Source organism: Anoxybacillus andreesenii (assembly GCF_030813005.1).
GTDB lineage: Bacteria > Bacillota > Bacilli > Bacillales > Cytobacillaceae > Robertmurraya > Robertmurraya andreesenii.
In genome coordinates this window covers 1-115,343 of record NZ_JAUSTU010000004.1, presented here as the reverse complement: position 1 = coordinate 115,343, position 115,343 = coordinate 1, and the positions used below count along the sequence as shown (strand labels likewise).

At 40.8% G+C, this 115,343-nt stretch carries 104 protein-coding genes, 1 tRNA gene, 4 pseudogenes and 1 riboswitch (1 of these 110 running past the window's edge); of the genes and pseudogenes, 75 read left to right on the top strand and 34 right to left on the bottom strand.

Features of this window, described 5'->3' with window-relative positions:
* From J2S07_RS05645 to J2S07_RS05630, 4 genes are all read left to right on the top strand, one after another.
* Nucleotides 1-957 carry the 3' portion of an ABC transporter ATP-binding protein gene (locus J2S07_RS05645; RefSeq protein WP_307149433.1) on the top strand. The gene continues 51 nt to the left of window position 1, outside the view, so 957 of the gene's 1,008 nt are visible here — the last part of the coding sequence; its start codon lies off the left edge, out of view; it ends in the stop codon at nt 955-957.
* Nucleotides 938-2,119: a M24 family metallopeptidase gene (locus J2S07_RS05640; protein ID WP_307149432.1), complete on the top strand. Its 1,182-nt coding sequence runs from the start codon at nt 938-940 to the stop codon at nt 2,117-2,119. The genes J2S07_RS05645 and J2S07_RS05640 overlap by 20 nt, the downstream gene beginning before the upstream one ends.
* Before the next feature lie 70 nt (nt 2,120-2,189).
* Entirely contained in the window at nt 2,190-3,038 is an 849-nt protein-coding gene (locus J2S07_RS05635; RefSeq protein ID WP_307149431.1) for a M55 family metallopeptidase, read from the top strand.
* Complete coding sequence (locus J2S07_RS05630; RefSeq protein WP_307149430.1) at nt 3,025-4,329, top strand: M20 family metallo-hydrolase; 1,305 nt, start codon at nt 3,025-3,027, stop codon at nt 4,327-4,329. The genes J2S07_RS05635 and J2S07_RS05630 overlap by 14 nt, the downstream gene beginning before the upstream one ends.
* Nucleotides 4,330-4,436: 107 nt before the next feature.
* Here the strand turns inward: J2S07_RS05630 and J2S07_RS05625 are convergent, their stop codons facing one another.
* Nucleotides 4,437-5,102 (bottom strand): TetR/AcrR family transcriptional regulator, encoded by a 666-nt coding sequence (locus J2S07_RS05625; RefSeq protein ID WP_307149429.1) that lies wholly within the window; start codon nt 5,100-5,102, stop codon nt 4,437-4,439.
* A 146-nt stretch (nt 5,103-5,248) separates the two neighbouring features.
* Here J2S07_RS05625 and J2S07_RS05620 point away from each other — a divergent pair, with 146 nt between their 5' ends.
* Nucleotides 5,249-7,300, top strand: a complete 2,052-nt coding sequence (locus J2S07_RS05620) for a CocE/NonD family hydrolase (RefSeq protein ID WP_307149428.1) — start codon at nt 5,249-5,251, stop codon at nt 7,298-7,300.
* Nucleotides 7,301-7,359: 59 nt separating this feature from the next.
* Nucleotides 7,360-7,872, top strand: a complete 513-nt coding sequence (locus tag J2S07_RS05615; protein ID WP_307149427.1) for a DUF2179 domain-containing protein — start codon at nt 7,360-7,362, stop codon at nt 7,870-7,872.
* Between the two features lie 167 nt (nt 7,873-8,039).
* On the opposite strand, the pseudogene J2S07_RS05610 reads toward J2S07_RS05615, so the two are convergent.
* Together J2S07_RS05610 and J2S07_RS05605 are read right to left on the bottom strand one after the other, a co-directional pair.
* A pseudogene (locus J2S07_RS05610) lies at nt 8,040-9,478 on the bottom strand (L-lactate permease).
* A 33-nt stretch (nt 9,479-9,511) separates the two neighbouring features.
* On the bottom strand, nt 9,512-10,057 hold the full coding sequence (locus tag J2S07_RS05605) for a hypothetical protein (protein ID WP_307149426.1): 546 nt from the start codon (nt 10,055-10,057) through the stop codon (nt 9,512-9,514).
* Nucleotides 10,058-10,336: 279 nt separating this feature from the next.
* Here J2S07_RS05605 and J2S07_RS05600 point away from each other — a divergent pair, with 279 nt between their 5' ends.
* The 4 genes from J2S07_RS05600 to J2S07_RS05585 all read left to right on the top strand — a co-directional run bounded on the left by J2S07_RS05600 (nt 10,337) and on the right by J2S07_RS05585 (nt 14,561).
* Nucleotides 10,337-11,101, top strand: coding sequence for an ABC transporter ATP-binding protein (locus J2S07_RS05600; RefSeq protein ID WP_307149425.1), 765 nt, complete (start codon nt 10,337-10,339; stop codon nt 11,099-11,101).
* Entirely contained in the window at nt 11,091-12,980 is a 1,890-nt protein-coding gene (locus tag J2S07_RS05595; RefSeq protein WP_307149424.1) for an FtsX-like permease family protein, read from the top strand. Before J2S07_RS05600 ends, J2S07_RS05595 begins: the two co-directional genes overlap by 11 nt.
* 354 nt (nt 12,981-13,334) lie before the next feature.
* On the top strand, nt 13,335-13,856 hold the full coding sequence (locus J2S07_RS05590) for an AraC family transcriptional regulator (RefSeq protein ID WP_307149423.1): 522 nt from the start codon (nt 13,335-13,337) through the stop codon (nt 13,854-13,856).
* Between the two features lie 159 nt (nt 13,857-14,015).
* Nucleotides 14,016-14,561, top strand: coding sequence for a DUF1697 domain-containing protein (locus J2S07_RS05585; RefSeq protein WP_307149422.1), 546 nt, complete (start codon nt 14,016-14,018; stop codon nt 14,559-14,561).
* 357 nt (nt 14,562-14,918) lie between these two features.
* On the opposite strand, the gene J2S07_RS05580 is transcribed toward J2S07_RS05585, so the two are convergent.
* On the bottom strand, nt 14,919-16,001 hold the full coding sequence (locus tag J2S07_RS05580; protein ID WP_307149421.1) for a GIY-YIG nuclease family protein: 1,083 nt from the start codon (nt 15,999-16,001) through the stop codon (nt 14,919-14,921).
* A 155-nt stretch (nt 16,002-16,156) separates the two neighbouring features.
* Between J2S07_RS05580 and J2S07_RS05575 the strand changes: the two are divergent.
* The 7 genes and pseudogenes from J2S07_RS05575 to J2S07_RS05545 form a co-directional block, all read left to right on the top strand.
* Nucleotides 16,157-16,312, top strand: a pseudogene (locus J2S07_RS05575) (metallophosphoesterase family protein); the annotation flags it as partial.
* A 55-nt stretch (nt 16,313-16,367) separates the two neighbouring features.
* Nucleotides 16,368-17,194 (top strand): annotated as a pseudogene (locus J2S07_RS05570) (GNAT family N-acetyltransferase).
* 38 nt (nt 17,195-17,232) lie between these two features.
* Nucleotides 17,233-17,355 carry a hypothetical protein gene (locus J2S07_RS05565; RefSeq protein ID WP_307149420.1) on the top strand — a complete coding sequence of 41 codons (123 nt, stop codon included), beginning with the start codon at nt 17,233-17,235 and terminating at the stop codon, nt 17,353-17,355.
* A 50-nt stretch (nt 17,356-17,405) separates the two neighbouring features.
* Nucleotides 17,406-17,909, top strand: coding sequence for a GNAT family N-acetyltransferase (locus J2S07_RS05560; protein ID WP_307149583.1), 504 nt, complete (start codon nt 17,406-17,408; stop codon nt 17,907-17,909).
* A 100-nt stretch (nt 17,910-18,009) separates the two neighbouring features.
* Complete coding sequence (locus J2S07_RS05555) at nt 18,010-18,474, top strand: DinB family protein (protein WP_307149419.1); 465 nt, start codon at nt 18,010-18,012, stop codon at nt 18,472-18,474.
* Nucleotides 18,475-18,588: 114 nt separating this feature from the next.
* Nucleotides 18,589-19,224, top strand: coding sequence for a pentapeptide repeat-containing protein (locus J2S07_RS05550; RefSeq protein WP_307149418.1), 636 nt, complete (start codon nt 18,589-18,591; stop codon nt 19,222-19,224).
* Between the two features lie 57 nt (nt 19,225-19,281).
* Entirely contained in the window at nt 19,282-20,394 is a 1,113-nt protein-coding gene (locus tag J2S07_RS05545; protein WP_307149417.1) for a DUF1835 domain-containing protein, read from the top strand.
* A 318-nt stretch (nt 20,395-20,712) separates the two neighbouring features.
* Here the strand turns inward: J2S07_RS05545 and J2S07_RS21910 are convergent, their stop codons facing one another.
* Nucleotides 20,713-20,796, bottom strand: coding sequence for a putative holin-like toxin (locus J2S07_RS21910; protein ID WP_370872793.1), 84 nt, complete (start codon nt 20,794-20,796; stop codon nt 20,713-20,715).
* A gap of 155 nt (nt 20,797-20,951) precedes the next feature.
* Nucleotides 20,952-22,223, bottom strand: a complete 1,272-nt coding sequence (locus tag J2S07_RS05540; RefSeq protein ID WP_307149416.1) for a hypothetical protein — start codon at nt 22,221-22,223, stop codon at nt 20,952-20,954.
* Between the two features lie 87 nt (nt 22,224-22,310).
* On the opposite strand from J2S07_RS05540, the gene J2S07_RS05535 reads away from it, so the two are divergent.
* Nucleotides 22,311-22,679, top strand: a complete 369-nt coding sequence (locus tag J2S07_RS05535; RefSeq protein WP_307149415.1) for a YkvA family protein — start codon at nt 22,311-22,313, stop codon at nt 22,677-22,679.
* An 88-nt stretch (nt 22,680-22,767) separates the two neighbouring features.
* On the opposite strand, the gene J2S07_RS05530 is transcribed toward J2S07_RS05535, so the two are convergent.
* The gene (locus J2S07_RS05530) at nt 22,768-23,979 is read right to left on the bottom strand and encodes a hypothetical protein (RefSeq protein WP_307149414.1); all 1,212 of its coding nucleotides are present in this window, start codon (nt 23,977-23,979) and stop codon (nt 22,768-22,770) included.
* Nucleotides 23,980-24,062: 83 nt separating this feature from the next.
* A tRNA-OTHER gene (locus tag J2S07_RS05525) sits at nt 24,063-24,150 on the bottom strand.
* A 110-nt stretch (nt 24,151-24,260) separates the two neighbouring features.
* Between J2S07_RS05525 and J2S07_RS05520 the strand changes: the two genes are divergently transcribed.
* A complete protein-coding gene (locus tag J2S07_RS05520; RefSeq protein WP_307149413.1) occupies nt 24,261-24,413 on the top strand; it encodes a hypothetical protein in 153 nt (50 codons plus the stop codon).
* Between the two features lie 81 nt (nt 24,414-24,494).
* Here the strand turns inward: J2S07_RS05520 and J2S07_RS05515 are convergent.
* Both J2S07_RS05515 and J2S07_RS05510 read right to left on the bottom strand, forming a co-directional pair.
* Nucleotides 24,495-24,569: pseudogene (locus J2S07_RS05515) on the bottom strand (IS200/IS605 family transposase); the annotation flags it as partial.
* A gap of 94 nt (nt 24,570-24,663) precedes the next feature.
* Nucleotides 24,664-24,945, bottom strand: a complete 282-nt coding sequence (locus tag J2S07_RS05510; protein ID WP_307149412.1) for a phage holin family protein — start codon at nt 24,943-24,945, stop codon at nt 24,664-24,666.
* Between the two features lie 287 nt (nt 24,946-25,232).
* Between J2S07_RS05510 and J2S07_RS05505 the strand changes: the two genes are divergently transcribed.
* From J2S07_RS05505 to J2S07_RS05475, 7 genes are all read left to right on the top strand, one after another.
* On the top strand, nt 25,233-25,451 hold the full coding sequence (locus tag J2S07_RS05505) for a DUF1659 domain-containing protein (RefSeq protein ID WP_307149411.1): 219 nt from the start codon (nt 25,233-25,235) through the stop codon (nt 25,449-25,451).
* 32 nt (nt 25,452-25,483) lie between these two features.
* The gene (locus J2S07_RS05500; RefSeq protein ID WP_307149410.1) at nt 25,484-25,699 is read left to right on the top strand and encodes a DUF2922 domain-containing protein; all 216 of its coding nucleotides are present in this window, start codon (nt 25,484-25,486) and stop codon (nt 25,697-25,699) included.
* Nucleotides 25,700-25,769: 70 nt separating this feature from the next.
* Entirely contained in the window at nt 25,770-25,907 is a 138-nt protein-coding gene (locus J2S07_RS05495; RefSeq protein ID WP_307149409.1) for a YvrJ family protein, read from the top strand.
* A gap of 306 nt (nt 25,908-26,213) precedes the next feature.
* Nucleotides 26,214-26,414: a cold-shock protein gene (locus J2S07_RS05490; RefSeq protein WP_307149408.1), complete on the top strand. Its 201-nt coding sequence runs from the start codon at nt 26,214-26,216 to the stop codon at nt 26,412-26,414.
* A gap of 170 nt (nt 26,415-26,584) precedes the next feature.
* Nucleotides 26,585-27,730, top strand: a complete 1,146-nt coding sequence (locus tag J2S07_RS05485) for an exonuclease SbcCD subunit D (protein WP_307149407.1) — start codon at nt 26,585-26,587, stop codon at nt 27,728-27,730.
* Nucleotides 27,727-30,864, top strand: a complete 3,138-nt coding sequence (locus tag J2S07_RS05480; RefSeq protein WP_307149406.1) for an AAA family ATPase — start codon at nt 27,727-27,729, stop codon at nt 30,862-30,864. The genes J2S07_RS05485 and J2S07_RS05480 overlap by 4 nt, the downstream gene beginning before the upstream one ends.
* 246 nt (nt 30,865-31,110) lie before the next feature.
* Nucleotides 31,111-31,812 carry a YwaF family protein gene (locus J2S07_RS05475; protein WP_307149405.1) on the top strand — a complete coding sequence of 234 codons (702 nt, stop codon included), beginning with the start codon at nt 31,111-31,113 and terminating at the stop codon, nt 31,810-31,812.
* An 81-nt stretch (nt 31,813-31,893) separates the two neighbouring features.
* On the opposite strand, the gene J2S07_RS05470 is transcribed toward J2S07_RS05475, so the two are convergent.
* Nucleotides 31,894-32,214 carry a DUF3889 domain-containing protein gene (locus J2S07_RS05470; protein ID WP_307149404.1) on the bottom strand — a complete coding sequence of 107 codons (321 nt, stop codon included), beginning with the start codon at nt 32,212-32,214 and terminating at the stop codon, nt 31,894-31,896.
* A 114-nt stretch (nt 32,215-32,328) separates the two neighbouring features.
* Here J2S07_RS05470 and J2S07_RS05465 point away from each other — a divergent pair, with 114 nt between their 5' ends.
* The 4 genes from J2S07_RS05465 to J2S07_RS05450 all read left to right on the top strand — a co-directional run bounded on the left by J2S07_RS05465 (nt 32,329) and on the right by J2S07_RS05450 (nt 37,876).
* Nucleotides 32,329-32,952, top strand: coding sequence for an MBL fold metallo-hydrolase (locus J2S07_RS05465; RefSeq protein ID WP_307149403.1), 624 nt, complete (start codon nt 32,329-32,331; stop codon nt 32,950-32,952).
* 67 nt (nt 32,953-33,019) lie between these two features.
* A complete protein-coding gene (gene selB, locus J2S07_RS05460; RefSeq protein WP_307149402.1) occupies nt 33,020-34,897 on the top strand; it encodes a selenocysteine-specific translation elongation factor in 1,878 nt (625 codons plus the stop codon).
* 208 nt (nt 34,898-35,105) lie between these two features.
* Entirely contained in the window at nt 35,106-36,251 is a 1,146-nt protein-coding gene (locus J2S07_RS05455) for an acyl-CoA dehydrogenase family protein (RefSeq protein ID WP_307149401.1), read from the top strand.
* Nucleotides 36,252-36,328: 77 nt separating this feature from the next.
* On the top strand, nt 36,329-37,876 hold the full coding sequence (locus J2S07_RS05450) for a fatty acid--CoA ligase (RefSeq protein ID WP_307149400.1): 1,548 nt from the start codon (nt 36,329-36,331) through the stop codon (nt 37,874-37,876).
* A gap of 81 nt (nt 37,877-37,957) precedes the next feature.
* Here J2S07_RS05450 and treR read toward each other — a convergent pair whose 3' ends face one another.
* The 3 genes from treR to treP all read right to left on the bottom strand — a co-directional run bounded on the left by treR (nt 37,958) and on the right by treP (nt 42,039).
* Entirely contained in the window at nt 37,958-38,671 is a 714-nt protein-coding gene (treR, locus tag J2S07_RS05445; protein WP_307149399.1) for a trehalose operon repressor, read from the bottom strand.
* Between the two features lie 76 nt (nt 38,672-38,747).
* Complete coding sequence (gene treC, locus J2S07_RS05440; RefSeq protein ID WP_307149398.1) at nt 38,748-40,427, bottom strand: alpha,alpha-phosphotrehalase; 1,680 nt, start codon at nt 40,425-40,427, stop codon at nt 38,748-38,750.
* A gap of 178 nt (nt 40,428-40,605) precedes the next feature.
* Complete coding sequence (gene treP / locus J2S07_RS05435; RefSeq protein WP_307149397.1) at nt 40,606-42,039, bottom strand: PTS system trehalose-specific EIIBC component; 1,434 nt, start codon at nt 42,037-42,039, stop codon at nt 40,606-40,608.
* Nucleotides 42,040-42,258: 219 nt separating this feature from the next.
* Between treP and J2S07_RS05430 the strand changes: the two genes are divergently transcribed.
* A complete protein-coding gene (locus J2S07_RS05430; protein ID WP_307149396.1) occupies nt 42,259-43,422 on the top strand; it encodes a DUF4317 domain-containing protein in 1,164 nt (387 codons plus the stop codon).
* Between the two features lie 68 nt (nt 43,423-43,490).
* Here J2S07_RS05430 and J2S07_RS05425 read toward each other — a convergent pair whose 3' ends face one another.
* The gene (locus J2S07_RS05425) at nt 43,491-45,146 is read right to left on the bottom strand and encodes a glutamine--tRNA ligase/YqeY domain fusion protein (RefSeq protein WP_307149395.1); all 1,656 of its coding nucleotides are present in this window, start codon (nt 45,144-45,146) and stop codon (nt 43,491-43,493) included.
* A 287-nt stretch (nt 45,147-45,433) separates the two neighbouring features.
* Here J2S07_RS05425 and sdaAB point away from each other — a divergent pair, with 287 nt between their 5' ends.
* The 7 genes from sdaAB (at nt 45,434) to J2S07_RS05390 (ending at nt 52,719) form a co-directional block, all read left to right on the top strand.
* Nucleotides 45,434-46,096 carry an L-serine ammonia-lyase, iron-sulfur-dependent subunit beta gene (gene sdaAB / locus J2S07_RS05420; protein WP_307149394.1) on the top strand — a complete coding sequence of 221 codons (663 nt, stop codon included), beginning with the start codon at nt 45,434-45,436 and terminating at the stop codon, nt 46,094-46,096.
* Between the two features lie 50 nt (nt 46,097-46,146).
* Nucleotides 46,147-47,076, top strand: a complete 930-nt coding sequence (gene sdaAA / locus J2S07_RS05415; RefSeq protein WP_307149582.1) for an L-serine ammonia-lyase, iron-sulfur-dependent, subunit alpha — start codon at nt 46,147-46,149, stop codon at nt 47,074-47,076.
* Nucleotides 47,077-47,207: 131 nt separating this feature from the next.
* A riboswitch (cyclic di-GMP riboswitch) is annotated at nt 47,208-47,291 on the top strand.
* Between the two features lie 65 nt (nt 47,292-47,356).
* Nucleotides 47,357-49,495 (top strand): putative bifunctional diguanylate cyclase/phosphodiesterase, encoded by a 2,139-nt coding sequence (locus tag J2S07_RS05410; protein ID WP_307149393.1) that lies wholly within the window; start codon nt 47,357-47,359, stop codon nt 49,493-49,495.
* A 24-nt stretch (nt 49,496-49,519) separates the two neighbouring features.
* Nucleotides 49,520-50,008, top strand: a complete 489-nt coding sequence (locus J2S07_RS05405) for a GNAT family N-acetyltransferase (protein ID WP_307149392.1) — start codon at nt 49,520-49,522, stop codon at nt 50,006-50,008.
* 106 nt (nt 50,009-50,114) lie between these two features.
* Nucleotides 50,115-50,771, top strand: coding sequence for a potassium channel family protein (locus J2S07_RS05400; RefSeq protein ID WP_307149391.1), 657 nt, complete (start codon nt 50,115-50,117; stop codon nt 50,769-50,771).
* A 159-nt stretch (nt 50,772-50,930) separates the two neighbouring features.
* The gene (gene dat / locus J2S07_RS05395) at nt 50,931-51,770 is read left to right on the top strand and encodes a D-amino-acid transaminase (protein WP_307149390.1); all 840 of its coding nucleotides are present in this window, start codon (nt 50,931-50,933) and stop codon (nt 51,768-51,770) included.
* Nucleotides 51,771-51,783: 13 nt separating this feature from the next.
* Nucleotides 51,784-52,719 (top strand): dipeptidase, encoded by a 936-nt coding sequence (locus tag J2S07_RS05390; protein WP_307149389.1) that lies wholly within the window; start codon nt 51,784-51,786, stop codon nt 52,717-52,719.
* A gap of 54 nt (nt 52,720-52,773) precedes the next feature.
* On the opposite strand, the gene J2S07_RS05385 is transcribed toward J2S07_RS05390, so the two are convergent.
* The gene (locus J2S07_RS05385) at nt 52,774-53,823 is read right to left on the bottom strand and encodes a M42 family metallopeptidase (RefSeq protein WP_307149388.1); all 1,050 of its coding nucleotides are present in this window, start codon (nt 53,821-53,823) and stop codon (nt 52,774-52,776) included.
* A gap of 101 nt (nt 53,824-53,924) precedes the next feature.
* On the opposite strand from J2S07_RS05385, the gene J2S07_RS05380 reads away from it, so the two are divergent.
* From J2S07_RS05380 to helD, 3 genes are all read left to right on the top strand, one after another.
* On the top strand, nt 53,925-54,158 hold the full coding sequence (locus J2S07_RS05380; protein WP_307149387.1) for a hypothetical protein: 234 nt from the start codon (nt 53,925-53,927) through the stop codon (nt 54,156-54,158).
* 124 nt (nt 54,159-54,282) lie between these two features.
* Nucleotides 54,283-54,729, top strand: coding sequence for an SRPBCC family protein (locus tag J2S07_RS05375; RefSeq protein WP_307149386.1), 447 nt, complete (start codon nt 54,283-54,285; stop codon nt 54,727-54,729).
* A 253-nt stretch (nt 54,730-54,982) separates the two neighbouring features.
* Nucleotides 54,983-57,259, top strand: coding sequence for an RNA polymerase recycling motor HelD (gene helD, locus J2S07_RS05370; protein ID WP_307149385.1), 2,277 nt, complete (start codon nt 54,983-54,985; stop codon nt 57,257-57,259).
* Between the two features lie 67 nt (nt 57,260-57,326).
* On the opposite strand, the gene J2S07_RS05365 is transcribed toward helD, so the two are convergent.
* Entirely contained in the window at nt 57,327-58,166 is an 840-nt protein-coding gene (locus J2S07_RS05365; protein ID WP_307149384.1) for a M15 family metallopeptidase, read from the bottom strand.
* A gap of 174 nt (nt 58,167-58,340) precedes the next feature.
* Between J2S07_RS05365 and J2S07_RS05360 the strand changes: the two genes are divergently transcribed.
* Entirely contained in the window at nt 58,341-59,087 is a 747-nt protein-coding gene (locus J2S07_RS05360) for a peptidoglycan recognition protein family protein (protein WP_307149383.1), read from the top strand.
* Nucleotides 59,088-59,242: 155 nt separating this feature from the next.
* Nucleotides 59,243-62,689: an SCO7613 C-terminal domain-containing membrane protein gene (locus J2S07_RS05355; protein ID WP_307149382.1), complete on the top strand. Its 3,447-nt coding sequence runs from the start codon at nt 59,243-59,245 to the stop codon at nt 62,687-62,689.
* Nucleotides 62,690-62,811: 122 nt separating this feature from the next.
* Here J2S07_RS05355 and cyoE read toward each other — a convergent pair whose 3' ends face one another.
* A complete protein-coding gene (gene cyoE / locus J2S07_RS05350; RefSeq protein ID WP_307149381.1) occupies nt 62,812-63,732 on the bottom strand; it encodes a heme o synthase in 921 nt (306 codons plus the stop codon).
* 130 nt (nt 63,733-63,862) lie between these two features.
* A complete protein-coding gene (locus tag J2S07_RS05345) occupies nt 63,863-64,381 on the bottom strand; it encodes a GNAT family N-acetyltransferase (protein ID WP_307149380.1) in 519 nt (172 codons plus the stop codon).
* Between the two features lie 282 nt (nt 64,382-64,663).
* Between J2S07_RS05345 and J2S07_RS05340 the strand changes: the two genes are divergently transcribed.
* Nucleotides 64,664-66,355, top strand: a complete 1,692-nt coding sequence (locus tag J2S07_RS05340) for a methyl-accepting chemotaxis protein (protein WP_307149379.1) — start codon at nt 64,664-64,666, stop codon at nt 66,353-66,355.
* Between the two features lie 64 nt (nt 66,356-66,419).
* On the opposite strand, the gene J2S07_RS05335 is transcribed toward J2S07_RS05340, so the two are convergent.
* The 6 genes from J2S07_RS05335 to J2S07_RS05310 form a co-directional block, all read right to left on the bottom strand.
* Nucleotides 66,420-66,719, bottom strand: coding sequence for a BC1872 family protein (locus J2S07_RS05335; protein ID WP_307149378.1), 300 nt, complete (start codon nt 66,717-66,719; stop codon nt 66,420-66,422).
* Between the two features lie 101 nt (nt 66,720-66,820).
* Entirely contained in the window at nt 66,821-67,147 is a 327-nt protein-coding gene (locus tag J2S07_RS05330; protein WP_307149377.1) for a BC1872 family protein, read from the bottom strand.
* A 137-nt stretch (nt 67,148-67,284) separates the two neighbouring features.
* Nucleotides 67,285-67,905, bottom strand: a complete 621-nt coding sequence (locus J2S07_RS05325; protein WP_307149376.1) for an HAD hydrolase-like protein — start codon at nt 67,903-67,905, stop codon at nt 67,285-67,287.
* A gap of 20 nt (nt 67,906-67,925) precedes the next feature.
* Nucleotides 67,926-68,690 (bottom strand): DUF2087 domain-containing protein, encoded by a 765-nt coding sequence (locus tag J2S07_RS05320; protein ID WP_307149375.1) that lies wholly within the window; start codon nt 68,688-68,690, stop codon nt 67,926-67,928.
* A 218-nt stretch (nt 68,691-68,908) separates the two neighbouring features.
* Nucleotides 68,909-69,460 carry a C1q-like domain-containing protein gene (locus tag J2S07_RS05315; protein WP_307149374.1) on the bottom strand — a complete coding sequence of 184 codons (552 nt, stop codon included), beginning with the start codon at nt 69,458-69,460 and terminating at the stop codon, nt 68,909-68,911.
* 221 nt (nt 69,461-69,681) lie between these two features.
* Nucleotides 69,682-70,416, bottom strand: coding sequence for a glucose 1-dehydrogenase (locus J2S07_RS05310; RefSeq protein ID WP_307149373.1), 735 nt, complete (start codon nt 70,414-70,416; stop codon nt 69,682-69,684).
* 150 nt (nt 70,417-70,566) lie between these two features.
* Between J2S07_RS05310 and J2S07_RS05305 the strand changes: the two genes are divergently transcribed.
* Complete coding sequence (locus J2S07_RS05305; protein WP_307149372.1) at nt 70,567-71,883, top strand: diguanylate cyclase; 1,317 nt, start codon at nt 70,567-70,569, stop codon at nt 71,881-71,883.
* A 72-nt stretch (nt 71,884-71,955) separates the two neighbouring features.
* Nucleotides 71,956-72,096 (top strand): hypothetical protein, encoded by a 141-nt coding sequence (locus J2S07_RS05300; protein ID WP_307149371.1) that lies wholly within the window; start codon nt 71,956-71,958, stop codon nt 72,094-72,096.
* Between the two features lie 67 nt (nt 72,097-72,163).
* On the opposite strand, the gene J2S07_RS05295 is transcribed toward J2S07_RS05300, so the two are convergent.
* The 5 genes from J2S07_RS05295 to J2S07_RS05275 all read right to left on the bottom strand — a co-directional run bounded on the left by J2S07_RS05295 (nt 72,164) and on the right by J2S07_RS05275 (nt 76,874).
* Nucleotides 72,164-73,105 (bottom strand): metal ABC transporter solute-binding protein, Zn/Mn family, encoded by a 942-nt coding sequence (locus tag J2S07_RS05295; RefSeq protein WP_307149370.1) that lies wholly within the window; start codon nt 73,103-73,105, stop codon nt 72,164-72,166.
* Between the two features lie 14 nt (nt 73,106-73,119).
* A complete protein-coding gene (locus tag J2S07_RS05290; protein ID WP_307149369.1) occupies nt 73,120-73,977 on the bottom strand; it encodes a metal ABC transporter permease in 858 nt (285 codons plus the stop codon).
* A complete protein-coding gene (locus J2S07_RS05285) occupies nt 73,974-74,723 on the bottom strand; it encodes a metal ABC transporter ATP-binding protein (protein ID WP_307149368.1) in 750 nt (249 codons plus the stop codon). The genes J2S07_RS05290 and J2S07_RS05285 overlap by 4 nt, the downstream gene beginning before the upstream one ends.
* A gap of 222 nt (nt 74,724-74,945) precedes the next feature.
* Nucleotides 74,946-75,098, bottom strand: coding sequence for a hypothetical protein (locus J2S07_RS05280; RefSeq protein ID WP_307149367.1), 153 nt, complete (start codon nt 75,096-75,098; stop codon nt 74,946-74,948).
* A gap of 81 nt (nt 75,099-75,179) precedes the next feature.
* The gene (locus J2S07_RS05275) at nt 75,180-76,874 is read right to left on the bottom strand and encodes a methyl-accepting chemotaxis protein (protein WP_307149366.1); all 1,695 of its coding nucleotides are present in this window, start codon (nt 76,872-76,874) and stop codon (nt 75,180-75,182) included.
* A 145-nt stretch (nt 76,875-77,019) separates the two neighbouring features.
* Between J2S07_RS05275 and J2S07_RS05270 the strand changes: the two genes are divergently transcribed.
* From J2S07_RS05270 to J2S07_RS05245, 6 genes are all read left to right on the top strand, one after another.
* Nucleotides 77,020-77,586: a DUF3231 family protein gene (locus J2S07_RS05270; RefSeq protein WP_307149365.1), complete on the top strand. Its 567-nt coding sequence runs from the start codon at nt 77,020-77,022 to the stop codon at nt 77,584-77,586.
* Between the two features lie 245 nt (nt 77,587-77,831).
* Nucleotides 77,832-78,851: an acyltransferase family protein gene (locus J2S07_RS05265; protein WP_307149364.1), complete on the top strand. Its 1,020-nt coding sequence runs from the start codon at nt 77,832-77,834 to the stop codon at nt 78,849-78,851.
* A 97-nt stretch (nt 78,852-78,948) separates the two neighbouring features.
* Nucleotides 78,949-79,479, top strand: a complete 531-nt coding sequence (locus tag J2S07_RS05260) for a CBO0543 family protein (RefSeq protein WP_307149363.1) — start codon at nt 78,949-78,951, stop codon at nt 79,477-79,479.
* Nucleotides 79,480-79,591: 112 nt separating this feature from the next.
* Entirely contained in the window at nt 79,592-80,200 is a 609-nt protein-coding gene (locus J2S07_RS05255) for an undecaprenyl-diphosphatase (RefSeq protein ID WP_307149362.1), read from the top strand.
* 122 nt (nt 80,201-80,322) lie between these two features.
* A complete protein-coding gene (locus J2S07_RS05250; protein WP_307149361.1) occupies nt 80,323-80,691 on the top strand; it encodes an ArsR/SmtB family transcription factor in 369 nt (122 codons plus the stop codon).
* Nucleotides 80,684-82,798 (top strand): heavy metal translocating P-type ATPase, encoded by a 2,115-nt coding sequence (locus J2S07_RS05245; RefSeq protein WP_307149360.1) that lies wholly within the window; start codon nt 80,684-80,686, stop codon nt 82,796-82,798. The genes J2S07_RS05250 and J2S07_RS05245 overlap by 8 nt, the downstream gene beginning before the upstream one ends.
* A 52-nt stretch (nt 82,799-82,850) precedes the next feature.
* On the opposite strand, the gene J2S07_RS05240 is transcribed toward J2S07_RS05245, so the two are convergent.
* Complete coding sequence (locus J2S07_RS05240) at nt 82,851-83,672, bottom strand: STAS domain-containing protein (protein ID WP_307149359.1); 822 nt, start codon at nt 83,670-83,672, stop codon at nt 82,851-82,853.
* 95 nt (nt 83,673-83,767) lie between these two features.
* Nucleotides 83,768-84,409, bottom strand: a complete 642-nt coding sequence (locus J2S07_RS05235) for an HD domain-containing protein (RefSeq protein WP_307149358.1) — start codon at nt 84,407-84,409, stop codon at nt 83,768-83,770.
* A 296-nt stretch (nt 84,410-84,705) separates the two neighbouring features.
* Between J2S07_RS05235 and J2S07_RS05230 the strand changes: the two genes are divergently transcribed.
* From J2S07_RS05230 to J2S07_RS05155, 16 genes are all read left to right on the top strand, one after another.
* On the top strand, nt 84,706-85,536 hold the full coding sequence (locus J2S07_RS05230) for a methyl-accepting chemotaxis protein (protein WP_307149357.1): 831 nt from the start codon (nt 84,706-84,708) through the stop codon (nt 85,534-85,536).
* Nucleotides 85,537-85,863: 327 nt separating this feature from the next.
* A complete protein-coding gene (locus J2S07_RS05225) occupies nt 85,864-87,246 on the top strand; it encodes an NAD(P)-dependent oxidoreductase (protein WP_307149356.1) in 1,383 nt (460 codons plus the stop codon).
* A gap of 21 nt (nt 87,247-87,267) precedes the next feature.
* Nucleotides 87,268-88,554, top strand: coding sequence for an NAD-dependent dihydropyrimidine dehydrogenase subunit PreA (gene preA / locus J2S07_RS05220; RefSeq protein ID WP_307149355.1), 1,287 nt, complete (start codon nt 87,268-87,270; stop codon nt 88,552-88,554).
* Between the two features lie 53 nt (nt 88,555-88,607).
* On the top strand, nt 88,608-90,026 hold the full coding sequence (gene hydA, locus J2S07_RS05215; RefSeq protein ID WP_307149354.1) for a dihydropyrimidinase: 1,419 nt from the start codon (nt 88,608-88,610) through the stop codon (nt 90,024-90,026).
* A 131-nt stretch (nt 90,027-90,157) separates the two neighbouring features.
* Nucleotides 90,158-91,630 (top strand): NCS1 family transporter, encoded by a 1,473-nt coding sequence (locus tag J2S07_RS05210; RefSeq protein ID WP_307149353.1) that lies wholly within the window; start codon nt 90,158-90,160, stop codon nt 91,628-91,630.
* Nucleotides 91,631-91,649: 19 nt separating this feature from the next.
* Entirely contained in the window at nt 91,650-91,865 is a 216-nt protein-coding gene (locus tag J2S07_RS05205) for a hypothetical protein (RefSeq protein WP_307149352.1), read from the top strand.
* 70 nt (nt 91,866-91,935) lie between these two features.
* The gene (locus J2S07_RS05200) at nt 91,936-92,163 is read left to right on the top strand and encodes a hypothetical protein (protein WP_307149351.1); all 228 of its coding nucleotides are present in this window, start codon (nt 91,936-91,938) and stop codon (nt 92,161-92,163) included.
* A gap of 164 nt (nt 92,164-92,327) precedes the next feature.
* Complete coding sequence (locus J2S07_RS05195) at nt 92,328-93,914, top strand: PucR family transcriptional regulator (protein ID WP_370872792.1); 1,587 nt, start codon at nt 92,328-92,330, stop codon at nt 93,912-93,914.
* A 178-nt stretch (nt 93,915-94,092) separates the two neighbouring features.
* A complete protein-coding gene (locus J2S07_RS05190) occupies nt 94,093-95,559 on the top strand; it encodes a CoA-acylating methylmalonate-semialdehyde dehydrogenase (RefSeq protein WP_307149349.1) in 1,467 nt (488 codons plus the stop codon).
* 16 nt (nt 95,560-95,575) lie between these two features.
* Nucleotides 95,576-96,925 carry an aspartate aminotransferase family protein gene (locus J2S07_RS05185; protein WP_307149348.1) on the top strand — a complete coding sequence of 450 codons (1,350 nt, stop codon included), beginning with the start codon at nt 95,576-95,578 and terminating at the stop codon, nt 96,923-96,925.
* A gap of 340 nt (nt 96,926-97,265) precedes the next feature.
* On the top strand, nt 97,266-99,977 hold the full coding sequence (locus tag J2S07_RS05180; RefSeq protein WP_307149347.1) for an EAL domain-containing protein: 2,712 nt from the start codon (nt 97,266-97,268) through the stop codon (nt 99,975-99,977).
* Between the two features lie 744 nt (nt 99,978-100,721).
* Entirely contained in the window at nt 100,722-100,850 is a 129-nt protein-coding gene (locus J2S07_RS05175) for a hypothetical protein (protein WP_307149346.1), read from the top strand.
* A 268-nt stretch (nt 100,851-101,118) separates the two neighbouring features.
* Entirely contained in the window at nt 101,119-101,487 is a 369-nt protein-coding gene (locus tag J2S07_RS05170; RefSeq protein WP_307149345.1) for a hypothetical protein, read from the top strand.
* A gap of 228 nt (nt 101,488-101,715) precedes the next feature.
* On the top strand, nt 101,716-102,942 hold the full coding sequence (locus tag J2S07_RS05165) for a Zn-dependent hydrolase (protein ID WP_307149344.1): 1,227 nt from the start codon (nt 101,716-101,718) through the stop codon (nt 102,940-102,942).
* 148 nt (nt 102,943-103,090) lie between these two features.
* Nucleotides 103,091-104,467 carry a dipeptidase gene (locus J2S07_RS05160; protein WP_307149343.1) on the top strand — a complete coding sequence of 459 codons (1,377 nt, stop codon included), beginning with the start codon at nt 103,091-103,093 and terminating at the stop codon, nt 104,465-104,467.
* A gap of 69 nt (nt 104,468-104,536) precedes the next feature.
* A complete protein-coding gene (locus tag J2S07_RS05155; protein WP_307149342.1) occupies nt 104,537-105,469 on the top strand; it encodes a D-2-hydroxyacid dehydrogenase in 933 nt (310 codons plus the stop codon).
* Nucleotides 105,470-105,833: 364 nt separating this feature from the next.
* Here the strand turns inward: J2S07_RS05155 and J2S07_RS05150 are convergent, their stop codons facing one another.
* Nucleotides 105,834-106,802: a sugar phosphate isomerase/epimerase family protein gene (locus J2S07_RS05150; protein WP_307149341.1), complete on the bottom strand. Its 969-nt coding sequence runs from the start codon at nt 106,800-106,802 to the stop codon at nt 105,834-105,836.
* Nucleotides 106,803-106,976: 174 nt separating this feature from the next.
* Between J2S07_RS05150 and J2S07_RS05145 the strand changes: the two genes are divergently transcribed.
* From J2S07_RS05145 to J2S07_RS05115, 7 genes are all read left to right on the top strand, one after another.
* Nucleotides 106,977-107,966: a LacI family DNA-binding transcriptional regulator gene (locus tag J2S07_RS05145; RefSeq protein WP_307149340.1), complete on the top strand. Its 990-nt coding sequence runs from the start codon at nt 106,977-106,979 to the stop codon at nt 107,964-107,966.
* A gap of 14 nt (nt 107,967-107,980) precedes the next feature.
* Complete coding sequence (locus J2S07_RS05140) at nt 107,981-109,003, top strand: Gfo/Idh/MocA family protein (protein WP_307149339.1); 1,023 nt, start codon at nt 107,981-107,983, stop codon at nt 109,001-109,003.
* Between the two features lie 93 nt (nt 109,004-109,096).
* Nucleotides 109,097-109,903, top strand: coding sequence for a sugar phosphate isomerase/epimerase family protein (locus J2S07_RS05135; RefSeq protein WP_307149338.1), 807 nt, complete (start codon nt 109,097-109,099; stop codon nt 109,901-109,903).
* A 14-nt stretch (nt 109,904-109,917) separates the two neighbouring features.
* The gene (locus tag J2S07_RS05130) at nt 109,918-110,910 is read left to right on the top strand and encodes a Gfo/Idh/MocA family protein (protein ID WP_307149337.1); all 993 of its coding nucleotides are present in this window, start codon (nt 109,918-109,920) and stop codon (nt 110,908-110,910) included.
* 77 nt (nt 110,911-110,987) lie between these two features.
* The gene (locus tag J2S07_RS05125; protein WP_307149581.1) at nt 110,988-111,965 is read left to right on the top strand and encodes an ABC transporter substrate-binding protein; all 978 of its coding nucleotides are present in this window, start codon (nt 110,988-110,990) and stop codon (nt 111,963-111,965) included.
* A gap of 60 nt (nt 111,966-112,025) precedes the next feature.
* Nucleotides 112,026-113,516 (top strand): sugar ABC transporter ATP-binding protein, encoded by a 1,491-nt coding sequence (locus J2S07_RS05120; RefSeq protein ID WP_370872788.1) that lies wholly within the window; start codon nt 112,026-112,028, stop codon nt 113,514-113,516.
* 3 nt (nt 113,517-113,519) lie between these two features.
* Nucleotides 113,520-114,563, top strand: a complete 1,044-nt coding sequence (locus tag J2S07_RS05115; RefSeq protein ID WP_307149335.1) for an ABC transporter permease — start codon at nt 113,520-113,522, stop codon at nt 114,561-114,563.
* A gap of 101 nt (nt 114,564-114,664) precedes the next feature.
* Here the strand turns inward: J2S07_RS05115 and J2S07_RS05110 are convergent, their stop codons facing one another.
* Nucleotides 114,665-115,240 (bottom strand): cell wall hydrolase, encoded by a 576-nt coding sequence (locus J2S07_RS05110; RefSeq protein WP_307149334.1) that lies wholly within the window; start codon nt 115,238-115,240, stop codon nt 114,665-114,667.
* Nucleotides 115,241-115,343: the final 103 nt, after the last annotated feature.

Sequence of the window (115,343 nt, the reverse complement as noted above, 5' to 3'; positions counted from 1 at the left end):
ATATCACAGGGTCTATTTAAGCCTAAGCTCGTGGTAAAAGCGGTTGATGATGTTAGCTTTTCTATTAAAAGGGGTGAAACCTTTGCCCTTGTGGGTGAGTCTGGCTGTGGGAAATCCACGACTGGAAAAACCTTGTTGAGACTTACCGACGCAACATCTGGTGAAGTTCGCTTTAAGGGTGAGGATATTCTGTCATTGCCATATGAAAAAATGCGTTCCTTGCGGAAAGAAATGCAGATGGTTTTTCAAGATCCGTATGCTTCACTTAACCCAAAGATGACGATTAAACAAATTTTAATGGAACCACTACGCGTCCACAAAAAGTATAGCCCAGAAGAGCGAATGAAAAAAATCGTTGATATCCTTGAAATTGTAGGCCTTTCACGATCACATCTTGATCGTCATCCGAATGAGTTCTCCGGTGGACAGAGGCAGCGTATAGGAATTGCAAGAGCTGTCGTATTGAATCCAGACTTTATTATTGCTGACGAACCCGTTTCCGCTCTTGATGTTTCGGTACAGTCACAAGTGATTAATTTAATGCTAGAGCTGCAGAAAGAGTTTGGTTTGACTTATCTGTTTATTTCACATGATTTAAGTGTCGTCGAGCATATGACTGATCGTGTTGCGGTCATGTATCTTGGGAAAATTGTAGAATTGGCGGACACAGAAGAGTTATTTGCTAATCCTAAGCATCCATATACGCAAGCGTTAATCTCAGCGGTCCCTGTTTCACATCCAAAGGATGTAAAGGAACGAATTGTCTTGAAGGGAGATGTTCCAAACCCAGCAAATCCACCTTCAGGGTGCACGTTCCACACGAGATGTCCTTTTGTAATGGATAAATGTAAATCTGTTGAACCTTCCCTTACAGAAATAGGGAATGGACATATGACAAGCTGCCATTTATATTCCAAAAACAAGGAGGAAAATACCAATGCTATTATCTATTCCTAAATACGAGTTTAAAGAAAGGCAACAAAAGTTTATTACCACTTACAAAGAAAAAGGATGTGATGCAGCAGTTCTTTTTTCCGTAACGGATATTTTCTATTTAACGGGGTTTCATTTTTACCCAACCGAAAGACCTATTGGCATCATGGTAGATCCAGAAGATAGAGTACATTTATTTGTTCCTGCTCTTGAGCATGAGCATGCGGAAGAATACAGTGTAGTTGATTATGTTCATTCCTATCCTGAATATCCTGGAATTAAACATCCGATGGAGTATTTCAAGGAAATATTGAAGGAATATGGTTTTGAGAATAAAACAGTTGGGTACGATTCTTTAGGCTATGGTTCGCCAATGGGATATCGCGGACCGTCTATGGATCTGTTCATAGAGGTGAAACAATTTGTTTCATTGCGTGGTGTAGTCGAAGAAATGAGATTTATAAAGAGCCCAAATGAAATTGAGTTAATTAAAGAGTCTTGCCGCTGGGGAAATCTAGTACATCGTCTACTTCAGAAGTACACAAAAAGTGGTTTAAGTGAAATAGAGATTACGAGTAAAGCTTCTAGTGAAGCAACAAAAGCGATGATCGATACGCTAGGGCCAAATTATAAACCACATGGGGACACAGCGTATGCTATTTTCCGTGGCCAGATCGGACCAGAATCTGCTTTCCCACATGCGGTAACTCAAAACATCGTATTGAAAAAAGGCGATACCTTAGTAACAGGTGCTGCGTCCAGTGTTTTTGGATATACAAGTGAGCTAGAACGAGTGATGTTCGTTGAAGAGGTATCAAAAGAACAGGAGAAATATTTTAATCATATGTATGAAGCTCAGGAAGTAGCCTTCAATGCCATAAGACCGGGTCGAAAATACTCTGATGTAGAGAAGGATGTTCAAGCCTATTTTAAAGAAAATAACCTAACAGAATTAACAAGACATCATACCGGTCATAATATCGGATTGTTAGGGCATGAAGCACCATTCTTTGACTTAGGTGATCACACCGTAATAGAACCGGGTATGGTTGTAACGGTAGAACCAGGCATTTACGTTAAGGGCTTAGGTGGCTTCAGACATTCTGATACGGTACTTGTTACAGAAGATGGAATTGAAATGCTAACCTATTATCCTAGAGATCTACAATCCTTAATATGCTACTAATAGCTAGGTAGCACTTGATGTTTTCAAGTGCTACCTCAATTCATTCTACATAACAATCTGAGGTGAAAACATGAAATTTTTTATTTCCGCTGATATCGAAGGAATTGCTGGTGTCAGTACGATTCAGCAGCTTGTAAACAATGGAGAATATCAACGTTTTAGAAAACTAATGACGGAAGAAGTCAATGCCGCTGTCCGTGGTGCTTTTAATGCAGGAGCAACAGAAGTGGTCGTGGCAGATGGTCATGGGAACATGTCCAATATTTTAATTGAAGAACTTGATCCCCGTGCACGGCTTGTTTCTGGAAACAATCGAGTCATGTGCCAATTGGAAGGACTGGATGAAACCTTTGATGGCATCATTTTCATTGGGCATCACGGTCGTGAAGGAGCCTCTGAAGCTGTTATTTCCCACACCCTTGCAGGTGTTTGTGTAAAGGAAATGAAAATTAACGGTAAGGTTGTTGGGGAAACGGAAATGAACGCGATGGTCGCAGGGGCTTTTGGTGTTCCAGCCATCTTTATCAGTGGTGACAATCTATACGTGAAAGAAGTAAAGGAAACCTTGCCAGATGTGGAAAGTGTAGTGACAAAGTACGCAAAAGATCGCTTGGCTGCAGAATTAATTCATCCAAAAAAGGTTCGTGAGCTCATCGAAGCAGGTGTCAGCAAGGCTGTTCAGAATTTGTCTTCTTTCAGACCATTAGATACAAAAGATAGGGAAACCACATTTGAAATCACGTTTAAGGGACCCCAGCAGGCGAGCATGACTTCCACTCTTCCGACAGTGGAGATGACGTCAGCTACAAGCATCAAATTTACTTGTCCTGATATGATCACTGCCTATAAGCATATGTGGGGCTGCGTGATTATCGCCATGGCTGCGACGAATGGAGTGCTTGGACATGCCAATCAGTAATGAACCCATTTATAAAAGACTGATGGATGAATATGATGTAAGTTATGATGAAAATGGGGTGAATGGACAACGTTTGGCACTACGTCTCAATGAAATCGCCAAAATTGGCTTAACCGAACAAAATGGTTCAAACCGGCCGGGATTTTCTCAAGAAGAACGCCAGGTGAAACAACTCGTTGCAAAGTGGATGGAGGAGGCTGGGTTAGAGGTTCATCAAGATGGTGCCGGGAATGTAATTGGTAGATTGGAAGGAACAGATCTGACTCTCCCTACAATTATGTCAGGCTCTCATGTTGATAGTGTACCAAATGGAGGCCATTTTGATGGACCATTGGGAGTTCTAGCGGCATTAGAGGTTGTCGAGGCTTGGAGGGAAACCGGATACAGACCTCGCAAAAGCTATGAGGTTGTCATTTTTTCCGATGAGGAGGGTGCAAGGTTCAACGGTGGTTTGCTCGGCAGTCAAGCAATGGTCGGAGATTACGAAATGGATGAGCTCCAAAAACTTGTCTCCGTAGATGGTTTGTCCTTTGAGGAAGTGTTAAATAAAATTGATTTATCGAGCGACACCTACCGACAGGCATTACGAGATTTTTCCGATGTAGAATTGTTTGTCGAGGTACATATAGAACAGGGGAAGCGGCTGGAACGTGCGGAATTGCCATGTGGGATTGTGAATGGTATAGCCGGACCTTGCTGGTTGGAGGTTACCTTTACAGGTAAGGCAGGCCATGCGGGGAATACCCCGATGAATGATCGAAAGGATGCATTGGTCGCAGCAAGTGAGTTTATTACTAGCGTAAACGCTCTACCAGCCAAGATTAACGATACAGCTGTGGCAACCGTTGGGAAAATTCACATATCACCGAACGGAGTGAACGTCATTCCTGGGGAAGTGACATTATACGTTGATATAAGAGATATCTATGAAGAAACGAGAAATCAGCTGGTCGATTTGGTTATTCAAGAGGTGGAAAACCTATCAAAAAGCCATCAAATCTCTATTTCCTATAAAAAGACATTGGAGATTCCTCCTGTACCAATAAAGAAAGAAATCCAACTTTTGTTAGAAGAGGTTTTGAGAGAACAGTCTATTGAACCAATGCGTATTCCGAGCGGTGCAGGGCATGATGCGATGATAATCGGTCAAAAAACAGATATTGCCATGCTTTTTGTAAAGAGTATTCAAGGGATTAGCCATAATCCATTGGAGTGGACCGATTTGAGGGACTCCGTTCAAGCAGTGCAAGTTCTGAAACGATTTATAGAACGACTTAATGAAAGAGATTAAGGGGCTAAACTTTTCATACCTCGTAGGAATTAAGGCCAAACCAAACAGAATGAATAGAAAAAGCATTTGGACTTCACACCAAATGCTTTTTCTATTTCTATCATTACTTAATCAAAACGAAAGTACTTCTCATTCTGTACGACTTCGGTTATATACTTCATGGTGATCGCAGCCGCTTTGTCTGGATCGTATGCTCTACGGCGATTAAGGATATTGGTAAACATTCCTTGCCAGATAAAGAGGGTTAACTCGTTTATGCCATCTGCATTGTTGGTAGAAATAGAGCCTTCTTTAACGGCGAGCTCCAAAAATGTTCTTCCTCTTTTCGTGATATTAGGTTCAAACAAGATCATCTTTAAGCTCTCTGGAATGTCAATTAAGTCTTGGGGATAAAGCTCATAATAATATTCTAGTAATTTTTCCGGCTGCTCACCTAAATCTGCAATGAAAACAGCTTGAAAGATTTGTGGGTTTTTAAATGAATGTTTGCAAAAACATTCCCACGCCAAAAGCCATTGTTCAACTGGATTCTGTCCTTTCTGTATAACAGAGCTAACTTCATCGGTATAGGGTTTTAGAAACCTCATTGAAGCAAAAAAGATTAAATGGGATACCTCGGAAAAATAGTTATAGATAGTCGCACTATTATAGCCAGCCCGGTCTGCTACTTTTCGAATGGTAACCTTCTCTACGCCTTCACTTTCAATAATTTCTGCTGTTGCCTCAACAAAATATTTCCACATTCGTCTCTTTTGTATTTCTTTTTTGTCCATGATTTTCCTCCGCTTGAGTTGTAACAATTTTTAGAAGATTTATATTGTTATAGTAAAAGTCATGTGATAAGATAATCGCAATTATAAAATAATCATGATTATTTTAACATGAAGAACCAAATCAAAAAAGAGTGGAGGGCTTTATAATGGTTTTTAATGTTCGTGATTCTTTCCTACAAACTAAAACTGATTTTCCTCACAAAATCAGAGAAATTGAACATATTTGGATTCCAATGAAGGATGGTACTCGACTTTCAGCACGAATTTGGATGCCTGAGGATGCAGAGCAACGTCCGCTACCAGCCATTCTAGAATATATTCCTTATCGGAAAAATGATTTCACGGCGCTTAGGGATTCCATTCGCCACCCATATTTTGCTGGTCATGGCTATGCAAGCATACGAGTAGACATGCGAGGTTCAGGTGATTCAGAGGGTATCCTGTATGACGAATACCTTCCACAAGAACAAGACGATGCACTGGAGATCCTTGACTGGGTTAGCGCCCAACCATGGTCGAATGGCTCCGTAGGAATGATTGGAAAGTCATGGGGAGGGTTCAACGGATTACAGGTAGCAGCACGACGACATCCTGCACTCAAAACGATCATCACCCTTTGTTCAACAGATGACCGTTATGCCGATGACGTTCATTATATGGGTGGATGCCTTTTAGGCTCGGATATGCTATGGTGGGCCTCCACGATGCTTGCCTACAATGCAAGGCCCGCAGATCCGAGGGTAGTTGGCGATGAATGGCGTGACAAGTGGCTTGAGCGATTAGAAAAGACTCCTCCTTTCGTAGAGGAATGGATCAGACATCAACGAAGGGATTCCTATTGGAAGCATGGCTCCGTCTATGAAAATTATCCAGATATCGACATTCCTGTCTTTGCGGTTGGTGGCTGGGCGGATGGCTACACCAACGCTATTTTTCGACTACTGGAAGGCCTGCCGGGCCCGAAAAAAGGGTTAGTTGGTCCTTGGGCCCACGAATATCCAGAGGTAGCAGAACCTGGTCCAGCGATTGGATTTTTACAAGAAGCTTTGCGCTGGTGGGATTATTGGCTTAAGGGAGAGGAAACGGGGATTATGGAGGAACCGATGCTTAGGGCTTGGATGCAAGACAGTGTATTGCCAAACTCGAGCTATGATTATCGACCAGGACGATGGGTTGCAGAGAACGAATGGCCATCACCAAATATGAAACCACTTCATCTTTGGTTAAATGGTTCAGAGCTTGCTGAAGAGAAGCCTTCAAATTTTCAAGAAATAACCGTTTCAAGCGTACAACAACATGGGTTATACGCAGGAGTATGGTGTCCTTTTGGGCAGGAGGGGGATTATGCCAGTGATCAACGATTGGAGGATGGCCTAGCGGTAACCTTTACATCTAGACCGCTAGAAACACCTCTTGAAATACTCGGTTTCCCAGAGCTAATGGTAGAATTGTCATCCGATCAGCCGCAAGCACTATTGGCTGCTCGACTTTGTGATGTTGCCCCGGATGGTTCTTCCACCTTGATTAGCTGGGGGATGCTTAATTTGACCCATCGGGACAGCCATGAATTTCCTATCCTGCTAGAGCCGGAAGAACGGTATACCGTCAAGGTTCGTTTGAATGCGAATGGGTATCATCTACCAGTAGGTCACCGTCTCAGGATTGCATTGTCGCCAACTTATTGGCCACATGCATGGCCATCCCCTGAACCTGTTACTTTAAAGGTGTTTACAGGGGAAAATACTCGATTAACAGTACCAGTCCGTACACCTCAAGCTCTAGATTGTGAAATACATGAATTCGAGAAACCAGAGGCAGCAGCTGTGGCTGAAAGAGAAATTTTGAGAGAAGAAAGCCGAACAAGAGAGGTCCGCTATGATTTAACGAAGGGAGTCTGGACTCTTGATGATTATTCGGATGAAGGTGCACGTCGTTTATTAGCAAACGGGATCGAGTATGGCAGCACCAATCGAAATATTTTTACCATTAAAGAAAATGATCCGCTATCAGCCCATGTTCAATGTGAGTGGACCCTAGATATTGGAAGAGGGGACTGGCAGACTCACTTGAAGACTTTTAGTACAATGCATGCGGATCAGTCAAAATTCTATATTACGAACAAGTTATGGGCATATGAGGGGGAGAAACAAATCTTCCAAAAAGAATGGAAATGTGATATTCCACGAGATTTTATCTAGATTTATGCACAAATTAAGGATAGAATGTAGTACATTTTATTATTATTGAGGGAAAGCATATGTCATCTATCATTTTTATAATCATAGCCGTTAACATTTTATATGTTTCATTATTTACTTTGAGAGTCATGGTTGTCATGAAAGGATATCGCCTACTTGCCTCCCTTATTTCCATGGCAGAGGTATTTGTCTATTTGATGGGGTTAACCATTGTCTTAGATAATCTGAATAACCCATTAAATATTGCAGCCTATTGTTTTGGGTGGGGGCTTGGTGTACTAGTCGGGAGTAAAATCGAGTCCATGCTAGCTCTCGGTTACGTGGTCATGGAGGTCATTCTTGAACCAATCGAAAGCAATTTACCAAATGAAATTAGATCTCAAGGCTATGGTGTGACCTCTTGGCTAGCAGAGGGGAAGGATGGAAAACGATTAGTTATGAAAATTTTGGCCAAAAGAAATCGTCAGGAAAAGCTTAAAAAATTTATTCTGTCTATTTCTCCAAAGGCATTTATCATTTCATACGAACCGACTCAATTTAATGGAGGGTTCCTGCTTAAGAATTTGAAATAACGAATGCTAGGCTCTATAGATAATTGGATTCAAAGGTCAATAGGATAAATATTCTTAGTTTTAGCATTTACTGGAAAAAGGTAGCGGTGGTTCAAATTTCTTTTTCTAGAAAATGAAGATATGAAAAAAGAGATTGTCACGCAACGAAGACAATCTCTTTTTTCAATCTATAGAGTATATGCTGGTATCATCCATGGGAATACGTATGCTTGAAGCATGACCAGTATTCCCATTAAGGCAGCTAAGGCGATACTATGCCAGAAAACAGCCCGGAAGATTGGTCCAACAGCGGTTGCTCCCTCAACACGGTCCTCATAACAAGCTGCAGTGGCAACGACTATACTTTGAGCATCAATCATTTTACCCATAACCCCACCCGTAGAGTTGGAAGCGGCAATAAGTACTGGATCTAGCCCAAGCTGTTCGGCCGTAATTCTCTGCATACTTCCAAACAAAGCGTTAGAAGAAGTGTCACTACCCGTTAAAAATACACCTAGCCATCCCAGCATAGCTGCAAAAAACGGATACATGACCCCTGTTTTTGTAAAGGCTAATCCGAGAATCGCATCCAGCCTGAATATCTAGTTGTATAACCTAAGTCTAATACTAAAGCGATTGTAATAAGAGGGGTTTTCATTCTTTGTGCAGTTCTGACAACAGAAAGCTTCCACTCTTCTTTGCTTAACTTGAGGAACAGACCGCTTAGAATAGCAGCAAAGAATATTCCCGTTCCAGCCGCAGATAACCAGTTCAAACTGTAAATAGCTGCCTCAGGAACAGTTTCGGTGACAAGTGGTTCCCCACGGAACACCTTTCCATCTAAGAAAGGTACTGGTATTGCATATAATGACTTAATCCCAAAAATGTTTAATGAGTTCAGAATGTTTTTCCATTGTGGCAATCCCCACATAAAAACAAAAAGGGTTAAGAAGGCCCAAGGCGTCCAAGCTTTAGCAACTTGCCCAGTTGTATATTGTGATTCTTGGTTTTCCAAAGATTTCATTTCCTTTTCTTCACCAGGAAGATAGAATTTTGTCTTTGGTTGCCAAACCTTTAGTAGCAAAATCAAAGCAATTAAGGAAATGATCCCAGCCAAGATATCAACAAGCATTGGCCCAACAAAGTTAGACACAGCAAATTGAGCGATTGCAAAGCTCGCACCGGTCACTAAGATAGCCGGCCAAATTTCCCAAACTTGTTTCCATTTTCCTTTATGCATAAAGACCATCGTGGCAATTAACCAAAATGGAACTAGTATTGAAAAGAAAGGTAATTGTCGTCCAGCCATAGCAGATAATGCCATTTCAGGTAAGCCAGTAACATTTGCTAATGTAATAATAGGTGTTCCCACCGCTCCATACGCAACTGGTGCTGTATTTGCAATCAAACACAGAACAGCTGCTGCCATTGGCCGAAACCCTAGACCAACCATCAAAGCTCCAGCAATGGCTACAGGAGTACCAAATCCAGCTGCCCCTTCAATAAAGGCACCGAAAGAAAAAGCGATGAGAAGCGTTTGAATACGTCGATCCGAAGACAATGAAACTACCGAAGATTTGACTATTTCAAATTGTCCGGTTACTAATGTAATGGTATATAAGAACATAGCAGCTACCGTCTATTTCGAGGAATTTTTCTTTTACTTCGGGCTTTTTCGAAACCATGCGGGACCTTCAATCGTTTCAACTAGATTTTCATATTCGAGAAACTCGCCAATGTTTTTCTGTCTCTCTTCTCGGGTGGAGACAAACTGCTGAAGATTAAATAATTTCACCTCTTTTGCTGAAGCTGTAAACGCTTGATACAGCCATTTTCGTTCTCGATTTCGTAGCTCAATGTCTTCTCCTGAAAGCGGGTAGGTTACACCAAGCATTTCATTGGCGAATCTTTTTTCTTCTTGAAGGAACTGATAGCCATGGAAAAGTTCATGGATGAGAATCGAATAGAGACTAGCGTAGTCCTTATAGTAACTCACATCAACAATAGCCGTTGGGTAATCCTCAAAGAGAATAAGTGTGCTGCCGACAAATTGTTCTGTCCAATTAAGGGATTTATATGGCTTTTCGTTATAGTTTGGATGATGATAGAGCAGCACATTTTTATCATCATATAGAGCGTAGGCAACCGCTTGAAAATTAGGCCAGTATTCTGCAAGTTCTTGTTCGGTCAATTCGATCGTATTCATCTTTTTTCCCCATTTCTCCAAATTCTAGTTTCATCATATCATTTTTTGAAATGGTATAATTGTAAAAAATCAACAATGAAGGGAAAAAGGAAGACGGGGTCTAATGTTGAGAAGTACCCAATGAGGCGGATTGGAGCATGAACGTTCGAGGAAACCTTGCTGAGTAGTACCCAATAGGGCTGATTGGTGTATGAACGATGAAAAAACCTTGTTGACTAGTATCCAATATTACCGAATGGAAAAAGCTAGAATACTTGCTGCAAGAGAGGAGAAATCTGAATGCTGATGTTAGAAGCAAAGAATATTGTCAAAGTATATGGTGAACTGGCTGGTGAAGGAGCGACAACAGCTCTTGGCGGAGTGAGCTTTCAACTGAACAAAGGGGATTTCATCGCGATTATGGGTCCTTCAGGAAGTGGGAAAACCACTTTGCTTAATATTTTGAGTGGGCTTGACAAGCCAACATCAGGGGAAGTAGTTATTGATAGGAACATCATTAGCTCGTTGAATGGGGAGCAGTTAGCTTTATTTCGCCGCAAGCAACTAGGCTTCGTATTCCAAGATTTTAATCTTTTAGACAGCTTGACTGTGAAGGAAAATATTGTTGTCCCTATGGTGTTGGAAAAGAAAAGCGCAACTGAAATGGAAGAAAGGGTCCATGAGCTTGCATCTTTATTTGATATTGAGGAAATTCTCAATAAATATCCCTATCAAATCTCGGGAGGACAGCAACAACGAACGGCTGTCAGTCGTGCACTCGTTAATCATCCTAGCTTGATTTTTGCTGATGAACCGACAGGGAACCTGGATTCTAAATCTTCAACCGTCATTATGGAATGCTTTGAAAAAATTGTCCAGGAGCTATCAGCTACCGTTCTTCTCGTAACCCATGATGTCTTTGCAGCCAGCTATTGTCGTAAAGTCATTTTTATAAAAGATGGTCTTATCCATTCTTCTATTGATAGGAAGGGGAGCAGAAAAGATTTTTTAAATCAAATTATGGATAACCTTGCAATCCTTGGAGGAAGAACCGATGTCTTTTAAGCAAATGATTTGGAAAATGGCGAAGGCCGAATATAATAAATATCTTTTTTATTTTCTCTGCAATAGCTTTGCTGTTATGTTCTTTTTCATGTTTGCGACCGTCTATTTCAATGAGTCCGTCGTTCAGGTTAAGCAGTCCGAATCGATTCAGTATGTGTTAACGATACCCGGGGTTGCCCTTGTAGTATTTACGATTTTTTTCATTCACTATGCTCATCATATTTTTATCAAGAAGAGAAAAAGTGAATTTAGCTTACTTATGACACTTGGGATGTCGAATCGGGATATATCTAAGCTGCTGCTGTTGGAAAATGCTGTGATTGGGTTGTTTTCTCTTATAGCAGGTTTGCTTGCTGGAATGATTTTTTCGAGACTATTCTTCTCGCTATTAATGAATCAGGTTGGAATTGAAGGTGTTTCGTTTCAAATAATAGGGAGTATGTTCTTGTCAGCAACAGCTGCCTTTTTACTCGTATTTCTCATTGTTGTCGGGAAATCTCTCTTTCTCATTCTTACAAGGGACCCGATTGAAAGTATGAAAAGCGAGCAAATTCGGGAGACACTTACCATGAAAAGCCCTCTCTTTGGGGGAATAGGGGTAGCTATTTTAATCGGCTCGATTATAGGGCTTTATTTTACGTATGGAAATCCAGTTATTGGTGGGGATTACCTAATTTTTTGGGCGATTGCCACGTTTTTAGGATTGTATATTAGTCTTTTGCAGTTCACTAGTTTTATAATTGAGCTCGCGAAAAGGAGCAAGCAATTTTACTATCAACATATCCTTTTTTGGACGAATTTGGATACGAAACTTAAGCAGTTAACCTCCATTTTCATGCTCGTGACGGTCATGATTATGGTGACGATTTTGTACAGTACGATCATCCTATTCTCTTATATGTCCGCAGAAAAAGAGGCAATCGCCCAAAATCCTTTTGATATCGCTTTCGTTGAAGTGGACATTTTGGATACTTCTCTTTTAGTGCAAAAGGAAAATCAATTGCAGGAGCATATCAGTATTCCGTTCTATTCTTATTCGCAAAAAGATACTTATTATGATTGGACGAATACATATACTTTTATATCGGTAGATAATTTTAATAAACTAACGTCACGGAAATTGTCGCTTGAAAATGGAGAGTTCCTATCCTTTATAAATGTGGATCCGGAGCATGCTGATGGCTATGAAAAGAACATTTTGTTTCCGATTGAAAGTGAGAGAAGGAATTTTGAGCTGAAGGATACGATTTTTGATAAGAGGATTAATGACGTGCCCAATCTTGGTGAAATGATTATCGTGAACGGGAATGATTATGCTTCATTAAAGGAGCGATCGGATGGGGAGGAAGCAACTTTGCATCTGGTGAATGTGGAAAATTGGAAAGAATCGGGTCCTTTTGTGAAAAAAATTGAGGAACGACTAAAAACTGGGGCTGACGATCAAGATGTGGTTCAAATAGCTTCAAAGATAGAGGATTACGAGCGTCAAAGGAATTCGAATGGGATCTTATTTTATGTAAGTACCTTTTTAAGTGTCTTATTTTTCTTTGGCTCATTCATTCTATTATACTTGCACCTATTTTCTAGTGTGGAACGAGAGAAGGAAAAATATAGCAAGCTGCGACTTATCGGAATTACGGCACTTGAGATGAAGCGAATCATGACCAAAGAAATCGCGACCATATTTTTTATTCCCACTACGATCGGAACAACATTAGCACTACTATATGTTGTTGCAATGGCAAAGGATATTGGGGGAATCACGAAACATCCAGATATCCTCTTGTACTTTTTCATCGTTGCTGGAGTATATTATGTTATCCAAATAGGGTTTTATCTGTTTGCGAAAAGAAAAATGCTGTCTGAAATGATTCGTTAGACATAGTTTTGAGTACTGAAGCGGAATAGACTAAGAGGTAAATGGGGGCATGAACTTGGATAGAAGGATAGTCGGATACATGATAAGTTCTTTTGGTTTAGGGGTATTAATAAGTGCAATCATTTACCCTATGGGTTATTTGGAATCAGTAGTTGTATTTCATACAATGATTTCTATTGGGTCTTTGTTAATTGTTCTCGGATTATTTATCCGTCACAGAGTGCGTTTCTGAACATGAAAATCGTTGTTGTATTAGTGGTTCAGCTTAATTAAAGAAGGGATTATTAAACAATTCATAGAATAAGATAACGAATTAAAAATTTTTTTTGGGATATTTACAATGGAGGTGCAAAAATGTACGAAATAGTAAAAACCTATAAACAAGCAATTCCTGCAATGCGTTTTATTGGTAATAGGTATGGTAATAAAGATAGGGTTAATGGGGGATTTGGGGCAAAATGGGAAGAATGGTTTGCTGCTGAGCGTTTTAATAAACTTGAGTCATTGGTAACAGATGAATTTATGAATATTTACGAAGATTTCAACACAAATGTTGGCTTGATGCGCTGGAAAGAGGGGGAAGAATTTGAATATTGGATAGGGATGTTTCTCCCAGAAGGTACAGTAGTACCAGAGGGGTACGAGTATATTGATTTTTCAGATTCTAATCTAGGTGTTTGTTGGTTACATGGGACAGAACCAGAAATATATGGTAAGGAAGAGCAATGTGCCGAAAAACTTTCGGAAGAAGGTTTTGAAATAGTAACTGATGAAAAAGGGGCCTGGTGGTTCTTTGAACGATATGGTTGCCCTCGTTTTACTAAACCTGATGAAAGTGGAAAAGTAATTTTAGATATATGTCACTTTGTTAAATAGGTGGATTTTTGTGGTAATGAATTAAATAATAAAATGCTATGCAAAGCACTAAAAGATTTGCTTTCATTATGGATGGAACTCATCTAGTGGTGAGGTTGAATTGTTTCGTGGGCAACGGGGACTATCTGAACGATATATTCAGTTGAAGGGAGGTTGTTTATGGTTTATGTCGCGCTTCTTCGGGGGATTAATGTAGGTGGAAAAAACAAAATTGACATGAAGCTACTTAAGCAGTCGTTTGAAAAAGCCGGGATGAATGATGTGATGACTTACATAAATACAGGTAATATTATTTTTTCACATAATAGCCAAAACAAAACGGAACTATCACGTATTTTGGAAGAGGCGATTCATCATGATTCCGGGTACCAAATTAAAGTAGTCATTCTAAGTATCGATGATGTCAGTAGAATCATTCGCGCTATTCCTGAAACATGGAGAAATGACAAAGACATGAAAAGTGATGTCATGTTTCTATGGGATGAGATTGATGATGAATCTGTACTTGAAAAGTTGGTCATCAAACCAGATATCGAGACGGTGAAATATGTCCCGGGTGCGATTCTTTGGTCCGTTAACAAGAAAAATGTAACCAAAAGCGGAATGACAAAGATTATTGGAACCAAAATATACAAACAGGTTACCGTAAGAAATGTCAACACCGCTCGTAAAATTTATGAACTCATGCAAGCACAACGAGTTTAGTTCATAGGGACCAAATTCGTTGTTTCCATGATAAGGAGGAGGTCCTCATACAAGTACTTTTCTGGCCCTTTATGATTCTTTCAGTCGTTTTGGCGATTTATTCGCTTAATTCGAAGAAACCTTTATTTTTAGTGATAGCCTCTGTTTTAATTTTGCCTTTATCATTGTATCTGGCAGCAACGCCACGGTTTGAAATATGGGGACTCATCTTCCCTCTATTTTATGTTGGAGCCGCCTGGTATTTGAAGCAACGAAAAATATGGCTATCTGTAGTACTAGTAATTCCTAATTTTTTATTGATTGGTTGGCTAGGATTTGCAGTATTGACCCAATAGATCTGGACATTATTTAAAGCAGCTAAACTCCCAGTTTCGAGTTTGCTGCTTTTTTTAAAAGGTCCAGTATTTTTTTACTTAGATGTTCTTCCGATTCATCTTCTATATATATACAGTACTCAGCGTTTTGCACATAGCTGTAAATAATTTGTGCCTCGTCTATTTCGTTCTTTTGGATTTCGTTAGAGGAGGTTATGATTTCATGCTTGAGAGGGATCAAGATATCTGCCTTTAACTGTGTACATAAGTTCTTTAAACTGGACATTTTCCATTCGTATTTTTTCCGGAAAAGAACTCTGTCACCTTCCATAAGGAATAATTTGAAAAAGCGATCATCGAGTGGTTCAATGACAAGAAGCTTTTTATTTTCTTTTGCAAATTGGAGCACTTTTTCTTTGTAATGAACTGTATGAAGCGTATCTAAGTAGTCTCTGTACTTGGCAGCTGTCTCAAAATCTAAGCTTTCCGAAGCATCGTTCATTTTTTTCTCCATTTCATCGAATAAACTATCGTCATTCCCGCTTAAAAAGTTGATAATTTGGTTAAGGCTAGAATGATATTTTCTCTTCACCTCTTCCCCGCCCAAACAAATTCCCATGCACAATCCAAGGGAATAATTCAAGCATGCTTTTTGCTGATTTGCTTGCGCAGAGCAGTCGATTTGGAAAAATTCCTTAAGGCCTTGAACGGCTGTTTCGATTCTGTTTCGATTCGGAAAAGGTCCGAAATATTGATGCTCATTGTTTCCGGTGCTGTTGACAATTTTTATACTCGGATATTCTTCTGTGACGTGAACCGAAATATAGCAGTAGACCTGTGGGTTCTTCATCATTCGATTAAAAATTGGTTGTAGTTGTTTAATCAATTGGCACTCAAGCAGCAAGGCTTCAAATTCTGTATCCGTTTTAATAATGTCGAAGCTGCGAATATTTTTAACTAGCTTCTCCACCTTTTTAGAATGCTTGCTAGAGGTCTGGAAATAAGATTGGATGCGACTCTTCAGATTTTTCGATTTTCCAACATAAATAATCGCATCAAAGGAATCCTTCATTAAATAGACCCCAGGGGAAGATGGGAGTTGTCTGGCTTTGTTTTTGAGTGTCATTAAGGTTCCTCCCTTGTGGTTTGATTCCATTTTATCAAGAAATTTAGCGTTGTACACTCCTCACTTACTATAAGAAAAAATAGAAACCTACCTATTTCTACCAATCTTTTTGCTATAATAGAATAAATCATTTAACAGATAGGGTGTGTAACTACATGACAAAAATTGCGATTATTTCGGATATTCATGGAAATAAAACAGCTTTAGAAGCGGTATTTAACGATATTCGTAAAAGAGAAATTGAAAGAATTTTTTGTTTGGGGGATTTAATTGGTAAGGGCCCGCAGAGCTCAGTAAAGATTCTTGTAATAGAATAGGGAGATGGATCAATAGTCATTAATATAGATCTGATATTTGGAGGAGTCAATGATACTAGAATTGCATAATCTTGAGTTTTGGAAGTGTAGAAGCTTATTAAGTGAACAAGGCAATTAGAGGCTAAAGCCGTAGTGGAAGGGATTAATCCTGGAAGAATATTTGTTGATGAGCCTGTTTCACCTAGCACAGGAATGATTTGGCTTGGGAATAATGACGGATTCATATTTTTTGGAAATGAGGAAAATGAGAAGTTCAATAGTGAAATAAACCAGTTCATTGATGAAGTTATCATCCCAGAGGCACAAAAAGTAAATTTGAAATGGTTTGAAGGACTGGGTAACCATGAGAAATGGAACAAGACGATTGAAGGTGTATTTGAAGAAAGAAAGCTGGGGAGTTGGAATCAAAGGGTTTACACATTACAGGTAGCGGATTATCAAGGGAACCGTGAGCCGATGCTTGAAAAGGGCTATGAAATTGTGAAAATCACGGGCAATCTACTTATGAATCATAACTCTATTAGGAATTTTGAATTTTTGCAGTCCAAAATATTGGAATTCTGGTCTTCACCTGAGGAATTTTTAGACGTGGGAATTGGATATTGTGTTCTCTACAAAAATGAAATTGTTTGCATCTGTTTTTCAGGCTTTGTTGTGGAGAATGTGCATTGTATTGATATCGAAACTGTCGAAGCTCATCGGGGCAAGAATTTAGCTCGAAAAATCACGCACAGTTTTGTAAAAGAATGTTTAGCGAATAATATGGTCCCCTATTGGGATTGTATGGAAATGAACAAAGCTTCCATTGCTGTAGCTGAGAATGTAGGATTCAGAAATGTATTCAATTATGTGGGGTATGAATTTTTGCTTGGTTAATTAAAGGATTTGAACAATAACCTCTAGGGGAGATGAGTTTGAGTAGGATTCAATTTGTACGTAATGAAGAAAAAAAGTATCATGATTTCTGCTATGAGAACTATCAGTTCTTTGAAAAAATGGGACGTTATTCAAAACATCGTGAAGCCCTTAGAATTTGAAATTATCAGGGATCAGAAAGCTGTTCTTATGAGGACAAATGCGATCACCTATGTTGTCAAAAAAAGATAGAGTCGTTTACAAAAGGGGAGTATTGCTAGTGAATGAGGAAATAAAAATTAGAAATGCGAACAAAGAAGACATTCCACAGCTGTTAAATTTGATGCATTTGTATATTGTCGATTTTTATAAACGGCCGGAGCCCGATAAAGAATCACTCCAAGCATTGATTGCCGACTTAATAGATAATCAAACACTAGGGCTTCAGTTTGTTGCTGTGAAAGCTGGTGAACTATTAGGATTTGCTACCCTCTATTTTTCGATGAGCACTTTACAGGTAAAAAAGACAGCCATTTTGAATGATCTTTTTGTATTGGATTCGGCTAGAGGACAACAATTAGGGGAGCAATTATTTCAAGCCTGTCTATTTTATATCAGAGAAAATGACTTTGCCTATATGACCTGGGAAACGGCAAAGGATAATGTCATTGCTCAATCTCTATACAAGAAGATGGGTGGGCAATTGTCTGAATGGTTGACTTATGAAATGAAGTAAAGAGGATTACCGTGAAGTGGGTTTGGGGAAATTTTTGCGTGAAAAATGAAGGATTTATAGGGCTTTAACGAAGTATATTCTTGTTATAGAGGTGGTTCCTATGTTACATTTTTTTGAATATAACTGGCAGGTACGTGATGAATGGCTAGACTGGTGTCATCAGCTACCTGTAGAAGAACTAGTGAAGGAGCGGACAGGTGGAGTAGGGAGTATTTTGTATACTCTTTTTCATATTATTGACATCGAATATAGTTGGATTCGAGGGATTCAGGACAAGGAAGATATTATGGTCGACTTTGAGAATTATGCTACACTTGAGAAAGTGACGGCTCTTTCGAATCAATTCCGAACAGAAATTAAAGAATTTCTGTATAAAGACCTGGCTAGTTTTGAGGATAAAATCGTAACGGTTCCTTGGGATGAACAACCGTACATGAAGTCTGAAATCCTCCGCCATATCATTGCCCACGAAATTCATCATATTGGTCAATTGTCCGTTTGGGCAAGGGAACTCGATATCCAACCTGTTTCGGCTAATTTTGTTGGGAGAAAAATATTGGTTTGAGCAACGATTGTGTCAGGCTTTCCTGAAGAGGGAGGAAGTGTTATCGAAGATTTTGAGGGGAATTTGATTGAGCTAACATTATAAAAAAATAAGACTTGATTGAGGAAAATGCTTATGAAGATGGATGCACCAAGGATTTCTAGAGAATTGCCACGAAAAGGATTCAAAGAGATATTTTATGAAGAGGATTTTTCCCTTGAAACCTGTGAAGTAGTGGATTCGGTTTTTGATAATGAAGTGATCGATAAGCTTCGATTATATGATGTAGTGTTAAAAGATTGTAGCTTTGTCCATACTGATTTCGGTCAAGTTGATCTGACAGATGTGATTTTTGATGGCTGTAATTTATCCAATACGGTGCTAAGAAAATCCTCTATCCACCGAGTTGTTTTTCGAAATTGTAAATTGGTCGGTGTCGACTTTTCGGAGTCTTATTTTGGAAATGTGGGTATCGAGGATTCTGTGTTAAATTTAGCGGCATTTGGTGAGTCAAAGCTAGAAAAAGTTATCTTTAAGAATACTGCATTAAAAGGTACCGATTTTTTTAACTGTAAATTGAAAAATGTCGAATTTCAAGAATGTTTATTGGATGGAGCGAACTTTAGTGAAACTTCTTTAAAGGGGATTGACATAAGAACCTCAACATTCGATGAGCTCTTGGTCGACTTGAAGGATTTAAGAGGATGCAAGGTATCAAGCTATCAGGCGATTCAGTTTGCCAGTTTGATGGGATTAGTTATTAAGGATTGAAATAGATGGCTTTTTTTAGGGTGTTGGGCAAAAGAATTTTATCATTTTAATGGGAGGGTGATTTCTATTCGGACGAAAGCTCAAAATCCATTTTTGTATTTTTTTGTAGAGCCGAACATCGTGTTTGTATTGAAACTAGAGAGCGATCATTATGCCACTTTCACAACGATAAGCGAATGTGGAGAGTGGTTGACCTATGAACTGAATGATGGAGAGGAATTCGATTCTTTTCACCATGAGGAGCATGCTCCCCTTGAAGGGAGAGGGTATTTCCTCGCTCAAGATCATGTCAACATCGTGGTTGAAGAAATAAATAATCAAATTCAGCTCCGCCGGCGGCAATTACGGAAAAGAGGGAAGGACTCCATATCTCCGATACATCTCGTATGTACTGAGTCTGCGGCGGGCTCTTTAAAGGTGGGGCTTCCGAGACCAAAAGAAGTGATTGGATTCCCTGATTTCTTTTCCATTGGTCCCTTATGGAAGCTACTTGAAAAAATGGGGCAAGACTACCGTAACGAGTGGCTGTATGAAAATATAAATCTCATGCAGGATGAATATGATTACATAAACAAGTTTACTAATGCTTTGCGAGAAATAGAGGATTTATCTGATAAGCCACCTATTTATTTGTGGGTGGGGAATAATGCCGATGAACAAACAGGACTGCGTTTTTTCCTCTATTTGCTACGGAACAAACCAAATGATATTTTCATTATAAATTCAACTGAACAATCTTTATCAGACGAAACAAATCCGGTATTTTCAACCGGGCAACTAAATCCTGAGCAGGCAAAGGAGATTTTTGTAAAAAGTAAGTCGTTAGAGCCATTAACCGCTGCTGAACGAGTTCAAATGGAGAGAGAATGGGAAGCTTTAGAAGAAACGAAGGAAGTTTTACGAATCTGGGAAAATGAGAAAATAGTCGGGGTAAGCGATGATTATTTTGATCCTCTGCTTATGAGCGTAATTGATAGGCTTCACGCGAAACAAGAAACAAAGGATTTTATCAGGGCGGGAGAAGTAATCGGTGAAATTCTTGAACAATCAAATTTGTTTGTGAATATCTTTTACTTGGAATATCGGCTACGTGCTCTTATTTATGGTGGAGCTCTTGAACTCAAGGGAATTCCAAAATCCATGAGGCATTATTGGGTAAAAATGCGATAGAGGGTATGACATAGGAAGAATGATTTCCCTCAAGCCAAGAAAGTGACAGGATCGGTCATCAAACCGAAAAGAAAAAGCTCGTTAGAACAGAAAGCTCAAAAGCAAAAGACAATCTTGATGATTAAGGACCATTTGCACGAATGTTTATTTCCTTTTTTGTAGAGTTATAATATAATGAAATCAACATAATCTAAAAAAGACAGCAGGTGTTGCTGCACCCGCTGCCAAATACAATAGTCGCCACTCAAAGAAGCGGCCGGCTCCAATTGGCAAACGAAATAGACCAATCCCTATGCACTTGCTAGGCTCAAGGGAGGTCTATTTCTTTTTGTCATGAGACAACAATGCGAGAATAAGCATCCCGAACGTCAGCATTAACATCATCGCTTCGTATGTCGTCACCGCATCACCCCCTTTCAAGCGGGAGTGAGCCAGACCACCCTTGAGTGAACCGATCCTATTGTATAAGGAATATTATACCATGGACAAATAATAGAAGGGTACAGGTAACAATCCCTAACCTTCTCCCACGGAAAAAATAAAACCGGCCTTTTGCCCTATATCTCATCTAGGGATACAACTTCACCACTTACCGCATGGACCCCATCATGACAATCTAATTTTCCACATAAAACAAAGCGCTCTTCTTCGGTATCGTAGACATAGACGGGTTTTAGCGTAAGAAATGGCTTGAGTTTTGCAAAAGCTTCTTCATTCTGGATCTTAACTTCTCCAGCACTAGTAAAATCATGCAGCATTTCAAGCATCATTTCATTGTCGATATAGTTTACGGCTTTGAACGCTTGATCCAAAAATACAATTAGCTTTCGCTGAAAGACTTTATGATCTGTCTGTTGACGTCTTAAGGTAGCGTGAATATAGCACTTCTCTCGATGTAATGTTTTTAAGATCCATTTTCCCGAATCCTCAGGGTAGACCCGTTGCAAAAAGTGGATTACTTCAGCAATGGCCTGCTCCTGATCGTGAGGAGAAATCGGTTCTAAATCGGGGTGAGGCTCGAGGGAAAAGGCCTGTTCAGAAGAAATGTCCTCATGAAATTTGATTTCCATTCTTTCAAAAGGCTGGTTACTCTTCGTTTCCCAATAGAGTGGCTTCTCTATTTTCACAAAGGCCTGCTCAATTGGAAACACTTCAAATGGAATGGTCTTCCCAAGGTCATTCCGAATATAGATCTCCTCTAGTGCATAAATTGGGATCAATTGCTTCTTTTCGTAGGAAGGAAAATCAATCCGCTTTACTTGTTCAGCAGCAATTTCCTCAACATCGTTTAAGCTAAGCGTGAATTCTTCCATGTTAAAAAGCTGTGCAGAAGGGAAGCTTCCAAATACACTATAGAAAATGAGTCTTCCTTCATCGTCAAATTTAATCTCTATGTAGCCAGAAGGAGAAACTGGTACCCCATGATAGCATTCCTGAAAGCGATATTCTCCTGTCTTCTCTTCAACCAGCCGGAATTGAGCTCCGTTCTTCAGCCCTGTTTCTTGCTCAATCCAATTCACCACTTGCCCTAGACCGACATTGGAAAACGTCAAGCTATCAGCATAGGATTTCCCATCAACAAAAATAATGCTCTCAAACTTTCGATTGTCAATTCGTAATTCAACGACTGCTGTCCCCACTGGGTTAAGATCTTCATCAAATTCAGTTACATTTTTAGGGAACCATTCCATGCTTAATGTATAAATGGTTTCGTTCTGGAAGTTTACCTTCCGATAGAGTTTATGTCGCTGTAAGATGTAGTTTTCTAGCCCAAGCTTTATGTAGGTATAGTCAATTAACTCTTGGATTCTTCCATCCAATGCTTTCACCTCCTACCTTATTTTACCACGATCTGAAACTCTGCAGGTGTTTGTACCGTAAAGTATAATAGAGGAAAACGGAAGGGGAGTCATGCGATGGAAGAGATGCAAAAGCATTATTCCGAGAAAAAATTTTGGGCAAAATTGAAGAGATTTGCTGTTAAAGCTGGGCATTCGGTTGTGTATACAGCACTGTTACTCTTTTATACACTGCAAAAGCCAGAACTGCCAACAAAGGCCAAAGTGACCATATTGGCTGCCTTAGGCTATTTCATTTTCCCTTTTGATTTGATTCCAGATATTGCGGCTGGGGTCGGTTTCACAGATGATCTTGGTGCTTTAGGAGTCGCTTTATTCCAAGTGGCTGTTCATGTTGATGAAGAGGTGAAGGGAAAGGCAAGAGAGAAACTAGCAGATTGGTTCGGGGAGGATGTCGATACTTCAGAAGTGGATAAAAAGTTGTAGAGATTTAAGCTCTATCATGAACCGAGCAAAAAATACCGAAGGAGATGCTGTCACTTCCTTCGGTATTTTCAGCATGAACGTAATTTTATCACTCATGGCTTTTCAAATATTCTAAAAGATTTTTAAAATAAAAGGTAATATAGACGGCACCTTGATCATCAAACAAGACAAAGCCCTGACCAATAAAATGCCACCCTCCACTAACTGGTTCGAAGTAAACCTTGTTTATTCTTGAAAGAATTTCTTCTCGAACCAGATCGTTCATTTGAGCAAAAAAGTGTTCATCCCCGACCGCAACTAGGTTATATTGATTTGGTTTTTTTGAAAACCATTTTTCCTGTAATAGTTCCTCAGGCGGATCTGATATGATTTCCATCGAATGAACTTCCGTTTGGAAGGGGTCTGTCAAATGGTTAAAGGTGACTTTTGCTTGTATTTCTTGACCAATCTTTAATTCCTCAATCTTTTCATAATAAAATTTCCTCCAAGATAAATCTAAGATCTTCTTTTCCCGATCAATTTCAAAAACGATCCCACCTAATGTTTCAGTCAATGGCTGGAATTTCTTTTCAAAGAATTGAAGCAACTCCTTGTCATCGTTGGTTTGAATGACTACCTTTTCATCATCAAACAGGAGGTAAGTTGGTGCGGCCGTAATATTGAGTTCCGGATAATTTTTCTGAACAGATTGGAGATCATCGGTTCCCGTCCATTTTGAGATAGAAATCGAAGGAGTGCCGATGGGTGTTCCTGCAAACGGATCATAAAAGCCCATTTCATCATATACATAAAAAAAAGAAAATGATTGATCGTCATCACTAAGTAAGCTTTGATAGGAAACCACCTGTGTTCTTTCCAAGGGAACATAAAATGTTGCTTGTTTCTTTCCTTCCCATTTTCCTTGAATAGTGAGTGTTAAAGGGCCAGGATCATTCGGAATTCGAATAAGTTTATTTTTTTCGTGCTTCCCTTGAAATAATGGCATATCCATTTGGTACTTTTCATCCCAGAAGGAGACGGTAATAGAGGTTGGCTGTTCCCCCGGGAATCTTATTGAAAGATGTTCAAGAGGATTGATGGAGGTTGTACGGGTATTTTGTAAAATCTCATCCTTTTCTTTATCATTCATTAGCTTATCGTTCCATTGAAACATGCCCAGTGTGACTGTAGCTTCAACATCGCCAACTATAATGATTGGAATCGGTGGTTGTTCTTCCTTATGTGATTTATAAAGGTCAAGACTGATCATGAAGGATATTCCAAGAAATATTCCTATCCCCCAAAGCCATTTCTTCTTCATCTGAGTCACCTATTCTATGATTCTATTTCTACTAAATATATCACAAAAAAGGGAATGCTAGGAGATGAGAAAGATGGATGAACGGGACTTGGTAGGATTCGAACCTACAAAACACTCAGGCAGTTGTCCGATGACATCGCTGGTCGCTCTATCCGTTTGAGCTACAAGTCCCTTGAATTTAGTATGAGTATTGAGAAGAATTATATGCCAAATTTTTGAAGGCAATCGAAAATAAATATTCATATGGGAATTGTGCAACTTATAGAAGAGGAGGTGTCAGAATGCCCAGAGGTAAAGAGCTTGAGCAGCTCCCAATGTCAAATACTGCGCCAAGTATCGGCAGGAATCCATCAAAGTTCGATCGGGAAGTCCTTGCAAGCAATGTCGGTGGAGAGCAGCCAATGCCAAGTAAAGTGGAAAAGGAAGGGAAGTAATCCCTTCTTTTTTATAGGCTATTGCTCGGTTTAATGAGTTCCGCCATCTCATTTTTTGTTGAGTTTACTAAAGTAGAGACCAGCTGTTGCCTCAATAATCTCTACACCTTTTCTCTCACAAAGTGTTCTTAATATTTCTCCAATATCCTTTTTAACTATAAAAAAATCCCTGCCGAGGGGGAATTTCGGCAGGGTAAGGGAGAGGATCTAAACCTAGCTCTATAATTAAATTACCCAAATTCGTAGCGGATTAAACTTTTTTATTTCTTCCTGTTTTCGTTTTTCGCTCACCAAATGTTTGATTCATCATTTGATGTCCAAAGACAGCGATACCAGCGGCAATTACTCCATTTGTTAGAGCATCTAAGGAAAAACCGAATGTAAAAATCCCAGTCCCTACAGACAGAAATAGAAGAATCCAAATAATGGTCCAATCTGGAATTCGGGGAGTATACTTTAGCGCAAATCCGATTACCCACAGGGCAGGTACAAGTACATAATAATTTCCATTTAAAAAATTTAACAGCTCCATACTCTTCAAGCCTCCTTATATTGAGGAATGTTTTTAATATAAGGTATGAAAAACGAAAAAAAGTGCTTGTTCGACCGTCATAAGAAAAAGAAATTTTACTTTTATTACGGCTCTATCACTTCCATTCGCATTTAGTGTCCGCCTGAGATGGACATTTTAAAGGAAATGTCCACCGGCGGTACCAGGTACCAAATTAAGGTACCAAATTAAAAAGGTACTAAACTGAAAATGCCATGTCCTTTTGTCTTTCTTTTTTGTATGTAGAGGGTGAAGGGAGGTGAGGGATGATGGCAGAGGCAATGATTATGGATTCAAGACTTCGTCTATTGTTTGAGACAGGCTTGAATGACAAAGGTGAACCGATTTACAAAACAAAAACGTATAGCAACATTCGAAAGAATGCAACGGCTGAGCAGCTTTCTCAGGCGGCTAAAGCTTTGGGAGAGTTAACAGAGTACCCTTTAGCAGGCGTAGAACGAACTGACAATTTTGAGATTGTTGGTTAAGAATCATCAATAAATACTAGGAGGTGAAAAGAATGATGAAGACCTTGGAACTTCAGTTTGTTACGGATTCAAATCAAGCCACCAATATTTCGCTTGATGCTCCTAAGGAGCCGGTCGATCCGGTAGCGGTAAAATCAGCAATGGAAGCCATTATCGTTTCAAATGCTTTCTATAGTACAAAAGGGAAGCTAGTTGCGGTTAAAGGTGCGAGGGTAATTGAGCGTAATGTAACAGAATACGAGATTTAAGGAATGAAGGGGGCCAGAGATTTCTAGATTCTGGCTCCCTTTGGCCTATAAGAAGGAAGGAGGGTTAAAAATGGAACAATGGATTCCTCTAATCAGTGAGGTAGGCTTTCCAATTGTCGTGACACTCTATTTGCTTTATCGCATAGAAGCAAAGCTAGATGTAGTCGTTCAATCCATTCAAAGTCTACCCGAAAGATTAAAGGAGTAGTTTCTTATAATCAATTCATAGTCAGTGATTGATTTTAAGAAAAATATTAAGTATTCGAGAGGATTATACACCATTCGACAGAAAGAAACATTGATATATAGGCATTTGTCGGGCTTTTTATATTGACGGAATAGACTGACAACGGTATACTAAAAACAGCCGTTCTGCACGTGTTAGATTTTTGCAAGACACTTGTTCCAACATGTTTCAAAAGAAAAAGTTTGGATGGGGTATGTAAGCAGATGCAATACGTTGTAAATGGTGAATATCGCACAGGGCAATGGTGCAATAGGAGGATTTTTTTCAATGAAAAACGGTAAAGTAAAATGGTTTAACGCAGAAAAAGGTTTCGGATTTATCGAGTCTGAAGATGGAAATGATGTATTTGTACACTACTCTGCAATCCAAACTGAAGGCTTCAAAACTTTAGAAGAAGGTCAAGAAGTTTCCTTTGAAGTAGTAGAAGGAGCTCGTGGGCCACAAGCATCTAACGTAGTAAAACTATAATATTAAATGTGCTAAAACAGCTCAACCAAATTGGTTGGGCTGTTTTTTAGATCCGAAAGAATGAATTTTTACTGACTTTGAAAATATTTCCCTACCGATTATTGTACCCACCCTTATCTTAACAGACTGTTATAATGGGAGTATGAGAGACAAAACGAGAGGTGATAGGGTTGAAGTTTATTCATACAGCTGATTGGCATCTAGGAAAGCTTGTACATGGAATTTATATGACGGACGATCAGCGCTTCGTACTAAATCAATTCGTAGAATTAATTGAAAAAGAAAAGCCAGACGCAGTCGTAATTGCAGGGGATCTCTATGATCGCTCTGTCCCACCGATTGAAGCGGTGAATCTATTAGATGAGATTCTATTTAAAATAAACGTAGAATTAAAAACACCGATTGTGGCTATTGCTGGAAATCATGATAGTGCCGAGCGACTTTCCTTTGGGAGCTCCTGGTATAAAAATAGCCATTTCTATTTAACAGGGAAGCCACACAACCAGTTTCATCCCGTCCATATTAACGGAGTTAACTTCTACCTTGTTCCGTATGCAGAACCGGGAATCGTACGTGCTCTACTAGACGATGACACAATTCATTCGCATCAAGACGCCATGAAGGCCGTGATTAGTAAAATCGAAGAGAACTTGAATCCGAATGAAGCCAATGTGTTTGTAGGACATGCCTTCGTATTGGGAGGGAGTACATCTGAGTCGGAAAGAACCTTGTCAGTTGGTGGCTCAGGCTGTGTTAGTCATGACCTCTTTGCCCCTTTTTCCTATACGGCACTAGGACATCTTCACAGTCCAGATGCAATCAAGCACGACAAGATTTTTTATTCTGGCTCTCTTTTAAAATATTCCTTTTCAGAGGCGAAGCAAAGAAAATCGGTTTCAATTGTCGAGATGGAGGACAATGGTGCCTTCTCCGTACGCTATGTGTCGCTCAAACCCAAGCAGGATATGCGCGAGCTAGAAGGACACTTAGAAGAGCTTCTAGACCCGAGTTTTTACGAAAAAGAGAAGCTTGATGATTATCTAAAAATCACTTTGCATGATGAAGGTGCTCTGATTGACCCGATCAATAAATTACGCCAGGTCTATCCTAATGTTCTTCATTTAGACAGGAAGGTCAAGCTTACGGATATGAAAAAAATACAGGGCTTTACATCGATAAGAGAAGAAAAAAAATCAGAAATCGATCTATTTGCCCAATTTTATCAGGAGATGACAACGGCCGAATTTTCCGAGGATAAAAAAGCTGTCATGTCAGAAGTGATTCAGAATGTGCTTGTTGAGGAGGGAGCGAAATGAGGCCGCTTAAGCTAACTATGCAGGCATTCGGACCCTACGCAAAAACAGAGACAATCGATTTTACGGAGCTTGGTAATCGAACGATGTTCGTCATTTCAGGTAAGACGGGATCAGGAAAGACAACGATTTTTGATGGAATTAGCTATGCCATCTATGGGAAGGCGAGTGGCGAGGATAGGAATGGGCCGGAGCTGAGAAGTCAGTTTGCAAGTGAGGATCTCCCAACGGAAGTGTCGCTACATTTTACCTTGCGTGGAAAAAACTACTTTATTCGACGCTCGCCTCAGCAGGAGAAGAAAAAGGAGAGAGGCGAGGGGTTCCGTACGATAGGGGCCACAGCCGAACTTTATCAACTTGATGAACATGGGGAAATGCAGCTTCTAGGTGCGAATGTGCGAGATGTTGATGAACGTATTAAAGAGATCATGCTCATTGACAGCAATCAGTTTCGTCAAATCCTCATGATTCCACAGGGAGAATTTCGGAAACTGTTAACTTCTGATAGCAAGGAAAAGGAATTAATCCTCCAACGTTTGTTTCATACGGAATTATATAAGCGGATCGAAGAAAAGCTGAAGGAGGAGGCAACCTCTTTAAAAAAGGCGGTGGAAAAGCAAGAAGAGGATCGAAATCAGCTTATTCGCAAAATCAGTGCTCTTTATAATCAGGATTTGCATGGCTATTTAGAGACAGGCAGTGTGAACGATGTGGTTATTTTTCCATTGCTTGAGGATGAAATAGAAAAGATGAAAGAGCATTTAGAGATCCTTAGCCGAGAAGTAAAGATGAAAGAGAAGGACAAGGAAGCCCTTGCGAAAAAGCTTCATGACGCGGAAAGCATCGTAAAGCAAATGAGAACAAGGGATGAACTAGGTGCAAGAATAGCCGAACTAGAAGGACAAAAGGACCTTTTTGAACGGAAAGAAAAAGATATTGCTTTGGCTCACCAAGCAGCAATTTTGGCCAAGCAGGAGGAGCTATGCCAGCGCCTAAGCCGTGAGAAAAACTCATTACTGCAAGACCTGGAGATTCGAAAACAACGAGTTGAGAACATTCAACTCCTTTTACAAAAAAGGGAAGAAGCATGGCTACGGGAGCAGGGACGTGAAGGGGAGAGAAAACAAGCACAGGAAGCCCTCCATTCCCTTCAGCAAATGAAAGAGGATGTGAAGTCCTTTGCCTTACTTGAAAAAGAAGTCCTTACCCTTGAACAGGAGCTTCTCGGATTTAAAGGTCAGCACAAGCTTGCAGAGGAAAACCTTCAAATGGCTGAGGAACGTTTGAAGACTCTTCAAGATGAAAAAGAAGCACTCCAAAAAACGGATCTGCTTTTATTAGAGAATGAACGACAGTTTGAAAAGCAAGAAAACGAAATGACTCTCCTCCTAAAATATGAGGCACAAGCTTTGAAATATCAGGAAAATATTGAGCTCTTGGCTAGAAAAAGAGGTCAATTCGGACAAGCCAAGCAGCGCCTTGAAGATGCTAAGAAATTAATCGAAGAACTCGAGCATCGATGGCTGCATGGTCAGGCGGCGAATCTTGCGAGTAAGCTTCGTGATGGAGAGGCGTGTCCAGTCTGTGGTTCAGAGCATCATCCACAGCCTGCTGCTGCCATTGGTGTGCAATTACCCGACGAGAAGGAACTGGAGGCAGCAAAAGCTCAAGTGGCAGAGCTTGAGCGTGAGAGAATGGATGCAGAATCTGCTTTCTTAGAGGTTCAGTCCCGAGTTGGAATGATGGGAGAAACGATCAAGGAGCTCCATTCTGAAATCTTAAAGATAAGGGATGATTTTTCAGAGGAAAAACTAGAACCATTGAAAAATCATTTGCTAGATATGAAAAGGAAATTGCAAAAAGAGCAATCGAAGCTTAAGGAGGACCAATTAAAGCTTCAAAAAATGGCCGACGTCATTCAATCACAAGAGGAAAAGAAGAAAGACTATCAAAATAAAGTAGAAAAGCTTACGAAAGCCATCAACCAAACTTCAATTGCCTTTGCTGAGAAAAATACAAACTTCAACGGGATGAAGGCTCGTATTCCTGAGGATTTGCGTTCCATTCAGGCTTTTGAACAAAAATGGAACGAAGCCGTCCGTAAACAGGAGATGCTCCAAAAGCAATTTGAGAGGGCCCAGTCGGAATTTCTTGAAACAAAGGAGCAACTTACATCTGAGGAGGCAGGGTTTGTAACGGTAAAACAGCATGCTGCTGATAAAGAAACCGAATTGAATCAGGAGAGAGCCATTTTCTTGAATCAGATGAGAGAGCAAGGCTTCAACACCTACAAGGAATATGAAGCGGCCAAAAGGACGGAGGCACAAATCCAACAGCTGGAACGAGAGATTCGCGAATATCGGGAGAACCTCCGCTCTGTTACAGACCGCTACCAGGATTTATACGAAATGCTGAAAGATGTGGCTGTACCTGATTTGGAGGGGCTAGCGCTAGATCTTAAAGAGATTCAAGATCAAATAGCAGAGCTTAATCAAACATACACCGATCTTCTTATCAAGAAACGTGATAATGAGAACATTCGGGATGGAATTGTACGAATAAATGAAGATTTGAAGGTAAATGAAGAAAGATATAAGCTCGTTGGCGAGCTATATGATATTTCTCGTGGACAAAATCAGTTGAAAATAACCTTTGAACGCTATGTGCTAGCAGCATTCCTTGATGATATTCTCCACGAAGCGAATATGCGCTTATTAAAGATGACCAGCGGTCGCTACCAAATGATTCGTAAAACCGACCGGGCGAAAGGAAATGCACAAAGCGGCCTCGAACTTCTCGTCTTTGATCAGTACACCGGACAGGAAAGACATGTGAAAACTCTGTCTGGTGGGGAAAGCTTTAAGGCGGCGCTATCATTGGCGTTAGGACTTGCCGATGTTGTGCAAAACTACGCCGGCGGAGTTTCCCTCGAAACCATGTTTATTGACGAAGGTTTTGGTACGCTTGATCCTGAATCATTGGACCAAGCGATTGAAGCGTTGATCGATATCCAAAGCAGCGGTCGTCTAGTCGGGATTATTTCCCACGTGCCAGAATTACGGGAAAGAATTGATGCCCGACTTGAAGTGACAGCAACACAGACAGGTAGTACAACGGAGTTTTATTTCTTGAGTTAAATGAAGAGAGTTTATCATGAAAATGAGCCAAATTTGTTAGCCTGCAGAATTTTTCTGCAGGTATTTTTTTGTTTTTATGCTTAGAAGATGCTGTGCATTAAGATTGACTCTATTCAAAATCAGGATATTTGCGCAAGTTTTGATTTATTTGCGAAATTGTGGATATATTTGCGATAATAAGTTTATATTTGCGAAAAATCCATTTTATTTGCGAAACACCAATTTGCTGAGAAAGAGGGATGTGGATTGGATACTCTTTTTGGCCACCATTATGAGCTTTTCCCTTTCAAGCTTTTCTCCATTTCACACCTATTGATGCTTGGTGTTTTTGTTGGAGTCAGTGCCTTCTTGGCCATCTATCGTACAAAGCTTGCTAAATATGAGTTAGGACTTAGAATCTTTCTTTGCAGCGGATTGTTTGTGCTGGAATCACTGTACCATTACTGGCTATACAAGGACGGCTACTGGGATATTTCATTTGCTTTAACACTTCAGCTCTGTTCGATTAGCTTACTTCTTTGTTTACTTCTCCTTCTGACAAATTCTAAATTACTTTTTCAAATCGTCTATTTTCTTGGAATTGCAGGAGCATCACAAGCACTAATTACGCCTGAATTATTTTTTGGCTTTCCTCATTTTCGCTTTTTTCAATTCTTTATTACCCACATTCTTATAATCTGGGTAGCCCTGTTTTATGTGTTTGTAAAAGGTTATAAGATTACAAGAAAAGGGATGTGGCAAGCCTTTGGATTTCTTAATATTGCTGCTTTCACAGCGTTCTTTGTCAACAGATTAACCGGTGGAAATTATATGTTTTTGTCACAAAAGCCTTCAAATCCGTCACTACTAGATTACTTAGGTCCTTACCCGTTTTATATACTTGTATTAGAAGGCATTGCGCTGGTGTTGTTTATCATTTTGTACCTTCCATGGAAAAAAAGGAGTTGAACATGTTTGCGGAAAATGGGAAAAGTCGGGGTAAGCTAACACCGAAGTGATTGGGTAGACCAGATATGGACGGGGTCATCACTATCTATTTACTTCTTTAAAAGTAATAGCGATGACTCGCTCCGTTTTCTTATCAAATTCAATGTTCACTAGTACTCCAAACTCCCTTTCTCCCTCTCTTAGCCAAAGCTTAAATTTTTCCATCGTGGTATTAATTTCGCTCATTCGACCAATATGCTTATAGTCAATGATGTCGGCCTTCGGGTATTTCTCTTTCGTTTTCTCCATCGCCAGCCTGCCCCATTTCGCATACAATGGCTCCGCGGTCACAATCGGTTTTTCATGAATAGAGGAAATTGAATATACAGTTAAGAGTATGATACATAAGAAGATTTTTTTCATAGGCTCCTCCTTTTAAGTTAGGTTTTTCTAATTAACGCAACTCTATGCAAAAAAACAGGGATCTATAGGTCATAAACAGAAGATTTACATATAGTTCTAAAGAGGAGGTATACCATGCTAGAGATACAAGAAATCAATGGAGTTGTTTGTGCAAGGGGAACCACAAATCCAAGTAGAGGAAGTATAGATATTTCGGCTGTCGATTTCTGTGCAGAAGATGGAGAATATCCGCTATATCGGCAAATAGTGTGGGGCGGTAGGGAAGCATTTACAGCGCAACCATTACCAAATTTTTTTCAATCGAGAACGTCCAAGTGGGAGGCAATCTACACACCTGACCATGCTTTTGATCATGTAGCCTTGTTGAATCATGATAAGGGGATGCTTTTTTCGGGTGATCTTTATGTCAAACCAAGACCGAAAGTCATGCTTAGCTTTGAATCCGTTCCCGTCATCATGGATTCCATCCGTAAGGTGTTGACCTATGACTTTGCGGAAATGTTTTGTAGTCATGCTGGCTACGTCCATAATGGCAAGGAGATGCTACGAAAGAAACTAGATTATATGGAAAATATGAGTGAACAAATTATAGATTTGTACAAACACGGCTTGTCAGATAAAGAAATCCAAGAAAAACTAATGCCAGATACAAACCCGATTATTCAACTTTCAGACCATGAATGGGATACGATGCATTTCATTACCTCTGTTCTCAACCATTATAGGAACAAACAATAGAATCCTTGAAAGATTGGCCTTTTCAAGCTAAATTAGAAGGAGAACATCGAAGGAAGTGGCCATAGGAATGAAAAGATATTTTACAATTGGAATGGCTGGTCATATTGACCATGGGAAGACGACGTTGACGAAGACATTAACGAATGTTGATACGGATCGTCTAAAAGAGGAGAAAGAACGGCAAATCTCAATCGAATTGGGGTTTGCACCATTATATGAGGATGAGGAAATTCAAATTTCTGTTGTCGATGTGCCGGGCCATGAGCGTTTTATTCGGCAAATGATTGCTGGTGTCGCTGGGATTGATCTAGTGGTGCTTGTTGTCGCGGCGGATGAAGGAGTCATGCCGCAAACGAGAGAGCACTTAGATATTCTTGGATTTCTCGGGATTAAGAATGGCATCGTGGCGATTTCGAAAATTGATCGTGTGGAAGAAGAGTTTATCGAACTGGTTAAAGAGGATATTCGTGAAGAATTACAAGGAACCGTGTTTGCGGAAGCTCCACTTGTGTTAGTCGATAGTCTTTCTAATAAAGGGATTGACGATCTCAAAGAACTGATCATACATACATTAAAGAAACAAGAAATGCGCGATGTAAAAGGAGCGTTTCGACTACCTATTGACCAGGTTTTTACGGTAAAAGGTCAGGGAACGGTGGTTAGGGGAACGGTCTATGAAGGGAGAGTTGAGGAAGGACAGGCTCTCACTGTGATGCCAAAGGGTCTTGAGGTCAGAGCAAGACAAATTCAAGTTCATCACAAAGCTTCAAAGGAAGCCTTTGCTGGTCAACGGGCAGCGATTAATTTGTCCGGTGTTGCGAAGGAAGATCTGGAACGGGGAGATGTGCTTGTTTCCTCGGAGCATTTTAATGTAACGAGAACGATGGATGTGGCCATTCGTGTCGTTGAGGATTTAGATTACATGGTGAAACAGCGGATGCCGATTAAATGTCACATCGGAACAGCAGAAGTAATGGGTCGCATTGTCTTTTTCGACCGTAATGAGCTAAAAGAGGAAACCGGTGAGATTCTTTGTCAAATCCGTTTGGATGAAGAAATTGTTGCGAAGCGTGGGGACCGTTTTATTTTACGAAGACCAAGTCCAGTAGAAACGCTTGGCGGTGGTTGGGTCATCGATCCAAAGGGAGAGAAGCACCGATTCGGTGAACGCACGATCGCGGAGCTGGAGAAGAAAAAGGTCGGGACGCCTGGAGAAAGAATTGTTTCTGCATTGATGGAATCGAAGAGCCTTTCGCTAGATGATTTGATTACAAGAACCTCTCTCGAACGGGATATTCTCGTGGAAGAGTTAAAAAGTGATGATTTTATTCTCCTGAACGGAAAGGAATACACGCTGAGGGCGCTTGTAGAATTGAATGAAGAGGACTTGTACAATCGTTTGCGGGATTATCACACGGAATTCCCGATGAAACAGGGATTAAATAAAGCGGAGCTATTTCAACAACAGATGAAACTCTATCCGAAAGCACTTCTAGATTATGTTATTGAGAGGGGAATACAAGCAGGGACTTTTAAAAGAAAGGAACAATATATTTCCATTCGTGACTTTCAGCCACATGTACCGAAGAATTGGAAGACTCGCAGTAACAATATGCTAGATAAACTAAAGGCTGATGGGATGAAAGTCAACTATTTTAAGGATTATTTGGATGGTGCAGGAATTCCAAGCAGCATCGTTGATGATATGAAGAAATTTTTGGTAGATGAAGGGATAGTAGTGCCGTTAGATGAGCAATATTCCTGGCATGGAGATGTTTTTAATGCAGCGGTTGAAAAATTGAGAGCTGAGACAGGTCAGGAGTTTGAGGTTGGTGAGGCAAAGGATGTGCTCGGGCTTTCAAGGAAATACATGATTCCATTCTTAGAAGCGCTGGATAATAGGGGATTTACAAGACGAATTGAGAATAAGCGTGTTTGGCGTTAAGCGGTATCATTCATCTGCACACAATTTATGTAGTTTTGGGCAATCGCCAATCACAATTTTACCAGGGAGTAGCGAAGTTGCTGCTCCTTTCAAATTTCTCTGAAACTAAACGTTAGTTCAAATATAAAAGTATTCAAAAAATATAAAAAATAGAATAGTATATTAATTAGAAAGCGTTTGCAACTAAATGGAAGAGGAGAAAGATTTGATGAAGCATCCCTATTTGCAGGAAGAGCATGAAATTTTTCGAAAGTCATTAAGAAAGTTTTTGGAGAAAGAGGCATATCCTTTTTACGAGCAGTGGGAGGAGGAGCGTATTATCCCGAGAGCCTTCTGGGAGAAGATGGGGGCACAGGGCTTTCTTTGTCCAGATGTACCTGAGGAATACGGAGGAAGTGGTGTCGACTGGGGCTTCTCTGTTGTGGTTAATGAGGAATTAGAGCGAGTTGGCTCGGGTCTTGTCGGAATTGGGTTACACAGTGATATTGTCATTCCATACATTACTGCCTATGGAACAAAAGAGCAGAAAGAACGCTGGTTGCCAAAATGTGTGACTGGAGAAATGATTACGGCCATTGCGATGACAGAGCCAGGGACCGGGTCTGATCTTGCTAATATTCAAACAACAGCAAGACTTGATGGGGACCATTATGTGTTAAATGGTCAGAAAACCTTTATTACAAATGGGATTCATGCAGATCTCATCATTGTCGCTTGTAAAACGGATCCATCAGCAGTTCCAAAACACAAGGGACTTAGTCTCGTTGTTGTCGAGAGAGACGCGCCAGGCTTTTCAAGAGGAAGGAAGCTTAATAAGGTAGGCCTGCATTGCCAGGATACGGCAGAATTGATATTTGAGGATTGCCGTGTACCAAAGGAGAATTTACTAGGAGAAGAAGGTAAGGGTTTTCAATATTTGATGGAGAAGCTTCAGCAGGAACGTTTGCTTGTGGCAATCAATGCCCAGGCTGCTTCGGAAAAAATGTTTGAAATGACGATGGAATATATTCAGAGTCGGGAGGCCTTTGGTAAGCCAATTAGCAGATTTCAAAATACGCAATTCAAAATGGCAGAAATGGCAACAGATCTTGAAATGGGGCGTGCATTTTTGAATCAACTCATTGCTGAACATATCCATGGCGCCAATGTCGTGACTAAGGTGTCGATGGCAAAGTGGAGGTTAACTGAGAATGCTAGAAGAATTGCGACCGAGTGTATGCAGCTTCATGGTGGTTACGGATATATGGAGGAATATGAGATTGCTAGAAGGTATCGAGATATTCCAGTAGCGAGCATCTATGCAGGCACAAATGAGATTATGAAAACCATTATTGCCAAAAATCTAGGCTTGTAAATCTCTAGATTCGAATAATTATTGCCAACCAGCTAGTCAGTCAGAAGGAGATTTCTAAAATAGGGGAGGAAATTGAAATGACGACGACTCTTGGCAGAATTTTTGACCTTACGGTAGCGAAGTATCCAAACAAGGAAGCGCTTTATGATGTTCGAAAAGATTTAAGGCTCACCTATAAGGAATGGAGCATCGAGGTCAATAAGTTAGCAAATGCTTTATTGCAGGAGGGTGTAAGGAAAGGGGATCGGGTCTCGACCTATTTATTTAATACAGAGGAGCTAGCGACAGCCTATTTTGCCTGTGCGAAAATTGGTGCAGTTTTTAATCCTATTAATTTCCGCTTAATGGCTGAGGAGGTGGCATTTATCCTCGATGATGCTGAGCCGAAGGTTGTTCTGTTTGAAAAAATGCTGGCATCCTCCATCGAACCGATTCACCATCGTTTCCAGCAAACAGCCTTTTGGTCCATTGATGAGGATACTCTTTCATATGCAGCTAGCTACAAGGAAAAGGTGGCTGCGGCACCTAATAAGGAAATTGAAGCGAATATTGATGAGAATGACATCTATGCCATCATGTATACAAGTGGCACGACAGGTCGGCCAAAAGGGGTCATTCATAAACATCGTGACATGGTGGAGCAAAGCTTGATTGTCATTGCTTGTACAAAAGTCGTTTCGGAGGATGTGGGATTGGTAACTGCACCGATGTTCCATTGTGCCGAGCTGCACTGTGCATTTTTACCGAGAGTTCATATGGGTGCGAAAAATGTAATCCTGCACCATTTCGATCCGAAAGGGGTCCTCACACTCATTGAGCAGGAGAAAATTACAAAGTTCTTTGCGGCACCAACGATGTGGAATATGATTTTACAAGAGGACTTAAGCGCCTATAACTTGGAAAGCTTAAAGTTGGGGCTTTATGGAGCAGCTCCGATGGCACCGACATTAGTGTATGCTTGCCAGGATAGATTAGGGGTTTCACTTGTGCAAGCCTATGGGATGACGGAGATGGGGCCAGCGATCACTTTTCTTTCCGAAAACGATCAAATTCGCAAGGCTGGCTCAGCAGGTCAGGCCTGTTTGAATCATGAAATTCGCATTGTTCGTCCAAATGAAAATGGTCCATCTGACCCGGATGATATTGTTCCAACGGGAGAGACCGGAGAAATTCTTGTTAAGGGTCCTTGTATGATGAGCGGTTATTTTAACCGTGAGGAAGCGACAGCAAAGGCGATGTATAAAGGCTGGTATCATTCTGGGGACATCGGTTATTTGGATGAGGAAGGCTATCTATGGGTTAAGGACAGGGTCGATGACATGATTATCTCAGGAGGGGAAAATATTTATCCACGTGAGGTAGAGGATGTGTTGTACGGTCACGACGGTGTGTTGGATGTAGCGGTTATTGGGATGCCAGACGACCGTTGGGGCGAAACCGTGACAGCATTCGTCGTGAAGAAAAATCCATCATTAACCGAGCAGGAGCTGGATGAGTTCTGCAAAAATAGTGACGAGCTAGCCAATTACAAACGTCCACGAAAATACATCTTCTGTGATGTTCTGCCAAGGAACGCCAGCGGTAAAATCCAGAAATTCATCCTCCGCAAACAACTAGAGGTATAATTAGGCAGCTGGTACCGACTATGGGGAATAATTTTTGGTGTAGCTCATATAAAGAAGCTGGCCATATTCGGTCAGCTTCTTTTAGTGATTTCTTCGAGCGAAATCAACAAATTTGAATTTATCAGGTCGATGCCTTGATTCCGTATATTGAAAAAGGGTGGCATCCTCTAGATAGACGTAATTTCGAATGACCACAACATTGTAAAAGCCCTCTAAATCTAAAAATTGCCGGTCTTCTGCAGTTGGTTCGACAACGGTCACTTCCTTTTTGGCAAAGCTAATCGGAAGATTCAATTCCTTCTCAAGATAGTGATAGATAGAGTCCTCGCTAATTTCTTTCGTTAATTCGGGCACTATTTTCTGATGAAAATAATCCTTATCAAGGATTATTTTTTTTCCGTTGATTTCACGTGTACGTATAACCTGCCACACTAAATCCTTGTTTGTTAGCTGCAGCTGCTTTTGAATATATGGGGTGGGCTTTATTAAGCTGACATCATGAGCAATCGTTCGAACGCTACCTTCCATTTTGTCCGCTAACTCTTTGAAGCTGATGAGACCCGAAACAGGAAAATTAAATTTTCCATTTTCGATCACGAGCGAGCCTTTCCCCCTTATTTTTTGAATATAGCCCTTCTGAGCAAGAAGATTCAACGCCTTGCGGATCGTTTCCCTTGATGTATCATATTGGATTCGGAGCTCATTTTCAGAGGGAAGAAGGGAGTTTGTCGAAACTTCTCCCGATTCAATCTGATCGACAATATCATTGAAGATTTTTAAATATTTATTCGTCATTCCGATCCCATCCTGCAGGTATTCTATATCTATTAATATGGTCCTTGTTGTGCTTTGTAGCTGTTCGTGGTTGAAATCAGCTTGTTAAATGATAGACAACTGACTCATATGGTCTTAACGTGAAGCGCTTGAAATCAAGCGGTGAATCTTGATAATTGGAAATGAGGATGGTTCTGTCATCATTCTCAATCCCGATTCCAGAAGGCAAATCAAAGGTAGTTTCTGAACTGTAAAAATTATTGATAATGAGCAGATGCTCACTTCCTAGTTGACGTATAAAAGCAAAAATACGGGGATGCTCCTTTAAGATGAGCTGGAAATCTCCATCTATGATTATATCATGTTCCTTCCTCAGCTGGATGAGTTTTTGATAATGATAAAAAATCGAATCACGGTCTTCCAGTGCTCTTTCTGTATTAATGGACTTGAATTGCTCTGGTACGGGAATCCATGGTTGCCCAGTTGTAAAGCCAGCGTGTTCTTCATCCGTCCATTGCATTGGGGTTCGGGCATTATCCCGTGATTTTTGCTGAAGAATTTCAAGAATCTCCTTTTCACTCATGCCTTCGTTCCGCTTCAGCTCATACATATTAAGTGATTCTACATCACGGTAATCCTCAATTTTGTTAAAATATGGATTGGTCATTCCGATTTCTTCCCCTTGATAGATATATGGGGTTCCTTTCATCATATGAAGGGTTGTAGCAAGCATTTTTCCAGCTTCTTTGTGGTATTCCTTATCATCGCCAAAGCGAGAAATAGCCCTAGGCTGATCATGGTTGCACCAAAATAAGGCATTCCAACCTCCACCTTTGTCCATTTCAATTTGCCAGGCAGAAAGAATGCTCTTGAGCTCTAAAAAGTCAAACTCGGCCTTCGTCCACTTGTCACCACATGGATAATCTACCTTTAAATGATGAAAGTTAAAGGTCATATTCAGTTCATGACGATTAGGATTTGAATAGTTGATACAATTGTCGATCGTGGTGGAAGACATTTCACCGACCGTCATAATGTCATATTTGGAAAAAACTTCATGATTCATTTCTTGAAGAAATTCATGAATTCGAGGTCCATCTGTATAAAACTGTCTTCCATCGCTATGCGGGAAGGATGGATCATTTGGAAACTTCTGGTCCTTCGAAATTAAATTAATGACATCCAAGCGGAAGCCATCGACACCCTTCTTAAGCCAAAAGTGCATCATTTCATGGACGGAATTTCTTACTTTTTTATTTTCCCAATTTAAGTCTGCCTGAGTGACATCGAATAAATGTAAATAATATTGTCCTGTTACTTTATCTAGCTCCCAAGCCGGTCCGCCGAATTTTGATTGCCAATTATTCGGGACTTTCCCATTTTCTCCATCCTTCCAAATATAGTAGTTACGATAAGGATTTTCTTTGGAGCTTCGTGCTTCCTTGAACCATTCATGCTCTGTAGACGTATGATTGACGACAATGTCCATGATGATTTTAAGCCCGCGTTTATGAGCTTCTTCCAATAATTTTTCGAAATCCTCCATGGAGCCATAACGTTCATCAATTGCATAGTAATCACTTATATCATAGCCATTATCACGCTGGGGGGATGGATAGATAGGTGTGAGCCAGATGACATCGACACCGAGTAATGCAAGATAATCCAGTTTTTCCGTAATTCCACGAATATCTCCAACTCCATTGCCAGTTGTATCCTTAAAGCTTTTTGGATAAATTTGATAAACGACAGATTTTTTCCACCAAGGTTGAGTCACTACAAATCACCTTCCAAGTCATAATTGTTATCCTTGCTGCTAAGCTTTTCTCAACCGTAAAAAAAGTGAGAGGAAATCTCACTGAATGTACCATTTTAAAGTTTGTGATAGGGGGAGCACCTCGTTACGATGCAATGTCTTTTGCACCTCTAAGGTAACATGGTGCCCCGATGTTTTATTAGGATTGGGCTTTTTTAAATGAGAATTTGTTCATTTTTGTTTTAGCAAAAACAATGGTTAATAGGAACGGAACAACGATGGCAATGAGCATGGCCACTGAAAACATCATCATATGCTGAGGCTGAATGGATAGAATTCCAGGCAGCCCGCCGACACCGATAGAGTTTGCCATTACATTGCTTCCGACCGAAACGATTGCCGCAGTGGCGGAACCGATCATGGCTGCTAAGAATGGAAAGCCGTATTTTAAATTTATCCCAAACATCGCTGGCTCGGTGACGCCCAAATAACAGGAAATTGTTGCTGGAATCGATACCTGCTTTTCTTCTTCATTCTTCCGATTAATATAAATCATGGCAAGTACAGCGGAGCCTTGTGCGATATTGGATAAAGCGATCATCGGCCAAAGATTTGTTCCGTGAAGCTCACTCATAAGCTGTAGGTCGATGGCATTTGTCATATGATGGAGACCTGTGATAACAAGTGGTGCATAGAAAAAGCCGAAAACCGCTGCAAACAGCCAACCGAAAGCAGATGTTAAGCCAGAATAGACAACATCAGAAATAAAGGAACCAATTTGCCAGCCGATAGGACCTAAAATGGTATGAGCAATTAAGACAGTAGGAATTAATGCAAAAAAAGGTACAACAATCATCGAGATGGAATTTGGCGTAATTTTTCGTAAATTACGTTCCAAAAAGGTAAGTAGAAAACCAGCTAAAATGGCAGGGATAACCTGTGCCTGATAACCAATCATATCAATTTTCGCAAAACCAAAATCCCAGAATGGAATTTCTTTTGCCTCAGCAACTGCATAGGCATTGAGAAGCTGAGGAGAGACGAGAGTAATTCCTAGAATAATTCCGAGTATCGGTGTCGTCCCCATCTTGCGAGCAATGGCCCACGTAATGCCAACAGGTAAAAAATGAAAGATGGCTTCTCCTATTAACCACAAAAATGCATGTGTACCAGCCCAAAATTGAGAAACCTCTGTTAACGTCTTTGTTCCGTCCTCAAGCATCTTAATGTCCCCAATGACATTTCGGAAACCAAGGATAAGACCTCCGACCACTAATGCGGGAATTAGTGGAGTGAAGATATCAGCAAGGTGAGCAATCATTCGTTGCAGGAAATTCATATTTTGCTTAGCCGCTACCTTAGCATCATCCTTTGAAACTTCACTGACACCAGAAACCTTTGTAAACTCGTTGTAAAAGGCTGCTACCTCATTGCCAATGATTACTTGAAATTGTCCTGCTTGAGTAAAAGTTCCTTTTACTAGCGGAAGGGCTTCAATCTTCTCGATATCAGCGCGCTTCGGGTCCTTCAACACAAATCTCATTCTTGTTGCACAGTGGGTGACTGCTGATATATTGTCTGCGCCACCAACAAGCTTTAGCAATTCCTTTGCGGATTCTGTGTACTTACTCATGTTCATCCTCCTTTAGACCAATTTTTCCCCTTTGATCCTGTTCATATTCAAAAACAAACATGTATATACAAGTTTTGTTTACGTTTTCATCTTAACTTGTATATACATGTTTTGTCAATAATTTATTTTATGCATTCCATTTAAAAAAAGTCCATTACATGAGTAGTTCAAAATGATTATAATGGAGAAATAGACTTCAGGATGGAGAGGAAATTACAGATGAACAAAAAGGATATTGCCAACATTAGAAAACAATTCAAACTGAACAATGATCGAATGAACATTCAGACTATTTTTAATGTCTATATTATGAAAGGGAGTTCAGATATTTATCACCAGGAATGCCGTCCGTTTGGGATGCTTGAACAGGAGCAGCAGGAGTTATTTTTGGGTAATTTTAAAAAAGTCCTTACAGGGTCTTTAGATACAAAGCTATTTGAATTAAAGTTTCAAGAGAGCGCCGAAAATCATAGCCGTGACATTCTTTACGAAGGGTTGGAGACGGGAGATTTAGAGGAGTGGCAGACGCAGATGCTGTCTATGGTTGCAAAAATGCTAAAGGACAAGCAGTACGAAATGGATTTGGTGATTACATTTATACGTGGTGAATATGTGAAGCCGACGAAACGGAATAGTGAGGATGCTGAAGTGAGCGAGCGGGATGAAGTGTATGCTCATTCTTTCATCCTCTGCAGCATCAATAAAACTGAGCAGCCAGAAACTTCCCTATTATTTGACTATGTGGAAAGAGAATTTAAGTATAACGTGGTCGTCGATCCAATTATTAAGCTCACTGCACCCGCAGCCGGCTTTCTTTACCCGTGCTTTACCGAAAATTCGACTGATGTGAATCATATTCTTTATTCATCTGGGAAAGCAAATGAGCCAGATTTCCATTTTATCGAGGACGTGTTAAATGGGGAACCCGTATTAACGGCTCTAGAGGATAAGGCTGTCTTTGAAGAGATTGTGAAGGAAGTAGCCGGTGAGGAGTTTGATACAGCTACATTAGCGAATGTCTATGAGGAGATCCACCGCGTCATTGATGAGAATGAAGAAGAGGACACGCCAAGACTGGACTACAAGGATGTCGAACGGGTGCTCAAGGTGAGCGGGGTTGAGGATGTTGAGCCGGAAAAAGTCGAGCGAGCCTTTCAAAAGGTAATAGACGATGAAAAATACGAGCTGAAGGCCAATAATATCCTTCCGAACTTTACCTCTAAGTCGATTAAAATTAATACAAAAGTCGCAAATATTGCTATTAGTCCACAGGATTTGAAATACGTAAAGCAGGTCAATTATAATGGCAAACGCTGCCTATTAATAGAAGTTGATGAGGATGCCGTCATTGATGGATTTAAGTTGATTCCAGAGGCATTTTAGAAACAACAAAAAAGCAAAGGGAGAGAAACTCTAGGTTTCCTCCCTTTGCTATCTTCCAGGCAATAGAATTAAAGCTTGAACGAGCTCTTCAACGAAACAATGAGATTGAATACAGGTTTTTCAGGTGTTGAGTATTTCGGATCAACGTTAAAGTAGCCATGACGGAAAAATTGGAATTTCTCCTGAGGCTTGACATCCTTCATATTCGGTTCAACAAACCCTTGGATGATTTCAAGTGAACGTGGGTTCACCTTATCAAGGAAGGTCTTTCCTTCATCTTCCTCATCCTCGGTCTCGTCCAAAATAAGAGGCTCGTACAGACGGAATTCAGCAGGTACTGCATGCTTCGCATCCACCCAATGAATCGTGCCCTTTACTTTTCGACCTGTGAAGCCAGTTCCACTTTTTGTCTCAGGGTCGTACGTACAATGAACTTCGACAACATTACCGTCTTCATCCTTAATAACGTCCTCACATTTGATGAAGTAAGCGTGTTTTAAGCGAACCTCATTTCCAGGGAACAAGCGGAAGTATTTCTTTGGTGGGTTTTCCATGAAATCCTCTTGCTCAATATAAATTTCGCGGGAAAACGGGATTTGACGCATACCCATCTCTTCATTTTCAGGATTAATCTCAGCATCCAGCATTTCAACCTGATCTTCAGGGTAATTTGTAATGACAACCTTCAATGGACGAAGGATTCCCATTGTGCGCGGAGCCTTCAGCTTTAGGTCCTCGCGAACAAAATGCTCAAGCATCGCTGAATCAACAAATCCAGAGCCTTTAGAGACTCCTGTTGCTTTGACAAACTCACGAATCGCTTCAGGTGTAAAACCTCTTCGTCTTAATCCAGAAATTGTTGGCATGCGCGGGTCATCCCAGCCGTCAACATAATTTTCCTCGACAAGCTGCTTTAATTTACGCTTACTCATGACCGTGTTCGTAATGTTTAAGCGACCAAACTCAATTTGGCGTGGCTTGGACTCGGTTTCACAATGTTCAATCACCCAATTGTAAAAAGGTCGTTGATCCTCAAACTCGGTCGTACAAAGAGAATGGGTGACCCCCTCGATTGCATCCTCAAGTGGATGGGCGAAGGCATACATCGGATAGATGCACCATTTGTCTCCTGTATTGTGGTGGGTTGCGTGGGCGATTCGGTAAATAACTGGATCACGCATATTGATATTTGGGGAAGACATATCAATTTTGGCACGTAGAACCTTTTCTCCGTTGCCAAACTCACCAGCACGCATGCGTTCAAATAGGTCGAGATTTTCCTCGATTGAACGGTCTCGGTACGGGCTTTCCTTCCCAGGCTCTGTCAATGTCCCACGATATTCACGAATTTCATCAGCAGAAAGATCATCGACATAGGCGAGCCCCTTTTTAATGAGTAAAACAGCACGGTTATACATTTCCTCAAAATAATCTGACGCAAAGCGTAGATCGTCCCACTCATAGCCGAGCCACTTAACATCCTCCTGAATAGAGTCGACAAATTCCTGGTCTTCCTTCAGTGGATTCGTGTCGTCAAAACGCAAATTGGTCTTTCCGTTAAAATCATCTGCCAACCCAAAATTGATAACAATCGACTTTGCATGTCCAATATGTAAGTAGCCGTTCGGTTCTGGAGGAAAACGAGTGATAATCTTATCGTGCTTCCCACTCTCTAAATCCTCTGTAATAATCGTTCTAATAAAATTTGAAGAATTTTGTTCCAATCTTTATCAGCCTTTCCAGTGAATCAATAGTTATTATCCTATTATACAATAGGAAGTGGTGAAATAAAAAGCCTCTTCCCTTTGAAGTCTCATAGAACTTTGCAAATTTCGACTCATTATTCGATCTCCAACTTGGATGGAAATTATGAAAACCTTTTCAAGAAAATAACCGTATATTATAATGGGGAAGGGGTTTTTTAACCTCTCGGTAGGGGAAAAATATTTTCTATGCTATGATAGGAATAGGCTTTTTTTAATATATTTATACTGAAAAAGGGGTATCTGTGATGAAATTTCGATCGGCATTTGACATCATTGGTCCAGTAATGATTGGGCCATCAAGCTCACATACAGCAGGAGCTGCAAGAATTGGCAGAGTGGCAAGAACATTATTTGGTCGGAAGCCGCAAAAAGCGATGATTTATTTATACGGATCCTTCGCTGAAACCTACAAGGGACATGGTACCGATTTGGCTATTGTTGGGGGCTTGCTTGATTTTGATACATTTGATGAACGAATTCCTATGTCACTTCAACTGGCAAAGGAAGCAAATATGGAAGTGGAGTTTTTCGTGGAAAGCACAGTCACTGATCATCCGAATACCGTTGGCATTCGGCTCTTTGATGAGGACAAGGAGCTTGAACTCGTTGGAATATCGATTGGTGGTGGGACGATTGAAATTACCGAACTTAACTCCTTTAAGCTTAAGCTATCCGGTGAAAATCCAGCTATTCTCGTTGTCCACAATGATCAGTTCGGAGTGATTTCCGCCGTGACAACGGTGATGGCGAAAAATAAAATTAACATTAGTCATATGGAAGTATCGCGCAAGGAAAAAGGCAAGATGGCAATGATGGTTATCGAGGTCGACCAAAAGATCGATGAGAAAATTCTAAATGAGTTAGAGGAACTTCCAAATGTAACTCAGATTATTAAGATGGTAGAATAATAGCTTTTTGATTGATTACAGCCTAGAAGGAAGGGAAATTGAAGAACATGATGTTTCGAAGTGTTGCGGAGCTTGTTGAACTCGCTGAAAGCAAACAAGTGAAAATCGCAGAGGTTATGATTCAGCAGGAGATAGAGGTAACAGGATTATCACGGGAGGAAATCCTATCCAAAATGGATCGCAACTTAACGGTGATGGAAGAAGCGGTCGAACGCGGACTAAAAGGAGTCGTCTCCGTATCAGGACTGACTGGGGGAGATGCCGTTCTTCTCCAAAAATATATTAACAGTGGAAAATCTCTCGGTGGGAATCTTTTATTAGACGCTGTCAGTAAGGCGATGGCAACAAATGAAGTAAATGCGGCGATGGGGACCATCTGTGCCACCCCAACCGCTGGCTCTGCGGGAGTGGTACCAGGTACTTTATTTGCGGTGAAGGAGAAGCTAAATCCGACAAGAATGGAAATGATAGAATTCCTTTTTACAGCTGCTGCCTTCGGATTTGTCGTAGCCAATAATGCCTCGATTTCTGGTGCGGCTGGAGGATGCCAGGCAGAGGTTGGTTCTGCAAGCGGGATGGCAGCCGCAGCTATTGTAGAATTGGCAGGTGGAACGCCAAGTCAATGTGCTGAAGCCATGGCGATTACTTTAAAGAACATGCTTGGTCTTGTTTGTGATCCAGTAGCGGGCTTAGTAGAAGTCCCATGTGTGAAAAGAAATGCGATGGGTGCATCGAATGCCATTACAGCAGCGGATATGGCACTAGCGGGAATCAAAAGTCGTATTCCTTGTGACGAGGTCATCCATTCGATGTATTTGATCGGGCAAACGATGCCAACCGCTCTGCGAGAAACTGCAAAGGGCGGACTAGCAGCTACTCCGACTGGAAAGAGGCTTGAGGCAGAAATATTCGGTCGAAAAGAATCGGTGGAGCCAGGGGCTCAGAAGTCACTATTACTTCATTTGTTACCGAAGGAGTAAGAGGTAGAAAATTCCTTGTTCCTGTGACAAAGGCAAAACTGTTGATTTATCGTCAAATTTTTCTTTAAGAAAATATAGTAGTCTTCAAGAAAAATCATTTATAATATAGGCATAAATGACTATTGCGTATCATATTTTATGGATTCGATGATCATCCTTTCGTATTTGGGCACTTGAGAGGCTGGGAGAAAGTGGTGCAACCGGCCTTGGTTTAAGGTCGGTTTTTTTGATCTCAGAATCTGCAGGACCAATGAAAAAAACGGTCAAAGGGGTAAACAACTTGAGACGATGGATGAAAAATCATTTTTTGAAAGTGAATGGAGCTATTATTATAGTTTCCATTATACTAACGTTGTTAGCGATCATTTATAAAGAATCTTTATATGGAATCTTCGGTGAGGCTAACTATTTATCTTTACATATTATTATGGAAATCTTCATGGTCGTCGTATCGTTTACCATTGCTATTCAAGCATGGATGATGTTTCCGCATGTTCTGTCCAGTTATCGATTGTGGCTAGGCAGTCTTTTTTTCACGATAGCATTGCTTGAAGTACTGCACCTTATCTCTTATAAAGGAATGCCGTTTTTTATCACAGAAAGTTCACCATATAAAGCAACCTGGTTTTATATCGTCGGAAGATTGACCCAAGCTCTTGGGCTGCTAATCATTGTTGCATCAAGGGATCGGAAGGTATCTATCTGGTGGAGATGGAAAGGGTACTTGCTTGGGGGAGTCTACACCTTCATATGGGCATTCATTATTTTCAATCCTGCCAACTTTTTGCCTGAATTGGTTATCGATGGGCAAGGAACAACGATTTTGAAAAATAGTTTGCAGTACATCGCCATCATTCTTCAGATTGTCTGTATTATTTTCTTAATTAGGAGGCTCAATCAGAATTCTAAGGAAACACTTCATCTCATGCTACTTGTTGCTTCTGTTTATTTAATCATCGGAGATTCTATGTTTACCTCTTATAAGAGCGTTTATGATATTTCAAATTTTGTAGGGCATTTATTTCAATTATTTGGTTTTTACTTTCTTATGCGTTCTTTTTATTGGACCTCTGTAGAGGAGCCGTTTCAAAAGCAAAAGGAGGCCCAATCTCAGCTGCGCTATCTTGCCTACCATGATGAATTGACAAAGCTACCAAATGGACGCTTGTTCAAGGAGCGGCTTGAAGATGAGTTGAAAAATAGGGCAGGTATGAAGAAAGCTATTCTTTTTATTGATATTGCGCGATTTAAGACGGTTAATGAATCCCTCGGACATTCCTTTGGAGACCTTGTTCTTAAAGGAGTTGCTCAGAGGATGAGACAAATATTGCCTACCCACCTCTTAATTACAAGGATGGGTGGGGATGAGTATACCGTTCTCATGTCCGAATTAACAAGTGAAAAGGATGTCATTTCGATCTGCAAACAGATTCAAAATGCGATGAATGAGCCTTTTCAAATTCAGCATTTACGACTCAATGTGACATTAAATATTGGTGTTTCCATTTATCCTGAGCATGGCAGAACGGAAACAGAGCTATTGAAGCATGCTCATGTTGCGATGAATGAAGCTCGAAATGAAGTCTATCGATATAAAATCTATCAAAAAGAAATGGACAAACAGCTTATGGACCGCCTCGTGCTAGAGCAGGATTTACATAGAGCTATAGCAGAAGGGAATCTATTTATTACATACCAACCGCAAGTGGATCTGCGCACTGGTCAAATTATGGCCTTTGAGGCCCTACTTAGGTGGAGGCATCCCGAGCGTGGTCTCATTTCTCCTAGCGATTTTATTCCTTTAGCAGAAGAAACAGGACTTATTATTCCAATTGGCGAATGGGTGTTGAGGGAATCTTGCAGGCAATTGAAGGAATGGCATCGCATGGGCTTGCCGAAAGTTGGAATTTCTGTGAACCTATCCACGAAACAATTTTTCCAACAAAATTTGCCAAAAATTGTTGAGGAAATTTTAGCTGAGACGGGACTGTCACCGCATTATTTAGAGCTTGAGATAACCGAAAGCATGACAATGGATGTGAGTAACGCCACGCTTATCCTTCAAGAATTCAGGGATCTGGGCGTGAAGATTGCGGTTGATGATTTTGGAACAGGTTACTCATCCCTACATTATTTAAGAGACCTGCCGATTGATCGGTTGAAGATTGACCAATCCTTTGTGAAGGATATTATTCTCGACAAAAGAGAAGCAGCCATTATTTCCATGATTGTCTCAATCGCTCAGCATCTTCAAATTGAGGTCATTGCAGAAGGGGTCGAATATGAGGAACAGCTGCAATTTCTGCGGGAGCATGATTGTATGCAGATTCAAGGGTATTTGTTCAGTCCTCCTCTTACGGCTGAAGAAGTGGTAGTAAAGTTCATCAATATTCAGGACAAAGCCCACCAATATCGGTGATTACTCAATGGATAGGAGAGCATAATGATAAATTTAATTAAGATCCCAAAAGAGGATGAATATATTTTACACAATCTCATGCAATTTTATATTTACGAATTTAGTCAGTGCATCCCTTCGATCAAGTTAGAGGAGAATGGTTCGTTTGCTCCCTTTCAGTTAGAAAAATACTGGAATGACCCCAATTTTCATCCCTTTTTTATAAAAAGTGAGGAGGAGTTTGTTGGGTTTGCCTTAGTAGAATGTGATTTCAATGAAGGTCCACACTCCATTAATGAATTTTTCATTATGTCTAAATTTAAGGGAAGAGGCTTTGGGAAGGAAGCGGCAACAAAGATTTTTAGAATGTTCCCTGGTAAATGGATGATTACGCAGATTGAAAAGAACTATCCTGCCCAGGCTTTTTGGAGAAGTCTCATATACCGTATTACGAATGGTAATATGGCAGAAAGGTATGATGAACACCGGAGATCGATACAGGAATTTCATACTGATTTTCTTGTTGACAATTAAATAACTGAGGAGTATTTTAATAACAAGCATTGACCATTCTTTTGTTAGGGATGGTTTTTTTTATTTTCAGAAGCCCTTTGTATTTATTCTAGAGAGGAAGAAAAGAATGAAGAAATCGTTTGCCGTTTTTGGATTAGGAAGATTTGGAGGCACATTGGTGAAGGCCTTGTCTGAATTAGATATCGATGTTTTGGCCATTGATATTGATGAAGCAAAGGTGAACTATTACTCTGAATATGCCACACAGGCTATCCTAGCAACTGAAATTGATGAAAACACCTTAAAGAAGCTAGGAATTCGTAATTTTGATTATGCGATTGTTTCATTCGGTGATGACATTAAATCTAGTATCCTCACCTCCCTTTTGTTAAAGGAAATTGGCGTTCCTCAGGTCTGGGCTAAGGCGCATGATGATTATCATGCGAAGGTACTTGAAAAAATCGGGGTAGACCGTGTGATTCATCCAGAACGGGATATGGCGCTTCGGATTGCGCACTATATCGGCTCCAAAAAAATCATTGATTATATTGAATTATCGAAGGAATTCAGTATTGCTGAAGTGGTCGCCTCAGACAAAATTCATAATAAAACCCTATCAGAATTAGATATTCGGGCTAAATTTGGCTGTAATATTGTTGCGATTCAAAGAGGAAAAGATATCGTTGTTTCCCCTTCCCCAGATAAAGAAATCTTGAAGGGTGATGTTCTCGTTGTCATCGGCAGAAATGATGATATCAATCGTTTCGATAAGAAGGGTGTCTGAAATCATGCTTTGAATTGTTATTTTGTAGCATCTCTGTAGTGTTATTAAAGCTTTTCATGAAGGCAAGTTTTCAAAATCATCCAATTTTTCTATGGCATATTCATGCGAAAAGGCGTATTTTAGTACTATAGATTAATATGAATAGAGAGGGATGAAAAGATGGAGCTTGGATATATAAATGGAAGATTTGTTGGTCTAGATGAGTTGGTTCTTCCTATTGATGAGAGGGGACATCAATTTGGTGATGGCGTATACGAGGTGATTCGGTTTTATGATGGAAAGCCTTTTATGCTTGAGGAGCACTTAGAGAGGTTAATTCGCAGTGCCAAGGCCATAAAGCTTCCAGTGAAGGAGAGCCTAGCGGATTTTACCGAATTGATTATATCAGCTGTGGAAAAATCAGAGATAAAGAATTGCAATGTTTATCTCCAAATAACTAGAGGAATTGCAACGAGAAATCATCTTTTTCCAGATGCTCCTGTTTCGATAACGATGACGGTTCGACATGCCAATCCCATACCTAATGAGAAACGGGAAAAAGGGGTCGATGCAATCACGCATCCAGATGAGAGATGGGCGAATTGCTACATAAAATCTTTGAATCTGCTGCCGAATATTTTAGCCAAGCAAACGGCTTTTGAGCAGGGCTGTCATGAGGCAATTCTAATCAAGGATGGTTATATTACTGAGGGAACGAGCTCAAATGTCTATATCGTCCAAGGGGGCGAAATCATCACGACCCCGCTAACAAATCAAATCCTACCAGGGATTACGAGAATGGCGGTCAAGAAGCTAGCATCTGAATTGAACATTCCTTTTGTAGAAAAGCATTTCACAACAGCTGAACTCATGGAGGCAGATGAAATTTTTATCACAAGTACGACAGCAGAAGTGCTTGCTATTGTTAAGGTTGATGGAAATATCATCGGCAGCGGTACACCTGGTGAAGTCGTCACAAGGCTGCATCAGCAATTTCAAAAAATGGTTGAGGCCCTTTAGTAGGGGGTTCTTCATGAATATCATCGATATGCACTGTGACGCTTTGTTGAAGCTTTGGGAGTCTAAGGGAAAGGCATCTTATAAGGATGCGCCCCAAATCGACACAAATAAGGATCGTCTAATCAAGGGGGAAATTAAAGTTCAAGGCTTCGCCATTTGGATTAACCCAGCGTTCAAATCCACACAGGCATTTGATGCAGTCCTTGAGCAGGCTGAACTTTTTCATAAGGAAATCTTAAAGAAAAACAAAGAAATCAAGCATATCAAAAATTGGTCCGATTTAGAAAAGCTAGGAGAAGGGGAAATTGGAGCGATTCTAACCCTTGAAGGGGTTGATGCAATCGGCAATGACCTCTCTAAACTGGCTATTCTGTATGAACTCGGGGTGCGTTCGGTCGGACTGACGTGGAACAGCGCCAATCTAGCAGCTGATGGGGCCCTTGAACCGAGAGGGGCCGGTCTTACGGCTTTTGGTAAGGAGATCGTCACGTTCAATAACGAACATCAAATTCTAACGGATGTTTCTCATCTTTGTGAGCGGTCCTTTTGGGATGTGATGGAGATTGCAAAGTACCCAATAGCCAGTCACTCGAATGCAAAGCGGATTTGCGACCATCCTCGCAATTTGACGGACTCTCAAGCCCGTGCAATGTTTGAAAGAGGTGCCATGATCCATATTGTTTATTACCCGCCCTTCGTGAAAAAAGAGGGGCCGGCCACCATAGATGATCTTATCAAACATATAGATCATTTATGCGGACTAGGGGGAGCGAAATACATCGGACTTGGTTCGGACTTTGATGGAATTGATCAAAAGATTCCCGGTCTAAGTGATGCCTCTGAAACGCAGAACCTCATCAATAGGCTACTCAAATTTTTTAGTGAAGAGGAAGTACGAGGCTTTGCTCATGATAATTTCCTACGTCATATATCGGAAAAGCTGACCTGATTGGGTCAGCTTTTCATGTTGTGTTGCTTAAATGTGTTCAGAAAAAATCGCCTTCTAAAAAATCATTTCAGACAATACATAGTGATACAATAGCTTCGCTGTATTTTCAATGGATGATTGATGGGTGCGTTCAAATGCGTGCGAAGAATCGATGCCAGGGCCAACTAATCCGTGGACGATATCATGTCCGGAGCGAATTGCTGCAGATGCATCAGAACCGTAGTAAGGATAAATATCTAATTTATAATCAATCCCATTTTCCTCAGCAATTTTCACCAATTTTTTGCGAAGTCCGTAATGATATGGGCCGCTTGCATCCTTCACACAGATGGAAACTGTGTACTCGTCTGTCGATTGGCCATCGCCCATGGCCCCCATATCAACAGCAAGGTATTCAACCGTTTCCGGTGTAATGTTTGAATTGCCACCATAGCCAATTTCCTCATTATTAGAAATAAGGAAATGAGTGGTATATGGTAGTGTGATGTTATTTGTCTTCAGCTGTTTAATGAGTTGAAGAAGAATCGCCACACTTGCTTTGTCATCAAGATGCCTTGATTTAATGAAGCCGCTTGAAGTAATCTCCACTCTTGGTGCAAAGGAGACGAAATCACCAACTTCGATGCCTAGACTGCGAACGTCACCAGCATTTTGAACAACCTCATCAATACGGACCTCCATATTATCCTGGTTTCGTTCCGCTTTGCCCGCATCCTTATAGACATGGACAGATGTCTGGTGCATAAGGATCGTTCCTGTATATCTCTTCCCGGAGCTTGTCTCAATTTCGCAGTATTCGCCTTCGATGGAGTTATATTGGAATCCGCCGATTAGATCAAGCTTCAATCGCCCGCTTGGCTTTATTTCCTTCACGATGGCTCCAAGTGTGTCAACATGTGTAGTCAGCATCCGATGCTTCGATTGTTCGGTGCCAGATATCGATGCGATAAGACCGCCTTTTCTGTTGCGAACGGTTTCGACTCCTAAGTCTTGAAGGAATTTTTCTACATATGTAATAACTTCATTCGTATTTCCCGTTGGACTTGGTATGGATACAAGTTCCTTTAATAGCTTGAGTGTTTCCGTGGTGTCTGGATAGGTCATAGGTCTTCTCCCTTCAAAATAGATTACTTTTCCATCATAACATTGATATCTTGATTTGGCATAGGTAGAATAATCATAAAAGACTCGAGGAGGGGTTTTCGATGAGTGATTGTAAGATTGACCATACACCTGAGGATGTAAAAAGCAAATATGAATCCCAGTCCGCATTTTTGCCAGAGGACATGAAGCCTTTATTTGACCAGTTTTTCAAGGAGGAGCATACCCAGGATATTCTAAATGATGTCTTTCATTTACTGAAAAAGTATGATCTCGTATCAGAGGATGAGAGAGAGGCAAGAAATAAAAGGCTGTACTTGGTGCTAAAAAACGTATAAAGAAAACTTTAGGTAGCAATTCAATTAGAGATTGCTGCCTTTTCTGTCATGTGAGGAATACAATTTGAATACTCTTTATAACGGGAGATGTTTCTTCATATGGCGAACAAGAGGAGAGGATATTTTGGCAAAGCTATACAGCATGATTATTGACGCACCGATAGAAGCGGTTTGGGCATTCTTAAAGGATTTTGATCACTGGGCTCCGCTCATACCCGGATATGTCACTCATAAAATATGGAACTCAAGAAAATCAAGCTGGATCTTTACAACCGAAATCGGGGTGATTAAGAAAAAGATAGAATTTGACCTTGAAATCCACAGCATGCATGCTCCGAGAAGCATTACTTTTCAAGTAGAGGGAACGAATGAAGGCTTTATCGGGCATGGAAATATTGAGGCGAAAAAAATGAAAAGAGGACGTACCTTTATTACCGCAAGTCTAGATCTCCAAGCAACAGGTCCACTTGCTAAATTAATAAAACCACTGCTTAAATCCAATCCCCCAAAAATTACACAGGAATTCAAAGAAGAAGTAACCGCTCGAATTCACGCCTACCACAATGGATAGTTCGGTACCAGGTACCGAGTGTTATTGATTTTTCTAAGTAGGAGCAACGGGGCGGCGAAGACAAAAAAGACCGTCTTGCATTCTAAGCATGAGCATGCTAGAATAAAAAGCGGTCTGACGTCTTTTTTATTAATTTTATTTAAATATCTATAAATATCCTATAATAACATTATCATAAATTTAATTGGTTGTCAAGCAATAGGAAATAAAGAAAACGTTCGGACCAGAAAAAAATGATGTGGAGCGTGATTTCATGAGTGAAGAACAATTGGAAAGAGAACAAGAGCAGAGACGCGTACAGAAACTTGCCGTAGAAATTCAAGATAGAATAGATACATTATCACATCATGCAAGCAAAATCAGTTCGGATGCTCATGAAATTCGTAGAACCTTTTGGAACGATGTCACGGTGAATGTGGATGAGCCGGATGATTTTGAAGAAACTTTTTATAGCATTAAGCAGCAGGCCGATCTCTTATCCGAACGAGAAAGAAGTGAGAAGCAGCTTAAAAAGACAATTAAAACCCTGTCCAGATTAAAGGAATCCCCTTATTTCGGGCGGGTCGATTTCATTGAGGATGGAGAAAGCTCGAGTGAGTCCATCTATTTAGGTATTACCTCTTTTATGGATAAAGAAGAACAAAATTTTCTCATCTATGATTGGCGCGCACCGATTTCCAGTATTTATTATGACTATGCACCTGGCCCTGCTCAATACGAAACCCCATCTGGCTTAATAAAAGGGGAAATGACGCTAAAACGGCAATTTATTATTAAAGACGGTCGCATTGAAGGGATGTTCGATACAGGAGTAACGATTGGGGATCAATTGCTTCAGGAGGTCCTTGGAAATAATGCCAATGCACAAATGAAGACGATTGTGGCAACCATTCAAAAGGAACAAAATCAAATCATTCGCAATGAAAAAAATAAATACTTAATCGTCCAAGGAGTTGCGGGAAGTGGGAAGACCTCTGCGGCACTTCAGCGGGTCGCCTACCTTTTGTATCGTCATCGTAAAACACTTTCTGCACAAAATATCGTCCTTTTTTCCCCGAACCCCCTTTTTAATAGCTATGTGTCAACGGTGTTACCTGAGCTTGGCGAGGAAAATATGCAGCAAACAACCTTTATTGAATACCTTGGAAGCCGAATCGGGAGAGGACTATTACTTGAGGATTCCTTTAGTCAGCTGGAATACTTGCTGAATCATGAGGACACCTCTGAATACAAGGCTCGGGAAGAAAGCATTCGTCTTAAATCGAGCTTAGCATTTAAGGAGAAGCTTGATGATTATATAAGAGCATTGGGGACAGAAGGATTGGAATTTAAGGATATTTCGTTAAAAAGTGAGGTGCTCCTATCGAATGAGCAGATGAAAGAACAGTTTTATTCGTATGAAAAAGGAATTTCATTATGGCATCGGATGGAATTATTGAAGGATTGGGCTGTAAAGGAATTGAGGCGGCGAAAGAGACTAGAGCGTCGAAAGGACTGGGTCAAGGAAGAAGCGCAATTTTTAGATAAGGAAGATTTTCTGGAAGCCTTTAAAACGCTGCAGAATAAAGGGAAGTATAATGAGGATTCCTTTAATGATTTTGAGTTGGAAGAGAAGCTGCTCTCGGAGATCGTGGTGAGCCGCTATTTTAAGCCGATTATGACTAAGGTTAAACGGCTTGGTTTTGTAGACTATCGCAGGATTTATGAGAATTTCCTTAGGAAGATGTCTGATATCTATTCCCTTCAAAAAATCGGGCAGGGTGAAATTCCCTATGAGGACGCCACTCCATTTGTCTATTTAAAGGATAAGATTGAGGGGACGGTTTCTTTTTCTTCGATCCGCCATATATTTGTGGATGAAGCTCAGGACTATACACCTTTTCAGTTTGCTTATTTTCAAGAGCTATTTCCTAACAGCAAAATGACCCTCCTTGGTGATATTAATCAAGGAATCTTTTCCCATTCTAATGGAGTGGAATCCTTCTTACCGCAAGCTATGGAGGGGGAAGAAGAGAGAATTATTTTAACAAAAAGCTATCGCTCAACTAGACCTATCGTTGAGTTCACGAAAAGAATCCTGAAGGATGGAAGCCATATTGAACCCTTTAACCGAGACGGCTCTAAACCGACGTACACCACCTGTGCGAATGAAGATGAGCTTGATGCGAAGGTACTCGAGTTATTAAAGGCGCAAACCTCTCACAAAACCGTTGCCATCATTTGTAGGACTGCGATGGAAAGTGCTGCAGTATATGCAAAACTAAAGGATCATGTGGAATTACGTTTAATTGAAAAGGGGACGATTACCTTTGAAAGAGGACTGCTCGTCATTCCAAGCTATTTGGCAAAGGGAATTGAGTTTGATTCCGTTATTCTCTATGATGTATCTGGATATAGCCGAGAAAGTGAAAGAAGACTTCTTTATACAGCATGTACAAGAGCAATGCATGAGCTGCATCTTTTTTCAACGGGAGCTGAAAGCCCACTCTTAAAAGAGGCTATGGAATATGTAGAAAAATCGCAGGGGTAAATCCCTGCGATTTTTGATCACCAATTGAAGTTCGCAAATGGGTCCGATGTTGGCTATTCGCATAGACCTAATAGACGGTCACGATCACACCATCGATATTGTTGCCTGAGATTTCATATTGCCTATTTGCAGGGACCTCGATGGTAGTCGTTTTTGAAATCGGATAATAGGAAATGGTATACTCATTTCCATTAATAGAAGCCGTTAATTGCTGCTGCTCTTTTACATATTGCAAGTATTCCTCCAAAACAAAGTTCTTTTCCTGCATAATTGCGCTATGTGGAAGTCCAACATATCGGATATGCCAAGGTTCGTATTCAATTCCAGTAATCTCCGTTTTATCCTCCGGATATCTCAGAACAAATCCATACTGCCATGCATGATCTTTAATCCATTTCCCCTCAGGTGCCACATTCATTTTCATTTTCGATGAACCAACATCAAGGGACAAGCCCAAATTATGTTCACTATGGCCGGGAGGAAGGGCATAGACAGCTCCCATTTCTTGAAAAAGCTGGGTTTGTTCCTCTAAATTCCGATACCCGCTACTGATGATAAAGTTCTCTACTCCATCCTTTTTTGCCGCTCGAACCATTTCCGTGAATTTCTGCGTGATTTCTTCAGACAGCCGGACATTTTTATCCAACAAACCGAAGTATTGTCCTACGTTTCCTTCAAACAAATTGATGACATCTGTTTGCACGCTTACAGGGTGAACCGGGTAATCATGGTTTACTAATAATAGATTTCCGTTATGGATTCCATCGGTTGTTATTTCTACTGGTTGAGTAGCCCGATTTGCAGCTTCTATTCCTTTTGTTATCTCGATTTGACTTTCAGGATTATGTACAAAAAAAATAAGCCCGAGCATTATTGGTAAAATTCCTACTATTCCCCATTTTTTCATATTGCTTTCATCCTCCTATCAATAAGTAAGACGAAAAAAAGTTAGGAATAATTCAAAAAAGGGAAAGTTTTTTTCAATTAGAAAGGAAAGGCCATCATCATTTGGTGTAAGGAATATTTTTAAGCCGAATTTAAAAGATATAAAGGAGAGTTAAGTAGAAGGAGGTTCGATAAGATGAAGCAAAAGATTGAGTTAATAATGAGCATGATTTTGATGTTGTTTTTGCCGATTTCTTCGGGGTATGCTATGGAGATTACTGAGGACGAACCATCAGTAGAAGCAGCGATTTCCGAGGGACAATATATCGTGATGACGAAGGAAGAATTTAAGAACTGGCTGTTCCGCCAGAACATCACGCGAAAAATCATGTTAATCCAGCAGCATCACACTTGGGCTCCAGCCTACAAGCATTTTAAAGGCTCTAACCATCTAAACATGCTTAAGGGCATGGAGAATTTTCATGTGAAAGAAATGGGCTGGAAGAATATCGCGCAAAATTTAACGACCTTTCCAGATGGCAAGGTCGCAGTAAGTAGGCCGCTGAATATCGCTCCGGATGGAACAATTGGTCCTAGAGCAAATTCAGCGGGGATTGCTATTGAAAACGTTGGCAATTTTGATAAAGGCTATGATGTGATGACGAAGGAGCAAAGGGATACGATTGTATATATTACGGCCTTGCTCTGCATTAAATTCGGACTGACACCATCTGTTGACACCATCACCTATCATCATTGGTGGGATCTAAAAACGAAGGAAAGAGTGCTGGACAAGGGACCGGATTATAATGTGAAGACTTGTCCAGGGACCAATTTTTTTGGCGGGAACTCAACAAAAAGTGCAAAGGAGAATTTTTATCCGCTTGTCGCACAAAAGATAGATGAGCTATTGGCGGAAATGAAAAAGGGTTCAAAGTCATGAAACATTTTGAACCCTTTTTGTTATGCCCATTCTTCTCTATTCAAATGTCTTCTAAAAAGAAAAAATTCCCAAAGGTATTGAAATATTTCCTTGATAGTGTAAAATTACACTAAATCAATACTAGCAAAAATTACATACGTAAGGCAGGGGAGTATATGGAGCCTCTATCTAGGGAAGAGAAGAAATTAATTGTCAAAAATGAATTATTTTTGTTAAAGGAAGGTCAGTACATAACACCAAAGACCTATCAAAATCTCGTCAAAGCCCATCAACAATTTTATGAAGATGTGGAGGCTCGTGAAAAAAGGACGGAAAAAGTAGAGGAGCCAGTTAAAACACTTATTCCGCAGGAGCACAGGCCTTTAGTGCCAAAACCGTTGAAGAATCTCAGACCTCAGCTGGCAAAATCAAAACTGCAGACTGAAGAAGTGCATCAACAAAAGACAGTCCAACCGAAACTAAAGCCTGTAAAGAAATTATCGGATGAGCAAATTAGAGAACGTAATATTACCTGGCTCCTAAATTTAGGCGTGATTCTTCTTCTAATTGGTGGTTTATACGTGGCGACAAGCAATTGGGCAACAATGACAAGTATGACCAAAGCAGGTTCTATTGGTCTGATTTCCATGCTTTTTTATGGAATTTCCTTTGTCTCAAAGCGGATTCTTCACATCGACAAAACGGCTTTTGCCTTCATCGTTCTTGGAAGTCTATTCCTCCCAATTTTCTTATTATCGATCGGCTGGTTCGAACTACTAGGACCGTATCTGTCCGTGTTTGGAGAAGGCCGCTACTTGTTCGGAATGATAAGTAGTTTTCTCGTACTACCAGTTTATGTCCTTTTGGCACAAAGACTATCTTCAAGGCTGTTTGTCTGGTTTTCCTATCTCACCATGTCAATTGGAACGGGCTTTCTCTTTGCGGCTTTCCACATGGAAGAGGATGGATTTTTCCTCGGGATGATGCTATTCCAAGCATTGCTGATATTTGCATACCATCGAACGAAGGCTCTTGAAAAACTTCAGCTATTTACGAAGGAATTTGTCTATTTTGCTCAAGCGAATTTAATTCTAACGACTGTGCTGATGCTATTGCTGTATCATTCCCATGCATACCTTGGTTTTAATCTCATTCTTACAGCCACTATTTATTTATCAATGGTGTATGTTACAGGAAGGAAGGAATTTCACTTCGTCTTTACGACGATGCTTGTTTTTGGTGTGTTTCAGCTAGTGGAGCACTCCTTCTTAGAACATCTCGATGCCGTCATCTATGCACTGATTGGATTCCTGTTTCTGTTAATCCCGAGCGCATTGGATGATCAATATCCGTGGAAAAAAATCTTTACCCTGACAAGCGGGGTCGTGTCTGGGCTAGCTTTTCTATTTATCACCTTTGAAGCCATTTTGATCAAATGGGGCGATCCATCTCTGACATTATTGCTCGCATACATGGTCATTGCAGGGAATTTTCTCTATTTAAGCAGTACAACAAAAAAGCTTCTGTTTCGTTATTTAACGGCTATCTTCATATCAGTGGCACTATTTGAAGGTTTGCTACTCGTAAATGAAATGGTGAGCATACGCCCATTTGTATTATTTGTTTTCTTCATCGGATGGACTATGTTTATGCTAGGAGTCTTCATAAAGGTGAAGCTATTGCTCGATATTAAGCAGCCAGCACGGGATATTGGCTGGGCGTATATGCTCATTTCGTTTTATGCAGCTATTGCGATGTATGCTTGGTGGGAGCTCGGTGTTATGTTGCTGCTTGTTTGTCTCTCTGCCTATATTAGCCTGACGAAGGAACCACGAACCGCATTCAAATCGGTATGCGAATGGCTTGTCCCACTTGCACTTGGCTTCGGCCTGGTTGCTTTTGGTGAGGAAGTAAGGCAGGCATCAGATTTTTACACTCATGAACTCGGCGCAGCCACCCATTTTATATGGGCGAGTGTAGTCCTTCTTGTAGGTCATATTATAACGAAAAACGATGCGTTAAAGATCAATCATTTTTACGCTTCTGAGGCCTTTTACACGTTGGCCCTAATAGGTGCTATCGTATTTCCGATCAATGAAGACTGGGTTCGACCGCTGATCTTTATCGGTGGAATTGCGATGTATTGGAGGCTCTTCACCTATACAAAAATTAAAGCTGTTTCCTATTTAGTTAGCGTACTGACCCTGCTATCCTATTTTGTAGTTTTGGATGCAATTGTGGATCTCGGGAAGCTTGGATTTATTTTAGCGGCAGTCCTGCTCTTTGCAGTGGCAATGCTTGTAAAAAACAGGCAGTTAGCGAGGGCCTTTGCTACCACGGGTCATATTTATTTACCATTTGCTTATCTTTTGACTCTTTTCTTATATGGGAATGATGCGGTTTGGAGCTTTCTCATCGGACTCATCATTTATGCTGTTAGTACGAGAAGGGTGGAGCAGGAGTGGAAGAAAAAACTGTTCTTATACAGTGCCTTTACCTCACTTTTTGCCGTCTTAGCAACGACAATCGCAAATGTTGAAACGATGGACGGTGAGTTCGCCTATCTGTTAACAAGTATTGTGATAACAGGATTTTGGTTTTACTCCGATCCCATCTATAAAAAAAGAACACTCTATTATCTCGTACCATTTTCCTTGCTTGGAAGTTTAACTTTTATCTCGATGTATCCGTTTGAAATGATGCCATATATCGTTAGCTTGTTATACTCCATGGGCGTGATGGTCATTCTTCATCTTGCAAAATGGGAAATCGTAACGGTGATTCCGACCCTGTTTATCTACGGGGCTACTTTACTATATTTAATATACCATCCATTTGCGGCAATAAATGAGCTGTTGACTCTTGCGGTATTTGGGATCGTCTTCTTGTTTGCGGGAAAATGGTTTTACAAAAGCCTTTATGAGAGACCATTTTCAGTGGATGTTTATACGTTCGCAGGGGTTCTATTTTTTGTCACGATGTATTTGTTTGAGCAACCAACCTTATGGACAAAGATTCTACCAGGGTTGCTCATTGCTGCTGCTATTTGGGTGCAAAGAAAACGGATTTCAGGAGAGCTGAAATGGATTCCAACCTTCCTCGCTGGTGCTTATCTGCTACAGCCTTACTATGTGTTGATCAGTGAGCTAGAGGTTCATTATCTATTATTGCGGGAAGCGTATGTTCTTCCGTTCATCGTTTTGGTAATCTATTTGCGCCGTTGTCTAAAGGGAAGGCATGAAAAGCTTACAGGTCAGCTGCAATGGGGTGTTCTTTTCATCGTATCGTTGGTGTTGGTTGTAGATGGTCTTGAGACTTCAACCATCTATGATGCACTAATTCTTGGGAGTCTCTCGTTAGTTTCGATTCTAGCTGGAGCCTTCCTACGGATAAAATCTTACTTCTTTATTGGCTCGGGTGTCCTTTTGCTCAATGTATTTATGCAAACGAGACCGTTCTGGGGGAACCTGCCATGGTGGGCATACCTTTTGATTGCGGGATCGATTCTCATTGCTGTGGCGAGCTCAAACGAATGGAACAAACAAAAGGTGGCTCGTGGAGAAACGACGATGCTTGGTGTGTTTAAGAAAAAGTTCCTGGAAATGTGGAAGCAGTGGAAATAGGAAAGCAAGGGGGCACGATTTGCAAGATTCGTGTCCTCATCAGCATTTCTGTACTCCCCGAAAATTCAAAAAAGCTGCTCCGTGCAATTTTCGCACGGAAGACAGCTCTTATTAAATCCCCTTTATTGAAAGAAAAAGATCCCCATTAATGAATAGATGATGACAGTTGAAAAGAGAACGGTCATATGCACGAGCGAGTAGACAAACATTGACTTCGCCCATTTGTTTGCATCCATTTTCTTAGAGCCATAGATGCTGAGTACAAGCCAGCCGATGCTTAGAATCAGTGCAACAAGCATCAATCCAAGGCTAAGTGTACCGAATAAGAAACTGATGGCAACCATAATGAACAAATAAACATTGGTCTGAATGTAGGTTCTCTTGACCCCCTTGACAACAGGAAGCATCGGTACATTGGCTGCTTCGTAATCTTCATGACTGCGAATCGCAATAGCGTAGAAATGAGGCATTTGCCAAATTACCGTGACGACAAAAAGTCCAATAATTGCAGGATGGGTAATGTCTGGCTGGATGGCAGCCCAGCCGATGAGTGGCGGCATGGCACCAGAAATACTTCCTACCTCTGTGTTCCAAATTGTTCTTCGTTTGGTCCACATCGTATAGGGAACAACATAGAAAAAGACTCCTAAAAAACCAAGTAATCCAGCCAGCGGTGTTGCAAGAGTAAGTATACCGACTCCGAAAATGGTCATTAGAATACTAAGCAACAACACGGTTTTTGGAGAAATTTCACCGGTCACGGTCGGGCGTTTTCTCGTCCTTTTCATGATGGCGTCAATATCCCGATCGTACAGATTATTGAGTGCACCAGCAGCAGCTATGACGAGAGTTGTCCCGATTAAGGCGTACACGATATTTGGAAATGTCTCGACAAGGTCCTTTTGGTAGGTATATAAAGAGAGGGTTAATCCCGCAAACATCGGAATCAAGTTGGATTTAATAATCCCTGTCTTGACAGTCGCTCCAATGATTTTTGACAAAGGCTGTCTCGGCAGCGCTGTTGAAAGTTGTTTTTCATTCATCACTTTGACGATGTCCTTTACGTAAGTATTTGTAAGTTAAGATTTTTATTGTCCAATATTAATTTTACCATGTTTGTGAGAAAAATCACTACTTTTGCTTGAACATTTCTTCTTTTGCCTAAAAACCAAATTATCGATCCATCCATTCTTCATCTAAAATTGCATAGTAATATTCATCCCACCACTCGTCGCCATGAGGGATACATTTTTTAAAGTAACCTTCCCTTCGCATCCCGATTTTCTCCATCACTCGGTAGGAAGGGGGATTCTCAGGCTGGCAGGTGGCAATAATGCGGTGGGCCTTCAGATTTTCGAAACCATAGTTCAAAAGGGCATAGGCTGCTTCTGAAGCAAAGCCTTTGTTATAATATTTTGGATTAAATACCCAGCCAATTTCATATGTATGATCACCAAAGCATTTGTGAAACACCATGTGACCGATCAGCGTGTTTTCCTCCAATAGAATGACTGGAAACTTCTGCGGCTCATCTCCCATATTTTGTCTTACGAAAGCCTTTGCATCCTCTTCTGAAAAAACTCCCTCAGGGATAAATTTCATGACCATTTTGTCAGAAGTATACTCATGAACGGATTTCCAGTCTTCAAAAACAAATTTGCGAATGAATAATCTTTCAGTCTTTACATTCATACAACTCCTCCTCTATGACTACTTTATCTCTTCGTGGGAATTTTGAAAACTCTTAAATTTGATACCGAAGAAATTGAGCAAGATTGAAATGTACACAATTTCAATTTTGCTGTTCATTCTATACCTGAATGTTCTTCTTGTTAAAAGTCTTATGAAACAGGGAGCAAATCTTCTAAAATAGGGGATGTTTTTTGTTGTAAAAATATTGTTGAAGTCTGTCGATAAAACAATTGTGTTAGTTCAATATTTAACTAGGCCAAACAAAACCAGGAGGAAGCATCGATGAAGTCAACAGTAGCTAGAAAATTGTATTTTGGTTTTTACATGATTATTGCATTCATGATAATTATGGGAGTTTTATCACAGTTAATTGTTAGAGATATTGATAAAGAATATCAAAATCTCATTGATGACCGCGTTTATAAAGTATCTGTTGTTAAGGATTTAATGAACAGCCAAAAGGATCAAACCATCGGGCTTAGAGGCTACCTATTATATGGAGACAAGAATTTTCTTGAATCCTATGAAGAAGCTCAAGGAAGGGTAGCGGATAATCTCTCTAAACTCGAAAGCTCTATTCAATCAACAAATGGGAAGGAGCTGCTAGAACGATTAAATATTAGTATCGATGAGCTTGCTACTACGACTATGAAAAGTATTGAAGCGAAAAGCAACGGTGATAATGAGAAAGCTTTGATGTTAGCACAGGCTGGAAGGGATAGGGTCGAAGCATTGCAGGCTGCTGCTAATGAATTAATAGATTTGCAGACTCAGGAAATGGATAAATCCAGGAAAGGGATCGATGGTAAGATTAAGGGTACTGAAATATTCATCTATATCATTATGTTGGTTTCATTCATTCTAAGCGGGATTATCGCATCTTTCATCAGTCGTTCCATTTCCAAACCTATAAACCAAGTAAGCGATGTATTGAAGCATGTTGCCGCTGGTAACCTGACAATAGAGCCATTGAAAATAAAAAATCGTGACGAGGTTGGAACGATGGTGAATCACTTGAATCAAATGATAGAGGACCTGAATGAAGTGGTAACAAAGGTAAATGGCGCTTCTCTTGATGTTGCTAGTCAGTCACAGGAATTATCAGCAAGCTCAGAGGAAAGCACTGCCGCATCCCAAATGCTCGCAGAAATTGCTCAGACCAATGCATTGGGAAGTGATAATCAGCTGAATGTCATTAATAAAATGTCAATCTCTGTATCAGAAATGACGGCTGGTATTAATCGCATTACAGGGAGTAGTCATGAAATGCTACAAGCAAACAACAAAGCAGCAGATTATGTTAATAAAGGATTTAAAACGGTTGAAACTTCATCTACACAGATGAATGAACTGAACACAGCGATGGATGAAATTTCCGAAATCGTGGAAGCCCTCAGTCAAAAATCCGATGAAATTAGCAACATTACCAATATCATAAATGGAATTGCTGACCAAACGAACCTACTTGCTCTTAACGCAGCGATTGAAGCGGCAAGAGCAGGTGAAGCAGGGAAGGGCTTTGCCGTTGTCGCCGATGAAGTTCGCAAGCTGGCAGAACAATCTAAGGATTCCTCCAACCAAATCGCCCAGATGATCTCGAGCATACAGCATGGGATTAGTGAGGCGCTATCTTCAATTGAAAATGGTAATAAGCTTGTTGATTCAAATTTAGCCTCTACCAATGAAACGCTTCAAGCTTTTGGGCTCATTGAAGGAGCATCTAAAGATGTAACTGAAAAAATCAATACTGTCGCAACAGCATCGGAGCAAATGAACGCTATTACCGAAGGAATTTTGAAAGCCATTGAGGAAGTGCAAGCAGAAGCAAAAGAGGTCTCTAGCAGATCAAATGAGGCGAGTGCAGCAACAGAGGAACAGGTGGCAACGATGGAACAAATCTCAGCCAGTGCGGAAAATCTGGCGGCTTTATCTGAACATTTACAAGCGATCGTAGCCACTTTCAAGATAAAATAGTATAGCAAATAAAATTGAGAAGGGGGCGCCCCTTCTCGATTTTTGTATAGAAAGAATAGGAAGCTTACAGCCACTCTTCTGGAACAGTAGTATTGTCAGCAATAGCAAATGCAGCATTTGTGATAGCTTGTGCCAGTGTATTTCCTGAACCGCAGAAATGATTAAAGCAAACCTCAAAATCCTTCACCACTTGATAGCTAAAGCCTAACTCTTCTAATCTAGTAACGACAAGTTTGGCATGCTCAAGGTTCTCATCTGGACGGAAGTTTTCAATGAAAATTTCCTTTTCATGATCGTACCAACGATCCCATCGATTCAGTTTCCAATCCATTATTCTTCTTGCAATGACTTCGATTTTGTCCATACTCTCACCTCATTTTTCGCTTCCATTATTTTAGCATAGAGTGATGGAGCATTGACAAAAATGAAAGAAAAAAGCTCTCGAGAAATCTCGAGAACTTCAAATTAGCACAGCTGGCGCCAAATTCGATTGCTGCTGGAAGAGGTTGAGTGAACTTCAACGAGCGAATAGGCTGCGTTCGTTATCGCTTGTGCGAGCGTTTCACCCTTTGCTTTTACATCATTAAAGTAAACCTCTGAATTCCCATTTTTCTTAAAAGTGAAGCCTAATTGCTCTAGTCTTTCTACGATGATCATGGCATGATCGAGATTCTTCTCTGGCTGGAAGTCCGAATCATGAATAAATACATTCCTTTCACTGTCATACCATCGATCCCATCTGTTCAAAGCCCATCCTAAAATTCTCCGCGCAATCGCGTCGGTTTTGTTCATCTTTCAATACCTCCAAATCATTGTTATATAACAAAACATACAATTTTATTTAATTATATAACAGAAATTTGGTTTTTGGTACTGTTTTTTAGAAAAAAGAAGACACTTTGAGTTAATTCAAAGTGCCTTCTCACTAACTACACTATTTGTAAAATCTCGGTCGGTGAATATACCATATATTCCGGCCTTGCACCTTCAATTACCTCAAAGGCGTCATACCCCCAGGATACCCAAATGATTGGAATCCTAGTTTTTTTACAAGCTATGATATCGCGATGCTCGTCACCCACGTACATGACCTGAGAAGCATCTATGTTTTTCTCTGTCATAAATCGACGTAAAAGTCGGTCCTTTCCAAAAATCCTGCTAGAGCAAAGTACCTCAGAAACAGTCGTTATATCATTTCGACTTAAAAATTCGTGGATAATTTCTTCAGAATTCGATGAGATAATGGCTATTTGATAACCTTTCTGTTCCAGTTTATCAAGCAATTCCTTAATCCCATCGAATAACATGACTTCATGCAAGGATTCTTTGTACAGCTTGTAAAAATGAGACATAATGAACGGCAATTTGTACATTGGAAAATCTAACATTTTACTTCGTTCACGAATTGATAGCTTCTGCATTGCCTCTATTTCATTTTCCTTGATTTTCTTAAAAGAGTTCTCTTCTGCTAGCTTATTCCAAGCCGTGATAAATACTTTCTTTGAATCCACAAGTGTTCCATCAAAATCAAATACAACAAATTTTATCATAAACTTACTCCCCAAAATGATTATTGATTGATCCAGTATTCAGAGCAATCTTTACTTCGTTCCATGAATCCATATTCTATGAAGTAACGTCTTATCGTTGCAAAATCATAGAAAATGGTCTTTAACACCTCATTGACTTCTGATTCTGTATATTTTTTTCCCACTTCAAATCGTTTAATGATATGCTGCAGTATTACAAGCTTGCGTTTTTCCTTGCTTGGAAATGAATCAAGCGGCCCATTTGGTCCCTGCTTAAAATAAGTGTTCAAAATTTTCTCCTTTTCATCTTTCGTGACTGCATATCTATCATCCACCATTTTTGCCCCCTTATGAAAAGGTACAAAATCATGATTCGTATCCTTTTCTGTCTTTAATAGAGTCATAATAGCCAAAAAAACCTTTGCCTGCTTTTCTTTTTCTTTCAGCTTGAACCGATGGTTTCGAATGGTTGAAGCACTACCGCCATTTATTTCCACGATTTCTTTGTCTGATAATCCTTGTCCGAACAGATGAAGCAGCTCACGTTGATGCTCGGAAAGTCCAGTGTACTTCTTATCCATTCCCAATAGGTAATTGAACATGGAAGGGTGGTTGTTTTTCATGTGTTGATTGATCGCTTTTCTAGCTTCTAGAAAGATCTCTCTATCTATTTGTGGGTAGAGAACCCCATCCTCATACTTTTGACCACAAATTAGACATATGTATTCTTCTGTGCTTTCATCAAAAACATAGCCATCCGAAAGCTCCTCGACCGAGGCATTCCAAAATTTTTCTTCATCAAGCATTTTTATAGACACCACTCAATAATGTTTTGTTATTTATAGACATTATATATTTTTGTTTACTTTTATTCAAGTGCCATTAATGTGAATAAATTGAAAAGAAGCCTCCAGTATTTACTGGAAGCTTTAATATTATTAACTCGTCCAACTTTCATGCTATGCTGGTCTACTTCATCTACAGTTGAAAATCCAATGTAGCTTGGAATTAACCGTAGTCAGAATTAAAGGGGAGAGGGGAACCTCGCTATTTCGAATCTAGTACTATTTCCTCCTGGTTCATTCTCACGGATGAACCCTGGTGTACTACTTTGTGCAAAAACCTCCACCCGATCACCAGCTTGCAATTGAAGAATTGTCGCAACGGATACGACATTTGAGAAGTTTACGCCACCACCGAAAAAGTCATTATCTGTTGAAATGGCAGGATTTCCGTTCACACGGATTTCTACCCGCGCCCGATAATCCACATTATTATTATCTGGGTCAAACGAGATCGTTCCAATGATTTGATATACCCCGTCCTGTCTCGGCGAAAACGTAGAATTTGCTGGATTATACTCATTGTTCAAATCAAAATCTTCGTTTTGGAAGCGTACTTTGACAAAGGTGTTTGCAGGAACTCTTTGGTCAGCATTGCTTGTCGCACGAGCTGCAGAAGGACGAGCTCTATCGAAGCATTGGTGGAAAATCTTTACGTTAATATTAGGGAAAAGATGTGAAAGATGAGAGAGATGCTTCTTCCTATCTCTAAGGCTTTCAAACAGTAAGCTCATTATTTTAGCTCCTTTCTTTTAGTATGGTATAATATATGCTATTTTTGTAGACTGGAAAGGACGGGTGACAGAAGATAGTAGCATATTTTTCGGTAGAGGAGTTTGTCTTGTATAATCTACAACCGGAATTGTGGTCAACACTACTGTGCCAGATCACTAGAATAAATAACGATAAAAAAGGAGAGCACAAAAGTGTTCTCCTGAAAATCCTATTTTTAATATTACTGAGCAGTCACGCCACCATCAATGACAAACTCAGAGCCAGTTGAGTAGCTGGACTCATCCGAAGCAAGGAATACGACAAGATTTGATACCTCTTCTGGTTGAGCTACCCTTTGTAGAGGGAGAGTTTTGGCCCATGCTTCAACAGCATCCTTTACGTCTTCCTGGATAATCATAGGCGTGGCTACGGCTCCAGGGTGAACAGAATTAATACGAATCCCATGTTGTGCAAACTCAAGAGCTGCTGCCTTCGTCATTCCTCGTACTGCAAATTTCGTATCCGTATATCCGACAGCTCCGCCGACAAGTCCATTGACCGATGAGATATTAATAATAGAAGCGCCTGCTACTTTTTTCATAGAAGGGATCACAGCCTTCATTCCAAGAAAGACGGAAACCTGATTGATGTCCACAATGCGGCGATATTCTTCTTCTGTTATCTCCAAAATACTTTTGCTCATTGTAATTCCAGCATTGTTGACTAATATATGTACTGGGCCAAATGTTTTTTCGGTCTCCTCGACTACATGCTGCCAATCAGCAGACTTGGTCACGTCATGCTTGATGAATTTTACATTTTCACCCAACTCATTAGCTAACGCTTGCCCTTCCTGTTCAAGAATATCGGTGAAAACAACCTTTGCGCCTTCTTTAACAAACATGCGCACATGAGACGCACCCATTCCGCGTGCTCCTCCAGTAATAATCGCAACCTTACCTGATAATCTTTCCATTGTCATTCCTCCCACAAAATAATTCGTACAATTTAATATAACATTTCTATGGAAAAATTATCAAAAATAATGGTAGAAATTACTCAAAATATGTCGTATTTTTGATACAATTAGCTTAAATATTTTGATTTGTGGAGAAGGATAATTAATATGAATGTAAATTTTCCGGGAAAATTAGGTAAAAGACTGTTAACTTCCATGATCGTTTCAACTGTTGTGATTGTAATTGTCGTCATTGTTTCTACCTATGGTGTTCGATATTTCTTAAATGTAAATATTCAGGGTCAAAGAGCGTTAGATAGTATTGAGGGTTCAACTAATGAGCTATTTAAAGCGCTAATCGACCAAGAGACAGGGCAACGGGGATATAACCTGACAAAGGATGTTTCATTCCTTGAACCCTACAACAAAGGTGTGTCTGCTTTTTCCGAGAGTTCGGAGGCACTTCTTCAAAAAACCACTGCTTTTTCTAAACTAGACGAAGAAGCTAAGAAAGTAATTGAACTTGGGCATTATTGGCAGGAGCATTATGGGGAACTACTTGTAGATCAAGCTGAAGAAGGAAAGGAACCGAATGTCGAATTTATGTTTGAGGGTAAACAGGCTATTGACCATTTTCGGATTGAAGTTGATAAACTGGCAGAGCAAATTGAGGCTGAGAGAAGTATTGTGAGAAATTCGATGCAAATGAGAATTAATGCTACGCTCGGCACTTTGATGTTCCTTTTAATCGGGATTGTTCTCATTAACCTTTGGATCAATTTTCGGCTTCTCAAATCCGTTATTAGACCAATTGTTGAGTTAAGTAGAAGTGTTAAGCACTATACGAACCATGATTTCTCACAGCCGATTCCCTCTTATCAAAAAGAAGACGAATTATTCGAATTGGTTCAAAATGTGGATTTGATGAGGAAAGAATTATCCAATAGCATTCATACCCTCGAGCAAAAGGTGAATTTTGATGAGCTGACAGGGCTTTACAATCGACGCTTTTTTAATGAGTTCATGGTTAGAGAGTGGGAAAGTGCAATGGAGTATGCCGAGCCTTTTTCATTGATTATTTGTGACATCGATCATTATAAAAGCTATAATGATACTTTTGGACATCTTGCAGGGGATGAATGTTTGAGAACCATTTCCAAGCTGCTCCAATCCTATAATCATGATCCTCTTAATCTAGCGGCACGATACGGTGGGGAAGAGTTTGCGATAATCCTCCTGCTACGTACGGAAGAGGAGGCTTTGGTGGTTGCAGAAGAAATTAGAAAAGGAATTGAAGATTTACAAATTCCACACCCAGCTTCTCCAACAAGCAGTTATGTGACCGTCAGTTTGGGAGTGGCTACCATCGTTCCAACGGAAAGTATGGTGCCAAATAATATCATTCAGTTGGCGGATGAGGCGATGTACAAATCCAAGCAAAACGGCCGAAATCGTGTAACTGCTGCACACTTGTTGAATGTTTAAATCATCGTCGACGAAAGTCTGGTTTTCTTAACACATATACATAAGAATAACATGACTTATTGGGGGAATGGCATGCAGGAATTCGTAGGAAAATGTATTCGGTGTGAGAAGGATATTTATTGTTTGGATGGATTCTTAAACGGAATTGTCGCTGACAAGGGGCAGCTTCTCTGTTTTGATTGCGAGAAGGAGGAGGGGGAGATCAGCATCTAAAGGGGATGCTGATCTTTAATCAAGGCTTTTTTCTCAAGAAAAGCTCTATTTTAAACAACCTAATCCATTATTTGGACAAACCCTTCAAAATCGTCTGGATATTCCACTTCATCATCGAAATGTACGTATCTCCATCTTCACCGGGATGCCCTAATGAGTCTGTAAAGATCTTGCCCAAGATAGGTACATTTGTTTCGGCGGACACGGCTTCCATGCTGCGTGGGTCAATACTTGTTTCTAAAAAAAGCCCCTTAATATTCTTTTCTCTGATGATATCGACAATCCTAGTTATTTGCTCAGGGGTTCCTTGGTTTTCCTGATTAATTTCCCAAATATATTCTGCATCAAAATCGTATGCAGCACAAAAATACTTAAAAGCCCCTTCACTTGTCACAAGAATGCGGTCTTTTCTTGGAATTTTCGAAAATTCTTTAATGGCATCCTTGTGCAATTCTTCTAATTCAGCAATATATTTATCTGCATTTTTCTTATATTCCACTGCGTGATTAGGATCGACCTTTATGAGGCCATCACGTGCATTTTCGGCGTATTTAATCCCATTTTTGATATCCAGCCATGCATGGGGGTCCTCTTCACCCTCTTGCCCCTTAGTTGTTAAGTACTTTGCCTCGACACCTTTACTCATAAGGAAAACAGGGGCATCCTCACCGTCTTTTCCTGCTGTTTCTAATAACCGATTAAACCATGAATTACCCGCTTCTAAATTCAAGCCATTATAAAAAATCGCATCAGCATCGGTTGCTTTTTGTACGTCAAGGGGGAGGGGATCGTATTCATGAGGATTGGAGCCAATGGGAGCTAGGCTATGAATTTCCACTAAATCACCGCCGACATTCTTCACAATATCATAAATAATTGAATAAGTTGTCACAACCTGGACCTTATCCTTCCCATTGGATTTCGTTTTTTCCTGATCATTGTTACAAGCAGCAAGAAAAACAACAGATAGACATATGAAGCACAGCCATACAAAACGTTTTTTTAGCATTTCCTTTTTTCCTCCTAAGTTAATGAAGCTCTTTTCCTCTTTATGCGCAATGCTTTCCAAATGATTCCGTGTTTTGGAGATAACAAGAATACGAGAATAAAAATCGCTGTCGCCGCTAAAACAATGGTTGCCCCAGATGCGAGATTATAAGTGTAGCTGAAATAAAGGCCAATGACAGATGAAATAACACCCATCCCGGCAGAAAGAAAAATCATCATCCAAAGTCGTTCCGTAAGTAAATAGGCTGCGGCAGCTGGTGTAATTAGCATTGCTACGACGAGTACAATGCCAACTGTTTGCAGGGAGGCAACCGTTACCATCGTAAGCAAGGTCATGAGAAAATAGTGAATAAAGCGGACGGGAAGGCCGTATGCTGCGGCCATCGTTTCATCAAAGGAGCTGGCCAAAAGTTCCTTATAAAAAAGATAAACGGCTACCAACACGAGGAACCCGATTCCAACGGTAATCCACATATCAGAAGATCTCACTGCTAACACATTTCCAAACAAGATATGATACAAGTCAGTGCTGCTTTTTAACATCGTAATCATAATAATTCCCGAGGCAAAGGCTGCTGTGAACATGATACCAATGGATGTATCGTGCTTAATCCGGCTGTTTTGTGTCACAAACCCAATGGCAATGGCCGTTAAGACCCCGCTAAAAACAGCGCCAAAGAAGAAATTGATCCCGAATAAATAGGAGATTGCCACCCCTGGCAGTACGGCATGGGATATTGCATCTCCCATAAGTGCCATTCCTCGAAGAATAATGAAGCACCCTACCACTCCGCAAATAATTCCTACTATGCTAGAAGTCATTAATGCTTTTTGCAAAAAACCATAATGCAACACAGCTTCAAAAAAGGTCATGGCATCGACACTCCCATCTCATTCAACCAGTTGAACTGGCTGCTATATGCACGACCAATGACTTCGGGCTGAAACACTTCTGCGACAGTGCCAAATCCAATTAACTCCTTGTTCAAAAGGATGAGTTGGTCGAAATAATCATTTGCTTTGCTTAAGTCATGGTGTACCACAATGACGGTTTTTCCACTTCGACAAAGCTCCTTTAAAATTTGGACAATCGTTTCCTCACTAGAGACATCCACACCAACAAATGGCTCATCAAGGAAAAAGATTTCCGCATTTTGCGCAAGCGCCCTCGCTAAAAAGACACGCTGCTGCTGTCCACCAGACAACTCCCCGATCTGCCTTCTTGCAAAATCCTTCATCCCAACTCGCTCTAGACAATGGAGTGCCCATTCTCTTTGCTTTTTCTTCGGACGTTGAAACAACCTTAGGAGCGGGTAGGTCCCAATTAACACAGCATCCAAGACTGTAATTGGAAAATCCCAATCAATATCACTGCGCTGGGGGACGTATGCAACCTTTTTGCGAACTTCTTTCATATTTTTTCCAAGAATCTTGATGCTGCCTTTGTCAGAAGGAATGAGGTGTAGCATGGATTTGAGAAAAGTAGATTTACCTGCCCCATTTGGGCCGATAATGCCTACCAGCTTTCCGCGTTCTACTGACAGACTTACCCCTTTAACAGCTTCATTTCCATAATAAGAAACATGAAGATCTTCAATGATAATTACTGAATCGATCATAGCGAATCCTCCTTAAAAACTTGTTCTGCTAGTAAAAAAAGTACTTTTCATTTGGCTATAGACAATAAATATAGATTAATAAAATAATTTTGCCCTTATGCAAATTATATGCAATTGATAAACATTGTCAACAGGGAAAATGGAAATTTGCAAAAGTTGGGTATTTAGGAGGGATAATAAAAAGAGCAGCCCCATAAATGGGTGCCGCCATTATGTTTATATTTATTGAGGTTTTTCACTGTTCTGCTCTTGAATGGGGATCCTTCGATTTGTGGTATTTGGGCATGTAGCCTTCCCATTATCATCAGGCCCTGTAAGGGTATTTCTCTTGTCGAGGACTTTCCCAGTGAATTCAACAGGATTACCGTTTCGCATGATTTCACCTCCAGTACTTAAGATGGCTTTTTAGAGGAGGTTCTAGCCAGAAAAAAAGAAGCAGGGGGATTCCCTGGCTTCCTAAAGTTTGAATTTTCCTATCTGTCCTTGCAACTCGTCTGCCAATTGTGACAATGATTGCGAAGATGCTGTGATTTCTTCCATTGAGGCTAGCTGCTCCTCTGAGGCTGCGGATACATTTTGTGTCCCAAAGGCTGCTTGATTTGCGACTTCCTTGACGAGCTCTGCCGAATTAACTACCTTTTCGACTGCTTCAGACATATTTAGGATGGCGCTATTTACTTCTTTAATGTTTTCAGTTACATCTAGGATACTTTCATTTATTTGTTTAAAAGATTCACCTGCGGTATGAACTAGATTGATTCCATCCTTAACTTCGCTATTTGTTGCTTCCATGGAATACACCGCTCTGTCAGTTTCCTCCTGAATTTTAGCAATCAGATTTGAAATTTGTTGGGCTGATTGAGAGGATTGTTCTGCCAGCTTACGAACCTCATCAGCGACAACAGCAAAGCCCTTACCTTGTTCTCCTGCTCTTGCTGCCTCAATAGCAGCGTTCAAAGCAAGAAGGTTCGTCTGGTCGGCAATTCCTGTGATCACAGTTACAATTTGTCCAATTTCCTTTGAGCTTTCACCTAATCCCCTAATAACTTCCGCCAGCCCATTCACAGATTCATTAATGGAATTCATTTGCTTGACAGAAACGGCGATCGCTTCGTTTCCTTCCTGAGCCTTTTCAGTAGCAATGTTAGAGGTCTGGATGGAGCTTTCTGAATTGGCTGATATTTGAATAATACTACTTTGAATTTGCCCGATCACTCCTTGAGTTTCCGAGACATTATGCACTTGATGTTCCGCACCAGCTGCAAGCTCCTGGATCGTTGTTGTGACTTCTTCTGTAGCCCTACTACTTTGCTCGGAGCTAGCCGATAGCTCCTCAGCAGAAGCTGCGACCTGCTCAGATGACATTTGAACCTGTTTTACAAGTGCTTGAAGATTCACTACCATTTTATTAATTGCAGCTGACAAATGACCAATTTCATCTTTTGTCGACTTGTATGGGATTGGTTTAATGGTCAAATCACCTTCTGCGACACGATCCGCAACCTCGGTTACATTCTGGAGTGGGCGCATTTTGACTTGCAGAGTGACAAATGAAGCAATAGCACTAACCGAGAGGATGGCAATGACGGTGACCACGACAATGAGATTTTTTATCATTTGCTTGTATGTATCGTCCATATGACCTTGAGCGAAAGCAGTTAATCTTTCATTAAATTCGTCTAGGTATTCGGTTATCTGTTCTTTTCCAGCCTTGTATTGATCGCCAAAAACCAATTCTCTAGCCTGATCAAATTGATTTCCCTCTACTGCTTTGATGGCCCTAGCTTCCAGTACAGCGAGGGCATCTGATTCAGCCTTTGCTTTTGATACTAGCAAAAATAAATCAGCAGGGATTTTCAATTCCTTTAACCTCTTCATGACATTTTCTCTAGTTTGGGTTTCATTGATCTCTTTGTTATATAGATCAAGATATTCCTTTTCACCGAATTGAGCATAGCTTCGCACCTGAGTCGATAAGAAATTAGAGGTATCGATTAATGTATCCGAAAGCTCACCTAACTCCATTGTTTCGGTAATCGCCTTTGTCCTCTCACCCATTGATTGATAAAACAAGAAAAGGGAACCAAAGGATAGCAATGTCAGGACGATAATCAAAATACTTGTTAATCGGGTCAATGTTGACAGTCTCATTAAGTTCACTCCTAAAATATTATTTTTCCTATATCACCCATTATTCCCAGGACTATTATACTGGAATAAAAAAGATGCAAACATAGGGATTTTCCCTATATTTCTTCTGGATTGCATAGTTGGTAATTTTAGGGGGGAATTACAAATGGAGGTGATCGAAATGCCAGCCCATGCATTTGAGGCACTAATAAAATATTTGCAAAGTCTATTTGACGAAGAGCCAAAACCGTCTTTACATGTCGGAGAGGTCATGTCCAGTTGGACATACTTGGCAGTTTTGGAGGAATCTGTTGCGCTGGAACAATTAGGAATTAACACAACAGAGGATCCTGAGCTTAAGGAATTACTTCATAAAACAATGGGTGGGGCAAGCTCTCAGGCCACGAGATTAAAGGAATTTCTACAAAAGGAAGGGGTGCCCTTGCCGCAAGCATCAGAGCCGAAACCATTATCGGAACCAAGTGCCATCCCGCTTGGTGCAAAGATGACGGATTCCGAGCTTGCTAATTCGGTGAGTGTCAAGCTTGCAACCAGTGTAACGATGTGTGCAACGGCTGTGGCCCAAGCAGTACGAAATGATGTGGGGGTTATGTTTTTGGAGTTTCAGTCAGAAGCGGTACGCTATGGCTCCATTCTTAAAGCATTGATGAAAAAGAGAGGTTGGATTAAAATCCCTCCTTACTATCATCCTCCTGGAGAACCAAAATCGTAAGCGAAAGGTCCCTAATAGCGAAGGGACCTTTTGCATCTGGTCGAAGACGATAGAAAAAAGAATAAAGTATACTAAAATATCAATCTAACAACGGAGATTATTACAAGTTGTTAAAGAATTGTAAGGATATTGCTATTATATTACAGCTTTTACAAGCAGGAGAAAAACAGATAACAGCATTTGTAATGTTATAGACGAATAGAAAAAGGGTATGGTAGTCTATAATAGTTGTTGGGAGGTTGAATATGAAAACAAGAGATGCTTACTATGATAATGCGAAATTTCTCCTTATATTTCTCGTCGTATTTGGCCACTTTATCCAATCATATATTTTTGAAGAAAAGTGGATTTACACTTTATATACAACCATTTACACATTCCATATGCCAGCATTCATATTGATATCAGGCTTTTTTGCAAAAGGGTTTCATCAGAAAGGGTATTTAGGTAAGCTGACAAAAAAACTGATTATCCCTTATTTAATCTTTCAAGGGATCTATACAATCTATTATTATTTTATACTTGGAGATTCAGGTATTGAACTGGACCCTTTCAATCCGCAATGGTCCCTCTGGTATTTAATCAGTCTCTTTTTTTGGAATGTCATGCTTTTTTCCTTTGCAAAATGGAGAGCCGGCATTTCTTTATTTTTGGCGGTTGCTTTAGGAGTGCTGGTTGGCTATTTTGATGAAATCAATAGCTATTTAAGCTTGTCGAGAACTTTTGTTTTCTTTCCGTTCTTTTTACTCGGCTATTACTTCAAGAAAGAATACTTTGATAAATTTCGTAGCATGAAATTAAGCATTGTTTCGATTTTGGTTCTCGTTTGCATCTTTGTTGGTTACTACTTGATGCCTGATTTTGATTACAAATGGCTGTTTGGCTCCAAACCATATGCTGAATTGGTTTCTTCGCAAATGATGGGTGGGTTAATCCGTTTAGGTATATATGCCATAACATTTTTAGCTATTTTTAGCTTCTTATCTTTAGTCCCGAATAACAGATATTTCTTTACAAAATGGGGGATGAGCTCCATCTATGTATACCTTCTGCATGGATTCTTCATTAAATATTTCCGAAACAGTGAGCTTGTAGGAACTCTTAATCATAATGAAGAAATCATGATCCTTTCTCTCATCACTATTTTGCTGATCGCTTTCCTTTCCAGCAAATTAATCAGAAGCATGGCCCAGCCTTTGATCGAACTGAAATCGACCTTTTTTAGAAAATATGTGATAAATATGAGCCCAAACTCTGATAGGTGACTATCCTTTGGGGCAAACTCCTAATAGGAATTATTAGGAGTTTTTTTGTGTCCTAATTGGACGGATGTTCAAAATTTTGCTTAGGAGCCATGCGGTGATGGTCAATGTAATTTATGCTTTAGTATGGTTGATAGCTCCGATGATTTGGGGAGATTGGCGAAATTGGCAAAAATATTATTCGACAATCATGTTCTTTATTATGGGAGATCTATTATATCTATATTTATTATCTGATCATTTCCCAATGTGGAAATATAATCCCCATGAGATCGATGACAACTTGGGATTAACCAATTCCCATATTTCGCTGTCGATTATCCTGATCAAATATCCAGCTACCGTTCTTTTGTACTTATCTAATTTCCCCAAAAAGGGGAGATTTAAGCAGTTTGGCTATTATCTGTTATGGGTTGGAATTTATGGGATCAATGAGATAATTGACTTGAAGCTGAATCTCATTCAGTACCATAATGGCTGGTCATTTTGGTGGTCGATGTTTTTCAATATGATATTGTTTTATTTCCTATGGGTTCATTATCGTAACCCTATCCTAGCATGGCTATTTTCCTTCGTGTATATTGCATTTTTATGGGTTGTTTTTGATGTTCCATCTACAGTGTTTAGATAGATGTGTGACAAAATTGTAAGATGCGTTCAGCAAATGTTCGGAAAATCGATTGCCAGACAAACAACTTTTCCCTAAAATAAAAGAATCTTTAATCATGTAGGGAGAACAAGTGATGTCAGAGGTTAATATTCAATTATTTAGAGCAATTAACGATTTGGGAAAAGTGTATCCACAATATAATCCAGCCATGTTTTTTATTGCCGAATATTTAGTTTTGCTGTTAGCATTAGCTACCATTGGGTATTGGTGTACCCGCAAACAAAGCAATCGAATGATGGTACTTTGTGGGGGATTGTCCTTTGTCGTTGCTGAGATTATTGCAAAAATTGCAGGGATGATCCATTTCAATCAGCAGCCATTTGCTGAATTGTCCAATGTGAATCAACTCGTTTTTAAGCCGATCGATAATTCGTTTCCCAGTGACCATACGATTATCTTTTTCTCATTTTGTATCACCTTTTGGCTTTTTAAAAGGGGCTGGGGAGTATTATGGGTGTTACTAGCTTCCATTGTCGGGATATCCCGCATTTGGGTAGGAGTGCACTATCCTGCAGATGTCTTCGCTGGCATGATCATCAGTCTTTTCTCGGCTGTACTTGTATATTATTTTTTTCCTAGACTTAAAATGGCGCAGAAGATCTTAACCATTTACGAAAAAGGAGAGCAAGCAGCATTGACTCCCTTTATTAAAGGAAAAAAATCGAAATCGAAGGATATGTGAGCATTTCTACTCTATGTAGAGATGCTTTTTCAATTTGGTCATTTAAATAATCATTTGATTGTATGTGTGAATAGGATATAATATATTCAAGTCGATGCTTGAATGAAAGGGAGTGTGGTTGAGTGCAGGGGAAGGATACTTGCGACATCTATTGCTATGATGAAGAAAAAGTGAATCGAATTCAGCAGTTGATGACAAATGTCGATTTGTTGAAGGTCGCTAAACTGTTCAAGGCTTTATCAGATGAAAATAGGGCGAAAATTGTCTATTCGCTATGTGAGGATGATGAGCTTTGTGTTTGTGACATCGCCAATATTATTGGAAGCACGGTAGCAAATACCTCCCACCATCTACGTACCCTCCATAAGCAAGGAATTGTGAAATACAGAAGGGAAGGGAAATTGGTTTTTTATTCCCTTGATGATGAGCATATGAGACAGTTGATGCTGATCGGTTTAGAACATGTGGAGGAAGTGAAGGCAAATGTCTGATCATGCTGCAAAGACATACAGAGTGCAAGGACTTTCTTGAGCTAGCTGTGCAAAAACGTTCGAATCGAACGTGAAACGCCTGGAGGGTGTTTTGGATGCAAAGGTGAATTTTGGCGCATCAAAAATTACAGTTATTGGGGATGCGACGATTGAGGACCTCGAAAAAGCAGGGGCTTTTGAAAGCCTAGTATTACGTAATGAAAAGGATAAAAAAGTTGTACAAGAACCGTTTTGGAAACAGAAACAAAATTTGAAGGTTTATATAGCTGCGCTTCTGTTAATTGCAAGCTGGCTTTACGGACATCAGCTTGGTGAGGAAGCGATTCTCACAAAGGTTGGTTATGCTGCTGCAATCGTAATTGGAGGCTATACTCTTTTTATAAAAGGATTTCGTAACCTCAAGAATTTGAATTTTGATATGAGTACCTTGATGACCATTGCTGTTATTGGTGCTGCACTAATTGGTGAATGGGGAGAAGGGGCGACAGTGGTTATTTTATTTGCGATTAGTGAAGTCCTTGAACGATATTCAATGGATCGCGCTCGCAATTCGATTGAAGCGCTTATGGATATAGCGCCAAAGGAAGCATTAATCAGACGGGGAAATAATGAATTCGTCGTTGAAGTAGAGGATATTCAAATTGGTGATATTCTCATCGTAAAACCGGGACAGAAGCTGGCGATGGACGGAATCGTGGTGAAGGGTTCGTCGACTGTTAACCAAGCTGCGATAACTGGTGAAAGTGTTCCGGTTGTGAAGGCGATTGATGACGAAGTCTATGCAGGAACATTAAACGAAGCAGGGTTACTCGAGGTGAAAGTAACGAAACGGGTTGAAGATACAACGCTTGCAAAAATCATTCATCTTGTTGAAGAAGCCCAAGCGGAACGGGCCCCTTCACAGGCTTTCGTTGATAAGTTTGCCCAATATTATACGCCCGCTATTATGGTGCTTGCGTTGCTTATTGCGGTGGTGCCGCCCCTCCTGTTCGGAGCCGAGTGGAGTGTATGGATTTATCAAGGACTTGCGGCACTTGTTGTTGGCTGTCCTTGTGCGCTAGTCGTCTCGACTCCTGTTGCCGTTGTGACAGCGATTGGGAATGCTGCAAGGAATGGGGTATTAATCAAAGGCGGTGTGTATTTGGAAGAGGCAGGGGCCTTGAAAGTGATCGCCTTTGACAAGACAGGAACTTTGACTAAGGGAGTTCCCCAAGTCACCGACTATTTGACATATGGTAAGGATGAAAACGAGCTTCTCACGATCACGGCAGCGATCGAAAAAGGCTCACAACATCCCCTTGCTTCTGCCATTTTACGAAAAGCGCAAGCAAACGAGCTGCCTTATACAAGCATGGTGGTAGAGGATTTCCAATCCATTACAGGAAAAGGTGTGAGAGCTCGAATAGGTACTGAAAGCTATTACGTAGGAAGTCCAAATCTGTTTGAGGAATTACATCAAACGATTGATAGGTCGATAGTTGATACGATCACAAAATGGCAAACAGATGGAAAAACAGTGATGGTCGTGGGATCAGAACAGGAAATTCTTGCTTTGATCGCTGTGGCGGACGAAATCAGATCCTCGTCCAAAGAAGTGATCCAAAAGCTACATGAGCTCGGAATCTCAAAAACGGTTATGCTAACAGGCGATAACAAAAGGACCGCTGAAACAATCGGGAGAAGGCTAAATGTATCCGAGGTACAAGCTGATTTGATGCCTGAGGATAAATTAACGTCTATTAAAAAGCTTCGTGACGAATATCTTCATGTTGCGATGGTGGGGGATGGTGTCAATGACGCACCGGCACTCGCAGCCTCAACAGTTGGTGTGGCGATGGGAGGCGCTGGGACAGATACGGCACTTGAGACTGCGGATATTGCTTTAATGTCCGACGACTTAAGGAAACTAGGCTACACGATTAAATTAAGTCGCAAGGCTCTCACTATTATCAAGCAAAATATCACCTTTTCCCTAGCAGTTAAAGCCTTGGCATTACTCCTGGTCGTCCCAGGTTGGTTAACGTTATGGATTGCCATCTTTGCTGATATGGGGGCAACTTTAATTGTGACATTCAACAGTTTACGACTTTTACGAGTGAAAGAGTAGTAGAAAGACAATGGACTGGTCGTTAAGCCAGTCCATTGATCCTTTCAAATTGTTATTTCAAGTATACCTTTAATGCTTGCTGCAAGGTGCCCAATGTCTTGGTCTGCTGATCAAATGAGATTCCAAGATGTACTATTTTTCGTACTACCTCAGGTCGTAATCCTGTGATCACTGTCTGACAGCCCATCATGATACAGCTATCAATGATTCTTCTTAGATGGTGAATGACGTCGGGCTCCATTTCAGCAATCCCTGATAGGTCGATGATTAATGTCTGCATACCCAATTTTCCAATCTCGGACAGAACCTTTTCTTCAAGAATGGCTGTTCTCGTAGAATCCATCGAACCGATAAGCGGTAAAATGCATACCAAGGGGTTGATTGGAATGATCGGAACGGACAATTTTTCAACTAATTCCCGATGTGCGTTAATCAAGGATTCCTTATAGGTAGAATAACTAATAAAAAATGTATTCAAAAATTGATCGACCTGGTTATTGACTTGCTGTTCTAGGTGAAAAAAATCTTTGGAATTTTGATTATTTGTTGCAAGATGGTAATCTTGGATAAAGCTCCATAGGGTCCTACGCATCGCATGCACCCATTCCAGCTTAAACGATAGGGGGATGGCATGAGTGGCCCAGGCAATTCCTTCCTGCTTCGCAAATTGGACAAGGTCATTTTCCTTCCCTTCAATGATAAAAGCAACTAGCTTATGGGCATTATTGACCAAATCGATATTCCCGATCGTGAGAATTTCATCTATTTTATGTTTTACGTTGCCTGCCTCAGTCAAGAGCCTGCTCTCAAATTCCTCGCTGCTGGTCTGAATGAATTCCTTCAACCTAAATGATTCAAAGCTCATAAGCTCCATCCCTATTCCCCCCGTATTAGACAATTTCCTCACTCAAATACCCCTTTTTTTCATCCATTAAACCTATTTTGAAGAAAATATATCCCCCTTTCGTCCTAAATATCCCATTCTTCAAAAAATGCATCCAAATAATTCTCCAATCGCTGATGTCTCTCTTCAGCCATTTTTTTGGCAATAGGGGTATTCATACTATTTTTGAGCTTCAGCAATTTTTCATAAAAATGATTAATTGCTGTGGATTTCCCTGTTCGGTATTCCTTTTTCGTCATGGAATCACGGGGTAAAATCGCCGGGTCGTAGATGAGATCTCCCTTTGCCCCCGCATAGGCAAAGGTTCTAGCAATGCCGATGGCTCCAATGGCATCTAATCGATCAGCATCCTGTACGATCTTGCCTTCTAATGACTTCATCTTTGGTTGGCCTCCGCCTTTAAAGGATATGGTAGAGATGATTTCAATAATTTCCAATTTTGTTTTCTCATCAAGTTCAACCGAAACAAGCCAATTGGATACTTTCGTAAGTCCAGCTTCCTCAGAAACATTCAGCTTTTCATCAGCCAAATCATGCAGCAAGGCGGACATTTCGCAAATAAAGGTATCTGCCTTTTCTTCGATGGCCATGTTCTTCGCCATTTTTGTCACCCTTGCGATATGCCACCAGTCATGCCCAGTTCTGTCGTTTGCAAGTTCGTTATAGACGTATTCTTTTGTTAGAGCTAAGATTTTTTCTTTTTTCATTTTCTAGTCCCCACTTGGTAAAAAGTTCATATGATCTTATAATAACAAAGTCCGTTTTCCCTAACAGAAGAGATTTCAGCAAAAAGATGATTGCTGTTTTATTCATGAAGTTCTTTTTGCCATCTCAGTGTTAGAAAAGCCGTTGGGGAGCAAACCGCCCAATTGATTGGTAGTTTGCTCCTTATTTATATTAGGGAAATTGTGAGAGTTTTTTGAAATAGTTAACAATTTCCACCTTTTCTTAGTAAAAAAGTAGTATTATACTATCTATAAGGAGAAGGGGGAAATAGGCAGAAATGGATCGAAATATACATGAGACGCTAAATAAATTGATAGAGCTTGCACCAATCATTCAGACGTTATTTGATGAAGAGGTTATGATCTCTATTTCTGACCGTGAGGAAGTTATTTTTACTTTACTCTCTAAGGAATTAGGAATGCCGGACTCTACGGGCTATAAACTTACAAGTTCAGATCCCGTATTTCAGGTTATGAAGACCAATAAGAGACTTAGCTCATATATCCCTAAGGAACTTTATGGGACAGCAGCTCGTACGATTATCTCACCCATTGTAGATGAAAATCGTCAAGTCATTGGAAGTATTTCCATTGTATTCAGTGTAGAAAAGCATGATCGTTTTGTGAGGGTAGCAGAACAACTTGCTGCCTCCTCCGAGGAGATATCTGCGTCTACAACAGAGATGTCAACATCCTCTCATGAATTGACAGGTTATATGAATAATTTACTAGATGCATATAGTGAAATGACAAATCAAATGAATCAAACAGAGAAAATGCTAGAATTAATCAATTCCATTGCTCAAAGCTCCCGTATTTTGGGGTTGAATGCAGGGATCGAGGCTGCCCGCTCAGGTGAGCATGGGAGAGGGTTCAGTATTGTCGCAAAGGAAATTACAAAGCTTGCAGATCGGAGTGCGGAATCCGTTGACCAAATTCGCCAGCTTTTGAACTCCATCAAGGAAAAAGTGGACAATGTGGCGCAAACGGTTTCTCAGACGGTCGAAATCTCTAAGCATCAATCTACTGCCATCGAAGAGATTTCACAATCTATTCAACATTTGAGTGATGTGGCGGAAACAATTGAAGAGTTGTCGAAAAAAATATAGTTAAGCTCGAAAAACCAAAATTCTTTTTACGAGGATTTTGGTTTTTTTGATCTGTTGGTAGTTCAATGGAAGAATGGTTAAGGAATAGTAAAGAGTCGTCGATGTTACACATTGAACAACGAAAGTCGTACACTTTTTAACAAACTGTATAATGCATTCTAAAATGGAAGTAAGTAAAATAGACTTAAGTTTCGCAATTTTCTGGAATATATATGAAGGAGGGAAATAGAAAAGTAGGAACTATCAATTGTGTAAGCGTTTTCTGATAGGAATCTATCATAAGATACGGTAGTGATACCATGCTGAAATGAGAGGGAGGGATTGTTTTTGACGAAAGCCGCCATTGCAAGGATTTCTCTTGATGATCTGAGTAGGAACTTCAAAGAAGTTGAGCCTGCATTGACAAAGCAAGAAGCGATTGAGGAAGCGAATCGTTGCCTTTACTGCTATGATGCCCCATGTATTCAAGCCTGTCCAACGGGAATTGATATTCCAACCTTTATTAAGAAAATAGCCTCCGGGAACCTTAAGGGCTCAGCCACAACGATTATGTCCGCAAATCCGGTCGGTGCTAGCTGTGCCCGTGTCTGTCCAACTGAAGAACTATGTGAGGGCGCCTGTGTCCTAAATTCTTCTACGAAACCAATCATGATCGGGAATCTCCAGCGCTACGCAACTGACTGGGCGATCCAAAACAACCAAGTCCTATTTAAAGCGGGTAAGAAGAACGGGAAAAAAGTAGCGGTAGTCGGTGGTGGTCCTGCCGGGCTTTCTGCGGCAAGAGAGCTTGCAATCCTTGGTTACGATGTGACGATTTTTGAAGCAGATGAACAAGCAGGTGGCCTAAACACCTATGGGATTGTTTCCTTCCGATTGCCAAAAGAAATCTCCTATTGGGAGGTTGAACAGGTCAAGAGCCTCGATGTGGAATTTCGCACGAATACCCGAGTCGGCGAGGATATTTCGGTTGAAGAAATGATGAGAGAATTTGATTCCATCGTCCTTGCCATCGGAATGGGGCAAGTTCCAATGCTTGGGGTGGAAGGAGAAGACTTAGAGGGAGTCTATGATGCGATTCAATTTGTCAAGGATACGAAAACGAAGCCGATTTTAAATGATTTAATCGGCAAAAGAGTGGTCGTGATTGGAGCTGGCAATACCGCAATTGACGGTGCAACCTGCTCAGTCCGTCTAGGAGCTGAAAACGTCAAAATCCTCTACCGTCGTACGATTGAGGAAATGACTGCTTATGATTTTGAATATGAATTTGCGAAGCAGGACGGAGTAGAATTTAGATGGTTAACGGCGCCGAAACGAATCATAGGGGACGAAAATGGGCGTGTGGCTGCGATTGAATGCATCAAGATGCAGCTGGGTGAGCCTGGTGCGGATGGGCGCCGCAGCCCAATTCCTATTGAGGGATCAGAGTTTATTATTAAAGTAGATGCCGTTATCAAAGCCATTGGTCAGTCAAGATATACCAGTCTCATTGAGAAATTTGGCTTAGAACATAACGGAGGGGTCGTTAAGATTGATCTGAATTCATTCCAGACTTCAAATGAGAAGGTTTTTGCCTGCGGAGATGTTGTGTTTGGGAAAGGGCAAGGGGAAGCGATGGTGGTTACAGCGGCCCAGCAAGGGAAATTGACCGCACACGCTATTCATAGGCAATTCTCAGAATCTATGGCAGAAGCAACGGGAAATCAATAGACGGATAGGGGAGGTAGGAAGATGGCTGATTTACGAATTAACTTAGCAGGGATTGAGTCGCCCAATCCTTTCTGGTTAGCCTCGGCACCACCAACGAACTCAGGTTATCAGGTGCAACGAGCATTTGAGGCGGGCTGGGGAGGGGCAGTGTGGAAGACATTGGGGGACCCAATTTTGAATGTAACCTCTAGATTTGCGGCCGTTAGCTTCAATGGTCAGAAAGTGGCTGGATTTAATAATATCGAGTTGATCACGGATCGACCTTTGGAGATCAACCTGAAGGAAATCTATGAAACGAAGAAAAAGTTCCCGAATCACGCTATTATTGCATCCCTAATGGTTGAACCGCAGCAAGAGAAATGGCATGAAATTGTTAAGAGAGTTGAGGATGTAGGAGTCGATGGACTCGAGCTAAATTTCGGCTGTCCGCATGGGATGGCTGAACGAGGAATGGGCTCGGCTTCAGGGCAGGTGCCTTCGCTTGTCGAAAAACAAACATACTGGGTCAAAGAGGTTGCTCAAACACCAGTCATCGTAAAGCTTACTCCAAATATTACAGATATTACCGTAACAGCTGAGGCGGCTGTACAAGGTGGTGCGGATGCCATCAGCATGATTAATACGATCAATAGCTTAGCTGGGGTCGACATTGATACTTGGAACACGATCCCCCATGTTGGTGGAAAAGGAGCCCATGGCGGTTATTGTGGTCCGGCGGTCAAACCGATTGCGCTTCACATGGTTGGAGAATGTGCTCGTAATCCACGAATTAATATTCCAATTTCTGGAATTGGCGGGATTTCCAATTGGCAAAATGCAGTTGAATTCCTCTTGATGGGAGCAACAGGTGTTCAGGTATGTACCGCTGCCATGCATCACGGCTTCCGGATTGTTGAGGATATGATCGAAGGATTAAATCATTATCTCGATGATAAGGGAATCGCCTCTGTGATGGACATCGTTGGGAAATCGGTCCCGAAATATTCTGATTGGGGCGACCTCGATCTCAATTATAAGATCGTTGCGAGGATCAACAATGATGTTTGTATTAATTGCAATAAGTGCCACATTGCATGTGAGGATACGTCCCATCAATGTATCGATATGTTAAAGGATGAAAATGGGCGTAGTATCCTTAGAGTACGAGAAGAGGATTGTGTCGGCTGTAACCTCTGCTCTATTGTATGTCCAGTGGATGGAGCAATCGACATGGTGGAAATTCCAAGCGAGCTGCCGCCAATGACATGGAATGAGCGGCAAGCAGCGGTTGGAGCGATTGCTTGTGGAGTGGATTCAGTCAAAAAATAGGCTCTTATCAAGATTTTTCAAATCAATAGCCATAAATGAAGAGGAGGCAGCGCATGAAAAAGGTAATCAAGAACGGAACAATTGTCACGGCAACAGATACGTATAAAGGTGATATTTTGATCGAAAATGGAGTGATTAGCCAGATCGGGGCAAGCTTGCAAGTACAGGATGCAGAAGTAATTAACGCAGACGGCCACTACGTTTTTCCAGGTGGAATTGATCCGCATACCCATCTCGAAATGCCTTTTGGCGGCACCGTAACGAAGGATGATTTTGAAACGGGTACGATTGCGGCTGCCTTTGGAGGTACGACAACAGTGATTGATTTTTGCATTACGAACAAAGGGGAGCCACTGAAAAAGGCGATTGGGGAATGGCATGCGAAATCAAAGGATAAAGCGGTCATTGATTATGGCTTCCATCTCATGATCGGGGAAATCAACGATGATGTTCTTACCGAGCTTCCGTCTGTAATTGACGATGAGGGCATTACGTCCTTCAAAGTATTTATGGCCTATAAAAACGTTCTCCAGGCAGACGATGAAACTCTTTTTCAAACATTAGTCCAAGCGAAAAAGCTTGGCGCCCTTGTGATGGTGCATGCGGAAAATGGAGATGTTATTGACTACTTAGTGAAGAAAGCCTTGGCGGAAGGAAAGACGGAGCCGATATACCATGCTTTAACAAGACCATCTGAGATCGAGGGAGAAGCGACAGGAAGAGCCGCCGTCTTTACTGGTCTAGCCAATTCACAGCTCTATGTCGTCCATGTAACCTGTGCGGAGGCTGTTGAAAAAATTGCAGAGGCAAGAAACAAGGGCATCGACATTTGGGGAGAAACCTGTCCGCAGTATTTAGTGCTTGATCAATCCTATCTTGAAAAACCAAATTTTGAGGGGGCAAAGTACGTTTGGTCACCACCACTCAGGGAAAAATGGCACCAGGATGTGTTATGGAATGCCCTTAAATCAGGACAGCTACAGACCGTTGGCTCAGACCAATGCTCCTTTGATTTTAAAGGTCAAAAGGACCTTGGAATCAATGATTTTTCCAAGATTCCGAATGGCGGACCAATCATTGAGGATCGTTTCTCGATTCTTTTCTCTGAAGGTGTCAAAAAGGGTCGAATAACTTTAAACCAATTTGTGGATGTAACTTCTACAAGGGCAGCAAAGCTATTTGGATTATATCCGAAGAAGGGCACGATTGCTGTTGGCGGGGATGCGGACATTGTCATTTTTGATCCGAATGTCGAAAGAACCATTTCTGCTGAAACCCATCATATGGCGGTCGATTATAGCGCATTCGAAGGGATGAAGGTGACAGGCGAGCCTGTTTCCGTTCTTTCGAGAGGGGAATGGGTCATCCAAGAGAAAAAGTTTGTTGGAAAGCTTGGAGCAGGAGAGTATTTGAAGCGGGCAAAATATGGAGAAATGAAGGAAAATAAAGAAATAAATTCTCTATCGCTGTAAATTTCCTCATAACTAAAACTACTCATAAGTACGCTGAATGCTCGCCTATTTATGAGTAGTTAAGCCATAGAGAAATAGCTTTTTATCTCATAAATATTCCGAAAATTCAAATAATAAAATGAGGTGTTAGGATGAGCGGAAAAAGCGATTACTTAAAGTCTCCAGATTTACTCCCAATTGGACACTCCGAAAGAAAGATAGGGCCCTTTGGCTTTGCTGTAATTTGGATCGGGATGGCCATTGTTCTTGCTGCATTTGCAATTGGAGGGGGAGGAATCAAAAGCCTTCCTCTCGGTTTGGTGATTTTAGCAACCATCATCGGCTCACTTGCTATTGGGATTTTTATGGTCCTCATTGGTGATATTGGTGTTGAGCATGGCCTTTCGTTTCCTGTTTATATGAGGGCACCGTTCGGAACAATTGGAACACATATCCCCTCAGTAGTGAGAGGGGTAACGGCTTCTTGTTGGTTTGGGATAAATACTTATTTTGGAGCCTCGGCAATTAATGGAATTCTCAATCTATTATTCGACTTCGATAATTGGTTTATTTGTTTCTTCCTATTCGCAGCAGCACAGCTTATCAATACAGCATTAGGAATTAAATCGATTGAACGATTCGCTGATTTAGCAGCACCTATTATTATTCTTATTTCCTGCTGGATGTATGTTACCCTTGCTGATCATGCTTCAGAGCAAGGGAAGAACATTTGGGCATGGGTTGAGAGTCCAACAACAGGTGGAGCAGCTTTTACAGCATTCATGGTAGTCGTCATGGCCAATATGGGCTTTTGGGCGACCCTTGCTGCTGATATGCCATCTCTTTCTCGCTTCTTTAAAGCACCTAAATATGAAAGGAACTGGATTAAACGTAATAAATCACAGCTCATCGGAAGCCTTATTATGATGCCGATTTTCAATACTTTGATGATTATGATTGGTGCGGTTTCCTATATCGCTCTATCCAATTTTGATCCAGTATTTGCTCTTCAGGAAGCAGCCAGTGGATTTATACTTGGAATTCTATTACTAATGATTGTGTTAGCACAATGGTCAACGAACACATCTGCCAACGTCATTCCAGCTGCTACCATCTTTTCGAATGTTGGTGGGCCAAAGGTACCGTTTTGGGCCGGGGTTATCATTGCTGGGATTATCGGGACATTGGCTCAGCCTTGGAGTTTGTTTGATGTTCTCAATCAAGCACTACTCATTATAGGTGGAATTCTTTCATCGATAGTCGGTATTCTCTTTGTCGATTATTATGTTCTTCGCAAGAGAAGGGTCAATGTGCAAGAGCTGTATGAGCAGAACGGCCAATTTCGCTTTTTGAACGGTTTTAACATGGCGGGGATGATTGCCTGGATTGTTGGAGGAATTATTGCGAACTTACTTCCTGCTTATTCTTCGCTTGTTGGATTTGTCGTAGGGGGGCTTATTTATTATTACTTAGCTAAATACTGGTGGTTTGTGAAATATAAACAGGCCGAAATCCTTGACCCAAGTGATGAGAAGTATTTAGGTATTACAGTTGGCCGAGATTGGGTTATTGATACCGGAGGAGAAAGCAGCGTCGAAACCGACACAGTAAACACACCACTATAAACAGATGGAGGGAAGAGTTATGTCCGAATATCAAACCTATTTACAAGAACGGGATAAACTAGATTTCTATATTCAAAAGGGCTACCGTATTAAGAACATTACGGAAAACTTAAGCGGGGCCTTTGTCGAGCTAGAAAATGATGCGCAGGAAAAGGAAACACTGCATATCGTAACTCCTGAAGGCCGAAAATATTTCTCAGTTTTGCTCATAAAGCAGCAAAAGGAAGGGGCATAATAATTTTAGTCTTTGCATTAATGTTTAGATAAGAATGATAAAAACAAATGAACGCTAGGAGGGAAAAAAATTGGAGTTTTCATTAATGTCCAAGGAGTGTGCACTTCCATGCGAAGTGACCATTGATGAAGATAATGGCCGCTACATGATTAGGAAGGCTGATTCGAGTGGTGAGGTGTTTAATTCTCCAGAAGAATTAGTTCAATGGGTTTTAACTAATTGGCATTCTGATGAGTTTGTTGACAAAAAGCAATTTGAAAGGATGATTAATGAAATCCAAGCCTTTTTCCCGCTTTAACAAATGGAATAAAGAAAGAACATGTGACTGGTAAACCGCGGTTTATCAGTTTTTTTGTCGAATTTACGTAATATTATGAATATTTGAAAACAATCCTTCTCATTTCCTCTTTTTCCCTTATAATTAAAAGGATAGGGAGGTGCTTTGAAGTGAAATCCTATATTATGGTTAAAGATCTTTTACAAAGAAAGCATTTTGAAGCTATCGAGGTAATTGCTGGGATTGAGGGGCTCGACCGTTTAGTGAAATGGGTCCATGTGGTTGAAGTAATCAACATCCGAAATCTTCTAAATGGCCATGAGTTAATCCTTTCTACTGGCGTGGCTTGGAAAGAAAATAAAGAGCTATTCATCTCCATTGTTGAACAGTTAATTGAAGCGGAAGCAGCTGGTTTATGTATTGAGTTTGGTACATATACTTCGATGATCCCTCAGGAAATCATTGATATTGCAAATAGAACTCATTTTCCTATTATTCTTTTTCACAAAGAAGTCCCATTTGTAGAAATTACACAGGACATTCATACACTTCTTATCAACCACCAATATCAAATCATTTCAGACTTGGAAGCCTATTCACAAGCATTAAACAAAAAGCTATTGACCATGAAACACTTTGTAGAAATCCTCACGTTTATCCAGCAGTATTTAAAAATCCAGGTAGTTTTCATTCATCAAAAAGAGGTCCATTTCACTCCGAAGGTGACGGAGCATGAGAGAAAGGCTATCCATACTTTATTGAACTCTAGTAACTCTCCTAAGTTGGCTAGGGTCCCGATTCCTTTACTTTGGGATCATTATTCAGAATTAGCGATTCTTTCAAGTGATCGAGCTTTAACGGAATTTGACCATCTTATTTTAGACAGAACGGCAACAGCGCTTGCCCAGTTCTTATTAAGAGAGCTGTATGTCGAAGAAAAGCGAAGGGCAGATGAAGCGGAATGGCTGGCGAGATGGATTGAAGGAGAACATGATCTTGAATCAATTGAAGAATATTTGGCGTTTCATCTATCGACGAATCAGGCAAAAGGAGCGATTGTCTGCCATTGTAAGCTTGAGCCACAAGAGTATAGTAATTTAGATATCACCTATTTTATAATTTACTTCCGAACCATTTTTGAACAGCAAGGATTTTCTGTCTTTGCGATCGAGAAAAGATACACGATTATTTTTATTCTACTAAATAACCGAAGCTTTTCTACATGGATTCATAGAATGAAGGAAGGGATTAAGAAGATAGCAGAGTCAGATTTCAAACTTGGTAACAACAAGCCGAAATTGGTGATGGGAATAGGTAAGTATGTTGAGAGCTTGACCAATGTACATATTAGCTATCAAACGTCGATTGAGACGATGCAAATACAAAAGAAGCGTTTTCATCCATGCGAAAGTTATTTTTATGATGAGCTCCATATTTTTCGACTAATATCCCTTTTGCACCGGCACATAGATTTGCAGGAAATCGTCTTAGAATACCTTGCACCCATTATTAGCTATGATCGAAAATACAATGCAAAGCTGATGGATACGTTGAAGACGTATTTGGCCTGCAATGGCTCCAAGCAGGAAACAGCAAAGCGGCTATATATCGTTAGACAAACACTCTATCATCGCATTCAAAAGCTAGAGAAATTACTAGGTTCAGATTTCATGGATCATGAAAAAAGGCTAGCGATCGAATTCATGATTCATGCCTATGATTTTCTAGTTTCCTCCAAGCAAATGAAGCCAATTGAAGTGGAATCAATATAGACTGCGAGTTTAGTAGGTTTTTGTTCTAAAAGTGGATTTAAATCTCATCATGCATAATGTGGAAAAAAGAGAGGTAGATATTTAACAAAATGTCTAATGAAAGCACTTACAAAATCAACGATAATTTTACTATGAAACGTAAATTTTGAAAATTAGGAAAAAGGGAGGCTGCTTTCATATGTCAGTGATTAAGCAGGATACGGAGCTGTTAAAAAATTATATAAATGGTGAGTGGGTCGAAGCAGAAAGCACAGATGCGTTGGAGGTACCGAACCCAGCGACAGGTGAAGTTTTGGTGCGGGTACCAATCTCCTCTAAAGAGGATGTGGACAAAGCAGTAATAGCTGCAAGGGAGGCCTTTCAATCCTGGAAAAAAACTCCCGTGCCAAAGCGGGCAAGGATTTTATATAAATATCATCATCTCCTCAGTGAAAATCATGAAAAGTTAGCGAAATTGGTTGTTCAAGAAAATGGAAAAGCCTATAAGGAAGCCTATGGAGAGGTGCAAAGGGGAATCGAGTGTGTCGAATTCGCTGCCGGTGCACCGACTTTGATGATGGGTGAAACATTAACGAATATTGCTGAGGATATTGATTCAGAGATGTTCCGCTATCCATTAGGCGTTGTCGGAGGGATAACGCCATTCAATTTTCCGATGATGGTGCCGCTTTGGATGTTTCCACTAGCTATTGCCTGTGGAAATACATTTGTATTGAAGCCATCGGAAAGAACTCCGATTCTTGCAAACGAGCTTGCTCGGCTCTTTGCGGAGGCGGGGGCGCCAAAGGGTGTGTTGAATATCGTTCACGGTGCCCATGACGTTGTCAATGGATTGATCGAACATGAAGATGTGAAGGCGATCTCCTTTGTAGGTTCTCAGCCGGTCGCCAAGTATGTGTATGAACGAGCTGCTGCAAGAGGAAAACGTGTTCAAGCTTTATCAGGGGCAAAGAATCACCATATTGTCATGCCAGATGCCGATGTCGATAAGGCTGTTTCACATATTTTGAGTTCAGCATTTGGTAGTGCTGGTCAACGTTGCATGGCTTGTAGTGCCGTAGTTGTGGTGGGGGAAGGGGATGAATTTGTTCAAGCGCTGAAACAACGGGCTGACGAGCTCATCATTGGGAATGGGCTTGATGATGAAGTCCTTCTCACTCCAGTCATAAGAGCCTCCCACCGTGAAAAAGTGTTGTCCTATATTGAAAAGGGCCTTGCAGAAGGGGCAACGCTAGTCCGTGATGGCCGGAAAGAAATGGATGAATTTGAGAAAGGAAATTTCCTGGGAGCAACGATTTTCGATCATGTGACACCAGAGATGACCATCGCAAAGGATGAAATTTTCGCCCCGGTCTTAAGCTTGCTTCGGGCGAAGGATCTAGATGAAGGACTTCAGTATATCCGTAAGTCTCGATATGGAAATGGTGCGACTATTTATACGAATAATGCAAAAGCGATTAGACAGTTCCGTGAAGAAGCAGACGCAGGAATGCTCGGAATTAATGTTGGAGTACCTGCAACAATGGCTTTCTTCCCGTTCTCAGGCTGGAAGGATTCTTTTTATGGGGATCTGCATGTAAATGGAAAAGACGGGGTTAATTTCTATACCCGCAAAAAGATGATTACATCGAGATTTGATATTTAATCGGAGGTGGATAAAAGTGACAAGGGTACAAAGTGGTGATTTTTTAACAAAGGATCAGGAATATATTTGGCATGCCATGCGACCATATAGTCCCAATGCAACCATCATTGCGGAAAAAGCGGAAGGTTCCTGGATCACGGATCATAACGGACAACGGCTTCTTGATGCCATGGCTGGCTTATGGTGTGTCAACGTTGGCTATGGTCGTACGGAACTGGCAGAGGCTGCCTATGAGCAATTAAAGAAAATGGCGTATTTCCCCCTAACGCAAAGCCATAGCCCAGCGATTCAATTGGCTGAAAAGCTCAACGAGATGCTTGGCGATGAATATGTAATCTTCTTTTCAAACAGTGGGTCGGAAGCGAATGAAACAGCATTCAAGATCGCGAGACAGTATCATCAGCAAAAAGGAGAGCATGGTCGCTATAAGTTCATTTCAAGATATCGTGCCTATCACGGAAATACAATGGGCTCACTTGCCGCCACTGGCCAAGCGCAGCGCAAATATAAATATGAACCATTGGCACCTGGATTTATCCATGTGGCTCCACCTGATTTGTATCGCGGCCGCGACAAGGAGGATACCCCTTCAAATGAATTGGAATCCGTTCGTGAAATCGACCGGGTAATGACCTGGGAGCTGAGTGAAACGATTGCTGGCGTAATCATGGAGCCCATTATTACTGGCGGCGGGGTCATCGTTCCACCTGACGCCTATATGACAGGTGTGAAAGAGGTTTGTGAGAAGCACGGGGCGCTACTTATTGTTGATGAAGTCATTTGCGGATTTGGCCGTACAGGGAAGCCATTTGGATTTATGAATTATGGTGTGAGGCCAGACATCATCACGATGGCAAAAGGGATTACCAGTGCCTATCTGCCTCTATCTGCGACCTGTGTGAAAAAAGAAATCTACGATGCATTTAAAGGAACGGAGGAATATGATTATTTCCGCCACGTCAATACCTTTGGCGGGAACCCAGCTGCATGCGCCCTTGCCTTGAAAAACATTGAAATTATGGAGCAGGAGGGGCTGTTTGACCGTTCGAAGGAATTAGGGGAGAATTTGCTTCAAAAACTGCAGGCTCAACTTGGGGATCATCCTTTTGTTGGAAACGTGAGAGGGAAGGGATTGCTTGTTGGCATTGAGCTTGTCCAGGATAAGGCTACAAAGGAACCCTTGGATACAAAGCTTGTCAATCAAGTCATAACCGGCTGTAAAGAAAAGGGTCTCATAATCGGGAAAAATGGGGCAACTGTTGCAGGCTTCAACAACGTCTTAACCTTAGCACCACCCCTTAGTATCGCAGAAGAGGATTTAGATTTTGCTATTTCGATCTTAGCCCAAGAAATACGGAGGTTATAGATGAGAATAGGATTCCAACGGAGGTTAAGTACAACGAGAACCAAGTTGCCATTTCACCATCAACGGCCATATTATATATGAAGGAGTAGCGAGGGCACATAATTTGTCATTTGTAACGGAAACCATTTAGAAATATATTCTTGAATGTTATTATGATTGACTGGATCCTTCCAAAATGAAGGGTCCAGCTTTTTTGTGGTTTTGGAAACTATTTCCTTAAATAAAGGCATATTTACTCCTATACAGAAGGTCAATTTTAATAGAAAATATATGCATATGTATTAAGTTGGATATATGAATATTAATTGATGATAAGCCTTGACTATAGACGGAGGATTACATGAACGAACAGGGGTCATTTTTTCAACTATTTGATAAACTATCTGACTGTTTGGTTGTTGTGGATACAGCAGGAACGATAATATATTTGAATGCAAAGACAGAGGGGATCTTTAATGTGAGTGGCAATGACGCTATTGGTCGTCGCATCAAAGAAATCATCCCAGCCAATTTAAGTGAACTGCCATTTGAGTTTCAATCACAAAACATCAAGATAGCGGATAAGGAATATGAGGTCTACATTATTAGAAATATGAATGAAGATAGGAAGATATCCAAAGAAACGAAGTCCTTAAGTAGGGCGTTAGAGGATATCAATGTGGCGCTCGATGAATCAACGATTATTGCCATTACCGACCGAAAGGGAACGATTACATTTGTCAATCAAAAGTTTTGTGAGCTCTCAAAGTATACAAAAGAGGAGTTAATTGGCCAAAATCACTGCATTCTAAATTCAGGCTTTCATCCAAAGGAATTCTTTAAGGAAATGTGGAGAACGATTGGTCGTGGAGAGATATGGAAGGGTGAAATCCAGAACAAAGCAAAGGATGGCAGCCTGTATTGGGTGGATACGACGATTGTGCCATTCCGGAATGATAACGGGAAGCCATACCAATACGTAAGTGTTAGGACGGATATTACCGAGAGAGTACAAAAGGAATTAAAGCAACAGGAAGCCATGAAAATCGATTTTCAGGATACGATAAGAAATCTTCAAAACGGGATCTTTAAGATGACAATGAACCCAGACGGAAATTTCATTTATACGATGGCAGAAGGAAAACTCTTAGAGGAAATTGGAATTAATACAGAGTATGTCAGCAATCTAACGCCTAATGATATCTTCCCAGAAGAGATAGCTGAGTTAAAGAATTGTCATTATAAAAAGGCATTTGAAGGAATGAAGGTAAGCTATGAGGTTGATTTGAAAGGAAAGCATGTCTTTGTTGATGTTTCACCGATAAAGCAGGGGGAAAAGGTAATTGAAATTGTCGGTTCTGTTCAGGATATTTCAGAGCTAAGATCGACACAGAGAGAGCTCATTGTCCAGCAGCTGAAATATAAATCATTGTTTGAGCATAGCCAAGACTACGTGATAAGCTTTGACATGGACGGACATATCATTGCTTTGAACTCAATGGCGCGGGAATTATTAATTAGTGAAGACTCTCATAAATTTATCAGTTCTTTGGTGTTCGAGGAATATGACGAAAAGTGGTTTGATTTCTTAGAAGCAGCATTGAAAGGACATCTACAGAGCTTTGAAATGGAGATAAAACATAAGGTTCAAGAGAAAATGGTCTTTCAAGTTACTTTTTTGCCCATCATCCTCGATCAACAAGTAAAAGGCGTGATCTCGATTGGGAAAGATATTACCGAGCAAAAGAGAATACAGAAGTTGAATGAATTTTTGGCCCATCATGATGAGTTAACAAAGCTTCCAAATCGAAGAAAAATCGAGCAAGAACTGCGAGAGGCTTTGCGTCTTGCCGAGGAGAAAAGCCAAGAGCTTGCTGTTTTATTCATTGATCTGGACCGGTTTAAAAACATTAATGATACACTAGGACATTTTGTTGGAGATCGCCTTTTAGAACTGGTTCCCTCTCGCCTACTCGACAGTATAGATCGAGACAAACAGTTTGTAGCGCGACTCGGTGGAGATGAATTCATGATTCTTTGTCCGGTAATTGCTAGTCGTGATGAAGCGATTCAAATTGCCAATAGAATTCTTGAAAATCTAGCAATTCCTTTTTATATCGAGGACAATGAGCTACATGTGTCGGCTAGTATTGGGATCAGCTTTTACCCAACCGATGGAACGAATGAAGTAGATTTAATGAAAAAGGCGGATATTGCACTATATCGGGCAAAAGGGGAAGGCCGCAATATTTACAAAGTGTATGTTGAATTTATGGATGAACAGAACTATCATTCCTTCCTGTTAGAAAGGGATTTGCGAAAAGCAATAGCCAATGAAGAGTTTGTTGCCTATTTTCAACCACGTGTAGATGGCAGAACAGGGAGAATCACAGGGGCTGAAGCATTAATACGTTGGATGCATCCAAGCCTTGGGCTTGTTTCACCAGGAGAATTCATACCATTGGCTGAGGAAACAGGGCTTATTATCCCATTGGGAAAATGGATGAAGAAAAAGGTATGTGAACAGTTAGTGATTTGGCGAGAATCAGGTTTTCCACTACTGCCGATAAGTGTGAATATTAGCTCGCAACGATTTTTACAAAAGGAATTTGCTGAAGACGTGAAGGAGCTTCTTACCCAATTTCAGTTGGATGGAAAATGGCTCGAGCTGGAGATAACTGAGAACTCCCTCATGCGAAATGAAGAATATGTTCTTCAAACACTACATGAATTAAAGGAAATGGGTATAAAAATCTTCATTGATGATTTTGGTACAGGCTATTCCTCCTTTCATTATTTGAAAAAATTTCGGCTTGACGGGATCAAAATTGATCGATCGTTTGTACAAAATATTTCATGTGAATCCGATAATGCCGGGATTACTGTCGCAATGATCCAAATGGCTCACCATCTTAGAATGGACGTGATTGCAGAAGGTGTTGAAACCGAAGAGGAACTGGCCTTCCTTCTTGATCAGAATTGTCATTACGTCCAGGGATTCTACTTTGGAAAACCCTGTTCAATTGAGGAATTTGAAGAGAAATTTATGAAAAAGATCATTGCCAAAGGATGATACCTCCAAGGGATTTCCCCCTTGGAGGTTTTCACTTCTACAACAAATCTCGAAACCGCTCTGTTTTGTTCCGGATGGGATTCCAGACACGGAAATTCTCTGGCTCCTGTTCCCGTGTTCGTGCTTCTGGTACGATTGGGAGTAATCCTCTTTTATTTATGATCCAAAGAGGGAAGAACTTTCTGGATTATAAAGGGATAAGCAAATTTCTTTTATTTTCTGGAAAAACAGTATATACTAATGGCACAAAGCTCTATCTTTGTGATCTTTTTTATACTATAGGGGGTATTGGAAAATGGTAAATATTACTCCGGCTGCGTTAACCGAGATTTCAGAGCAGCTTTCTACGATTTTAAAAGAAGGCGAAAAAGCACTCGTTCGTTTATCAATGGGAATTGGTTGAGGGGGCCCAAGCCTTCGCCTGACTCTGGAGGAGTCAGCTTTAGAAAATGATGAAATCACGGAATTAGAGGGGATCCAATTTCTTGTCAATGAAAGAGACAGGGTCTACTTTGACCATGCAAAGGTTGATTTTAAAGAGAACCTCTTTGGAAACGGCGAATTTGTCGTTCTTCAGGTGTAAGGGTCTGTGATTTAACAGCCTAACCATCGATAAAAGACTCCAACTGGGGTCTCGTCAACAAAGATAGGTTGGAAATTGTATTTTTTAGCGGCACACTTTTGATTCCTTTTCATATACTGACCTCAGTGTGTGAGAGACCCTGAGGGAAAGGAAGAAGGAAGATGAAGGACATTATCACAAAAAACAATTGGAAAAAAGGTGAAGGCGGATTTAAGGTCATCAAGGTCGAGGTATCTGTCCCGACGGAAAATCTATATGCCGTTTGTTCGCCAATTAAAAAGAGTGAGTGACATAAAGAACCATCTCTAAGCTTAAGAGATGGTTCTTTTGCTAAGCACTTAATGTTACCTTTTTTACTTTTTGGGGTTCCGTGAAAAATTATGACCATTTTCGCTAAAGATATTTAGCAATACGAAATTTTAGAATCTAGGGTCGAATGAATGGAGGATAAACATTTCATTTTCTCAAATATGGTAAAATACAAAGAAAGAGGGAGGGTCTTGTGTAGTCTAGGGGATCGTATTCTCCTATCAATCTTTAGATTAAGGGGGTGGGCAAATGCAGGGCGGGCTTGCTTATATCGTTTCCTTTATTGTGATTCTAATATCCGTATTTATTACTCTCTATTTTAAGTCTGAGCTTGAGCGCATGTTTCGTGAGAAGAAACAGGTTGTCGCATTTCATATTTGCAATGTGCTCATAACCTTAATGATCTCTTTCGCGGCCCATGCAGTCACCGTTATATATATTCTGCAAAATAAACTCAAGATGTTGCAACAAATGGTTATTCTCCTGTTCATCATCCTGCCTGTCTATGTTTTGGGGCATTTCGCCTATGAGAAATATAAATTTATCAATCGCAAGTACCAGGCTTCTGAAAACGGCAAGGTTCTCGTCATTAACGAAAAATATCTTAGAAGGAAATAAGAAAGGTCTATTTTTGAAATAGAATTTTCAACAAATATTTATTAATTCAGTTAAACCAATCAATGCTTTTTCAAATTGTACAGAGGGAGACCGTTTCATTTTACATATTGTCCATTGAAGTCAAGCTCTGTACCTTCTATACTCGGTATTATCAGAATAGTATAAATATTAGACTCCGGTAGTTCTTACGGCTTATTACATATTTAATAAAGAAGGGCGGAGAAGGTTTTGAAAAAGCAGAAGCTCATGATTAATGGAGAACGGCTGAAGAATACAATCGAAGAATTTGCGAATTTTGGACGGACTGAAAATAATGGGGTTACAAGGCTGGCCTTATCGAAGGAAGACTTGCTTGCACGGGAATACTTCATTCATTGCTGTAAGGAGCTTGGAATGTCGGTGGTCTACGACGATATGGGTAATATTTATGGAACCCTTGAAGGTGTCGATAACAGCAAGCCACCCATCGTCATCGGCTCCCACTTGGATTCTGTCAAAAAGGGTGGCCGTTTTGACGGAGCACTCGGTGTTATTGCAGGTCTAGAGGTAGCCAGAACTCTCGTTGAGAATCATGTGAGGCTTAGTGTTCCGCTCGTCGTGATGAATATTACGAATGAAGAAGGGGCCCGATTTGAGCCTTCGATGATGTCCTCTGGGGTACTATCTGGAAAGTTTGATAAAGATGTCATGCTTGCTAAAAAAGATATTGATGGGATTACCTTTGAGCAAGCCTTAAATGAAAGTGGCTATGTTGGCAGCATCGAGGCACGTTTAAAGGATGCTAAAGCCTTTTTGGAAATGCATATTGAGCAAGGGCCAATATTGGAAAGAGAAAATCTAGCTGTTGGGGTCGTTGAAAGTGTGTTGGGAATGGTATGCTACGAGTTTGTCGTCCAAGGTGAATCAGATCATGCGGGAACAACACCGATGGATATGAGAAGGGATGCTCTTTTTGCGGCAACGAATATCATAGCTGCGGCAAGAAGAAAGCTCGGGTCCCTCGATCAAAATCTTGTCTTCACCATGGGGCGAATCAATGCCTATCCTAATATCCATACCGTGATCCCAAATAGAGTGATTTTCACACTGGAGGCGCGTCACAAAGATCCGACGGTCATCCAAAGGGTAGAGGAAATTATTCAAGAATTGACGCAAATCAATGAAAACGAAGGGTGCACGATTATGGCTCAGAAGCTTTGGGATCGCCAGACGGTCTTTTTCAATGAGGAGCTTGCAAATAAGGTGGAAGCGGCTTGTCAATCTCTAGACTACCCGTACAAGAGAATGGACAGTGGTGCGGGGCATGATGCCCAGTTTCTCGCCAGTTATATTCCAACTGTGATGATTTTTGTTCGAAGCGTCAAGGGAAAGAGTCATTGTGAAGAGGAATTAACGACCTGGGAGGATTGTGAAAAAGGAGTGAATGTGCTGCTAGAGACGGTTCTTTCTTTATAAATAGATTTACTTTTTAGCATCCTGTGTGGTGCTTTTTTTCTTGTCAAAAAAGTAATAAAAAATTTTGCGAAAATTGTAGAGGATTTTTCCCTTCGGATACCGAAATTCTTGAAGGATAGAATTTTTAGCAGACTGAGGAGGAGTAACAATGAAACCTGTATTTCAAAATTATTTGGAAGAACATAGAGAAAAGCACTTAGGTGAGCTCTTTGAATTACTTTCGCTCCCAAGTGTGAGCTCTTTATCTGAACATAAAGATGACACCCAACGGGCTGCTGAATGGGTAGCCCATTCATTAAGACAATTAGGGATGGAAAATGTCGCCCTTTATCCGACAGCCGGGCATCCAGTTGTTTACGGAGAATGGTTAAAGGCGGAGGGGAAGCCAACGGTTCTGATTTATGGACATTATGACGTACAGCCAGTGGATCCACTACATCTATGGGAGACTGACCCGTTTGAGCCGCAAATCCGAAATGAAGCGATCTATGCGAGAGGATCAAGCGATGATAAGGGTCAAGTGTTCATGCATATTAAGGCGCTCGAAGCGATTTTACAAACAACTGGAACACTACCATTTAACTTCAAGTTTCTCATTGAGGGAGAGGAAGAGGTAGGAAGCCCGAATCTTCCAGCGTTTGTTGAAGAATACCGCGAGCTATTGAAAGCGGATGTGATTATGATTTCGGATACAAGCATGCTGGATGAGGATCGGCCAACTGTTTGTTATGGGGTTAGAGGACTTGCTGGATTCCAATTAGATGTGAAAGGTCCAAAACGGGATCTGCATTCAGGTCTATACGGTGGAGCCGTGCAAAATCCGATTCATGCGCTCGTCGAGATTCTCCAATCCTTCCGAAATGAAGCTGGAGTGATTACGGTGGATGGCTTTTACGATCGGGTAGTACCAGTTACTGATGAGGAGAGAGCAGCGTTTCAATCACTCAATATGACCGAGGAAAGTTTGAAAGAAGAAGTAGGAGTGAAGGAGCTATTTGGTGAACAGGGCTATAGCCATTTAGAGCGGACGTGGGTACGACCGACTTTAGAGATTAACGGAATTTACGGTGGATTTGAGGGCGAAGGGATTAAGACTGTACTACCATCCGAAGCGCATGCGAAAATCACCTGTCGATTGGTGCCTGATCAAGACCCAGAGGAAATTCTAGAGCTTTTACAAGAACATGTGAAAAAAAATACCCCTCCTGGAGTCGAAGTGAACATTACGTTATTTGATAAAGGAACACCGTATGTGACGCCGTTTGAACACCCAGCCATCCAAGCGGCAGGTCGGGCTTACGAAAAAGTGTTTGGGGTCCCGACCGCTTTTACACGTGGTGGTGGCTCATTGCCAATCATCACAACCTTGGATGAAGTTCTGAAGGCCCCAATTGTGTTAATGGGCTTCGGACTTCCAACCGATCAGGTACATTCACCAAACGAACATTTTAAACTGAAAAACTATGATAAGGGCTTACTCACCATTTGTCATTATTGGTATGAGCTAGAAGAAGCGATGAAATAATAGCTTTGAATCCCTGTCCTGCTGATAGGGATTCATTTTAGATCGAAAAGCGATGATGGGGGATTTATGATGGAGATTAACCATATTCTTGTTGCAGGATCCTATGAGAAAGAATTCAAAAAAAAGTTGCCTTTGGATTTGAAGCAATCATTCCGTTTCAAGCCAGTGGATGAGATTACGGATGCAGATTTGAGTTGGGCAGATGCCTATGTGGGTTCACAGCCTGCTCCGGGATTTCATTTTTCTAGAATCAAATGGGTTCATTCCTTTAATGCGGGGATTAATAACTTTTTAGAGATTGAGGGCTGGAGAGAGCATAATGTCCTGCTTACTCGGACGGTTTGCTCCTTTGGTCAAAGAATTAGTGAGTATTGCTTAAGCTATGTCCTCAAGGAGCTTCAGTATCATAGGGATTTTGCAGCTCAGCAACTGGCGAAGAAATGGGTACGTCAAACTCCTAAAATGGTAAAGGACCAGACGATTGTCATTTTTGGTACAGGGGAGATTGGACAGGAGGTTGCGAGAACTTTTCAGTTTTTCGGGGCTAAGGTGTACGGAGTTTCATTAAGCGGAAGGCAGAAAGAGTATTTTCAAAAGGCAATGACCGTTTCTGATGTCAATACCGTTATTAGTGAAGCAGATTGGGTTATCAGTACACTGCCTTTAACAAAGGAAACTGAGAGACTGTTTAACCAGGCTTTGTTTAGTTATTTTAATGGCGCCGCCTTTATTAATGTCGGCAGAGGGGCTGTGGTAGAGGAGCAGGCTCTTATCGATGCTTTGGACTTTGGGAGCGTTCGGCATGCGGTGCTAGATGTATTTGCAATCGAGCCACTTCCCAAGGAATCTGAGTTCTGGGAAAGAGAGGATATTACGATCACTCCGCATATCTCCGCAGTAACCGAACTTGATGAAGCGATAGATTGCTTTATTGACACGTTTAGAAAAGTACAGAATGGTGAGCAATTGGTCAATCAGGTTGATTTTTCTAAGGGGTATTAAGCAGGAGGACATACATTTTTTGTTTTTTCGATCAAAAAAGGGAGAACGGTGACCAATGGCGACAAGTTTGGTAGAAAAGCGGGGGAACCTGTCGTCATAGAGCGCCAATGGCGACAAGTTTGCTAGAAAAGCGTGGGAACTTGTCGTCATAGAGAGTCAATGGCGACAAGTTCGATAGAAAAGCGGGGGAACCTGTCGTCATAGAGCGCCAATGGCGACAAGTTTGATAGAAAAAGGTGAGAACCTGTCATCATAGAACATTATAGGGTACGAGAATCATGACGATTCTGTACCCACTTTCCAGTTTCCCGCTACATATCAGATTCTTCATCAACGACAATTAAACAAGTTAACATAATAAATATTATGTCCACCACATCTCCCCGACAGATTCCTTCACCATAATTGGCTGTAAAGTTTGCACCGCTTTTGTCAAGCCTTCTTCAATGGACATTAAGCCATCTTCATGCTCGATGCTGACAACATAGTCATATCCATAGAGGCGGAGGGTGCTAATGATATCGGCCCAAACCTTTGCTTCATGGCCGTAGCCAACGGTGCGGAAATACCAGGAACGATTTCTCATATCGGCGTATGATGTCATGTCTGTGAGTCCATTTCGATTCATATTCGGTTGATCCACGATGGTATCTTTGGCATGAAAATGATGAATCGCTCCTTCACGGCCTAATATCTTAATGGCTTCGATCGGATCGATGCTCTGCCACCACAAATGGCTAGGATCCAGATTTGCTCCAATGACTTCACCACATTCCTCACGCAAGCGGAGCAGGGTTGCAGGTGTGTGAACAGAGAAGCCGCCGTGTAATTCAAGTCCTATTTTTACCTGATTCTTCTCTGCAAAAAGGGCTTTCTCCTTCCAATAAGGAATGATTTTTTCCTCCCATTGCCATTTTAGGATTTCCTGAAACTCATTTGGCCAAGGGGCGACGGGCCAGTTCGGATACTTGGCACCCTCATGGTCCCCAGGACAACCGGAAAAGGTGTTTACAACGGGGATACCTAGCTTACTAGCGAGCTTTACGGTTTTAGTAAAAAGTGCATCTGCCTCTTTAGCAATCTTCTCCTGAGGATGAAGAGGATTGGCATGGCAGCTTAAGGCGCTCACTATCAAACCACGGCTCCTGATTTTTTCAATAAATTCCTTTTGCTTATTATCATCAGCCAACAATGAATCTAAGTGGCAGTGGGCATCGCCTGGATACCCACCCGTTCCCAGCTCCACAGCCTCTATTCCTTTTGAAGCAACAAGTTCGAGCATGTCGTCAAGAGATTTATCGGAGTATAAAACAGTAAATACACCAAGCTTCAATGAAATCCCTCCTCATATGTAATCCATTACACAGGTTTTATTACCTGTTTATATGTCACAAATGAAAAGTTTAGAATAAGTTGCGAATAAGAAAATAAGATAATGATAGAAATACAAAAAAATGTAATCGATTACAATTATGGCGAATATAGATGAGATGAAAGTAGGATTTGGATGGCAAATATACAAGAAGTAGCAAAAAAAGCAGGTGTGTCTGTTGCAACCGTATCAAGAGTATTGAATAACCATTCTTCTGTGAGCACGAGGACAAGATTAAGGGTTGAAAGTGCAATAAAAGAGCTGAACTATGAACCTAGTATGCTCGGGAGGAATCTTAGAAACTCTGAGAGTCGATTATTGCTTGTGTTGATTCCGAGTATTGCAAATCCCTTTTACACCGAAATTATTAACGGAATTCAAAACACCGCAATTTCCCATCAATACAACATACTACTTTGTGAAACAGACTCAAATCCAAAGCGGGAGAATATTTTTTTCAACATGGTAAAAAACAAGTTGGCCGATGGCATTATCTCCATGGATCCAGCCGTTAATAAGCAAAAATTAACCGAATTGGCCGATAACCATTCGATCATTCTTTGCAGTGAGTATGACGAGGAGGGGAGCATCCCCTATGTCAGCATTGATAGTGAGCTTGCCGCCTACCATGCTGTAAAGCATCTGATTCAGCTAGGCAATAAAAAAATTGCCCTCATAAATTCTGATGAGAAGTTCTTGTATGCGAGACAGCGTCGTCAGGGATATGAAAGGGCTCTTAAAGAGTACAGCTTGCCGATCCGTGAAGAATGGATTTATCATACAACCCAGCTTGATTTTCAGGATGGAGTTCATGCTATGCGAATGCTCCTTCGGTTAGAGGAAAAACCGTCAGCTGTATTTGCCGTTTCCGATACACTTGCGATCGGAGCGTTAAAGGAAATCAAAGCGATAGGCTTAAGGGTTCCTCATGATATAGCGGTCGTTGGCTTTGATAATATTGGATTCTCTAATATGACAAACCCAAGCTTAACAACGATATCCCAGCCAATGTATAAAATGGGCAGTACTGCTGCTACGATGCTGATTCACCATATACAGAATCGAAAGGTTGAAAGTACGATTTTGGATCATGAACTCATTATTAGAGAATCTACGATGGGATAAAGGAGGTTGGAAATTTGGGAATCACAGTAGGAATTATCGGATGTGGCTCAATTACGAGATTTCGGCATGCACCCGAGTACCAAGCCAATCCGTATGTGGAGGAGATTGTTTTTTACGACCGTCATTTCAAAAGGGCCAAGGAATTGGCACACCTATTCAATGGTCGAGCGGTAGAAGGTTTGGAGGAGCTTTTAAGGGATCCGAAAGTTTCTGCCATCAGTGTTTGTTCATCAAACGAGGTCCACCATCTACATGCGATCGAAGCATTACAGCATGGCAAGCATGTCCTTTGTGAAAAGCCATTTGCTAACAGCGTCAAATATGCTGAACAGATTCTAGACGCTGAAAGAAAATCAGGAAAAAAAGTGATGGTCGCTCATAACCAACGATTTACAAAAGCACACCAACTAGCAAAGGAGCTGATCGTGAGGAAGGAATTAGGGGAGGTATTAACCTTCAAAACATCATTTGGCCACCAAGGTCCAGAAAGCTGGGGAATTAACAAGTCGAATTCAACTTGGTTTTTTAAAAAGGAGCGCTCCCTATCAGGGGTAGCAGGGGATTTAGGCATCCATAAAATTGATTTGATCCATTATTTATTGGACGATGAAATAGATGAAGTGCATGCATTCCATGGAGCATTAGATAAAGTCGATGAGGATGGAAATCCAATCGAGGTTTGCGACAATGTAGTTTGTGCACTAAGGACGAGAAAAGGACGATTAGGAACAGCGTCATTTTCGTGGACGTACTATGGCTCAGAGGATAATTCCACGACGATCTACTGTCAAGAAGGAATCATGAAAATTTACCACGACACAAAATATCCGCTCATTGTCGAAAAAATGAGTGGAGAACGGATTAAATACGAGCTAGAGGCTATTCAGACAAATGATAACCAAACGAACACAGGAGTCATTGATGCCTTTATTGACGCCATTATTCACGATAAAGAACCAATTGTTACGGGACGACAGGCATTAGCAAGTCTGAGGGTGATTGAGAAAATACTAGGTTCAAAAAGCATTTTCTCTTAATTAACTGAGTATTTAATATATTATGACATAATTTGTAACGGATTACATTATATATGAGGTAACCAAAGGTTGAGATACGTTAGGAGGGAGTGCATGATCCAGCAGCTTGCCATCAATTCAAATACGTATCACGGTTTTTCTTTGGAGGATGCGGTTCGAGGATCTAGCCAAGCTGGCTTCTGGCAAATTGAATTAGCGGCAGTTCGGAGTCATACAGCCCATATTCTTCCTGAAATGTCACGAAGTGAACGGCACGAAATTAAAAAGTTGCTTGATGCTTACAGAATGAAATGTATTGGCATTGGGGCACATAGCAATGTTATGACAGAGGAAGGAAGAGAGAATCTATTAGCCAGTATTGACCTCACAATAGAATTTGGCTGCCGTTATTTAATCACAGCAACAGGTGATGCTCATGATGATGCTGACGTAATCGAAGATGAGCGAGTATTAGCTCAACACTTAATTCCTATCATTGAGAAATGTGAAAAGCATCAAAAAGTTCTCGTTCTTGAAACACATGGAAATAACTATGCAACTGGGATGTCCTTGAAAAAACTTGCTCAAGCACTCGACCACCGTTTCAAGATCAATTATGATACCGCCAATGTAGTTTTCTATGGAAACATTTTACCCTACGAGGATTTGGAAGCTTCGGTTGACAAGGTAGAGTTTATGCATCTAAAGGATAAGCTAGGGGCACCTCAGGAATGGAATTTCCCAGCAATCGGGGATGGCGAAATCGACTTTTCAAGAATATTCCAGACGCTAAAAAAAGCCGACTATAAGGGTCCGATTAGCGTAGAGATTGAATTTACTCCTCAAGGTCCGGAAAGTCTTGAAGAAGTGAATGAAAGTGTTCAACGGTCCTTCAGCTATCTATCTAGCATACTAGCTTGAAAGGAGACTAGATTATGAACATTGGACTTGTCGGTTTGGGCTTTATGGGTAAAACACATCTGCGTGCCTATCAACAAATGGAGAACGTACAGGTTAGAGCGATTTGTACAACAAGCAAAGGCAGAGATTTGAAAATAGAGGATCCGTTCACGGGCATCTTTGAATTAGAATATGAACACTTGCTACGGAGAAAGGATATAGACATCGTTGATATTTGCTTGCCGACCTTTTTGCATGAAGAAGCGATTATTCAGGCTGCTCGAGCGGGTAAGCATATCTTTTGCGAAAAACCATTAGCCCTATCCGTTCAGTCTGCAGAAAGAATCATCGATGAAGTGAAACGTCATGATGTGAAATTATTCGTCGGACATGTGCTCCGATTTTGGCCTGAATATGAAAAAGTAAAAGCATATAGTAAAAGCAACTTGAAAAATATTGAAATTGTACATGCGAAACGATTGGGTCAGCTCCCAAGCTGGAGTAGCTGGTTTCAATATCCTGAAAAAAGTGGTGGAGCACTGTTCGATTTGCATATTCATGATATTGATTTTGCTGTCTATTTGCTTGGAAAAGTAGAGAAGGTTTACGCTGTCGGCTGGCAAAATTCATTCGGTGCTTGGGATCATGTGATGACAACTCTCGAGTTTAAAAATGGAGGTAAGGTCTTTGTCGAGGCATCTCATAGAATGCCGGTAGGATATCCTTTTATAATGTCATTTCGAGCACAATCTGGCCAGCGAACAATCGAGTTTGAGATGAAAGCCGGTGAAAATATAGAGAATATCCCGGAAAGTCATCATCATTTCACCATTTTTGATGGCATGGAAAAATCTGCGATCAGTGTACCGCAAATAGATGCCTTTCAAAGAGAATTAACCTATTTTGTTGAATGTCTTGAAAAAAATAAAGAGAATACTGTTATTCCCTTAGCTGACGTTATTTATACTTTGAAAATATTAGAGGCCATCCAGCATTCTTTGGAAACGGGCGAGGTGATTCACGTCTAATGAAGGAGAGGGAAATCTAGCTTAGTGACTGCACAATTTTTTTACAAATTGTAAAGGGGGACATTTCTGTGAAAAAGATGTTCAGGCTGTTGGCATTAATCGTATTAGTCCTGATGCCAGTATTTGCTGCTTGCAATGGTGACTCTACCAGCAAGGATTCAGGGGATGATGGCAAAAAAGAGGCAGATGAAAACAAAAAATTTAAGATTGGGATTTTGGCGCCGGCTGTGACACATGGTTGGGTAGCCGCGGTTGCCTATCATGCGGAAGCGAGGGCAAAGGAGCTATCAGAGGAAATTGAATACCAAATTCAAACGAGTACAAATGCGGAGGAAATGACTTCACAGCTCGATGATTTGATGACGTGGGGAGCTGAGGCTATTGTCGCCTTTCCACAGTGGGAAGGGATGGAGGTTCCCATTCAGAGAGCACTGGATGCGGGCATTGAGGTGGTAAACTTTGATATTGCCATTAATGTAGATGGTGTTTATCGTGTTGCTGGTGACAATGAGGATATGGGGATTCAGGGAGCTCATTATATTGTTGAAAAAATCGGTACAGAAGGCAATATCGTCATGCTTGAGGTGCCTTCATCAGGTTCCGTATCTGAGCTTCGAAAGAAAGGCTTTGTTGAGACAATGGAAAAAATTGCTCCAAATATGAAAATCGAAACATATGCAACGAAATTCACGAGAGAAGATGGATTGAAGGACTTTGCGGATATTTTAACAAGTATGGATCAGATTGATGCTGTGTATTCCATGGATGATGAAACCTCCATTGGTGTTCTTCAGGCGATTAATGAAGCTGGAAGAACCGATATCAAAGTGGTCACCGGTGGTGGGGGGATGCAGGAATATTTCAAGATGATGCCAGAAAATGAGGATATCTGGATTCAATCAGCCCTTTATAGTCCAGCGATGGTGAAGGATGCACTTGATCAGGCTATTAAGATTTTAAAAGGGGAAAAGGTGGAAGAGGTAAAGATAATTCCAACGACCATTGTCGATAGAGATAATTATGAGGAATTTCTAGATGCGGGTTCACCTTATTAACTGTTATCTAAAGTGAGAGGGTATGGCCTTGCTATAGCCTCTCTTTTTGTAGGAGGTGAGATGGTGAAAATCGAAATGAAGGGGATCAAAAAGTCCTTTGGAAGTAATCAAGTGTTAAAGGAGGTTTCTTTTTCGATAAAAGGTGGGGAAATCTGCGCCTTGCTTGGTGAGAATGGAGCGGGGAAATCAACGCTTATGAATATTCTCGGTGGAGTGCATACACTGGATGCAGGGACTATCCTCGTAGATGGAAAGGAGGTAGAATTTAAGACCCCGGGACAATCCCAAGATGCGGGGATTGCCTTCATTCATCAAGAGCTGAATTTAATAAATGATTTGCCGATCTACGAGAATATGTTCTTGGGGAGAGAGATCAAAACGAAAAGAGGACTTCTTGATTTAGAAAAAATGAAGCAGGAAACCACAGATATGTTCCAGAAAATGCAGGTGGATTTAGACCCAGATATGATGGTTGGGGACCTTGATGCCTCTTATAAACAAATTGTTGAAATATGCAAGGCGATGATGATGAATGGCTCGGTGATGATTATGGACGAACCAACTACGTCTTTAACTGAGCAGGAAACGGAACGAGTTTTTAAATTGATGAGAACATTAAAAGAGCATAATGTTGGCATTATTTTTATCTCTCATAAATTGAACGAGGTGATGGAGGTCTGCGATCGTTATGTCGTGCTAAGGGATGGATGCTTAGTCGCGGAAGGTAGTGTCAGCAAGGTTTCGACCGATGACTTGGCGCAGTATATGGTCGGTTATGAGGTTAGAACGGAGTCTCTTCGTAGAGAGAGAACAATCGGCACGGAGATACTACGTGTCGAAGGACTTTCAAGCGAACCTTACTTTCGGGATATTCATTTTTCTATAAGAGCGGGTGAAATCATTGGATTTACCGGTCTCCTTGGAGATGGCCGAAGTGAGCTATTTCAGGCGATTTTTGGTGCAGAGGAAAGCACCTCAGGAAAAATGTTCCTGCACGGGAAGGAAGGAACGATGAAAAATACGACTCAGGCCATTCGAGCGGGTATTGCCTATGTCCCACGAAATCGAAAGGAAAACGCCATTATCAAGGATATGAATATTTTTGAAAATGCCTCCATTGTTACATGGCCGCAATTTGCTAGACGGGGAATCATTGATCGAAAGCGGCACGAGGACGTTTTTCATAAAAAAAGGCAAGCATTAAGGATCAAAATGGAAATGTTGACCGATCGCATTGATAGTCTTTCGGGCGGAAATCAGCAAAAGGTTGTGCTTGCCAAATGGCTTGTATCAGATCCTAAGCTTCTTATCTTAGACAACCCTACCCAGGGGGTTGATGTCGGAGCCAAGGAAGATATTTATGATATCATTCTGAAATTGTCGGATGTGGGAATTGCGATTGTCGTTTTATCTAGTGAAGCGCAGGAAATTATTCGCGTTTGTGACAGAGCTCTTGTCATGTACCATGGCGTTATTCAAGGGGAAGTGGCTGGAGAGGAGATGACAGAGCATCAAATCATGAAATTGGCAACAGGTGGAAAGGAGGGATAATGGATGGTTCAACAATTGGATAAGGGAAGGAACCTTTTGACGTGGTTCAAATACAAGTGGATGAATGCTCCTTTATTTAGTACAGCGATTGCACTGATTATTATGATTCTATTACAAACCTTGGTGCTCGGTTTTGATTATGATTCCTTTGGAAGCTGGTTTCAGGCTTGGACAAATAACTGGATTAACATCTTAAGAAATAACGCTAGTATAGGAATCATTGCACTAGGTATGACGTTAGTTATTATGACGGGTGGCATTGATTTAGCAGTAGGCTCGACTTTGGTGGCAACGGGTGCTCTTTCGATGATTCTTCTTGACACTGGGACAAAAGGGATTTTAGGAATGGTTGGTGTCACAGGAGTTCCGGCATTCCTGATTACGATTGTGGTTGTCCTCATTTTTGGCTATTTGCTCGGGGCGTTAATCGGGGTCACGGTGACGAAAGGGAATGTTCCGCCATTTATTGTTACGTTAGGTGCGATGATGATTTTTCGAAGTGTGACTCAGCATTTTATGCAAGGTTATAATACGAAGGTACCTGTAGAATTTTTACAGATTGCTAGTTTTAAAATTGGAAGCTATATGATAATGCCGATCATTTATTGGGCGATCATTGCCTATATTTTGTATTTTGTCTCCAAAAGAACGACTTTCGGAAGACAGGTTATTGCGGTAGGTTCAAATGAAAGAGCAGCTAAGCTTTCGGGTGTTAATGTGGATAAGGTAAAGCTTCGGGTATACGCCCTTATGGGACTCCTTGTTTCAATTGCGGCTATTATTCAGGTGTCACGGGTCGGTTCGATGGATTTTTCCAATGCGGGTAGAGGAGTGGAAATGGATGCGATTGCAGCAGCGGTAGTAGGTGGTACGAGTATGATGGGCGGAAGAGGGTTTATTCTTGGAACGGTATATGGAATGTTAATTATCGCAGTCATGAACAATCTTCTGAATTTGTTTGGAGTTCCACCATTTTTAAGAGAAGCGTTCAAGGGATTCATTGTGATTGGGGCGGTGCTGTTGCAGAGAAAGGAGAAAACATCCTAAATTATTAAAGGCTTTTGCAAGTCACCTGTTTGTAAAATGGAAAAAAGCTGGAGTCTTTGCTTTTTGATTAAGTCCCCAGCTTATAGTTATATTATGAATTGTTAAATGGCAAACACATGATTATCAATTCTCTCTACCACTTTTCGTGAGCGGATCCATTTGTCTGAAGCAATCTCTGGATTATAAAAGTAGACGGCGTGATCAAGGCGGTCTTGGCTGGTTAATGCATCTTCAACCGCTTCCTTTGCTTCCGGCGATGCTGGTTTCTTGATTTCCCCATTTTGAACAGGGGAAAATGCGTATGCATCTCCCGTAACCTCATACACAACATTTGTGATTGTATCTGGGAATTCAGGTGAATCCACACGGTTCAGTACCACTGTTGCAACCGCAACTTTTCCCTCGTAGGGCTCGCCCTTCGCTTCGGCCTCGACCAATCGAGCAAGCAAGTCCTTTTCTTTATCTGAAATGAGCTTTGATTCGTCTACATTTTCTTTTAAAGCAACCTGATTTGTAGGCTTACTTGGGTTTTTTGTATATTCATGGGCAGTCTTTTCAAAAGGATAGATACCCTCATCAGATAGATCCATTGCCATTACGATACTGCTTTGCATGACTAGAAAAATTAAAGTAGCCACACATGCCGCTACAAATTTTTCTCTGTAGAAATTTCTCATGCTGCTACCTCCTCGTATAGTAAGTTTAGAATCCTCTTTCGAGGTAATTTCCAGTTCGTTTATTGCTCTTTGATAACTTCATAGATGGTAGTTCAGATAGTGG

Excerpts from the sequence above, each read along its gene's own strand:
- J2S07_RS05640 (WP_307149432.1), top strand. The coding sequence starts at position 938 with ATGCTATTATCTATTCCTAAATACGAGTTTAAAGAAAGGCAACAAAAG.
- J2S07_RS05635 (WP_307149431.1), top strand. The coding sequence starts at position 2,190 with ATGAAATTTTTTATTTCCGCTGATATCGAAGGAATTGCTGGTGTCAGT.
- J2S07_RS05630 (WP_307149430.1), top strand. The coding sequence starts at position 3,025 with ATGCCAATCAGTAATGAACCCATTTATAAAAGACTGATGGATGAATAT.
- J2S07_RS05625 (WP_307149429.1), bottom strand. The coding sequence starts at position 5,102 with ATGGACAAAAAAGAAATACAAAAGAGACGAATGTGGAAATATTTTGTT.
- J2S07_RS05620 (WP_307149428.1), top strand. The coding sequence starts at position 5,249 with ATGGTTTTTAATGTTCGTGATTCTTTCCTACAAACTAAAACTGATTTT.
- J2S07_RS05615 (WP_307149427.1), top strand. The coding sequence starts at position 7,360 with ATGTCATCTATCATTTTTATAATCATAGCCGTTAACATTTTATATGTT.
- J2S07_RS05605 (WP_307149426.1), bottom strand. The coding sequence starts at position 10,057 with ATGAATACGATCGAATTGACCGAACAAGAACTTGCAGAATACTGGCCT.
- J2S07_RS05600 (WP_307149425.1), top strand. The coding sequence starts at position 10,337 with ATGCTGATGTTAGAAGCAAAGAATATTGTCAAAGTATATGGTGAACTG.
- J2S07_RS05595 (WP_307149424.1), top strand. The coding sequence starts at position 11,091 with ATGTCTTTTAAGCAAATGATTTGGAAAATGGCGAAGGCCGAATATAAT.
- J2S07_RS05590 (WP_307149423.1), top strand. The coding sequence starts at position 13,335 with ATGTACGAAATAGTAAAAACCTATAAACAAGCAATTCCTGCAATGCGT.
- J2S07_RS05585 (WP_307149422.1), top strand. The coding sequence starts at position 14,016 with ATGGTTTATGTCGCGCTTCTTCGGGGGATTAATGTAGGTGGAAAAAAC.
- J2S07_RS05580 (WP_307149421.1), bottom strand. The coding sequence starts at position 16,001 with ATGACACTCAAAAACAAAGCCAGACAACTCCCATCTTCCCCTGGGGTC.
- J2S07_RS05560 (WP_307149583.1), top strand. The coding sequence starts at position 17,406 with ATGTTGTCAAAAAAAGATAGAGTCGTTTACAAAAGGGGAGTATTGCTA.
- J2S07_RS05555 (WP_307149419.1), top strand. The coding sequence starts at position 18,010 with ATGTTACATTTTTTTGAATATAACTGGCAGGTACGTGATGAATGGCTA.
- J2S07_RS05550 (WP_307149418.1), top strand. The coding sequence starts at position 18,589 with ATGAAGATGGATGCACCAAGGATTTCTAGAGAATTGCCACGAAAAGGA.
- J2S07_RS05535 (WP_307149415.1), top strand. The coding sequence starts at position 22,311 with ATGGAAGAGATGCAAAAGCATTATTCCGAGAAAAAATTTTGGGCAAAA.
- J2S07_RS05530 (WP_307149414.1), bottom strand. The coding sequence starts at position 23,979 with ATGAAGAAGAAATGGCTTTGGGGGATAGGAATATTTCTTGGAATATCC.
- J2S07_RS05520 (WP_307149413.1), top strand. The coding sequence starts at position 24,261 with ATGCCCAGAGGTAAAGAGCTTGAGCAGCTCCCAATGTCAAATACTGCG.
- J2S07_RS05510 (WP_307149412.1), bottom strand. The coding sequence starts at position 24,945 with ATGGAGCTGTTAAATTTTTTAAATGGAAATTATTATGTACTTGTACCT.
- J2S07_RS05505 (WP_307149411.1), top strand. The coding sequence starts at position 25,233 with ATGGCAGAGGCAATGATTATGGATTCAAGACTTCGTCTATTGTTTGAG.
- J2S07_RS05500 (WP_307149410.1), top strand. The coding sequence starts at position 25,484 with ATGATGAAGACCTTGGAACTTCAGTTTGTTACGGATTCAAATCAAGCC.
- J2S07_RS05495 (WP_307149409.1), top strand. The coding sequence starts at position 25,770 with ATGGAACAATGGATTCCTCTAATCAGTGAGGTAGGCTTTCCAATTGTC.
- J2S07_RS05490 (WP_307149408.1), top strand. The coding sequence starts at position 26,214 with ATGAAAAACGGTAAAGTAAAATGGTTTAACGCAGAAAAAGGTTTCGGA.
- J2S07_RS05480 (WP_307149406.1), top strand. The coding sequence starts at position 27,727 with ATGAGGCCGCTTAAGCTAACTATGCAGGCATTCGGACCCTACGCAAAA.
- J2S07_RS05470 (WP_307149404.1), bottom strand. The coding sequence starts at position 32,214 with ATGAAAAAAATCTTCTTATGTATCATACTCTTAACTGTATATTCAATT.
- J2S07_RS05465 (WP_307149403.1), top strand. The coding sequence starts at position 32,329 with ATGCTAGAGATACAAGAAATCAATGGAGTTGTTTGTGCAAGGGGAACC.
- selB (WP_307149402.1), top strand. The coding sequence starts at position 33,020 with ATGAAAAGATATTTTACAATTGGAATGGCTGGTCATATTGACCATGGG.
- J2S07_RS05455 (WP_307149401.1), top strand. The coding sequence starts at position 35,106 with ATGAAGCATCCCTATTTGCAGGAAGAGCATGAAATTTTTCGAAAGTCA.
- J2S07_RS05450 (WP_307149400.1), top strand. The coding sequence starts at position 36,329 with ATGACGACGACTCTTGGCAGAATTTTTGACCTTACGGTAGCGAAGTAT.
- treR (WP_307149399.1), bottom strand. The coding sequence starts at position 38,671 with ATGACGAATAAATATTTAAAAATCTTCAATGATATTGTCGATCAGATT.
- treP (WP_307149397.1), bottom strand. The coding sequence starts at position 42,039 with ATGAGTAAGTACACAGAATCCGCAAAGGAATTGCTAAAGCTTGTTGGT.
- J2S07_RS05430 (WP_307149396.1), top strand. The coding sequence starts at position 42,259 with ATGAACAAAAAGGATATTGCCAACATTAGAAAACAATTCAAACTGAAC.
- sdaAB (WP_307149394.1), top strand. The coding sequence starts at position 45,434 with ATGAAATTTCGATCGGCATTTGACATCATTGGTCCAGTAATGATTGGG.
- sdaAA (WP_307149582.1), top strand. The coding sequence starts at position 46,147 with ATGTTTCGAAGTGTTGCGGAGCTTGTTGAACTCGCTGAAAGCAAACAA.
- J2S07_RS05405 (WP_307149392.1), top strand. The coding sequence starts at position 49,520 with ATGATAAATTTAATTAAGATCCCAAAAGAGGATGAATATATTTTACAC.
- J2S07_RS05400 (WP_307149391.1), top strand. The coding sequence starts at position 50,115 with ATGAAGAAATCGTTTGCCGTTTTTGGATTAGGAAGATTTGGAGGCACA.
- dat (WP_307149390.1), top strand. The coding sequence starts at position 50,931 with ATGGAGCTTGGATATATAAATGGAAGATTTGTTGGTCTAGATGAGTTG.
- J2S07_RS05390 (WP_307149389.1), top strand. The coding sequence starts at position 51,784 with ATGAATATCATCGATATGCACTGTGACGCTTTGTTGAAGCTTTGGGAG.
- J2S07_RS05385 (WP_307149388.1), bottom strand. The coding sequence starts at position 53,823 with ATGACCTATCCAGACACCACGGAAACACTCAAGCTATTAAAGGAACTT.
- J2S07_RS05380 (WP_307149387.1), top strand. The coding sequence starts at position 53,925 with ATGAGTGATTGTAAGATTGACCATACACCTGAGGATGTAAAAAGCAAA.
- helD (WP_307149385.1), top strand. The coding sequence starts at position 54,983 with ATGAGTGAAGAACAATTGGAAAGAGAACAAGAGCAGAGACGCGTACAG.
- J2S07_RS05365 (WP_307149384.1), bottom strand. The coding sequence starts at position 58,166 with ATGAAAAAATGGGGAATAGTAGGAATTTTACCAATAATGCTCGGGCTT.
- J2S07_RS05360 (WP_307149383.1), top strand. The coding sequence starts at position 58,341 with ATGAAGCAAAAGATTGAGTTAATAATGAGCATGATTTTGATGTTGTTT.
- J2S07_RS05355 (WP_307149382.1), top strand. The coding sequence starts at position 59,243 with ATGGAGCCTCTATCTAGGGAAGAGAAGAAATTAATTGTCAAAAATGAA.
- cyoE (WP_307149381.1), bottom strand. The coding sequence starts at position 63,732 with ATGAATGAAAAACAACTTTCAACAGCGCTGCCGAGACAGCCTTTGTCA.
- J2S07_RS05345 (WP_307149380.1), bottom strand. The coding sequence starts at position 64,381 with ATGAATGTAAAGACTGAAAGATTATTCATTCGCAAATTTGTTTTTGAA.
- J2S07_RS05340 (WP_307149379.1), top strand. The coding sequence starts at position 64,664 with ATGAAGTCAACAGTAGCTAGAAAATTGTATTTTGGTTTTTACATGATT.
- J2S07_RS05335 (WP_307149378.1), bottom strand. The coding sequence starts at position 66,719 with ATGGACAAAATCGAAGTCATTGCAAGAAGAATAATGGATTGGAAACTG.
- J2S07_RS05330 (WP_307149377.1), bottom strand. The coding sequence starts at position 67,147 with ATGAACAAAACCGACGCGATTGCGCGGAGAATTTTAGGATGGGCTTTG.
- J2S07_RS05325 (WP_307149376.1), bottom strand. The coding sequence starts at position 67,905 with ATGATAAAATTTGTTGTATTTGATTTTGATGGAACACTTGTGGATTCA.
- J2S07_RS05320 (WP_307149375.1), bottom strand. The coding sequence starts at position 68,690 with ATGCTTGATGAAGAAAAATTTTGGAATGCCTCGGTCGAGGAGCTTTCG.
- J2S07_RS05315 (WP_307149374.1), bottom strand. The coding sequence starts at position 69,460 with ATGAGCTTACTGTTTGAAAGCCTTAGAGATAGGAAGAAGCATCTCTCT.
- J2S07_RS05310 (WP_307149373.1), bottom strand. The coding sequence starts at position 70,416 with ATGGAAAGATTATCAGGTAAGGTTGCGATTATTACTGGAGGAGCACGC.
- J2S07_RS05305 (WP_307149372.1), top strand. The coding sequence starts at position 70,567 with ATGAATGTAAATTTTCCGGGAAAATTAGGTAAAAGACTGTTAACTTCC.
- J2S07_RS05300 (WP_307149371.1), top strand. The coding sequence starts at position 71,956 with ATGCAGGAATTCGTAGGAAAATGTATTCGGTGTGAGAAGGATATTTAT.
- J2S07_RS05295 (WP_307149370.1), bottom strand. The coding sequence starts at position 73,105 with ATGCTAAAAAAACGTTTTGTATGGCTGTGCTTCATATGTCTATCTGTT.
- J2S07_RS05290 (WP_307149369.1), bottom strand. The coding sequence starts at position 73,977 with ATGACCTTTTTTGAAGCTGTGTTGCATTATGGTTTTTTGCAAAAAGCA.
- J2S07_RS05285 (WP_307149368.1), bottom strand. The coding sequence starts at position 74,723 with ATGATCGATTCAGTAATTATCATTGAAGATCTTCATGTTTCTTATTAT.
- J2S07_RS05280 (WP_307149367.1), bottom strand. The coding sequence starts at position 75,098 with ATGCGAAACGGTAATCCTGTTGAATTCACTGGGAAAGTCCTCGACAAG.
- J2S07_RS05275 (WP_307149366.1), bottom strand. The coding sequence starts at position 76,874 with ATGAGACTGTCAACATTGACCCGATTAACAAGTATTTTGATTATCGTC.
- J2S07_RS05270 (WP_307149365.1), top strand. The coding sequence starts at position 77,020 with ATGGAGGTGATCGAAATGCCAGCCCATGCATTTGAGGCACTAATAAAA.
- J2S07_RS05265 (WP_307149364.1), top strand. The coding sequence starts at position 77,832 with ATGAAAACAAGAGATGCTTACTATGATAATGCGAAATTTCTCCTTATA.
- J2S07_RS05260 (WP_307149363.1), top strand. The coding sequence starts at position 78,949 with ATGGTCAATGTAATTTATGCTTTAGTATGGTTGATAGCTCCGATGATT.
- J2S07_RS05255 (WP_307149362.1), top strand. The coding sequence starts at position 79,592 with ATGTCAGAGGTTAATATTCAATTATTTAGAGCAATTAACGATTTGGGA.
- J2S07_RS05240 (WP_307149359.1), bottom strand. The coding sequence starts at position 83,672 with ATGGAGCTTATGAGCTTTGAATCATTTAGGTTGAAGGAATTCATTCAG.
- J2S07_RS05235 (WP_307149358.1), bottom strand. The coding sequence starts at position 84,409 with ATGAAAAAAGAAAAAATCTTAGCTCTAACAAAAGAATACGTCTATAAC.
- J2S07_RS05230 (WP_307149357.1), top strand. The coding sequence starts at position 84,706 with ATGGATCGAAATATACATGAGACGCTAAATAAATTGATAGAGCTTGCA.
- preA (WP_307149355.1), top strand. The coding sequence starts at position 87,268 with ATGGCTGATTTACGAATTAACTTAGCAGGGATTGAGTCGCCCAATCCT.
- hydA (WP_307149354.1), top strand. The coding sequence starts at position 88,608 with ATGAAAAAGGTAATCAAGAACGGAACAATTGTCACGGCAACAGATACG.
- J2S07_RS05210 (WP_307149353.1), top strand. The coding sequence starts at position 90,158 with ATGAGCGGAAAAAGCGATTACTTAAAGTCTCCAGATTTACTCCCAATT.
- J2S07_RS05205 (WP_307149352.1), top strand. The coding sequence starts at position 91,650 with ATGTCCGAATATCAAACCTATTTACAAGAACGGGATAAACTAGATTTC.
- J2S07_RS05195 (WP_370872792.1), top strand. The coding sequence starts at position 92,328 with ATGGTTAAAGATCTTTTACAAAGAAAGCATTTTGAAGCTATCGAGGTA.
- J2S07_RS05190 (WP_307149349.1), top strand. The coding sequence starts at position 94,093 with ATGTCAGTGATTAAGCAGGATACGGAGCTGTTAAAAAATTATATAAAT.
- J2S07_RS05180 (WP_307149347.1), top strand. The coding sequence starts at position 97,266 with ATGAACGAACAGGGGTCATTTTTTCAACTATTTGATAAACTATCTGAC.
- J2S07_RS05175 (WP_307149346.1), top strand. The coding sequence starts at position 100,722 with ATGAAGGACATTATCACAAAAAACAATTGGAAAAAAGGTGAAGGCGGA.
- J2S07_RS05170 (WP_307149345.1), top strand. The coding sequence starts at position 101,119 with ATGCAGGGCGGGCTTGCTTATATCGTTTCCTTTATTGTGATTCTAATA.
- J2S07_RS05160 (WP_307149343.1), top strand. The coding sequence starts at position 103,091 with ATGAAACCTGTATTTCAAAATTATTTGGAAGAACATAGAGAAAAGCAC.
- J2S07_RS05155 (WP_307149342.1), top strand. The coding sequence starts at position 104,537 with ATGGAGATTAACCATATTCTTGTTGCAGGATCCTATGAGAAAGAATTC.
- J2S07_RS05145 (WP_307149340.1), top strand. The coding sequence starts at position 106,977 with ATGGCAAATATACAAGAAGTAGCAAAAAAAGCAGGTGTGTCTGTTGCA.
- J2S07_RS05135 (WP_307149338.1), top strand. The coding sequence starts at position 109,097 with ATGATCCAGCAGCTTGCCATCAATTCAAATACGTATCACGGTTTTTCT.
- J2S07_RS05130 (WP_307149337.1), top strand. The coding sequence starts at position 109,918 with ATGAACATTGGACTTGTCGGTTTGGGCTTTATGGGTAAAACACATCTG.
- J2S07_RS05125 (WP_307149581.1), top strand. The coding sequence starts at position 110,988 with ATGTTCAGGCTGTTGGCATTAATCGTATTAGTCCTGATGCCAGTATTT.
- J2S07_RS05120 (WP_370872788.1), top strand. The coding sequence starts at position 112,026 with ATGGTGAAAATCGAAATGAAGGGGATCAAAAAGTCCTTTGGAAGTAAT.
- J2S07_RS05115 (WP_307149335.1), top strand. The coding sequence starts at position 113,520 with ATGGTTCAACAATTGGATAAGGGAAGGAACCTTTTGACGTGGTTCAAA.
- J2S07_RS05110 (WP_307149334.1), bottom strand. The coding sequence starts at position 115,240 with ATGAGAAATTTCTACAGAGAAAAATTTGTAGCGGCATGTGTGGCTACT.